The organism is Streptomyces sp. JLBT605 (assembly GCF_058215555.1).
On the sequence record NZ_CM177087.1, the window covers coordinates 7,002,437 to 7,117,779 of the forward strand.

General features: G+C 71.9%; 77 protein-coding genes, 1 tRNA gene and 6 pseudogenes (1 of these 84 cut by a window edge). 49 read left to right on the forward strand and 35 right to left on the reverse strand.

All coding sequences use genetic code 11. The features are described 5' to 3' along the window. The 6 genes from AC4BDD_RS30420 to fabD form a co-directional block, all read left to right on the forward strand. Positions 1-9,337, forward strand: partial view of an SDR family NAD(P)-dependent oxidoreductase gene (locus AC4BDD_RS30420; protein WP_490688699.1) — the 3' portion only. 5,879 nt of this gene lie to the left of the window's left edge; the window shows 9,337 of its 15,216 coding nt (coding positions 5,880-15,216); its start codon lies off the left edge, out of view; its stop codon occupies positions 9,335-9,337. Continuing rightward, a complete protein-coding gene (locus tag AC4BDD_RS30425; protein ID WP_490688700.1) occupies positions 9,334-12,921 on the forward strand; it encodes an amino acid adenylation domain-containing protein in 3,588 nt (1,195 codons plus the stop codon). Before AC4BDD_RS30420 ends, AC4BDD_RS30425 begins: the two co-directional genes overlap by 4 nt. Then, positions 12,918-14,135 carry an adenine nucleotide alpha hydrolase family protein gene (locus AC4BDD_RS30430; protein WP_490688701.1) on the forward strand — a complete coding sequence of 406 codons (1,218 nt, stop codon included), beginning with the start codon at positions 12,918-12,920 and terminating at the stop codon, positions 14,133-14,135. The genes AC4BDD_RS30425 and AC4BDD_RS30430 overlap by 4 nt, the downstream gene beginning before the upstream one ends. 102 nt (positions 14,136-14,237) lie before the next feature. Next, positions 14,238-16,844, forward strand: coding sequence for a type I polyketide synthase (locus AC4BDD_RS30435; RefSeq protein ID WP_490688702.1), 2,607 nt, complete (start codon positions 14,238-14,240; stop codon positions 16,842-16,844). A 71-nt stretch (positions 16,845-16,915) separates the two neighbouring features. Next, positions 16,916-35,278 carry an amino acid adenylation domain-containing protein gene (locus AC4BDD_RS30440; protein ID WP_490688703.1) on the forward strand — a complete coding sequence of 6,121 codons (18,363 nt, stop codon included), beginning with the start codon at positions 16,916-16,918 and terminating at the stop codon, positions 35,276-35,278. Next, on the forward strand, positions 35,275-38,637 hold the full coding sequence (gene fabD, locus AC4BDD_RS30445) for an ACP S-malonyltransferase (protein ID WP_490688704.1): 3,363 nt from the start codon (positions 35,275-35,277) through the stop codon (positions 38,635-38,637). The genes AC4BDD_RS30440 and fabD overlap by 4 nt, the downstream gene beginning before the upstream one ends. A gap of 105 nt (positions 38,638-38,742) precedes the next feature. Here the strand turns inward: fabD and AC4BDD_RS30450 are convergent, their stop codons facing one another. Further along, complete coding sequence (locus tag AC4BDD_RS30450) at positions 38,743-40,107, reverse strand: cytochrome P450 (RefSeq protein WP_490688705.1); 1,365 nt, start codon at positions 40,105-40,107, stop codon at positions 38,743-38,745. 517 nt (positions 40,108-40,624) lie between these two features. On the opposite strand from AC4BDD_RS30450, the gene AC4BDD_RS30455 reads away from it, so the two are divergent. After that, positions 40,625-41,872, forward strand: coding sequence for a neprosin family prolyl endopeptidase (locus AC4BDD_RS30455; protein WP_490688706.1), 1,248 nt, complete (start codon positions 40,625-40,627; stop codon positions 41,870-41,872). Between the two features lie 71 nt (positions 41,873-41,943). Here the strand turns inward: AC4BDD_RS30455 and AC4BDD_RS30460 are convergent, their stop codons facing one another. Then, positions 41,944-42,906, reverse strand: a complete 963-nt coding sequence (locus AC4BDD_RS30460) for a pirin family protein (RefSeq protein ID WP_490691982.1) — start codon at positions 42,904-42,906, stop codon at positions 41,944-41,946. A gap of 209 nt (positions 42,907-43,115) precedes the next feature. Between AC4BDD_RS30460 and AC4BDD_RS30465 the strand changes: the two genes are divergently transcribed. The 3 genes and pseudogenes from AC4BDD_RS30465 to AC4BDD_RS30475 form a co-directional block, all read left to right on the forward strand. Next, positions 43,116-45,539, forward strand: coding sequence for a protein kinase domain-containing protein (locus tag AC4BDD_RS30465; RefSeq protein ID WP_490688707.1), 2,424 nt, complete (start codon positions 43,116-43,118; stop codon positions 45,537-45,539). An 87-nt stretch (positions 45,540-45,626) separates the two neighbouring features. After that, entirely contained in the window at positions 45,627-46,349 is a 723-nt protein-coding gene (locus AC4BDD_RS30470) for a DUF6461 domain-containing protein (protein ID WP_490688708.1), read from the forward strand. A 322-nt stretch (positions 46,350-46,671) separates the two neighbouring features. Further along, positions 46,672-46,893, forward strand: a pseudogene (locus tag AC4BDD_RS30475) (hypothetical protein); the annotation flags it as partial. Between the two features lie 639 nt (positions 46,894-47,532). Here AC4BDD_RS30475 and AC4BDD_RS30480 read toward each other — a convergent pair. Both AC4BDD_RS30480 and AC4BDD_RS30485 read right to left on the reverse strand, forming a co-directional pair. Beyond that, a complete protein-coding gene (locus tag AC4BDD_RS30480; protein ID WP_490688709.1) occupies positions 47,533-48,093 on the reverse strand; it encodes a nitroreductase family protein in 561 nt (186 codons plus the stop codon). Between the two features lie 245 nt (positions 48,094-48,338). Continuing rightward, positions 48,339-49,469: a methyltransferase gene (locus AC4BDD_RS30485; RefSeq protein WP_490688710.1), complete on the reverse strand. Its 1,131-nt coding sequence runs from the start codon at positions 49,467-49,469 to the stop codon at positions 48,339-48,341. 1,379 nt (positions 49,470-50,848) lie between these two features. On the opposite strand from AC4BDD_RS30485, the gene AC4BDD_RS30490 reads away from it, so the two are divergent. Continuing rightward, positions 50,849-51,790, forward strand: coding sequence for a sigma factor-like helix-turn-helix DNA-binding protein (locus tag AC4BDD_RS30490; RefSeq protein ID WP_490688711.1), 942 nt, complete (start codon positions 50,849-50,851; stop codon positions 51,788-51,790). A 155-nt stretch (positions 51,791-51,945) separates the two neighbouring features. On the opposite strand, the gene AC4BDD_RS30495 is transcribed toward AC4BDD_RS30490, so the two are convergent. Together AC4BDD_RS30495 and AC4BDD_RS30500 are read right to left on the reverse strand one after the other, a co-directional pair. Continuing rightward, a complete protein-coding gene (locus AC4BDD_RS30495; protein WP_490688712.1) occupies positions 51,946-52,470 on the reverse strand; it encodes a hypothetical protein in 525 nt (174 codons plus the stop codon). A gap of 106 nt (positions 52,471-52,576) precedes the next feature. Continuing rightward, complete coding sequence (locus AC4BDD_RS30500) at positions 52,577-53,200, reverse strand: TetR/AcrR family transcriptional regulator (protein WP_490688713.1); 624 nt, start codon at positions 53,198-53,200, stop codon at positions 52,577-52,579. A gap of 119 nt (positions 53,201-53,319) precedes the next feature. On the opposite strand from AC4BDD_RS30500, the gene AC4BDD_RS30505 reads away from it, so the two are divergent. The 3 genes from AC4BDD_RS30505 to AC4BDD_RS30515 all read left to right on the forward strand — a co-directional run bounded on the left by AC4BDD_RS30505 (position 53,320) and on the right by AC4BDD_RS30515 (position 55,207). After that, complete coding sequence (locus AC4BDD_RS30505) at positions 53,320-53,991, forward strand: DUF998 domain-containing protein (RefSeq protein WP_490688714.1); 672 nt, start codon at positions 53,320-53,322, stop codon at positions 53,989-53,991. Between the two features lie 70 nt (positions 53,992-54,061). Continuing rightward, positions 54,062-54,274 (forward strand): DUF4287 domain-containing protein, encoded by a 213-nt coding sequence (locus AC4BDD_RS30510; RefSeq protein ID WP_490688715.1) that lies wholly within the window; start codon positions 54,062-54,064, stop codon positions 54,272-54,274. 792 nt (positions 54,275-55,066) lie between these two features. Continuing rightward, positions 55,067-55,207, forward strand: a complete 141-nt coding sequence (locus AC4BDD_RS30515; RefSeq protein ID WP_490688716.1) for a hypothetical protein — start codon at positions 55,067-55,069, stop codon at positions 55,205-55,207. A gap of 107 nt (positions 55,208-55,314) precedes the next feature. Here the strand turns inward: AC4BDD_RS30515 and AC4BDD_RS30520 are convergent, their stop codons facing one another. Continuing rightward, a complete protein-coding gene (locus AC4BDD_RS30520) occupies positions 55,315-56,346 on the reverse strand; it encodes a hypothetical protein (RefSeq protein WP_490688717.1) in 1,032 nt (343 codons plus the stop codon). A 69-nt stretch (positions 56,347-56,415) separates the two neighbouring features. Further along, positions 56,416-56,931 (reverse strand): DinB family protein, encoded by a 516-nt coding sequence (locus AC4BDD_RS30525; RefSeq protein ID WP_490688718.1) that lies wholly within the window; start codon positions 56,929-56,931, stop codon positions 56,416-56,418. 128 nt (positions 56,932-57,059) lie between these two features. Here AC4BDD_RS30525 and AC4BDD_RS30530 point away from each other — a divergent pair, with 128 nt between their 5' ends. Both AC4BDD_RS30530 and AC4BDD_RS30535 read left to right on the forward strand, forming a co-directional pair. Further along, entirely contained in the window at positions 57,060-58,268 is a 1,209-nt protein-coding gene (locus AC4BDD_RS30530; RefSeq protein WP_490688719.1) for an IS701 family transposase, read from the forward strand. A gap of 250 nt (positions 58,269-58,518) precedes the next feature. Next, positions 58,519-58,618: pseudogene (locus AC4BDD_RS30535) on the forward strand (transposase); the annotation flags it as partial. Between the two features lie 270 nt (positions 58,619-58,888). Here the strand turns inward: AC4BDD_RS30535 and AC4BDD_RS30540 are convergent. From AC4BDD_RS30540 to AC4BDD_RS30555, 4 genes are all read right to left on the reverse strand, one after another. Further along, positions 58,889-60,058, reverse strand: a complete 1,170-nt coding sequence (locus tag AC4BDD_RS30540; RefSeq protein WP_490688720.1) for a GTP-binding protein — start codon at positions 60,056-60,058, stop codon at positions 58,889-58,891. Between the two features lie 9 nt (positions 60,059-60,067). After that, entirely contained in the window at positions 60,068-60,238 is a 171-nt protein-coding gene (gene rpmF / locus AC4BDD_RS30545; RefSeq protein ID WP_490688721.1) for a 50S ribosomal protein L32, read from the reverse strand. 157 nt (positions 60,239-60,395) lie between these two features. Then, positions 60,396-61,439: a D-alanine--D-alanine ligase family protein gene (locus AC4BDD_RS30550; protein ID WP_490688722.1), complete on the reverse strand. Its 1,044-nt coding sequence runs from the start codon at positions 61,437-61,439 to the stop codon at positions 60,396-60,398. A gap of 466 nt (positions 61,440-61,905) precedes the next feature. Next, on the reverse strand, positions 61,906-62,298 hold the full coding sequence (locus tag AC4BDD_RS30555; RefSeq protein ID WP_490688723.1) for an ArsR/SmtB family transcription factor: 393 nt from the start codon (positions 62,296-62,298) through the stop codon (positions 61,906-61,908). Between the two features lie 149 nt (positions 62,299-62,447). On the opposite strand from AC4BDD_RS30555, the gene AC4BDD_RS30560 reads away from it, so the two are divergent. Next, positions 62,448-63,539 (forward strand): NADH:flavin oxidoreductase/NADH oxidase, encoded by a 1,092-nt coding sequence (locus AC4BDD_RS30560; RefSeq protein WP_490688724.1) that lies wholly within the window; start codon positions 62,448-62,450, stop codon positions 63,537-63,539. A 927-nt stretch (positions 63,540-64,466) separates the two neighbouring features. Here the strand turns inward: AC4BDD_RS30560 and AC4BDD_RS30565 are convergent. Beyond that, a complete protein-coding gene (locus AC4BDD_RS30565) occupies positions 64,467-65,723 on the reverse strand; it encodes an MFS transporter (protein WP_490688725.1) in 1,257 nt (418 codons plus the stop codon). A 129-nt stretch (positions 65,724-65,852) separates the two neighbouring features. Here AC4BDD_RS30565 and AC4BDD_RS30570 point away from each other — a divergent pair, with 129 nt between their 5' ends. Then, entirely contained in the window at positions 65,853-66,737 is an 885-nt protein-coding gene (locus AC4BDD_RS30570; RefSeq protein ID WP_490688726.1) for a winged helix-turn-helix transcriptional regulator, read from the forward strand. Between the two features lie 2 nt (positions 66,738-66,739). Here the strand turns inward: AC4BDD_RS30570 and AC4BDD_RS30575 are convergent, their stop codons facing one another. Next, a complete protein-coding gene (locus AC4BDD_RS30575) occupies positions 66,740-67,516 on the reverse strand; it encodes an AfsR/SARP family transcriptional regulator (protein WP_490688727.1) in 777 nt (258 codons plus the stop codon). 101 nt (positions 67,517-67,617) lie between these two features. Between AC4BDD_RS30575 and AC4BDD_RS30580 the strand changes: the two genes are divergently transcribed. Then, the gene (locus AC4BDD_RS30580; RefSeq protein WP_490688728.1) at positions 67,618-69,873 is read left to right on the forward strand and encodes an MMPL family transporter; all 2,256 of its coding nucleotides are present in this window, start codon (positions 67,618-67,620) and stop codon (positions 69,871-69,873) included. Positions 69,874-69,947: 74 nt separating this feature from the next. Continuing rightward, complete coding sequence (locus AC4BDD_RS30585) at positions 69,948-71,069, forward strand: IS630 family transposase (RefSeq protein ID WP_490688729.1); 1,122 nt, start codon at positions 69,948-69,950, stop codon at positions 71,067-71,069. A 4-nt stretch (positions 71,070-71,073) separates the two neighbouring features. Here AC4BDD_RS30585 and AC4BDD_RS30590 read toward each other — a convergent pair whose 3' ends face one another. Continuing rightward, positions 71,074-71,541: a hypothetical protein gene (locus tag AC4BDD_RS30590; RefSeq protein ID WP_490688730.1), complete on the reverse strand. Its 468-nt coding sequence runs from the start codon at positions 71,539-71,541 to the stop codon at positions 71,074-71,076. Between the two features lie 201 nt (positions 71,542-71,742). On the opposite strand from AC4BDD_RS30590, the gene pspAA reads away from it, so the two are divergent. Next, the gene (gene pspAA, locus AC4BDD_RS30595) at positions 71,743-72,021 is read left to right on the forward strand and encodes a PspA-associated protein PspAA (protein WP_490688731.1); all 279 of its coding nucleotides are present in this window, start codon (positions 71,743-71,745) and stop codon (positions 72,019-72,021) included. Positions 72,022-72,143: 122 nt separating this feature from the next. Continuing rightward, positions 72,144-72,296, forward strand: coding sequence for a hypothetical protein (locus tag AC4BDD_RS30600; protein ID WP_490692007.1), 153 nt, complete (start codon positions 72,144-72,146; stop codon positions 72,294-72,296). A 36-nt stretch (positions 72,297-72,332) separates the two neighbouring features. Here AC4BDD_RS30600 and AC4BDD_RS30605 read toward each other — a convergent pair whose 3' ends face one another. Then, a complete protein-coding gene (locus AC4BDD_RS30605; RefSeq protein WP_490688732.1) occupies positions 72,333-72,998 on the reverse strand; it encodes a TetR/AcrR family transcriptional regulator in 666 nt (221 codons plus the stop codon). 54 nt (positions 72,999-73,052) lie between these two features. On the opposite strand from AC4BDD_RS30605, the gene AC4BDD_RS30610 reads away from it, so the two are divergent. The 4 genes and pseudogenes from AC4BDD_RS30610 (at position 73,053) to AC4BDD_RS30625 (ending at position 76,036) form a co-directional block, all read left to right on the forward strand. Then, on the forward strand, positions 73,053-73,730 hold the full coding sequence (locus tag AC4BDD_RS30610; RefSeq protein ID WP_490688733.1) for an SGNH/GDSL hydrolase family protein: 678 nt from the start codon (positions 73,053-73,055) through the stop codon (positions 73,728-73,730). Between the two features lie 46 nt (positions 73,731-73,776). Beyond that, complete coding sequence (locus tag AC4BDD_RS30615; protein ID WP_490688734.1) at positions 73,777-75,237, forward strand: MFS transporter; 1,461 nt, start codon at positions 73,777-73,779, stop codon at positions 75,235-75,237. A 40-nt stretch (positions 75,238-75,277) separates the two neighbouring features. Continuing rightward, positions 75,278-75,493 (forward strand): annotated as a pseudogene (locus tag AC4BDD_RS30620) (hypothetical protein); the annotation flags it as partial. 192 nt (positions 75,494-75,685) lie between these two features. After that, on the forward strand, positions 75,686-76,036 hold the full coding sequence (locus AC4BDD_RS30625; RefSeq protein WP_490688735.1) for a hypothetical protein: 351 nt from the start codon (positions 75,686-75,688) through the stop codon (positions 76,034-76,036). A 460-nt stretch (positions 76,037-76,496) separates the two neighbouring features. On the opposite strand, the gene AC4BDD_RS30630 is transcribed toward AC4BDD_RS30625, so the two are convergent. The 3 genes from AC4BDD_RS30630 to AC4BDD_RS30640 all read right to left on the reverse strand — a co-directional run bounded on the left by AC4BDD_RS30630 (position 76,497) and on the right by AC4BDD_RS30640 (position 78,526). Then, positions 76,497-76,994, reverse strand: coding sequence for a GNAT family N-acetyltransferase (locus AC4BDD_RS30630; RefSeq protein ID WP_490688736.1), 498 nt, complete (start codon positions 76,992-76,994; stop codon positions 76,497-76,499). A 57-nt stretch (positions 76,995-77,051) separates the two neighbouring features. After that, complete coding sequence (locus tag AC4BDD_RS30635; RefSeq protein WP_490688737.1) at positions 77,052-77,408, reverse strand: hypothetical protein; 357 nt, start codon at positions 77,406-77,408, stop codon at positions 77,052-77,054. A 209-nt stretch (positions 77,409-77,617) separates the two neighbouring features. Next, positions 77,618-78,526, reverse strand: a complete 909-nt coding sequence (locus tag AC4BDD_RS30640) for a LysR family transcriptional regulator (RefSeq protein ID WP_490688738.1) — start codon at positions 78,524-78,526, stop codon at positions 77,618-77,620. Between the two features lie 72 nt (positions 78,527-78,598). On the opposite strand from AC4BDD_RS30640, the gene AC4BDD_RS30645 reads away from it, so the two are divergent. Further along, complete coding sequence (locus tag AC4BDD_RS30645; RefSeq protein ID WP_490688739.1) at positions 78,599-79,003, forward strand: RidA family protein; 405 nt, start codon at positions 78,599-78,601, stop codon at positions 79,001-79,003. Positions 79,004-79,329: 326 nt separating this feature from the next. Here the strand turns inward: AC4BDD_RS30645 and AC4BDD_RS30650 are convergent, their stop codons facing one another. After that, on the reverse strand, positions 79,330-80,064 hold the full coding sequence (locus tag AC4BDD_RS30650; RefSeq protein WP_490688740.1) for a dienelactone hydrolase family protein: 735 nt from the start codon (positions 80,062-80,064) through the stop codon (positions 79,330-79,332). Positions 80,065-80,486: 422 nt separating this feature from the next. Between AC4BDD_RS30650 and AC4BDD_RS30655 the strand changes: the two genes are divergently transcribed. Further along, on the forward strand, positions 80,487-81,071 hold the full coding sequence (locus tag AC4BDD_RS30655; RefSeq protein ID WP_490688741.1) for a DinB family protein: 585 nt from the start codon (positions 80,487-80,489) through the stop codon (positions 81,069-81,071). An 8-nt stretch (positions 81,072-81,079) separates the two neighbouring features. On the opposite strand, the gene AC4BDD_RS30660 is transcribed toward AC4BDD_RS30655, so the two are convergent. After that, entirely contained in the window at positions 81,080-82,594 is a 1,515-nt protein-coding gene (locus AC4BDD_RS30660; protein ID WP_490688742.1) for an erythromycin esterase family protein, read from the reverse strand. Between the two features lie 288 nt (positions 82,595-82,882). Further along, positions 82,883-83,497: a CGNR zinc finger domain-containing protein gene (locus AC4BDD_RS30665; RefSeq protein ID WP_490688743.1), complete on the reverse strand. Its 615-nt coding sequence runs from the start codon at positions 83,495-83,497 to the stop codon at positions 82,883-82,885. 103 nt (positions 83,498-83,600) lie between these two features. Here AC4BDD_RS30665 and AC4BDD_RS30670 point away from each other — a divergent pair, with 103 nt between their 5' ends. Then, complete coding sequence (locus tag AC4BDD_RS30670; RefSeq protein WP_490688744.1) at positions 83,601-84,449, forward strand: SDR family NAD(P)-dependent oxidoreductase; 849 nt, start codon at positions 83,601-83,603, stop codon at positions 84,447-84,449. A gap of 246 nt (positions 84,450-84,695) precedes the next feature. Here the strand turns inward: AC4BDD_RS30670 and AC4BDD_RS30675 are convergent, their stop codons facing one another. Next, on the reverse strand, positions 84,696-85,595 hold the full coding sequence (locus tag AC4BDD_RS30675; protein ID WP_490688745.1) for a LysR substrate-binding domain-containing protein: 900 nt from the start codon (positions 85,593-85,595) through the stop codon (positions 84,696-84,698). Positions 85,596-85,705: 110 nt separating this feature from the next. On the opposite strand from AC4BDD_RS30675, the gene AC4BDD_RS30680 reads away from it, so the two are divergent. From AC4BDD_RS30680 to AC4BDD_RS30690, 3 genes and pseudogenes are all read left to right on the forward strand, one after another. Then, on the forward strand, positions 85,706-86,254 hold the full coding sequence (locus tag AC4BDD_RS30680; RefSeq protein WP_490688746.1) for an allene oxide cyclase barrel-like domain-containing protein: 549 nt from the start codon (positions 85,706-85,708) through the stop codon (positions 86,252-86,254). 544 nt (positions 86,255-86,798) lie between these two features. Continuing rightward, positions 86,799-87,220, forward strand: a pseudogene (locus tag AC4BDD_RS30685) (transposase); the annotation flags it as partial. Between the two features lie 39 nt (positions 87,221-87,259). Next, positions 87,260-87,598 (forward strand): annotated as a pseudogene (locus tag AC4BDD_RS30690) (transposase); the annotation flags it as partial. Positions 87,599-87,665: 67 nt separating this feature from the next. Here AC4BDD_RS30690 and AC4BDD_RS30695 read toward each other — a convergent pair. After that, entirely contained in the window at positions 87,666-89,942 is a 2,277-nt protein-coding gene (locus AC4BDD_RS30695; protein ID WP_490688747.1) for an MMPL family transporter, read from the reverse strand. A gap of 174 nt (positions 89,943-90,116) precedes the next feature. Here AC4BDD_RS30695 and AC4BDD_RS30700 point away from each other — a divergent pair, with 174 nt between their 5' ends. Together AC4BDD_RS30700 and AC4BDD_RS30705 are read left to right on the forward strand one after the other, a co-directional pair. Next, entirely contained in the window at positions 90,117-91,289 is a 1,173-nt protein-coding gene (locus AC4BDD_RS30700; protein ID WP_490688748.1) for a sensor histidine kinase, read from the forward strand. After that, positions 91,264-91,926, forward strand: a complete 663-nt coding sequence (locus AC4BDD_RS30705) for a response regulator (protein WP_490688749.1) — start codon at positions 91,264-91,266, stop codon at positions 91,924-91,926. The genes AC4BDD_RS30700 and AC4BDD_RS30705 overlap by 26 nt, the downstream gene beginning before the upstream one ends. Before the next feature lie 659 nt (positions 91,927-92,585). Here AC4BDD_RS30705 and AC4BDD_RS30710 read toward each other — a convergent pair. Next, complete coding sequence (locus tag AC4BDD_RS30710; RefSeq protein ID WP_490688750.1) at positions 92,586-93,116, reverse strand: GNAT family N-acetyltransferase; 531 nt, start codon at positions 93,114-93,116, stop codon at positions 92,586-92,588. Between the two features lie 336 nt (positions 93,117-93,452). Continuing rightward, on the reverse strand, positions 93,453-94,085 hold the full coding sequence (locus AC4BDD_RS30715) for a type III effector protein (protein WP_490688751.1): 633 nt from the start codon (positions 94,083-94,085) through the stop codon (positions 93,453-93,455). 128 nt (positions 94,086-94,213) lie between these two features. Between AC4BDD_RS30715 and AC4BDD_RS30720 the strand changes: the two genes are divergently transcribed. The 5 genes from AC4BDD_RS30720 to AC4BDD_RS30740 all read left to right on the forward strand — a co-directional run bounded on the left by AC4BDD_RS30720 (position 94,214) and on the right by AC4BDD_RS30740 (position 97,496). Then, entirely contained in the window at positions 94,214-94,645 is a 432-nt protein-coding gene (locus AC4BDD_RS30720; protein ID WP_490688752.1) for an Hsp20/alpha crystallin family protein, read from the forward strand. Positions 94,646-94,747: 102 nt separating this feature from the next. Then, positions 94,748-95,143, forward strand: a complete 396-nt coding sequence (locus tag AC4BDD_RS30725) for a DUF2267 domain-containing protein (protein WP_490688753.1) — start codon at positions 94,748-94,750, stop codon at positions 95,141-95,143. Between the two features lie 64 nt (positions 95,144-95,207). Beyond that, positions 95,208-95,645 carry a DUF2267 domain-containing protein gene (locus AC4BDD_RS30730; RefSeq protein ID WP_490688754.1) on the forward strand — a complete coding sequence of 146 codons (438 nt, stop codon included), beginning with the start codon at positions 95,208-95,210 and terminating at the stop codon, positions 95,643-95,645. 181 nt (positions 95,646-95,826) lie between these two features. Continuing rightward, entirely contained in the window at positions 95,827-96,378 is a 552-nt protein-coding gene (locus AC4BDD_RS30735; RefSeq protein ID WP_490691983.1) for a YciI family protein, read from the forward strand. 566 nt (positions 96,379-96,944) lie between these two features. Beyond that, positions 96,945-97,496 (forward strand): GNAT family N-acetyltransferase, encoded by a 552-nt coding sequence (locus AC4BDD_RS30740; protein ID WP_490688755.1) that lies wholly within the window; start codon positions 96,945-96,947, stop codon positions 97,494-97,496. 261 nt (positions 97,497-97,757) lie between these two features. Here the strand turns inward: AC4BDD_RS30740 and AC4BDD_RS30745 are convergent, their stop codons facing one another. Beyond that, the gene (locus tag AC4BDD_RS30745; protein WP_490688756.1) at positions 97,758-98,003 is read right to left on the reverse strand and encodes a hypothetical protein; all 246 of its coding nucleotides are present in this window, start codon (positions 98,001-98,003) and stop codon (positions 97,758-97,760) included. Between the two features lie 377 nt (positions 98,004-98,380). Here AC4BDD_RS30745 and AC4BDD_RS30750 point away from each other — a divergent pair, with 377 nt between their 5' ends. After that, positions 98,381-98,647 carry a hypothetical protein gene (locus AC4BDD_RS30750; protein WP_490688757.1) on the forward strand — a complete coding sequence of 89 codons (267 nt, stop codon included), beginning with the start codon at positions 98,381-98,383 and terminating at the stop codon, positions 98,645-98,647. A gap of 468 nt (positions 98,648-99,115) precedes the next feature. Here AC4BDD_RS30750 and AC4BDD_RS30755 read toward each other — a convergent pair whose 3' ends face one another. Both AC4BDD_RS30755 and AC4BDD_RS30760 read right to left on the reverse strand, forming a co-directional pair. Beyond that, positions 99,116-99,781, reverse strand: coding sequence for a response regulator (locus AC4BDD_RS30755; protein ID WP_490688758.1), 666 nt, complete (start codon positions 99,779-99,781; stop codon positions 99,116-99,118). Beyond that, a complete protein-coding gene (locus AC4BDD_RS30760) occupies positions 99,748-101,034 on the reverse strand; it encodes a sensor histidine kinase (protein WP_490688759.1) in 1,287 nt (428 codons plus the stop codon). Before AC4BDD_RS30760 ends, AC4BDD_RS30755 begins: the two co-directional genes overlap by 34 nt. 133 nt (positions 101,035-101,167) lie before the next feature. Here AC4BDD_RS30760 and AC4BDD_RS30765 point away from each other — a divergent pair, with 133 nt between their 5' ends. The 3 genes from AC4BDD_RS30765 to AC4BDD_RS30775 all read left to right on the forward strand — a co-directional run bounded on the left by AC4BDD_RS30765 (position 101,168) and on the right by AC4BDD_RS30775 (position 106,089). Continuing rightward, positions 101,168-103,054 carry an ABC transporter permease gene (locus AC4BDD_RS30765; protein WP_490688760.1) on the forward strand — a complete coding sequence of 629 codons (1,887 nt, stop codon included), beginning with the start codon at positions 101,168-101,170 and terminating at the stop codon, positions 103,052-103,054. 124 nt (positions 103,055-103,178) lie between these two features. Then, entirely contained in the window at positions 103,179-103,496 is a 318-nt protein-coding gene (locus AC4BDD_RS30770; RefSeq protein ID WP_490691984.1) for a transposase, read from the forward strand. Positions 103,497-103,740: 244 nt separating this feature from the next. Continuing rightward, complete coding sequence (locus AC4BDD_RS30775) at positions 103,741-106,089, forward strand: collagenase (protein ID WP_490688761.1); 2,349 nt, start codon at positions 103,741-103,743, stop codon at positions 106,087-106,089. 264 nt (positions 106,090-106,353) lie between these two features. Here AC4BDD_RS30775 and AC4BDD_RS30780 read toward each other — a convergent pair whose 3' ends face one another. The 4 genes from AC4BDD_RS30780 to AC4BDD_RS30795 all read right to left on the reverse strand — a co-directional run bounded on the left by AC4BDD_RS30780 (position 106,354) and on the right by AC4BDD_RS30795 (position 109,918). After that, on the reverse strand, positions 106,354-106,812 hold the full coding sequence (locus AC4BDD_RS30780) for a DUF3592 domain-containing protein (RefSeq protein WP_490688762.1): 459 nt from the start codon (positions 106,810-106,812) through the stop codon (positions 106,354-106,356). A gap of 1,644 nt (positions 106,813-108,456) precedes the next feature. Beyond that, complete coding sequence (locus AC4BDD_RS30785; protein WP_490688763.1) at positions 108,457-108,912, reverse strand: group II truncated hemoglobin; 456 nt, start codon at positions 108,910-108,912, stop codon at positions 108,457-108,459. After that, positions 108,909-109,229: an antibiotic biosynthesis monooxygenase family protein gene (locus tag AC4BDD_RS30790; RefSeq protein ID WP_490688764.1), complete on the reverse strand. Its 321-nt coding sequence runs from the start codon at positions 109,227-109,229 to the stop codon at positions 108,909-108,911. Before AC4BDD_RS30790 ends, AC4BDD_RS30785 begins: the two co-directional genes overlap by 4 nt. Positions 109,230-109,477: 248 nt before the next feature. Continuing rightward, a complete protein-coding gene (locus tag AC4BDD_RS30795; protein WP_490688765.1) occupies positions 109,478-109,918 on the reverse strand; it encodes a VOC family protein in 441 nt (146 codons plus the stop codon). 465 nt (positions 109,919-110,383) lie between these two features. Between AC4BDD_RS30795 and kilB the strand changes: the two genes are divergently transcribed. The 3 genes from kilB to AC4BDD_RS30810 all read left to right on the forward strand — a co-directional run bounded on the left by kilB (position 110,384) and on the right by AC4BDD_RS30810 (position 111,592). Then, positions 110,384-110,635, forward strand: coding sequence for a plasmid transfer protein KilB (gene kilB / locus AC4BDD_RS30800; protein WP_490691985.1), 252 nt, complete (start codon positions 110,384-110,386; stop codon positions 110,633-110,635). Then, a complete protein-coding gene (locus AC4BDD_RS30805) occupies positions 110,578-110,808 on the forward strand; it encodes a hypothetical protein (protein ID WP_490688766.1) in 231 nt (76 codons plus the stop codon). Before kilB ends, AC4BDD_RS30805 begins: the two co-directional genes overlap by 58 nt. 163 nt (positions 110,809-110,971) lie before the next feature. Next, positions 110,972-111,592, forward strand: coding sequence for a histidine phosphatase family protein (locus tag AC4BDD_RS30810; RefSeq protein ID WP_490688767.1), 621 nt, complete (start codon positions 110,972-110,974; stop codon positions 111,590-111,592). 577 nt (positions 111,593-112,169) lie between these two features. Here the strand turns inward: AC4BDD_RS30810 and AC4BDD_RS30815 are convergent. Then, a pseudogene (locus AC4BDD_RS30815) lies at positions 112,170-112,302 on the reverse strand (transposase); the annotation flags it as partial. A 274-nt stretch (positions 112,303-112,576) separates the two neighbouring features. Between AC4BDD_RS30815 and AC4BDD_RS30820 the strand changes: the two are divergent. The 3 genes from AC4BDD_RS30820 to AC4BDD_RS30830 all read left to right on the forward strand — a co-directional run bounded on the left by AC4BDD_RS30820 (position 112,577) and on the right by AC4BDD_RS30830 (position 114,533). Further along, positions 112,577-112,897, forward strand: a complete 321-nt coding sequence (locus AC4BDD_RS30820) for a hypothetical protein (RefSeq protein WP_490688768.1) — start codon at positions 112,577-112,579, stop codon at positions 112,895-112,897. A 715-nt stretch (positions 112,898-113,612) separates the two neighbouring features. Beyond that, a tRNA-Trp gene (locus AC4BDD_RS30825) sits at positions 113,613-113,688 on the forward strand. Positions 113,689-114,086: 398 nt separating this feature from the next. Next, positions 114,087-114,533 (forward strand): hypothetical protein, encoded by a 447-nt coding sequence (locus tag AC4BDD_RS30830; protein ID WP_490688769.1) that lies wholly within the window; start codon positions 114,087-114,089, stop codon positions 114,531-114,533. A gap of 189 nt (positions 114,534-114,722) precedes the next feature. Here the strand turns inward: AC4BDD_RS30830 and AC4BDD_RS30835 are convergent, their stop codons facing one another. Then, a complete protein-coding gene (locus tag AC4BDD_RS30835; RefSeq protein ID WP_490688770.1) occupies positions 114,723-115,040 on the reverse strand; it encodes a hypothetical protein in 318 nt (105 codons plus the stop codon). Between the last annotated feature and the right edge of the window lie 303 nt (positions 115,041-115,343).

The following is a 115,343-nucleotide window of genomic DNA, read 5'->3' on the forward strand; positions in this document are numbered from 1 at the left end:
CCAGTTCAACCACGGCACCCTGGCGCCCTCGCTGCACGCCGAGGAACCCAACCCCAACATCGACTTCGAGCGCTCGCCGTTCCGGGTGCAGCGCACCGCCGAGCCCTGGCCGGCCGGCGACAACCCACGGCTGGCCGGCCTCAGTTCCTTCGGCGCCGGCGGCACCAACGCGCACCTGGTGCTGCGCGAGGCGCCCGAGCCGGCCCCGGCCGCCGAGGTGCCCGCCGCCGCGCAGCGCACCGGGGAGCCGGTGCTGTTCCTGCTCTCCGCCCGCGACGAGGAGCGGCTGCGCGCCTACGCCGGCCGTGCCGCCCGCTTCCTGGAGACCGAGCGGGTCCCGCTCGCCGACCTCTGCTACACCACCCGCACCGGCCGGGAAGCCATGGAGGTGCGGCTCGCCGTCCTCACCACCGAGGGCGCGGAGATCGCCACCGCGCTGCGCCGGTACGCCGAGGGCGGCCCACTGCCCGAACTGCCCGCGCAGGGCGGCGAGCTCGCCGACACCGCCCGCCGCTGGACGGCCGGCGCCGAGGTGGACTGGGCCGCCGAGCAGGCCGCCCGGCCCGGGCCCGCCCCGCGCCGGGTCCGCGCCCCGCTCTACCCGTTCGCCGCCGAGCGGTACTGGATCCCGCTGCACGCCGACACCCGGCCCGACCTGTCCGCCGGCACGGTCGCCGCCCCCCTGCACCCGCTGGTCGACGCCAACGAGTCCACCGTCGCCGAGACCCGCTTCCGTCGCACCCTGCGCGCGGACGACACCCTCCTCCGCGACCACGTGATCGAGGGCCGGCCGCTGCTCGCGGGCACCGCCGTGCTGGAGTTCGTCCGGGCCGCCGCCGCGCTCGCCGAACCGGGCGTCCGGCACGCGCTGCGCGAGGTGGTCTGGGGCCGCGCCGTGGAACTCCCCGACGGCGCCGCGGAACTGGCGCTGTACGTGTCCTTCCGGGCCGATGGCGGCCGGCTGGCCTTCGAGGTCTTCAGCGGCACCGGCGAGGCCGGCCGCACCACCCATGCCCGCGGCGTCGCCGCCCCGGCGCGCGCGGACGGGCCGCCCGCCGCCGACCTCGCCGCTCTGCGCGCCCGGCTCGCCCCGGTCCGCGACCGGGCAGCGGTCTACGCCGACTACACCGCCGCCGGCTTCGCCTACGGCCCCTCCTTCCAGGTCGTCGACGAGGTCCGCACCGGCCCCGGCGAGGCCCTGCTGCGGCTGACCGCCCCGGCCGGGACCCCGGCGACCGAGCTGCCCCCGTCGCTGCTCGACGGCGCCCTGCGGGCCTGCCACTGGGCGGGCCGCACCGAGCCACCGCGCCCGGGCGGCCTCGACGTTCCCTTCAGCCTGGGATCCCTGGAGGCGTACGCCCCGCTGCCCGCCACCTGCTGGGCGCACGCCCGGCTGACCGCCGAGGCCGCCGGCGTCCGCCGCTTCGAGGTCACCGTCCACGACGAGCGGGGCCAGGTCCTGGCCCGCGTCGAGGACTTCGCGGGCCGCGCCCCCGGGGCCCCCGCCCCGCAGGCTGGGCCAGCCACCGCCACCCCGGCTGTCGGCACCCCGGAGGCTCCTGCCAACGGTGCCACCGATGAGGCCGGGGACGGCTCGGCGCGCTTCTACGCGCCGTACTGGCGCCCCGCCGCCGCGCCCGCCGCCGCGGACCCCACCGGACGGCCCGGCACCCTCGTCCTGCTCGGCGGAGCCGACCCCGAGCTGGAGGCCGCCCTGGCCGCCACCGGCGCCTGGCAGCGCGTGCTGTCCCTGCCCGCCGGGGCGGAGACCGCGACTCCGACCGGCCTGGCCGACGGACACGGCCTGGACATCGCCCTGGTGCACGGCCTCGCCCGGCCCGCCGCGGTCCGCCCCGACGGCTCCGGCACCGCACCCGACCAGCTCGCCGCCCTCTGCTCCGAGGTGCTCGACCTGCTCGACGCCACCGCCGCCTCCACCCTGACCGGCCGGATCCGCGTCCTCCTCGCCCACCCGCAGGACGGCGCCTCCGACCGGCCCGAACTCGCCGCCCTGGCCGGCTTCGGCCTGTCCACCGGCCCGCTCACCGCTCGCTTCGAACTCCTCACCCTCGGCCTGCCCGAGGCCCTCGCCCCGGCCGAGCGGGCCGCCGCCATCGCCGCCGAGCTGACCGCCGCCCCGCGCGCCGCCGGGCTGGAGGTACGCCGTACCGCCGACGGCGGCCGCGAGGTGCGCGCCCTGCGCCCCGCCGACCCGGCCGCCGCCGGTCCGGTCACCAGCGCCACCGCGGCGGGCGCCCCGTTGCGCGAACAGGGCGTCTACCTCCTCACCGGCGGCAACGGGGCGATCGGCCGGCTGCTCGCCGAGCACCTCGCCCGCACCTGCCGGGCCCGGCTCGTCCTGCTCGGCCGCTCGGCGCCCGACGCCGGGACCGCCGCCTGGCACCGGTCGCTGACCGGCCTCGGCGCCGAGGTCCTCGCGCTGCGCGCCGACGTGACGGACCCGGAGGCCCTCGGCACCGCCGTGGCCGCCGCCCGGGAGCGGTTCGGCGCCCTGCACGGGGTGTTCCACCTGGCCGGCACCGCCGACGACGGCCGCGCCACCGATGGCGACCGCGACCGGTTCGCCCGGGTGCTCGCGGCCAAGACCCGCGGCCTGGTCCACCTCGACGAGCTGACCCGGGACGACGCCCTCGACCTGTTCGTGGTGTTCTCCTCCGTCTCCTCGCTGCTCGGCGACTTCGGCGCGGCCGGCTACGCCACGGCGAACCGCTTCGCCGACCTGTACACCGTGCTCCGCGACTCCTGGGCCGCCCAGGGGCACCGGCACGGCCGCAGCCTCTCGCTGGCCTGGCCGCTGTGGGCGGCCGGGGGAGTGGACGGCCTGGTGCGCGAGGGCGAACTCGCCGCGTACACCCGGCGCAGCGGGATGGCACCGCTCGACGGCGAGCAGGGCCTGGCGGCGTTCGCCGGCTCCTTCGCGGTCCCGGCGCCCTGGCTGGTCCCCGCCTGGGGCGAGGCCGCGGCCCTGGACGCGGCCCTGGCCCCCGCGGCCCCCGCAGCCGCGGACACCGTGACCGGCACCCCGGCGCACAGCCCGGCGCTTGCGGCGAACACCCCCGCCGTCCCGGTGCAGGGGCCGGCCGCGCCCGCGGTGCGGCCGCGACTGGTGGCCCATCTGTCCGAGGTGCTCTCCGGGGTCCTGAAACTGCCCGCGGACCGGCTCGACAGCCGGGTCGCGCTGGACGACTACGGCCTGGACTCGGTCCTGGTGATGGAGTCCAACACCCTGCTCGGCAAGGACTTCCCCGGCCTGCGCGGCACCGTGTTCTTCGAATACCGCACGGTCGAGGAGCTCGCCGACCACATCCTGGCCGAGCACCCGCAGGCCGTCGCCGAGAAGTTCCCCGCCCCGGCCACCGCCCCGGTTTCTACCGCCCCAGCCGCCGGTGTCCCGGCACCCGCACCGGCCACCGCCGCCCCCGACCGGGCGACCGCCGCGCCCGCGGCGCCCGCCGCCGTACCCGCCCCGGCCGGCCCCGACGCCGACGAGCCCATCGCCGTCATCGGCATCAGCGGCCGCTACCCCAAGGCCCCGGACCTGGAAGCCTTCTGGCGCAACCTCAGCGACGGCCGGGACTGCGTCACCGAGGTCCCCGCCGACCGCTGGGACGCCGACGCCCTGTTCGACCCGGACCCGTCCGCGCCCGGCCGCAGCTACAGCCGGTGGGGCGGCTTCCTGGACGACGTGGCCGGCTTCGACTCGCTGTTCTTCCAGATCTCCCCGGCGCAGGCCCGCACCATGGACCCGCAGGAGCGGCTGTTCCTGGAGACCGCCTGGTCGGCGCTGGAGAACGCCGGCTACCCGCCGTCCCGGATCCCCGCGCCCCGGTTCGGCGGCCAGGGCCATGACGTCGGCGTGTTCGTCGGCGTGATGTGGGACGACTACGCCGTCCTCGCGGCCACCGAGTCAGCCCGCGGCAACCACCAGACGGTGCTCGCCAACCGCTCCTCCATCGCCAACCAGGTCTCCTACTTCGGGGACTTCCGCGGCCCCAGCGTCGTCATCGACACCGCCTGCTCGGCCTCCCTGGTCGCCGTGCACCAGGCCGTCGAGTCCATCCGCCGCGGCGAGTGCGGCTACGCGCTCGCCGGCGGCGTGAACGTCGCCGTCCACCCGGACAAGTACGTCCACCTCAGCGCTAAGACCATGCTCTCCACCGACGGCCGCTGCCGGGCCTTCGGCGCCGACGGCAGCGGCTACGTGCCCGGCGAGGGCGTCGGCGCGGTGCTGCTCAAGCGGATCTCCGAAGCGGTCCGCGACGGCGACACCGTGCACGCCGTGATCCGCTCCACCGCCGTCAACCACGGCGGCCGCACCAGCGGCTACACCGTGCCCAACCCGCACGCCCAGCAGGCCCTGGTCGAGCAGGCACTGGCCGCCGCCGGCATCAGCGCCCGCAGCATCGGCGTCCTGGAGGCGCACGGCACCGGCACCACCCTCGGCGACCCCATCGAACACACCGCGCTGGCCCAGGCCTACCGCGCGCACACCGCCGACACCGGCTTCTGCGCGCTGGGTTCGGTGAAGTCCGCGATCGGCCACCTGGAAGGCGCGGCGGGCATCGCCGGGCTCACCAAGGCCGTGCTCCAGCTGCGCCACGGCACCCTGCTGCCCACCCTGCACACCGAACGGCTCAACCCGGTCATCGACTTCGAAAGCTCGCCGTTCACCGTGCAGCGGGAGACCGCGCCCTGGCCGAGGCCGGTGGCCGCCGACGGCAGCCCGCTGCCACGCCGTGCCGCCGTCAGCTCCTTCGGCGCGGGCGGCACCAACGCCCATGTGATCCTGGAGGAGTACCTGGAGCCCGAGCCCGCCGGTCAGGACGCCCCGGCCGGGGCCGCCCCGTCGCCCGAGCTGATCGTGGTCTCCGCCCGCGACGAGCGCCGCCTGACCGCGTACGCCGCCGAACTCGGCCGGTACCTGACCGGCCTCGCCGAGCAGGCCGGAAGGACCGGGCGGGAAGCCGGCGGTACCGCCCCGGTCCGGCTCGCCGACATCGCCCACACCCTGCGCGTCGGCCGCGAACCGATGGCCGAGCGGCTGGCGTTCGTCGCCGCCGACCTCGCCGAGGCGGCGGCCCGGCTGACCGCCGCCGGCCGCGGCGAGCAGGGCCAGTGGCTGCACCGCGGCCAGGTCCGGCAGCACCCGATGCTGGCCGGCCTGCTCGACGGCCAGGCCGGCGGCTCGGAGTTCCTGGCCGCCCAGGTCCTGGCCGGCCAGGACGACATGCTGGGCCGGCTCTGGGTCTCCGGCATCACCGTGGACTGGGACCTGGTGCACCGGCTGCGGCCCGCCGCCCGGCGCCGGGTGCCGCTGCCCACCTACCCCTTCGAGCGGGTACCGCACTGGATCGCCCTCGGCACTCCCGCCGCCGGCACCACCGCCGGCACCCCGGCCGCCGCGCCCGCCGAGGCGGAGCACGGCCGGGTGTGGCGCCGCACCCTCACGGCCGCCGCGCCGGTGCTCCGCGACCACACCGTGGACGGCCGCCCGGTGCTGCCCGGCGTCGGCCACCTCGACCTGGTCGCCGAGGCCGCCGGCGGCACTCCGGCCGGCCGGGCCTTCGCCGACGTCCGCTGGGTCGCACCGCTCGCCGTGACCGGCGCCGAGGAGCCGGCCGCCGTCCGCTTCGGCGCCACCGGGGCCGACGGGTACGAGGTGCTCGGCGGCGACGACACCCTCCGCTCCGCCGGCCGGATCACCGAGGCCGCGCCCGCCCCCGCCCCGCTCGACCCCGCCGCCCTGCGCGCCCGGCTGACCGCCGGCCCCGACCGGGATGCCTTCTACGCCCTGCTCCAGGGCCAGGGCCTGCCGTACGGGCCGTTCTACCGCCGCGTCGAGCAGGTCTGGACGGGCGAGGACGAGGTACTCGGCCGACTCGGCGCAAGCCCCGAGAGCCCCGAGACCGCCGGCATCGCGGGCCCTGGGGCGGACCCCGGCCACCCGCTGCACCCCGGCGTCCTGGACGCCGCCCTGCACACCTACGCCGCCCTGCTGGCCCGCCGCCGCGGCGACCGGGCCCGGCCGGTGCTGCCCTTCGCCGCCGACCGCGTCGACGTCTTCGGCCCGGTGCCGGAGACCGGCTGGTCCTACGTCCGGGAGACCGGCACCGACCTCTGCGAGGTGCTGCTGCTCGACGACACCGGCGAGGTCCGGGTCCGGTTCACCGGGCTGGCCTACCGCGAGGCCAAGGCCCCGTCGATGACCGCCTTCCGGCCGGCCTGGACGCCCCGGGCCGCCGAGGACGCCGCCGGCCCGGCCCGCCGGGTCCTGATCGTGGGCGCCGGCCCGGACAGCGAGCCGGCCGCGGGCCTGGCCCGGATCCACCGGGACGCCCGCCCGGCCTTCCTGGAGAGCGGCCCCGGCGGCCTCGCCGACGCCGACCTCGACCGGGTCCTGACCGGCCCGGACGCCCCCGACCTGGTCTACTTCCTCGGCACCGGTACCGGCGCGGCCATGGAGGACCCGGCCGAAGCCCTGAGCGCCGCCACCGACCGGGGGCCGGTCTCCCTCTACCGGCTGGTCCGCGCCCTGGACCGGAACGGCCTGCTGGAGCGGGAGCTGCGGCTGAAGGTGGTCACCGCCGGCGTCCACCCGCTGGAGCCCGGCGACCACTCCGACCCCTGGTCCGCGGGGATCGCCGGCCTGGCCACCGTGGTCGCCAAGGAGTACCCGACGCTGAAGGTCGCCCTGGTCGACGTGCGCGCCGACGAGGCCGCCGCCGCGGTACCGCAGATCGCCGCCGAGCCGTTCCCGGCCCGCACCACCGCCGTCTCCCTGCGGGGCGGCGTACGCCGGGTCCGCGTCCTGGAACGCGTCGAACTGCCCGGCACCGCCACCCGGTTCCGGCCCGGCGGGGTCTACCTCGTCATCGGCGGGCTCGGCGCGGTCGGCCGGGACACCTGCCGCCACCTGGCCACCGCCTACGGCGCCAAGCTGGTCATCGTCGGCCGGTCTCCGCTGGACGCGGCCCGCCGCGCGGTCGTCGACGGGCTGGAGGCCGACGGCGCCCAGGTGCGCTACCTGGCCCTGGACGCCACCGACCCGGCCGCCCTGGCCGAGGCGGTGGCCGTCGCCAAGCGCGAGTTCGGCGCCCTGCACGGCGTGATCAACGCCGCGATGGTGCTGGTCAACCAGGTCGTCCGGGAGCTTGACGAGACCGAGCTGCGGGCCGCCCTGAGCTCCAAGACCGCCACCACCGCGGGCCTGCTGCACGCCGTCGCCCAAGAACCCCTGGACTTCGTGCTGTTCTACTCCTCCGGGGTGGCCTTCGAGGGCAACCACGGGCAGGCCGGGTACGCGGCCGGATGCACCTTCGCCGACGCCTACGCCCTGCACGCCGCTCGTACCCTGCCCTTCCCGGTCCGGGTGCTCAACCTGGGCTACTGGCACGCCGGCGGCGACGCGGAGCGCGAGCGGGTGCTGGCCCGCTTCGAGGCGGCCGGGATCCGGCCGTTCACCGCGGAGCGGGGCATGGCCCTCGTCGAACGGGCCCTCGGCTCCCCGCTGCCCCAGCTGCTCGCCGTGGACGCCGACCGGCACATCCTCGACAACCTGGGCGTCGTCCCGGACCGCACCCTCGCCCTGGCCCCCGGCGACCCGGCCGGACCCGCCGCCCTGCCCGAGCTCCGCTTCGCCGCCGGGCCGGACGGGGACGCCGAACTCCTCGCCCATCAGCAGGCGGTGGCCGAGGCGGAGGAGCTGGCACACCGCCTGCTCGCCGCCGCTCTGGACCGGGCCGGACTGTTCAAGCTCCTCGACACCGGCGCCGGCCGGCCCGGGCAGCCCTACCGGTCCGGCGAACTCGCCGACCTGCTCGGGGTGGTACCCGAGCACGGCGACCTGTTCCGGGTCCAGCTCGGCATCCTCGCCGACGCCGGCTACCTGGACCGCGCCCCGGCCCCGGACGGCGGCGGGGAGGCCGGACTGCGGCCCGGCGGCCGCCGCCCGGAGCAGGAGGCGGTACCCGCCCGCGAACTGGACGAGTTGATCGCCCGCCGGCCCGGCATCGCCCCGGTCGCCTCGCTGCTGCGGGACTGCCTGGCCGCCCTGCCCGAGGTGCTCACCGGCCGGCTCGGCGCCATGGAGGTGCTCTTCCCCGACGGCTCCGCCGAGCGCGTCGCCGCCGTCTACCGCGGCGACCCGGTCACCGACCGCTGCAACGCCGAGGTGGCCCGCCTCGTCACCGATCAGGTCGAGGCCCGGCTGGCCGCCGCCCCCGGCACCCCGGTCCGCGTCCTGGAGGTCGGCTCCGGCACCGGCGGTACCAGCGCCGGCGTGCTCGCCGCCCTCGCCCCCTACGGGGACCGGGTGGAGTACGTGTTCACCGACGTCTCCCCGACCTTCGTCCGCAAGGGCCGCGGCCGGTTCGGCGCCGCGTACCCCTTCGCCCGGTTCGAGGCCCTGGACATCGAGGCGGTCGACACGGCCGGCCCCGGCATCGTGCCCGGCGGCTACGACGTGGTGTTCGGCACCAACGTCTTCCACGCCACCCGCGACCTGGCCCACACCCTGGGCGAGACCAAGCGGCTGCTGCGCACCGGAGGCGTCCTGCTGCTGACCGAGGGCACCCGCCCGCAACACCAGCTGGCGCTCATCTTCGGCCTGACCGCGGGCTGGTGGCTGTTCACCGACCCGGCGCAGCGCATGCCCGGCTCCCCGCTGGCCGCCGAGTCGCAGTGGCGGGACGTCCTCGGCGCGTGCGGGTTCCACGCCATCACCACCGGATCGCCCGCGACCGCCGCCGGACCGGCCTTCCAGAGCGTGATCGCCGCCGTCAGCGACGGCCTGGTGCCGACCCGCCGCCCGGCGACCCCGGCCGGCACCCCGGCCCAGGTCCAGGCCCCGACCGGCACCCCGGCCCGGTCCCAGGCCGCCCAGACCCCGGCCCCGGCCGCGGCGGACGACCTGGAGCAGGTGACGGCCGTGTTCGCCCGGGTGCTGGAGATGACCCCCGAACAACTGGACCCCGACCTCACCTTCGAGAACTACGGAGTGGACTCCCTCGTGGTGCTGGACCTGACCCGCAAACTCGAGGCCGTGTACGGGCCGCAGCCGGCGACTCTGCTCTTCGAGCGGATCACCATCCGGCAGCTCGCCGAGCACTTCACCCGCACCGCGTCTCCGGCCGCCGCCCCCGCGGCCGCGGCCCCGGAGCCGCCCGCACCCGCGGCACCGGCACCGGTGACACCGGCCCCCGCCGGGCCCGCGGGCGCCGCGGAGGAGCTGGTGGCCGGCCTGTCCGACGCGGCCGTCGAGGAGCTCCTCGGCGAACTCCTCGGCCGCACCGGTGAGTCCGAGGGAGGCACCCGATGAACGACCGGCACACCTTCAGCTGCGTGGTGATCGGCGAGGAGGCCCTCCTCGCCGAGTGCACCAAGGTGCTGCTCGCCCGCGGGCACACCGTGGCGGCCCTGGTCTCCCCGGACGCCGGGCTGCGCGCCTGGGCCGAGGGCGAGGGGATGACCGTCCTGCCCTTCGGGCCGGACCTCGCCGAGCACCTCGCCCGGCTGCGGTTCGACTACCTGTTCAGCATCGCCAACCTGCGGATGCTGCCGGAGGAGATCCTCGCCCTGCCCGCCCGGCTCCCGGTGAACTTCCACGACGGCCCGCTGCCCCGGCACGCCGGCCTCTTCGCGACCAGCTGGGCCGTCCTGGAGGGCGACACCGAGCACGGCGTCACCTGGCACGTGATGAACCGCGAAGCCGACACCGGCGACCTGCTCAAGCAGCGGCCGGTCCCGGTCGGCCCGGCGGAGACCGCGCACAGCCTGGACCTCGCCTGCTTCGACGCCGGGATCGAATCCTTCACCGAACTCGTCGACGAACTCGCCGCGGGCACCGAGGTCCGCACCCCGCAGGACCTGGCCCTGCGCACCTACCACGGCAAGTACGACGGTCCACCGCGAGCCGGCGTGCTCGACTGGCGGCGCCCCGCCGCCGAGCTCGACGCGCTGGTCCGGGCCACCGACTTCGGCCGCCGCCGCAACGACTTCGGCACCGCCCTGCTGGCCCTGGACGGCGGGGAGTTCGCGGCCGTCCGAGGCCTGGCACGCACCGGTCGCCCCTCCCAGGCCGCCCCCGGCACGGTGGTCGCAGCCGGCCCCGACGGCCTCACCGTGGCCACCGCCGACGAGGACGTCACCCTCACCGCGCTCACCGCGCTGACCGGCGAGCCCCTCGTCCCGGCCGCTGTCACCACCGCCCCTGCCGCGGACGGTGAAGGGCGGGACCGGCTGCCGCTGCTGACCGAGGAGGAGACCGAAGCCCTGGCGGCCGCCTCCCGCGCCGCGCACCGCCAGGAAGGCCGCTGGCTGCGCTCGCTCACCGCGCTGGAACCGCTGCTGCCGCCGCGGTTCGGCGACCTGAGCCACCCACCCCATCCCACCGGGCCGGTCGCCCTGCCCGAGGCCCTGCGCGCCGCCGCCACCGGCACGGCCCCGGAGCGGCTCGCCCTCGCCGGAGTGCTGGGCTTCCTCGCCCGCCTGGCCCGCGACGGCGAACGGGACGTGGCCCTGCCCGTCCCCGCACCGGCCGCCGCGGCCCGCGGACTGCTCGCCGCGGAGGTCCCGCTGCGCGCGCCCGAGGGATTCCTCGACCGCACCCCGGCCGAACTCGCCGATCTGCTCGGTGACGCCACGGCCACCCTCACCTCCCGCGTTCCCTACCGGCGGGACCTGACGCTGCGCCACCCGGCCCTGGCCGGTGCCGTGCCCGCCGCCCTGCCGATCGCCGTCCTGCTGCCCGGCACCGACGGGCCCGCGCCCGGCGAAGCCCCCGAGGGCCGGGCGCTGACGGTGACCGTCGACGCCGGTGGCGCGGTCTCCTTCCACGCCTCCGGCCCCGGGCTCACCGGCCGGCACGAGGCCTGGCTCGCGGAGCACTACGCCCGGCTGCTGGACTCCGCGGCCGACCGGCCGGACCTCCCGTTCGCCGCCCTGGACCTGCTCACCCCCCAGGAGCGGGAGCTGCTGGACGCCCGCTGGAACGACACCGCCGAGGACTACCCGTACGAGCGGACCGTCACCCAGCTGATCTCCGACCTGGCCTGTGCCGCCCCCGACGCACCCGCCGTCCGCGACCGCGGCCGCGAGATCGGCTACGGCGAACTGGACCAGGCCGTCGACCTGCTGGCCCGCCGGCTGACCCGGCTCGGCGCCGGACCCGGCTCCCTGGTCGGCGTCTATCTGGAACGCGGCGCCGACCTGGTCACCGGCCTGCTCGCGGTGCTGCGCACCGGGGCCGCGTACGTGCCGATCGACCCGGTCTACCCGCCGGCCCGGATCGCCCACATGCTCACCGACTCCGGCGCCGCCCTGGTCCTGACCGACGAGACGCTCGCCGCCACGCTGCCCGAGGTCCCGGCGACCCCCGTCCTGATCGGCGGCCCGGACCCCGGCGACGGGCCCGACCCCGGTGCGGAGCCGGCGGAGCTCCCCGGCACCGTGCCCGGCGCCCCGCTGGACCGCTCCGACCCCGACGCCCCCGCCTACGTCATCTACACCTCCGGCTCCACCGGCCTGCCCAAGGGCGTCCAGGTCGGCCACCGGGCCCTGGTCAACTTCCTGTGGACGATGGCCCGCCGCCCCGGCTTCGGCTCCCGCGACTCGCTGCTGGCGCTGACCACCGTCTGCTTCGACATCGCCGGACTGGAGCTGTACCTGCCGCTGGTGCGCGGCGGCACGGTCGAGGTGCTGCCCGCCGAGACCGCCGCCGACGGCTTCGCGCTGCGCGAGCGGATCGAGGCGGCCGGCCCCACCGTCCTCCAGGCCACCCCCACCACCTGGCAGATGCTGCTGGCCGCCGGCTGGCCCGGCGACCCGGCCCTGCGCGCCCTGTGCGGCGGCGAACCGCTGCCCGGCGAACTGGCCGCCGCGCTGTCCGGGCGGGTGGGCGCCCTCTACAACATGTACGGCCCGACCGAGACCACCATCTGGTCCACCGTCGACCGGGTGCTGCCCGGCGAGCCCGTCACCATCGGCCGCCCCATCGGCAACACCTACTGCCACGTGCTGGACGAGCGCGGCCGCCCGGTCCCGCCCGGCGTCCCCGGCGAGCTCTACCTGTCCGGGGACGGCGTCGCCGACGGCTACCTCGGCCGCCCCGAACTGACCGCCGAACGGTTCGTGCCGGCCCCCGCCGGGCACGGCCGCGCCTACCGCACCGGCGACCTGGTCCGCCACCTGCCCGACGGGCGGCTGGAATACCTCGAACGCATCGACGGCCAGATCAAGCTCAACGGCTACCGGATCGAGCTGGGCGAGGTCGAGTCCGCGCTGCGCGCGGTCGCCGGGGTCACCGCCGCGGTCGCCGTCGTCCGCGAGGACCGGCCCGGCGAGCGGAGGCTGACCGGGTACGTCACCGGCACCGGCCTGCCCGGCCAGGAGGAGATCCGCGCCGCGCTGCGCGCCCACGGCCTGCCCGGCTACATGGTGCCCGCCACCGTCGCGCACCTGGACCGGCTGCCGCTCACTCCGAACGGGAAGATCGACCGCAAGGCGCTGCCGGCGCCCGGTGGGCCCGCCCGGATCGCGGGCGGCGGCGCCGCCCGCACCGACACCGAACGCTCCGTCGCCGGGATCTGGTGCGAGGTGCTGGGCCTGGACCGGGTCGGCGCCGAGGACAACTTCTTCGATCTCGGCGGGGACTCACTGGGGCTCACCACCGTGACCGCCCTGCTCCGCGAGCGCCTCGGCCGGCCGGTCAGCCGTCTCGACATGTTCGGGCACCCCACCGTCCGGGCCATGGCCGCACACCTGGCCGCCACGCAGGACCCGCCCGTGGGCCCCGGCCGGCCGGCCGCCGGGACACCCGCGGACGCCGCGGCCCCGCCGCGGCGGCGCGGCCGCGACACCACCGCCCTCGCCCAGCGCCGCGGCCGCCGCCGGGGCCGCTCATGACCGCCCGCCCCGGCCACCGCACCGCCGACACCGTCTCCGTACCACCCGCCACCGCCAAGTCAGACACCCCAGGGGGAACCATGTCCATGTGCACGGTCTGCTCGCTCAAGGCCGACCATCCGGGGGTCGTCCTCGACGACCAGGGGGTGTGCAACCTGTGCACCATGGACTTCGCCGAGGACCTGCTGGCGAACTACCGCTACACCAGTGAGGTGTTCGCCGAGTTCCAGCAGGCACCGTCGGCGTCCGGCGAGTACGACTGCCTGTTCATGTACAGCGGCGGCAAGGACAGCACCTACATGCTGGACAAGTTCGTCAACGAGTACGGCAAGCGGGTCCTGGCCTTCACCTTCGACGTGCCCTTCGAGAGCGTGCACGCCGCGCAGAACATCGCGCTGGCCAAGGAGAAGATCCCGGCCACCTTCGTGCTGGACGCCGACGACGACAACATCAAGCTGATGATGCGTGAGGTGTTCACCCGCAAGGCCCCCAAGAAGCCCGGCAAGTACCTCGACGAGAAGCTGCCCTGCGTCTCCTGCCGCACCTTCTTCGTGCTCCGCGCCATCCTCATGGCCTACCGCCGGAAGATCCCGTACATCGCGCTCTGCGCCGACCCGCAGCAGATCCTCACCATGGAGTCCAACGTCCGCGAGGTCGTCCGCGGCTTCTACAAGACCTTCGGCGAACGGCTCGCCGACACCCTGTTCGGCGGGGAACTCGAGGCCCTCCTCTTCGACGAGGACGAGAACCTCCCGAAGATCGTGTTCCCGTTCATCGCCACCCGCCACGAGTACGACCCGGACCGCATCGTCGAGGAGCTGCGCGCCAAGGGCCTCTACCAGTCCTCGCCGCTGGAGACGCACTGCACGCTCTTCCCGCTGCTGAACTACTACTCCTTCAAGAACTACGACTGCATGTTCTACAAGCTGAACGCGGCCAGTCACGTGCGCTCGGTCAAGCGCAACGCCGACTACGACCGCAACACCTTCAGCATCAAGTTCCCCCGCTCCCTCGACCTGCCCGCGGTGGAGGAGCGGCTGGGCAAGGTGGTCCTCGCGATCGCCGCGGGCGAGGGCAGCCGGCAGGACCACGAGGCGGAGCTGGTCGAGCTGTTCCAGCGGATGGACGCGACCGAGGACGCCGCCCGGTTCGTCGCGGCCAGCTTCCTCGAGATGCGCGAGGTCGCCGCCGACCTCGGCATCCCACTGAACTGACGTCCGCCGTCCCCCGTCCGTCCCGGCCCGCCCCGACCCCGTCACCAGGCGTCCCGTAAGGGCCCCGGGATCACGAGCGCACCCCATCAGGGAGAACCAACCATGACCGCTTCCGACTCCGACATCGCGATCATCGGCATGGCCTGCCGCTTCCCCGGCGCGGACTCGGCCGACAAGTTCTGGGAAGTGCTCCGCGAAGGCCGCGAGACCCTCACCCGTTACACCGACGAGGAGTTGCTGGCCGCGGGCGTGCCCGCCGACCGCCTCGCCGACCCCCGCTACGTCAAGGCCGGCCAGACGATACCCGGCACCGACCTGTTCGACTCCGAGCTGTTCCAGTTCACCCACGACGAGGCCGAGATCCTCGATCCGCAGCACCGGATCTTCCTGGAGTGCGCCCACGAGGCCCTGGAACGCGCCGGCTACGACCCGCAGCGCACCGACGGACGGATCGGCGTGTATGCCGGCGCCGGCATGAACACCTACCTGCTGCACAACCTCGGCGAGCGCTACCGGGCGGCCGGCTCCGTCGACCACTACCGGCTGATGCTCGCCAACGACAAGGACTTCCTGGCCACCCGTGCCGCCTACAAGCTCGACCTGCGCGGCCCGGCCGTCAGCATCAACACCGCCTGCTCCACCTCCCTGGTGGCCATCCACACCGCCTGCCTGTCGCTGCTCGGCGGCGAGTGCGACATCGCCCTGGTGGGCGCCGTCCACCTGGCTCCCAAGGACCAGGGCTACCAGTACCAGGAAGGCATGATCTTCTCCCCGGACGGGCACTGCCGCGCCTTCGACGCCCGCGCCCAGGGCACCGTCATCGGCAGCGGCGCCGGCGTGGTCGTCCTCAAGCGGCTCTCCGAGGCGATCGCCGACGGCGACTGGATCCACGCCGTGGTCAAGGGCTCCGCCGTCAACAACGACGGCTCCCTCAAGACCGGCTACACCGCCCCGAGCATCGCCGGGCAGGCCGAGGTCATCGCCGACGCCCAGGAGGTCGCCGACGTCGACCCCGACACCATCGGCTACGTCGAGGCGCACGGCACCGGCACCCCGCTCGGCGACCCCATCGAGGTCGCCGCCCTCACCCAGGCCTTCCGGCAGGGCACCGAGCGGACCGGGTTCTGCGCCCTCGGCTCGGTGAAGACCAACATCGGCCACCTCGACACCGCCGCCGGCATGGCAGGCCTGATCAAGACCGCGCTGATGCTGGAGCACGCCACCTTGGTGCCCAGCCTCCACTACGAACGGCCCAACCCGGAGATCGACTTCGACAAGGGCCCGTTCTACGTCAACACCGAGACCATCAAGTGGCCCGTCGGCGACGGCCCCCGCCGGGCCGGCGTCAGCTCCTTCGGCATCGGCGGCACCAACGCCCACGTCGTCCTGGAGGAGCCGCCCGCCCGCACCGCCGCGCCCCGCGGCCACGACCGCGAGCTGCTCGTGCTCTCAGCCCGCTCCGAGGAGGGCCTGAAGCAGGCCGGCGCCGCCCTCGCCCGGCACCTGAAGACCCACTCCGACCTCGACCTCGGGGCGGTCGCCCACACCCTCGCACTGGGCCGCCGCAGCCACGCCCACCGCCTCGCCCTCGTCGCCAAGAGCACCCGGGACGCCGCGATGGCTCTCGCCCTCGGCGACGAGGACCGCCTGCACCGGGGCACCGCCGCCGGCACCCCCGCCGCGCCCGTCCTTCTCATCGACGGCTCCGGCGCCGACGAGGCCGACCGCACCGACCTGTACGAGGCGGTGCCCGCCTACCGGGAGGCCACCGACGCCTGCACCGAGGCCGGAGCAGGCCCGGACCAGCAGGATTTCGTCCACGGCTACGCCCTCGCCTCCGCACTGCTGGCCTGGGGCACCGAACCGGCCGGCCTGGCCCCCGACGGCACCACCGCCGCGGCCGCCGTCGCCGCCGCCCTCACCGGAGCCCTGCCCCTCGCGGACGCGCTCGCCCTCGCCGCGGGCCGCAGCACCGGCCGCCGGCAGACCCCGCGCATCCCCGTGGTCTCCCCGCGCACCGGCCGCTGGATGACCGAGGACGAGAGCACCACCGCCGATGCCTGGACCGGCACTCCCGGCACCCCCGCGGACCTGGACCGGCTGCTCGACGACGCGGGGCAGTACGCCTTCTCGCTGACCCCCGACGACGGCGCGGAAGCCGGCCCCGCCCACCTGCTGGCGTTGGCCGGACAGCTGTGGACGCGGGGCGCCGCCATCGACTTCGAGGCCCTGCACGCCGACGGCGCCGTCCGCCGGGTCCCGCTGCCCACCCACCGCTTCGAACGCCGCCGCCACTGGGTCGAGCCCGGCACCCACACCTCCGCCCCCGAGGCCGCGTCCACCGACCGGCTCGCCGACCGCTTCGACCCCCAGGACCCGTCCCACAACCGGCGCCTGATCACCGAGCACCTCGCCGAGGAGATCGGCAAGTTCCTCGGCGGCCGCGACCTGGTCGCCCTGGACACCAGCCTGTTCGACCTCGGCCTGGACTCCCTGGTGCTCATCGAGGTGGTCGCCAAGCTCAGCGAGGAACTCGACTTCGCGGTCCCCGCCACCTCCTTCGTGGAGTTCCCGACCATCCGTGCCTTCGTGGACAACGTGGCCGAGCTGATGGGCTTCGCCGCCACCGACAGCGGCGCCCCGAAGCAGAGCGAAGGCCGGGTCTCCCGGCGCGCCCAGCGCGCCGCGGCCCAGGGCCCCGCCGCCTGACCCCTGCCCGCCCGCGGCCCACCCCCCGGCCCCGCCGCCGGAGTACCGAGATCTGTGAGAAGAGAGCGACTGTGGACGACAAGCGCAAGCTGCTGCTGAGCCTGCTGAAGCAGGCGTCCGCCCCGGCGGCGACCGAGGGCGTGGCGATCATCGGCGTCGCCGGCCGGTATCCGCTTGCCGAGACCGTCGGCGAGCTGTGGGAGAACCTGGCCGCGGGCCGGCACTGCATCCGCGAGGTCCCCGCCGACCGCTGGGACGCCGACGCGCACTACGACCCCTCCGGCGTCCGCGCCGGATACAGCAAGTGGGGCGGATTCATCGACGACGTCGACAAGTTCGACCCGCTCTACTTCCAGATCTCCCCGGCCGACGCGGAGGCCATGGACCCGCAGGAGCGGCTGTTCCTGCAGACCGCCGCCGCCGTCCTGGACGACGCCGGCTACCCGGCGGCCCGGCTCGCCGCCCAGGGCCGGGTCGGCGTGTTCGCCGGCGTCATGAACAACAACTACGAGTGGATGGGTGGCGAGGCCAGCGCCCTGGGCGTGCAGACCGACGCCCACTCCAACCACTGGTCCATCGCCAACCGGGTCTCCTACACCTTCGACTTCACCGGCCCCAGCCTCGCCGTCGACACCGCCTGCTCGGCCTCCCTCACCGCCGTCCACCTGGCCTGCGAGAGCCTGCGCAGCGGCGCGTGCGCCTCCGCCATCGCCGGCGGCGTCAACCTCGTCCTGCACCCCATGCACCTGCGCACCCTGGCCCAGCGCGGCATGATCTCCCACGGCGACCGGCTCAAGAGCTTCGGCGCGGACGCCGACGGGTTCGTGGACGGCGAGGGCGTCGGCGCGGTCCTCCTCAAGCCGCTGTCCGCGGCCGTCGCCGACGGCGACCGCATCCTCGGCGTGATCACCGGCTCCAGCATCAACGCGGGCGGCAAGACCGGCGGGTACACCGTGCCCAGCGCCGCCGCCCAGACCGAGGTCATCCGCGGCGCCCTGGGCAGCGCCGGCGCCGATCCGGCCACCATCGGCTACGTCGAGGCACACGGCACCGGCACCCCGCTCGGCGACCCCATCGAGATCACCGGCCTCACCGACGCCTTCGGCGGCCGCCTCGACCCGGCCGCCCGCGAGGCCCGCGCCGCCGTCCCCGTCGGCTCGGTCAAGTCCAACATCGGCCACCTGGAGTCCGCGGCCGGCATCGCCGGGCTGACCAAGGTGCTGCTCCAGATCCGCCACCGCACCCTGGCGCCCTCGCTCAACGCCGAACGCCTCAACCCGGGCATCGACTTCACCACCACCCCCTTCGAGGTGCAGCGCACCCTGCGCCCGTGGACCAGCCCCGCTCCCGGGCAGCCGCTGCGGGCCCTGGTCAGCTCCTTCGGCGGCGGCGGCGCCAACGCCTGCCTGATCGTCGAGGAGTACCTGCCTGCCGCCCCGGCCGCCCCGCTCGCCCCGCACGAGGCGGACGCCGAGCAGCTGCTGGTGCTCTCCGCCAAGACCGAGGAGCGGCTCCGCGCGGCCGCCGCGGACCTGTCCGCCTTCCTCCTCCGCCACACCGACCCCGCCGCCGACCCCGCCGCCGATCCCGCCGCCCCGGCGACGGCCGGCCCGGACCCCGAGGCACTGGCCGAGGCGCAGGAACTCGCGCTGCGGCTGGCCGCCGGCACCCTCGGCGTGGACGTCGGCTACCTGGACCTCGCCGCCGAACTCGCCGAATGCGGCTTCGGCGTCGCCGAACGCGCCCGCTACCAGGCGCTGCTGGCCGACGCCTGCCCCGTGCCGCTGCCCGCCGACACCACCGCCGCCGACACCCTCGGGGGCGTCGCCCTCACCATCGCGGCCGCGCTCACCGCCGCCCGGCCCCGCCCGCGCGAGGACGCCGCCGCGCCGGGCCCGCTCCTCGCCGACGTCGCCCACACCCTCCAGTCCGGCCGCACCGCCCACGAGTTCCGTCTCGCGCTGACCGCCGGCTCCCTCGCCGAGGCCGCCCGCCTGCTGGCCGCCCACGCCGCCGGCGAGCAGCCCGCCGGGATGGTCACCGGCCGCTCCACCCGTACCCGGGTCGAGCTCACCGGTGATCGTGCCGCCGCCCTGGAGCAGGCCCTGGCCCGCCGCGACCTGGCCGGCGTCGCCGACGCCTGGGTGACCGGTGCCGCCGTCGACTGGACCCGGATCACCCCGGCCGCCGCCCGGCGCATCGAGCTGCCCGCGTACCCGTTCGCCCGCCGCCGCTACTGGATCCCGCAGCCTCCGGCCCCGGCCGTCGCGCCACCAGCCCCCGCACTCCCGGCCGGCGACGCCGCACCGGCCGGCGCCGAGCCGGCGGGCTCCGGCACCGCACCGGAGTTCTTCCGCCCCCTGTGGGTCCGCACTCCGGCCCCGGCCGCCGGCCCGGCGACCCGCCCGCAGCGGATCACCGCGCTGGTCACCGCCGCCTCCCGGTGGCTCGGTGAGGCCATCGCCGAACGCCACACCGGCACCGTGGACCTGGTACGCATCGATGAGCAGCCCGCGGACGTGTGGCTGCCGCGCACCGCCGACGCCGACCTGGTGATCCACCTCGGCGGCACCGGCACCCGCGTCAGCGAGGGCACCGGCGACCCCGCCACCGCCGCCGAGCACCTCCGGCACGGCTCCCTCGCCCTGTTCCGCCTGCTCGCCGCCCGGACCGCCGACCGGATCCTGGTCGTCACCAGCGACGTCCACCCGGTGGCCGGCTCCACCGCCGACAACCCCTTCGCCGCCGGCCTGCACGGCCTGCTCCAGGTCGCCCCCAAGGAACAGCCCCAGCTCCGCGCCGTCGCCCTCGACTTCGCCTCGGCCGACGTCATCGGCGAAGCCGGCGACCTCAGCGAGACCGGCGTCCGCGCTCTGGCCGACACCGTCCTCGCCGAGCCCGTCGACGCCACCGGCCGCACCACCGCGCTGCGCGCCGGCATCCGCTACGAGCGCCGCCTCGGCCGCGTCGCCCTGCCGGCCGCCCACCCCGCCGACCGCCCCGTCTACCGCGACGGCGGCGTCTACCTGCTGATCGGCGGCACCGGCGGCATCGCCCGCGAGCTCAGCGTCGACCTGGCCCGCCGGCACCGCGCCCGGCTCGTCTGGTTCAGCCGCGGCGAGCTCGGCGCCGAACACCTCGCCGCCATCGAGGAGATCCGCACCCACGGCGGCGACGTCGCCCACGTCCGCGGCGACGCCTGCTCCGCCGCCGACCTGGCCGCCGCCGTCACCGAGGCCCACCAGCGGTTCGGCGCCCTGCACGGCGTCGTGCACGCCGCCATGGTCTTCGACAACCACCTCCTCGCCGACCTCGACGAGGCCGCGTTCACCGCCGCCACCCGCGTCAAGACCGAGGGCGCCGCCGCCCTGGCCGCCGCGGTCGCCGGCGAACGCCTCGACTTCCTCGTCTACTTCTCCTCCGCCGGCTCCTTCGGCCGGTTCGCCGGCAACGGCGCCTACATCTGCGCCTCCGCCACCGAGGACGCGTACGCCCTCTTCCTGCGCGACCGCCTCGACCACCCGGTCACCGTCGTCAACCAGGGCTACTGGCACCAGGTCGGCTCCGGCGCCCAGCCCGGCCTCGCCGAGATCTTCCAGGGACTGGGCATCAGCGGGTTCACCGCCGCCGAGGGCATCAGCGCCGTCGAGCGGATCCTCGCCGCCGGCCTGCCCCAGGCCATGCCCATCCGCGCCAACCGGCGCGCCCTGGAAGCCATGGGCCACGACCTCGCCCTCGACGGCGAGGCGCTGCCCGGCGGCTACCCCGCCGCCCTCGCCGGCCGCGCCGCCCGCCTCGCCGACGCCGTCACCACCGACCCCGCCGCCAACCGGGTGCTCGACGGCTACCAGGAACTGGAGGCGGTCTCAGCCCCCGTGCTGCTCGGCGTCTACCAGCGGATGGGCGTCTTCCGCCGCTCCGGCGAACGCCACAGCGCCACCGCGCTGCGCACCTCCCTGCGCATCCAGGACCGCTTCCAGCGCCTCCACGAGGCGCTGCTCAACATCCTCACCGGCGCCGGACTGCTCGCCCGGGACGGCGACCGGATCACCACCACCGCGGCCGCCGGCGCCGTGGACCACACCACCCAGACCGAGGGCTGGGAGGCCGAGTTCGACCGGATCGCCGCCGCCTACCCGGACATCGAGCCCACCGTCACCCTCAACCGGCTCTTCCTCCAGTCCTACCCGCAGATCCTGCGCGGCGAGGTCGGCGCCACCGAGATCATGTTCCCCGGCTCCTCGATGAAGCTGGTGCAGAACTTCTACAAGGGCAACCCGCTCACCGACCACTTCAACCTGCTGGTCCGCGAGACCGTCCGGCACGCCCTGGAACTCCGCCTGGACCGGCTCCCCGCCGGCACCTCCTTCGAGGTGGTCGAGCTCGGCGCCGGCACCGGCGCCACCACCGAGCGGGTGCTGCCCGCCCTCACCGACCTGCCCGGCCGGGTCGGCTACACCTTCACCGACATCTCCCCGCGCTTCCTGGAGTACGGCCGCGACCGGTTCGGCGACCGCTACCCCTTCACCCGCTACCAGATCCTCAACCTGGAGCGCGGCCTCGCCGAGCAGGGCTTCACCCCGGCCGGTACCGATCTGGTCCTCGCCACCAACGTGGTGCACGCCACCAGCGACCTGCGCGCCACCCTGCGCAAGGCCAAGGCGCTGCTGCGGCCCGGCGGCTGGCTGGTCCTCAACGAGCTGACCTCGGTCCGCCCGCTGCTCACCATCGGCGGCGGCGTCCTGGAGGGCTGGTGGGCCTTCGACGACGGCGAGCTGCGCATGCCCGACTCGCCGCTGGCCTCCCCGGAGGGCTGGACGCGGATCCTCCACGAGGAGGGCTACACCCAGGTACGGGCGCTGGGCGCGGACGGCGCCGAGCTCGGCCAGACCGTCCTCGTCGCCGAGAGCGACGGCGTCGTCCTCAGCGCACACCCCGCCGCCGCGGCGAAGACGCCCGCGGCCGAGACGTCCGAGGCCGGGACGTCCGCCGCGGACGGGGTCGCCGACCGGCTGAGCGAGCTGGTCGAGCGGGTGCTGAAGCTGGAGGAGCGGATCGACCCCGACCGCCCGCTGGCCGACTACGGCTTCGACTCCCTCAGCGGCATGAAGATCGTCTCCGAGGTGGACGACACGTTCGGCGTCACCGTCCCCCTCGGCGACTTCTTCGAGCACCCCACCCTGCGCGGACTCGCCGCCCACCTCGCCGCGAACTGGCTCGCGGAAGCCGCCCCGGCACCCGCCGAAGCCCAGGTCGCCGCCTCCCCGGCACCCACCGCCCCGGCTCCCGCCGCGGCCCCGGCCAACGGTTCGGCGTCCGCCGGTTCCGTGCCCACCGAATCCCACGCACCGGCCACCCCGGCCACCCCGGCCGCAGCCCGGGCCGCCGAGCTCATCCTCCGCCCACGGCACGCTGCCGCCGCCGACGACCCGGCCGCCGGCCACCCGCTCTCCGAGGGCCAGCGCGCCCTGTGGGTCATCGAGCGGATCGCCCCCGGCACCTACGCCTACAACCTGCCGCTGGCCCTCTGGCTCGAGCCCGGCCTCGACCTGCTCGCCCTGCGCACCGTCCTCCAGGACCTCCTCGACCGACACGAGGAACTCCGCGCCACCGTCCGCGACGGTGCCGACGGCCCCGCCGTGCACATCGCCGCCGAGCCCGAGCTCCCCTTCCAGCAGACCTTCCTCACCACCACCGACGAGGCCGCGCTGCGCGCCCGGATGACCGAGGACCTGCGCCGCCCCTTCGACCTCGCCACCGGCCCCCTGCTGCGGGCCTCCCTCTACACCCTCGGCGACGGGCGCCAGGCTCTCCTGCTCACCTTCCACCACCTGGTCTTCGACGGCGTCTCGATCGCTCTGCTCCTCGCCGAGCTCGAACGCGGCTACCGGGCCGTGGCCGACGGCGGCCTGCCGCCCGCCGACCGCCCCGCCCGCACCTACGCCGAGTTCACCACCTGGCAGCGCGAACTCCTCGCCGGCCCCGAGGGCGACCGGCTCCGCGCCTACTGGACCGACCGCCTGCACGGCCGGCAGACCACCGTCCCGCTGCCCCTGGACCGCCCCCGCCCGGCCGTCCCCGGCTACCGCGGCGCCAGCGTCGACGGCCACCTGCCCGCCGACGTCACGACACGCGCCCGCACCCTGGCCGCCGCCGAGGGCACCTCCCTCTTCGGGGTCCTGCTCACCGGCTGGTTCGCCCTGCTCCACCGGTACGCCGACCAGCAGGACATCGCCGTCGGCACGCCGACCGCCGGCCGCCCCGCCACCGGCTACGACGACGTGTTCGGCTACTTCATGAACATGATCGTGCTCGCCGAGCGCGTCGACGGGGACGAGGCGTTCCGCACCCTGCTCCGCCGCGCCCACTCGACCGTCCTGGGCGCGCTGGAGCACGGCGCCTACCCGCTGATCACCCTCGCCGAGGAGCTCCGCCGGCTCGACCCGGCCGCCCCCGCCGCCCCGTTCAACACCGCCTTCTACTTCCAGAACTGGGCCCGCGGCGCCCGGCCCGGTGGCCTGGTCCTCGGCCCCGTCGAAGGCGTCCACCAGGAGGGCGAGTTCGACCTCACGCTGGAGGTCGTGGAACAGGCCGAGGGGTGCCGCTGGACCCTGAAGTACGACCCCGACCTCTTCGACGCCTCCACCGTGGAACGCCTCGGCGCCCACTTCGCCACCCTGCTCACCGCGGCCGTCACCGCCCCCGACACCACCGTCGGCGACCTCGACCTGCTCACCGCGGACGAGCGGACCGCCCTCGCCGCCGGCCCGGCCGCCGACTACCCGGCCGACAGCACCGTGTGGGACCTGGTACGCCGTCAGGCCGAGGCCCGCCCGGAGAGCATCGCCGTCCGCCACCGGGACACCGCCCTCACCTACCGCGAACTCGCCGCCCGCACCGAGGCGCTCGCCGCCCGGCTGCGCACCGCCGGCGTCGGCCGCGGGCGCACCGTCGGCGTCCTCCTGCCGCGCGACGAGAGCCTGCCGGTGGCCCTGCTCGCCGTCCAGGCCGCCGGCGGCACCTACGTGCCCCTGGACCCCGGCTACCCGCAGCGGCGCCTCGCCTACATGGCCGAGGACGCCGGGCTGTTCCTGATGCTCACCCACTCCGCACACCAGCACCTGTACGAGGGCGTGCCGAGGCTGCTCACCGACGGCGGCCAGGAGCCCCCCGCGGCCCCCTCGCCCGGCCCGGCCGGACCCGAGGACACCGCCTACGTCCTCTACACCTCCGGCTCCACCGGCCGCCCCAAGGGGGTCGAGGTCCCGCACCGGGCCCTGACCAACTTCCTGTGGTCCATGGCCCGCGAACCCGGATTCGGGCCTGCCGACACCCTGCTCGCCCTCACCACCGTCTGCTTCGACATCTCCGGTCTGGAGCTGTACCTGCCGCTGATCACCGGCGGCACCGTGGACGTACTGCCCGCCGAGGACGCCCGCGACGGCGTCCGGCTGCGCCGCGCCGTCGAGGCGAGCGACGCCACCGTCATCCAGGCCACCCCGGCCACCTGGAGCATGCTGCTCGCCGCCGGCTGGCAGGGGGACCCCGGCCTCACCGTGCTCTGCGGCGGCGAGGCGCTGCCCGCCGACACCGCCCGCGCCCTGCTGGCCGGCAACCGCGCGGTGTGGAACCTGTACGGGCCCACCGAGACCACCATCTGGTCCGCGGCCGTCCGCCTCGCCCCCGGCGAGAAGGTCACCATCGGCAGGCCCATCGCCAACACCACCCTGTACGTGCTCGACAGCGCCCGCCGGCCCCTGCCGGCCGGCGTCCCCGGCGAGCTGTACATCGGCGGCCACGGCGTCGCCCGCGGCTACCTCGGCAGGCCCGGCCTGACCGCCGAACGGTTCCTCGACGACCCGTTCGCCGGCACCCCCGGCGCCCGGATGTACCGCACCGGCGACCTGGTCCGCCGGCTGCCCGACGGCCGCATCGACTACCTCGGCCGCATGGACTCCCAGGTCAAGGTGCGCGGCTTCCGCGTGGAACTGGAGGAGATCGAGGCTGTCCTGCGCGGCCTGGACGGCATACGCGAGGCCGTGGTCGTCGCCCGCGGACAGGACGGCACCCACCACTCCCTGCTCGCCTGCTACGTGCTCGCCGACGGCGCCGCCGAACCCACCCGTGAACAGCTCTCCGGCTGGCTGCCGGAGCACATGGTCCCGGACACCCTGCTGAGGGTCAGCGGCTTCCCCCGCACCCTCAACGAGAAGATCGACCGCACCACCCTGGCCGGCCTCCCGGTCGCCGAACTCCGTACCCGCTTCGGCACCGGCCCCGACGGCGGCGCCCCCGCCGCGCCCGCCCCCGCCCCCGCCAGGGGAGCCGGCGGCCGCACCGGGGCACTGGTCGCCGAACTCGCCGCCATGGTCGCCTCCCTCGCCCAGGTGCCCGCCGAAGACGTCCGAGCCCACACCCCGCTCGGCGAGCTCGGCATGAACTCGGTGTCCTTCACCGCGCTCAGCACCGAGCTGCGCAAGGCCTACGGCATCGAGGTCTACCCGACGCTGTTCTACCGGCGCGGCACCCTGCACGCCCTCGCCGAGCACCTGTGGGAGCACCACCGAACCGAACTCACCGCCCACTTCGGCACCGCCGGCGTATCCACTGACGCATCCGCCGACGCCGCCGAGCCTGCTGCCGCGTCCGCGACCGCCAACGCCCCTGCCACCGCCGCTGCCGAGGCGTCGAGCGGGCACCCGGCCGGCCGCGACATCGCGGTCATCGGCATGGCGGGCCGGCTGCCCGGCTCCGCCGACCTCAAGGAGTTCTGGCAGCACCTGGCCGCCGGCGACGACCTGGTCACCGAGATCCCCGCGGACCGCTGGGACTGGCGCGACCAGCCTCGCTCCCGCTCCCGCTGGGGCGGCTTCGCCCCCGGCGTGGACCGCTTCGACGCCGCCTTCTTCGGGATCTCCCCGCGCGAGGCGGAACTGATGGACCCGCAGCAGCGGCTGATGCTCGAAGTGGCCTGGTCGGCCATCGAGGACGCCGGCTACCGCCCCTCCGACCTCGCCGGCAAGCGGGTCGGCGTCTTCGTCGCCGTCACCAACTCCGACTACCTGGACGTCCAGCGCGCCGCCGGCCGCGGCACCGAGGGCCACACCCTCACCGGCGCCGCCCTGTCCGTCATCCCCAACCGGGTCTCCTACCTGCTGGACCTGCGCGGCCCCAGCATCGCCGTGGACACCGCCTGCTCCGGCTCCCTGACCGCCGTCCACCAGGCCACCGCCGCCCTCCGCGACGGCACCTGCGACCTGGCCCTCGCCGGCGGCGTCAGCCTGATCCTGTCCCCGTCGGTGTACGAGGCGCTCAGCCAGGGCGAGATGCTCAGTCCCGACGGCCGCTGCAAGGCCTTCGACAGCCGCGCCGACGGCTACGTCCGCGGTGAGGGCGCCGGCCTGGTCCTGCTCAAGCCCCACGACCGGGCCGAGACGGACGGCGACGCCGTCCACGCGGTCATCAAGGCGGTCGCCGTCAACCACGGCGGCCGGACCACCTCGCTGACCGCCCCCAGCCCCGAGGCCCAGGCCGACCTCCTGGTCGACGCGTACACCGCCGCCGGGATCCCGCTGGACAGCGTCGGCTACGTCGAGGCCCACGGCACCGGCACCGCCCTCGGCGACCCCATCGAGACCACCGGCCTGTCCACCGCCTTCCGCCGCCTGCGCGCCGCCGGCGACACCGCCGCGCCGGGCACCGCGAGCCCGGTCGCCCTCGGCTCGGTCAAGACCAACATCGGCCACCTGGAGGCCGCCGCCGGCATCGCCGGCCTGTTCAAGGTCGCGCTCGGCCTGCGCCACGGCACCATCCCGGCCAGCCTGCACTTCCGCGAGCAGAACCCCTACCTCGAACTCGACGGCGGCCCCTTCGAGATCGCCGCCACCGCCCGACCCTGGCCGCGCACCCACGACACCGACGGCACCCCGCGGCCCCGCCGCGGCGGCGTCAGCTCCTTCGGTTTCGGCGGAGCGGGCGCGCACCTCGTGCTGGAGGAACCGACCATGCCCGACACCCGCGACGACCAGGCGGGCGCCCAGCTGTACGTGCTCTCCGCCCGCGACGAGGAGGCCCTGCGGCGCACCGCACAGCGGCTCGTGGACCACCTCGACGCCGAGGACGTCCCGCCCGGCGACCTCGCGTTCACCCTCCAGACCGGCCGCGAGCCGATGGCCCACCGCCTCGCCGTGGTCGCCGGCTCCACCGGCGCGCTGCGCGACGAGCTCGCCGCGCACCTGGCCGGCCGGCCGTCCGCGGTCCGCACCGCCCGGGTCGCCGACGACGCGGCCGCCGCCGCCCCCGCCGCGACCGCCGACCTCGACGCCGTGGCCGCCGCCTGGCTGGCCGGCGCCGAGCCGGACTGGCGCACCCTGCACCGCGGCCCGCGCCGCCGCGTCCACCTGCCCAGCTACCCGTTCACCCCCACCCGCCACTGGGTCACCGCACCGGCGGCACCGGCCAGCCCGGCCCCCGCCGCGCCCGAAACCCCCCTGCACCCGGCCCTGCTCGACTCCGAGCTGCCCGCCGAGCCCGGCACCGGCAGCGGGGGCGCCACCCGGGTCTTCGCCAAGGAGCTCACCGGCACCGAGTTCTTCCTCCGCGACCACATCGTCGGCGGTGAGCCCGTGCTGCCGGGCGTGGTCCACCTGGAGATGGCCCGGCTCGCCGGCGAACTCGCCGCCCCCGGCACCCCGGTGACCGGTGTCGACGGACTGGTCTGGGCCGCCCCGGTCCGGCTCCCCGCCGGCACCGCCGGCCTGCGGGTCCGCCTCACCGGCGACCCGGCCCGCCCCGCGTCCTTCGAGATCCGCGGCGCCGCCCAGGACGCCCCGCCGCACTCCGCCGGCACACTCCGGTTCGGCGACCCGGGCCCCCGCCCGGCCCCCGTCGACCTGGCGGCCGTCCGCGCCCGCTGCCCCCGCGTCCACCCCGCCGCCGACGCCTACGAGGGCTTCGCCCGGCTCGGCTTCGCCTACGGACCGGCCTTCCGGGTGATCGAGGAGATCGCCGAGGGCGACGGCGAGGCCATCGCCCGGCTGCGCCTCCCCGCGGACCACCGCGCCGACGCCGCCGCGTACGCCTTCCACCCCTCGCTGCTCGACGCCGCCCTGCAGACCGCCGGCCGGCTCGCCCCCCAAGCCGCCGACCCCGCGCACCCGGTCCCGTACCTGCCGTTCTCGCTCGGCTCGGTGCGCCGCTACGCCGACCTGCCCCAGCAGGTCCACGCCCACGCCACCCCCTCCACCCGCCCGGCCCGCCCCGGCACCCTCTGCTTCGACGTCTCCCTCCTGGACGACGCCGGCCAGGTGGTCTGCGTCATCGAGGCGTTCACCCTGCGCGCCGTACCCGCCGCCGCGGCCACCCACCGGGCCCCCGCACCCGCCCCGGCCGCCGAACGGGTGCACGCCTTCCGCGCCGACTGGGAGCCGCTGCCCGCCGCCGCGGGCACCCTCCCGGCCGGCACGCCCGTGCTGGTCCTCGACGCCGGCGGGGCCGCCACCGACAGCCGGACGGAGGAGATCACCGCCGCCCTCGCCGCCGCCGGCGCCATACCCGCCGTGCACCGCCCGGCCCTCGGCCCGGCCTCCGCCGCCGCGGCCGAGGCCGCGCTGGCCGCCCTGCCCGCCACCACCGCCGGCACCCCGGTCGTGGTGCACCTGGCAGGCCCCGACACCGCCCCGGCCGACGCCGTCGAGCACGGCTTCCACACCGCCGCCGCCCTGCTCCAGGCCTGGCAGCGGTCCCGCCGGGGCGCCCTGCGCTACCTCTACGTCCACGCCGACCCGGCCGGCTCCCCGGCCCACCCGGCCATGGCCGCCCTGGCCCGGTCGGTCCGCCTGGAGCACCCGGCCGTCGAGTTCGGCGTCCTCGCCGTCGCCGTCGGCACCTCCCCGGCGGCCGCGGTCACCGCCGAACTCGCCGCCCCCGGCGGTCCCGAGGTCCGCGCCGACGCCACCGGCCGCGCCCGCCGCACCTGGCACCGCACCGATCTGCCCGCCGCCGGCCCCACTCCGTACAGCGGTCCCGGCGCGCACCTGATCACCGGCGGCACCGGCGCCCTCGGCCTGCTGCTCGCCGAGCACCTCGCGGCCGTCCGCACCGCCGCCGGAGCGCCCGCCGGGGGGATCGTGCTGGCCTCCCGCACCACCCCCGGCCCCGAGGCACTCGCCCGGATCGCCGCCATCGGCGCCCGCGTGATCCTCGCCGACGTCTGTGACCCGGCGGACGTGCGCCGCCTGGTCGAGCAGGCCCGCGCCGCCCACGGCAGGGTCGCCGGCGTGCTGCACGCCGCCGGCGTGCTCCGCGACGGTCTGCTGGCCCGCAAGGACCGCGCCGACGCCGAAGCCGTGCTCGCCGCCAAGGTGCACGGCACCGTCCTGCTCGACGAGGCCACCCGCGAGGACCGCCCGGACTACTTCGTCGCCTTCTCCTCCGCCGCCGCGGCCTTCGGCAACACCGGCCAGACGGACTACGCCTTCGCCAACGCCTTCCTCGACCACTTCGCCGAGGAGCGGGAACGGCAGCGCCAGGCCGGCACCCGGCACGGCCGCACCCTGGCCGCGGCCTGGCCGGTCTGGGCCGACGGCGGCATGCGGATCGACGCCGCCGCCGAGGAGTTCATGGACCGGGTCCTCGGCATGCGCCCGCTGGCCACCGCCGCCGCCCTGGACGCCCTGGACCGCGCCCTGGCCGGCACCGCCTCCCGGCTGCTGCTCGCCCCCGGCGACCCGGACCGCATCCTCTCCGCGCTGACCGGCACCCCCGCCCCCGCCTCCGTCCCGGCGACGGCTCCGGCCGCGGGGGCGGGCGGGGCCACCGGGCAGGTGCCGGCGGCCGACGCCCAGGAGCGCGCCGAAGCCCTGGTCCTCGGCCTGCTGGCGGAGGAACTCAAGCTGCCCGAGAGCGAGATCGCCCTCACCGAGTCCTTCGACCACTACGGTCTGGACTCCCTCATCACCATGAGCGTGGTCCGCCGCCTGGAGGACCGCTTCGGCCCGCTGCCGAAGACCCTCCTCTTCGAGTACGTGACCGTCCGCGAGCTCGCCGGCTACCTCACCGCCGAACACCCGACCGCGTTCGCCGACCCCGCACACCCGGCAGGCGAACCCGCGGCCCCCGCACCGGCAACCGCGACACCGGCGCCCGACCCCGTGGCCGCTCGGACCGCCGCCGCCGAGCCCGTCCAAGCCGCCGTGCCCGAGGCCCCCGCACCCGCCCTCCCGGAGCCCACCGCCATGACCCCCGCCCCCGTTCCGGCCTCCGCCCCCTCCACCTCCTCCGCCCCCTCCGCCTCCACCTCCGGAGCCGACGCCGACATCGCGATCATCGGCGTCGCCGGCCGCTACCCGCAGGCCGACGACGTGGACGAGTTCTGGAGCAACCTCCGCGCCGGCCGCGACAGCGTCGAGGAGATCCCCGCCGACCGCTGGGACCACGGCACCTTCTACGACCCCGACAAGTCGGTCTTCGGCAAGACCTACGGCAAGTGGGGCGGGTTCGTCCGCGGCGCCGACCGCTTCGACCCGCTGTTCTTCCGCATGTCGCAGATCGAGGCCGAGCACACCGACCCCCAGGAGCGCGTCTTCCTGGAGACCGTCTGGCATCTCCTGGAGGACGCCGGCTACACCCGCGCACAGCTCCGTGGCGCCCGCACCGGCGTGTTCGTCGGCATGATGTACGGCCACTACCAGCTCTACGGCGTCCAGGAGGCCCTGCGCGGCAACGGCTTCGCCACCTCCTCCTCGTACGCCTCGGTCGCCAACCGGGTCTCCTACTTCTTCGACTTCACCGGGCCCAGTGTCGCCCTGGACACCATGTGCTCCTCCTCGCTGGTCACCATCCACCAGGCCTGCCTGGCCATCCGCAACGGCGACTGCGACGTCGCCGTCGCCGGCGGTGTCAACATCTCCAGCCACCCGGTGAAGTTCCTCCAGCTCGCCCAGCGCGGCTTCCTCGCCGAGGACGGCCGTTGCCGCAGCTTCGGCGACGGAGGCACCGGCTACGTGCCCGCCGAGGGTTCCGGCGCCGTCCTCCTCAAGCGCCTCGACGCCGCCCTCGCCGACGGCGACCGCATCCTCGCCGTCGTCAAGGCATCCGCCGTCAACCACGGCGGCGCCGGCTCCGGTTACAGCGTCCCCAACCCCAAGGCCCAGGGCGACCTGGTCCGGTCCGCCCTCGACCGTGCCGGCCTGCGCCCCGCCGACCTCGACTACCTGGAGGCGCACGGCACCGGCACCGCCCTCGGCGACCCGGTCGAGGTCACCGGCATGCTCCGCGCCTTCAAGGGCGACACCCCCGACCGGCTGCCGATCGGCTCGGTGAAGTCCAACATCGGGCACGCCGAATCCGCCGCCGGTGTCGCCGCCATCACCAAGGTGCTGCTCCAGATGCGGCACGGCGAACTCGCCGCCTCCCTGCACGCCGACCGCCTCAACCCGAACATCGACTTCGGGACCACCCCGTTCGAGGTCCAGCGGGAGACCGCGCCCTGGCCGCGCCGGGTCCTCGCGGACGGCACCGCCAAGCCGCGCACCGCCGGCGTCAGCTCCTTCGGCGCGGGCGGCACCAACGCCCACATCATCCTCCAGGAGTACCTCGCCGACCCGGCCGCCGCCGAGGCCGCCGGTACGCCCGCGGGAGGCCCGCACCTGGCCGTGCTCTCCGCCCGCGACGCCGGCCGGCTGACCACCCAGGCCCGTCGGCTCGCCGCGCACCTGCGCGCCGAGTCCGCCGGAACCACCCCCGCGCAGGTCGCCTGGACCCTGCAGACCGGCCGCGAGGCCATGGAGCACCGGATCGCCGTCCTCTTCCACGACCTGCCCGAACTCGCCGGCAAGCTGGAGGAGCTGGCCGCCGGCGGTGCCCCGGCCGGCAGCCACCGCGGCGTGGTCAACCTGCGCAAGCCCGTCAAGGGCGAGCCGCCGGCCGCCGACCCGGCAGCCGTCGCCGAGGCATGGACGCAAGGCCGCCCGGTCGACTTCACCGTGCTGCACCCGGCCGTCCGGCCCACCCGCGCCGCCCTGCCCGGCTACCCCTTCGACGGGGAGCGGGTCTGGCTGGCCGCCGCGGACGCCGAACTCGCCGCCCTCGACCCGGGCACCGGACCGGCCACCGCCGCCTCGGCCGCCGGCTCCGCGCCGGCCGCCCCGGTGACGGACGCGACCGCGTCCGCCGGGCAGCTCCTCGTCCGCCACTGGGTCCCCGCCGCCCCGGCCGCCCGGACCGCCCTGCCCGCCCGCACCGCCGTCCTCGCCGCCCCCGGCACCGAGGCCCTCGCCGCCCGGCTGGCCGCCCTGCTGCCCGCCGCCGAGATCCTCACCCCCGACCGGATCGCCGCCGACCTCGCCGCGCCCGGCACCCGCTGGGACCGCTTCGACGCGGTCGTCGACCTGGCCGGCTGCACCGCCCCGGCGCTGCCCTCCGCCCACCACCTGCTGCCCGACTGGCTGCGCTGGATCCAGAGGCTCGTCGACAGCCGCCACGAGCTGACCGCCCTCCTGGTCACCCGCCAGACCCCCGCCGGCCCCGGTACCGGCGGCGCCGCCCGCACCGGCCTGTACCGGATGCTCCAGAGCGAGTACCGCCACCTGCGCTCCCGCCACCTGGACGCCGGGACCGCCGGCGACGAGGAGCTCTGCCGGCAGATCACCGGCGAACTCGCCGCCGGCGACGATCCGCACGAGGTCGCCCACCGCGACGGTGTACGCCACACCGCACGGCTGACCGCCCTGCCGGACACCGCGGCCCCGGCGCCCGCCTTCCCCGACGGCCACGTCCTGTGGGTCACCGGCGGCACCCGCGGCCTGGGCCTGCTCACCGCCCGCCACTTCGTCGAGAGGTACGGCGTCCGCAAGCTGGTGCTGACCGGCCGCGAGCAACTCCCGCCGCGCGCCGAGTGGCCCGCCCACATCACCGCCGGCACCCCGCTGGGCGCCAAGCTGCGCCCGCTGGCCGAGCTGGCCGAGCGAGGCGTGGAGCTGGAGGTCCTCGCCGTGCCGCTGGAGGAGAAGGAGGCCCTGGCCAAGAGTCTGGCCGAGGTCAAGCTCCGGATGGGCCCGGTCGGCGGCGTGGTGCACAGCGCCGGCTTCACCGACTTCGAGACCCCCGCCTTCGTCCGCAAGACGCAGGCCGACATCGACCGGGTCGTCGGCCCGAAGGTCTTCGGCCTGGACTCCCTGGTGGAGTGCTTCCGCGACGAGCCGCTGAGCTTCTTCGTGCTCTACTCCTCGGTCGCCGCCACCGTTCCCGCGCTCGCCGTCGGCCAGAGCGACTACGCCCTCGCCAACGCCTACCTGGACGCGGTCGCCGAAGCCCGCCCCTACGGGCTGCCGCTGCTCAGCATCGAGTGGCCGAGCTGGAAGGAGACCGGCATGGGGGAGGCGCGCAGCGCCGCGTACCAGGCATCCGGCCTGGACACCCTGACGGACGCCCAGGGCCTGGCCCTGCTCGACCGCGCCCTGGCGAGCGGCGCCCGGGTGGTCCTGCCGGCCCTGCCGCGCCCGGAGGCCGCCTTCGACCCGTCCCTGCTGACCGCCCGTCGCCTCGTCCCGGCCCAGGCCGCCGGCGCTCCGGCCCAGGCCACCGCCGTGCCGGCGGCGCCGGCCGCCGCGGCCGTCCGGACGGGGGAGGAGGCCGGGGTGCGGGCAGCCGTGGACGCGGCCTCCGCATGGCTGCTGGACCTGCTCGCCACCGAACTCCGCTTCGACCGGGCCAAGCTGAACGGCGACACGCCCATCCAGGACTACGGCACCGACTCGATCATGGTGTCGCAGCTGGTGCAGACGGCCGCCAAGCGGCTCGACGTCTCCATCGACCCCTCCGCGCTGCTGGAGCACCCGACCGCGGACGGTTTCGCCGCCCACCTGGCCGAGGATCACCGCGAGGCGCTCCTCGCGGCCTTCGCCCCGTCCCAGGCGGCCCCGGCCGGCACGGCCACTCCGGCCCCGACTCCGGCCCCCGAACCGGCCGCCGCCCCCGCCCCTGTTCCTGCCGCCGTAGCCCCGTCCGCATCGCCCGCCCCCGCCGGCGGTCCCGCCGCCGCGATCCCGGCCGCCGCCCCGGCCGGCGCCGACATCGCCGTCGTCGGCCTCGCCTGCCGGTTCCCCGACGCGCCGTCCGCCGGCGCGTACTGGGAACTGCTGCGACAGGGCCGCTCGGCCCTGCGGCCCATCCCCGACACCCGGTTCGGCCACCCCGTCGGCTACCACGCCGGCCTCCTCCGAGAGGAGCTCCGTTTCGACCCGGAGGCATTCCTCCTCGCCGAGGCCGACGTCGCGGCCATGGATCCGCAGGCCCTGCTCCTCCTCGAAGAGGTGGACAACGCCCTGCACCACGCCGGGTACCGGCCCGCCGAGCTCAAGGGCCACCGGGTCGGCGTCTACGTCGGCGGCCGGGCCACCCACACCCCCGAGACCGACCGCCTCGCAGGCGCCAAGAACCCGGTCGTCGTCACCGGACAGAACTACCTGTCCGCCAACGTCTCCCAGTTCTTCGACTTCCGCGGCCCCAGCGTGGTCGTGGACACCGCCTGCTCCTCCGCCCTGGTGGCGATGGACATGGCCGCCCAGGCGCTGCGCGCGGGCGACATCGAGGCGGCCGTGGTCGCGGGCGTCAGCCTGCTCGCCGACGACCGGGCCCACCAGGTCTTCGGCCAGCGCGGCCTGCTCAACCCCGGCCCCGCCTTCCACGTCTTCGACCGCCGGGCGGCCGGCCTGATCCTCGGCGAGGGTGTCGGCGTCGTCGTCCTCAAGCCGCTCGCCGCCGCCCTGGCCGCCGGGGACCGCGTCCTCACCGTCCTCAAGGGCATCGCGATCAACAACGACGGCCGTACCGCCGGGCCCGCCACCCCGAACCTGGCCGCCCAGAAGGAGGTGATGGTCGAGGCCCTCGCCCGCAGCGGCCGGCTCCCGAAGGACATCGGCTGGGTGGAGGCCAACGGGTCCGGCTCCGCCGTCACCGACCTGCTCGAACTCAAGGCGGTGGAAGCGGTCTACCGGGCCGGCTCGGCGCAGCCGGTGGCCCTGGGCTCGGTCAAGCCGAACATCGGCCACCCCCTCGCCGCGGAGGGTATCGCCGCGTTCATCAAGGTGGCGCTGATGCTGCACCACGGGGAGCAGGTGCCGTTCGGCTCCGGCCAGGAGCCCCTCGCCCACTACGACCTGGACGCCTCCCCGCTGTACTTCCCGCGGGAGGCCCGGCCCTGGCCGGCCGAGGCCGCACTCGCCGCCCTCAACTGCTTCGCCGACGGCGGCACCAACGCCCACCTCCTCCTCGCCCCGCCCCCGAACACGGCGGTCGCTGCGGCCCGCACCGAACTGCCCCGGCCGGCCCGCACCCCGCGTGTGGTGATCCGCCCCGCGGCCGCTCCGGCCGCCGCCGCGCCCGCCGAGCCCGCCGCCCCCTCCGGGGGCCTGTTCTGGGACACCTTCCGGTGACCGCCGCCGCTGCCGCGAGCGCGGCCCCGGCCGGAGACCTGCCCGTGGTCTTCATGTTCTCCGGCCAGGGCTCCCAGTACTACGGCATGGGCAAGGAGCTGTTCGACCAGGACGAGGTGTTCCGCGCCGCCCTGCTCCGCCACGACTCCGTGGTCGCCGCGGAGCTCGGCGAGTCCGTCATCGCCCGGATGTTCGACCCGGCCCGGCGCAAGAACGAGCCGTTCACCGACACCCGGCTCACCCACCCCGCCATCGTCATGACCGAACTGGCCCTGGCGGAGACCCTGCGCTCCTCCGGCCTGGAACCCGACTTCCTGCTGGGCTCCAGCCTCGGCGAGTACGCGGCGGCCGTGCTCTCCGGCAGCCTGGACGAGGCCGACTGCCTGCGGGTGCTGGTGCGGCAGGCCAACGCCATGCGCGTCGGCCCGCGCGGCGGCATGCTCGCCGTCCTCGCCCCCACCGACGTCCTCGCCCGCATCCCCGCACTGGCCGACTGCGATGTCGCCGCCCGCAACTACCCCGGCCACTTCGTGGTCGCCGGCACCGAAGACGCCCTCGCTCGCGCCGAGCGGGAGCTGCGCGCCGCCGATGTGCTGCACCAGCGGGTGCCCGTCGAGTACGCCTACCACTCCCGGCACATGGAAGACGTCCTCGACCAGTGCCGCCACGCCTTCGACGGCGTGGCTCTGGCCCGCCCCGCCGTACCGTGGATCTCCTGCGTGGACGGCCGGCCCGTCGAGCGGCCCACCGTCCAGCACTTCTGGCAGGTGGCCCGCCGCCCCATCGAGTTCGAGCGGGCCATGGCCGCGATGGGGGAGCGGGGCGACTTCCTCTACCTCGACCTCGGCCCGTCGGGCACCCTGCACAACTTCGCCCGCAACAACCTCCCGGCGGGGAGCCGTTCGCGCTCCCTGCCCCTGCTCAGCCCCTTCGGGTACGACCCGGAGCAGATCCCCCGGGCCCGGAGGCTGGCCGCCCCGCGGCCGGCCCCGGCCGTCCGGCCCGTTGCGGCCCCGCGGGGAACCGGCGCACCCCACACACCCAGGAAGGCACACGGCATGAAGGTCTACGGTTTCCCCGGACAGGGGTCCCAGCAGCGGGGCATGGGCAAGGAACTGTTCGCGAAGTTCCCCGACCTCACCGCCGCGGCCGACCGGATCCTCGGCTACTCCATCGAGGAACTGTGCGTGACGGACCCCGAGCGCCGCCTCGCGAGCACCGAATACACCCAGCCCGCGCTCTACACGGTCAGCGCCCTCAGCCACCTCGACCACCTCACCCGCGACCCGGAGCCCGCCGACTACCTCATCGGCCACAGCCTCGGTGAGTACGTCGCCCTCTTCGCCGCCGGCGTCTTCGACTTCGAGACCGGCCTGCGCCTGGTACAGCGGCGCGGCGCCCTGATGGCCGCGGCCGCGGGCGGCGGCGCGATGGCCGCGGTCGTCGGCACCGACGAGGACACCCTCAACCGGGTGCTCGCCGAGTCCGGCCTGGACAGCCTGGACCTGGCCAACCACAACGCCCACGACCAGTTCGTGCTCGCCGGCCCGGCCGAGGCGATCGACGCCGCCCGCACTGCCTTCGAGGCGGCCGGCGCCCGCGCGGTCCGGCTGAACGTGAGCGCCCCCTTCCACTCCCGCTACATGCGGGGCGCCGCCGAGGAGTTCGCGGCCTTCCTGGACGGGTTCACCTTCGCCCCGCCGACCGTCCCGGTGCTCGCCAACACCGACGCCCGGCCCTACCGGGCGGACGCCGTCAAGGAGACCCTGGCCGCCCAGATCGCCTCCCCGGTCCGCTGGACCGAGACCGTCCGGCGGCTGATGGGGCACGGCGAGTTCACCTTCACCGAGCTCGGCCCCGGCCAGGTCCTCACCCGCCTGGTCGCCCGCATCCGCTCCGCCGCCACCCCGCTCCCGGCCCCCGAACCGGCCCCCGCCCCGGCGGCCACGTCCCGGGTACAGGCCACGGCCGCCACCGTCGAGCCGCCGGCCACCCCCGCCCCGCTCCCGGCCGCCACCAGCGTGGACCGCACCCTCACGACGGCCTCCGCCGCCCCCGAGCCCGCTGCCACCCCGGCGGCCGTCTCCGCCACCCCCGGAGCCTCCCTCCACGCGGACACGCTCGGCTCCGCGAGCTTCCGGGCCCGCTACGGCCTGCGCCGCGCATACCTCCTCGGCTCCCTCCACGGCGGCATCTCGGGCCCCGAGATGCTGCGCGCCGCCGCCAAGGCCGGACTCCTGGGCTTCCTGGGCACCTCCGGACTCACCGCCACCGAGACCGAGGACCACCTGCGCTCCCTCGCCACCGACCTCGGCCTCGGCGGCGCCTTCGGCGTCAACCTGCTCTACCGGCATGGCGCCCCCGAGCAGGAAGCCGCCCTCGTCGACCTGCTGCTGCGGCACGGCGTCGACCTGGTGGAGGCCTCCGGCTTCCCGCTGATCACCCCGGCACTGGTCCGGTTCCGTCTCAAGGGCGGCCGGATCATCGCCAAGGTCAACCGCACCGACGTGGCCGCCGAGTTCCTCGCCCCGCCGCCGCGGGCGCTGGTCGACCGGCTCCTCGCGGCAGGCGAGGTCACCGACGAGGAAGCCCGCCGGGCCGCCGCCCGCCCGATGGCCGACGACCTGTGTGTGGAGGCCGACGGCGGCTGGCTCAGCAGCACCGCTGACCTGCTCACCCTGCTCCCCGCCGTCCTGCGGCTCCGCGACGCGGCCGCCCTGCCCGGCCACCGCGTGCACATCGGCTGCGCCGGCGGCATCGGCACCCCGGAGGCGGCCGCCGCGGCCTTCCTCCTCGGCGCCGAGTTCCTGCTGACCGGATCCGTCAACCAGTGCTCGGTCGAGGCCGCCACCAGCCCCGAGGTCAAGGACATCCTCCAGGAGGCCCGCGAGTTCGACGTGGACACCGCCCCCTGGGGCGAGATGTTCGAGCTCGGCGTACAGGCCCGCTACCTCAAGCGCGGCCTGTTCTTCCCCGCCCGGGCGGCCCGCCTGTACGAGGTCTGGCGGCACCACGGCTCCTTCGCCGAACTCGACGCCGACACCCGCGCCCAGGTCGTCGACCGCTTCCTGGACGGGGCCCAGCCGCCGGCCGCCGTGCCCGGTCAGGACCCCAAGGCCGAGCTGGCGGCCCTCTTCCGGGGCTACTTCGACCGAGGGTTCCGGCTCGCGGTCACCGGTGACCAGCGGTCCCGGGTCGACTACCTCGTCCACTGCGGGCCGGCGATGGGCGCGTTCAACCAGGTGGTTGCCGGCACCCCGCTGCAGCCGTGGCGCTCCCGCACCGTGGAGGCCATCGCCGACACCCTCCTGGAGGGCGCCGCGGCGCATATCGCGGGCCGCCTGAACACCTTCCGCTGACCGGCGCGCCGGCGCGCCGCCGGCACCCGCGGCTGCCCCGCCCTCACCAGGGGGCGGGGCAGCCGCCCCGCGTGCGCGAAGAACCCGCCGGTCAGCCGCGCGGGGTCAGCGCGGGGTCAGCCTCACCCGCACCGGGCCCTCGGCTCGCAGGGTCACCCCCGTCGACATCGGGATGTCGGTGTCCACCGGCGCGACCGAGTACCGCTGGAGCAGCGAACCCAGCGTCAGCACCGCGTTCAGCATCGCCAGGTGCTGGCCCACGCAGGCCCGCGGGCCGCCACCGAACGGGAACCAGGTGTACCGCGGCCGCTCCGCCTCCTTCTCCGGCAGGAACCGGTCCGGGTCGAAGCGGTCAGGGTCCTCCCAGATGTCCGGTCGCCGCTGGATCACACCGGGGCTGACCAGCACGTCGGAGCCCTTCGGGATCAGGTACTCGCCGATCCGCACGTCCCGGTCGGGGGACCGGCCGAAGGACGGCGCCGCCGGGTACAGCCGCATCGTCTCCTTGATGACCCGGCCGAGGTACCCCAGCCGGCCCAGGTCACCGGAGCCCGGCGGCGTACCGCCCAGCACCGAGTCGACCTCCTCCAGCGCCCGCTCCTGGACTCGCGGATTCATCGCCAGCATGTGCAGCGCGAACGCCAGCGAGGTGGCGGTGGACTCGTGGCCGGTCACCAGGAACACCAGCACCTGGTCCCGGATCTCCTGCGCCGAGATCGGGTCCCCGTTCTCGTCCTTGGCCCGCGCCAGCACACTGAGCATGTCGTGCCGCTCCGACGCGCCGGCCGCCTCCGCGTCCCGGCGGGCCGCGATGATCTGGTCGCACACCTCGTAGAGTTCCTGGTGCGCCTTGAGCGCCTTCTTGTTCGTCGGGGTCGGCACCTTCCGCGGAAGGTTGACCGGCGCGAAGGCCCGCTTCACGGCGTACGCGTTGATGATGGGGAAGTTCCGCTGCACACTGCCGAGCGCGGTCTCCAGATCACTGCCCGTTCCGAACAGCAACCGGCCGATCACACGCAGGGTGTAATGGGCCATTTCGGAAGCCGCATCGACGGTGGCGTCCTCCGCGCTTTCCCAGCGCTGCGCCAATTCCTTCGCCTCGGCGGCGATATCGGTGCCGTAATTGTCCACCTGGCGCTGGCTGAACAGCGGATTGAGCAGCCGCCGCTGCCGCAGGTGCTCCTCGTCCTGGCTGGTCAGCAGGCCGTTGCCGAAGGAGTCCCGCAACTCGTCGTAGAACCGGCTGTCCTTGCGGAACGTGGACGCCGAGGAGGCGAGCACCTGCTGGGCGCCCTCCGGCGAGAACACCCCGTAGAACTGCGCCCGCATTCCCGGCGGACCCGCGACGAATCGCACCACGTCACCGTGCTCCTGCTGGGCCTTGAGATAGGTGCCCAGTGTGTCGCGCTGCAGGTCCGTCATCGAACCGAACAGCGGATGCCCGGTCGCGGTTGGTGGCTGGATGGCCATGTGGAAACTCCCCGTTGCGGCAGTCAATGAAGCATCAACTATGAACGGTGCAAGCCTATTTGATCTAGCGGCTCAGGGGGAGTGGTTGTCGGTACGCGAAATGGCGGTTCGAGTACCTGGATGTCGCGGGCCGTCTGGGGAATGTTCGTTATTCCTGGCAAATCAGCTACTGCCGGTAATGCGTGGAAAGCTGCTGTCCGTCCAGGTGAACCGGCCAGAAAGGCGACTGCCGCAGCGCGGAGAGCGACGACGACACTACCCCCGGTCGCCCCTGCCGCCGCTGATCGGCTCGGTCAGGTGGCCAGGTGGTCAGGCGGTCAGCGCCGCAAGCTCCGCGTTGGCGCCCCGAGTGCCGCGCCGGTCACACGAACGGACGGCGTGCGCGGAGTGAAGTGGCATATTACCCTTGAGGGCAAGTGAGTCGTCACCGACGTGTCGCCGGTACGCACTCCCGACGATCCGGGATCCGGCCACCGATAAGGCGGCCACCGATTCCAGACCCGGGAGCGTCACCCTCATGACCACTACCCTTTCCCCGCAGCCCTTCGATGCATTCCTCAAATCCGTGGCGTCGGCGAGGTACGAAGAAGTCCGCCAACTGCCTGGCGCGGCAGTCGAAAGCGCATCCGCCTTCGAGGAAATGCAGGCGTATGTCATGGATCTGTACAAGGGCGTGAGCGCCGTCGAAAGCTTCGTCGAAACTGACGGTCAGGTCATCGACTGCGTCCGTGAGGAACTGCATCCCGCCGCGCAGCGCTGGGGCGGTCTCGCCGTCGCCCCCGCCGAGGGCCCACCTCAGGTGGCCGAAGGTGACGAGTCGACCCCGCCTGACCCGAGGTCGCGGGAGACCACGCATCCACGACCGCAGGGTCCATGGACTGCTCGGACCCTGCCCGCCGGCACCACGCCGCTGTACCGCACCACCCTGTCGAGGCTGTGCCGATTCCCGAACCTGGCGGACTTCTCGGCGAAGGACAACCACATCGCCTTTGCGGCACCTGCCGCCGCCGAGGCACCGGCATTCGCGCTCCAGCAGCGATACGCGACCGGCGAGCAGAATATCAATTGCCTGGGCGGATCAAGCAAGCTCAATGTGTGGAACCCGCTCGCCGGGGCGAGTCAGGTGACTTTCAGTCAGCAGTGGTACTCCGCGGGACACGAAGCCACCGTCCTGCAGACCGTGGAATGCGGTTGGCATGTCGAGGTCGAGCGGTACGGAAACGCAGCACCCCATCTTTTCGTCTACGCGACCCGGGAGACCTACCACGTCGGCCACTCCTTCTACAATCTGGAAGGTGGTGTGTTCCGCCTTGTCGCCAACCCTTATGTGACTCCGGGAGTCCCGCTGCAGTTTTCTCAGACCGGCGGATCCCAGGTCGAGTACAAGATGGGCTTCTATCTCACCAACAACGCGTGGTGGTTCTACTTCGACGACCATCCGATCGGCTGCGTCCCGGCATCATGGTTCGGCAACGGTCCGCTGAGCACCGGAGCCACTCGGGCCAAATTCGGCGGCGAGGTCGCAACCAAGCTCGCGATGTGGCCCTCGATGGGTTCCGGGCAGCACGCCGCGAAGGGCTTCGGCCAAGCCGCGTACCAACGGGCGGCAGCGGTAAACCCCGTAAGCGGCGGCGCGGTGTACGCGACCTTGTCGGACGCGGGATCGGTCAGCGGCCCCTGCTACTCCGTTCAGATCACCAACAACACGACGTCCGACTGGGGCACCTACCTGTTCTTCGGTGGCCCCGGCGGGAACGGCTGCTGAGCCGTCCGATCAACGGTTTTCCGGACCGCGCCCCGGTGTGGGTGCCCGCTCATGGCCCCTTTCGGAGGGGGTCAGCGACGTGGAGGGTTCCTCCGCGGCCGCATGGTGGCGTTCGGCAGGGCGGGGGCCGGAAGGCGGTCTCCCGGGTATCCCTCCACGGTGCCGAAGCGGTCGGAGGAAGCTTCCCACTCTTCCCGGGCCCGGACGATGTCCTCGTGGGTGCGGCCGACGAAGTTCCACCACATGACGATCTCCTCCTCGAAGGGGGCGCCGCCGAGCAGGATCGTCCGCGCCGGGCCATCCGACTCGTTGACCAGCGTCAGGGTGTCGGCACCGCACGGGAGGTAGCCCAGCTCCGCCGGGCGCAGCGGGGTGCCCGCCATGCGGATCTCGCCGCTGTCCACGAGGAGGCCGTGTTCGAATGCGGTGTCCACGGCGAGGGTGGTCGCCGCTCGCGGTTCGAGGGTGATCTCGGCACCGAGCAGCGGTGTGAAGGTCCGTACCGGAGAGGCGTCCGCGGCGAGCGAGCCGAGGAAGACCTTGATCTCGGCCCCGTCGATCCGCACCGGCACGGGTACGTGGTGCTGGAAGTCGCGTGCGGTGTTGCGGTGCTCCTGGGGCAGTGCCACCCACAGCTGGACGCCGTGGAGGACGGTCGTGCGGGGGGTGGAGACCTCCGAGTGGGCGATGCCGTACCCGCCCGTCATGAGGTTCAGCTCACCGGGCCGGACGAGGGCATGGGTGCCCAGGCTGTCCCGGTGCTCGACCTCGCCGCTGAACAGCCAGCTCACCGTCTGCAGGCCGGTGTGCGGGTGCGGGGCGACGTCCATGCCGCCGGTCCGGGTGACCTCGTCGGGGCCGTAGTGATCGGCGAAGCACCAGGCCCCGATCAGCGTCCGGCCCCGCTGCGGCAGCGTCCGCCGCACCCTCATCGCACGTGGGCCGCCCAGTGGCACGTCCCGCGCGGAGAGTACCTCGCCCCGCGGTGTCGCCTCGGCCGGACGCCTGTCGTCGACCAGCGCCCCACACGTCATCTCTGCGGGCCGGACTTCCAGGTTGGTCACCGAGACCACCTCCCGGTTGGTTGGCAATCACGAGGTAGTTGAACACTATGCCAACCTGGGGGCCGGTGGTAGCGCAGCGGAGCCGTGGCGCATGCCGGCGCGGCAACGACCACGGCCGGCTCACTTCCCGCCCCTCGTGGGGTTCACTCGATGATCTTCGTGGAGGTTCACCCGAACGTGTGGCGGGCACCAGGCGTGCCCGGTTGCGGATCAACGAGCTGTGTACGTTGCCGCAGGTGCGGCGGATCGGGGAGTTCACCCTGGAACGGCGGCTGGGGGCCGGCGGCATGGGGGTCGTTTACCTGGCGCGCAGTGCCGCGGGGCGGCAGGTGGCGCTGAAAGTGATTCGCCCCGAGTACGCCGACGACCCGCGCTTCCGAGCCCGGTTCCGGCGCGAGGTGGCCGCGGCCCGCAAGGTGAGCGGTGCCTTCACGGCGTCCGTGGTGGATGCCGATCCGAACGGCGACCCACCCTGGCTGGCCACCCAGTACGTCATCGGCGAGTCCCTGGCCGCGCGCGTGCGGACCGGCGGCCCCCTGCCGACCGCGGACATCGCTCGACTGGCCGGCCAACTGGCGGAGGCGCTGCGCGACATCCACCGGCAGGGCATCGTGCACCGGGACCTGAAGCCGGCCAACGTCCTGCTGGCGGACGACGGCGTCCGGGTGATCGACTTCGGCATCGCCAGATCCGTGACGCAGAGCCGGGCATTGACCCGCAGCGGCAGCATGGTCGGCACCCCGGCATTCATGGCACCCGAACAGTTGAACGGGCCGCAAGGGATCTCCCCAGCGACGGACGTGTTCGCGCTGGGCAGCGTGCTGGCCTTCGCCGCCCTCGGCCGCAGCCCTTTCGAGGATCCCGACGCGGCCGGCGTGGAGCCGATCGCGGTCGCCTTCGCCATCGTGCACAAGGATCCCGACCTGGCGGGGGTACCCGGCCCGTTGCGTGCCCTGGTCTCCCGCTGTCTGGCCAAGGAGCCCGGTCGGCGGCCCGGCACGGACGAGGTGCTGCGCCTGGCCGCCCGGATCGGCGAGTCCATGAGCGACGCCGGCCCGGCCTGCCCCGCGCGGAGTCGCCGCCGGGGCGGCCGGGGCAGGGTGTCGGCCGTCGCCCTGGCCGTCCTCGCCGCCCTGCTGGTCGAGGGCGACGCCCAACGGCCCGGACTCCCAGCGGGTATCGGCTGCGCCGAGGGCCTGCGGAGCATCGGGGACGACAGGACACGCAGCTGCGTCGGTCTGCTGGCCCACGGCTCGTCGTCGCCCCCTGGCCTCGGGTCCTCCGACACCCTGGCGCCGGTGCTGACACGGATCGTCGCGGAGAACCGGCGGGTGGTCGACGCGTCCGCCGGGCCCGGCGCACGGCCGTTCGTGTCCGTCGTCTACATGACGCCGATCACCGCGGAGTACGACGGCACCAGCCTGATGGAATCCGTCCGCCACGACCTGGAGGGCGCCTACCTGGCGCAGCGCCAGGCCAACGCCACGTCGGACGGGGCACGGATCAGGCTGCTGTTCGCCCAGACCGGCGGCACCGCCGAGCAACGGGAGTACACCGTCGGGCAGGTCCTCGGCCGCCGACGTGCCGACCGGATCGTGGCCGCGGTCGGCCTGGGCGGCAGCACCGCCTCCAGCCAGGACATGGTCGGCAAGCTGACAGCCGGCGGGCTGCCCGCGTTCGGCTCGGTTCTCACCGCGGACTCCTGGTCGGGAACCCCCGGCCTGGTGCGCGTAGGGCCCGTCAACGCCGACCAGGCGGCCGCCGCCGTACGGTTCCTGTCGGCGAGCGAACGCGCCGACGACAGGATCCTGTTCGTCCAGGACGTCGCCACCGGGGACCAGTACACCAGCACCCTGGCCACACAGTTCCGCGCCCGCATCCCGGCCGACCGGCTGGTCGGCGAGGTACCGACGTTGTTCGACTCGTCGCAGCCCGGGCTGACCGACACCTTCCGCACCCAGCTGGCCGATCTGTGCGCGTCGCGGCCCGACGTCGTCTACTTCGCGGGCCGCGGCACCTCGCTGCCCGCCTTCCTCACCGCGCTCGCCGACCGCCCGTGCCGGAATCACCGTATGACCGTGCTCTCGGGGGACGACACCGTCATGGTCACCCGCACCGACGGCTTCGGCTCCGACGAACTGGCCGCGACCTTGCGCACGGGCCGGATCGACCTCGTCCACACCGGCCTTGCCCACCCCGGAGCCTGGGACGCCGCCCCGCAGGCGTTCGATCCGGAGACCGTCGCCCCCTTCCGGGACGGCACTTTCGCCGCGGCGTTTCCGGACAGCGGCCTGGAGGACGGGCGGGCGATCATGATGTACGACGCCCTGCTGACGGCCGCCCGGACCATTTGGATCACCCGCGCCGTCTCCGACCCCACCGCCGCCGACGTCTACCGGACCCTGTCCGCGCTGCGCGAGAAGCGGGCGCTGCCGGGCGCGAGCGGCTGGATCGCCATCGCCGGCGACGGCGGACCGCAGGACAAGGCCATCCCCATCATCCGCATCGAGCCCAGCGGCCGCACGACCACGCTGGCGGTCGCCTCGGCCGACGGCACCCCGTACGTCCCCGCCGAGGCGTCCGGCCCTCGGCATCGCCCGTGAACGGCCCGCTGGGCCTCACGGTTCCTGAGCAGTGCGGGCAGCGCACCCCGGCCCCCGGTGTCAGTGGGCGCTGGCACGATGCGCGGCATGACTTCCGCCACCGCGGCCGATTACGGCTGGATACGTTCCTCGTCCTCGCTTTTCGCCTACGGACTGGAGGTCGGGTACACCCTGACGCTGGTACGGGGAGTCTCGCCTTCGGAGTTGTTCCGGATCGTGGGCACCGAGCCGCGAGGTGTGTGTGCGGGGATCAACGAACTCATCGAGGAGCAGCAGGAGTTCCTGGGCCGGTACGAGGAGTGGCCCGAGGCTTTCCTCGCAGGAGTGTTCACCGCGCGGGGCGAGGGAGGGGAGTGGACTCTCGCTCTGGAGTTCGGAGGCGATCTGGGCACCCGCCCACGCCTCATGGAGGCACTCTCCGCCGGCACGCGTGCTGTCTCGCATTCGAGCAACGGGGGCAAGCCCATGGACTTCTTCCACTGGTACGAAGAGGGCGAATTGCGAACCGCCTTCGAGCGGCCCGCGGAGAGAACCGGCAGCACCCCCGATGAGCTGAACGCCGTGATGATGGAGGTCGGCCTCAACCCATCGGGGGACGAAGATCCCGACGTCGACACCAAGGCAGCGGTCCTCGCGCTGACAGAGCGCCTCACCGGCGTGCGGGTAACCGAGAAGCTCCTGGCGGAGGCCGAGTACCAGGTGGGGGAAGTCCCGGAGGAACCCGCCGAAGAGTGGGAGAGCGTCACCATCGACATCACGGACGCGCACGGCGAGCGGACATACGTACAGCTGCGGCGAGATCAGCTCTGACACAAGAGGTGCCGTCAGCCACCGACACTTCCGTCTCGCCCGACAAGCCACCAGGATGGCCGACCGCTCCGAGGACGCGGCACCGGACGAGCTGTGGGAGGAGCTGCGCGCGCACTTCATTCTCGAACCGCCGTTCAGCCGCACGCTACCTGGCCCGGACCCACCTCAAGCTCGCTCGCCGGTACGGGAACAACGGGACGTTCTGTCTCTTGCTCAGAGTCGATGACTCGGACGCGTACGGGCCGGACATGGTGCGACAGGCGATCGAGCACCGCCGACGCAATGACAGAAGTTTCTCGGTGACCGAATTGTGTGCGCCTGAATCACGCAGTCGTACTGGAACGGCGGCAGCTTGCGCAGGAGCCCGGTAGTGCGCGCCGTCCAGGAATGCCCGCAGGCCGTGCTGCGGAACGGCACGGTCGGCCTGGCCCCGCTCGGGCACGACCTGGTCGTCCCTAGGCTCCCTGGTCTGTCCTCTCGCGCATGTTCGCCTGGATGTGTGCCAGGGCTTCCACGGCCGGCAGATGCGTCAGGCCCTCCGTGAGGGGTAGGTGCGAGGGGCAGAACCACTCGCAGTGCTCCGGGTGACCAGCCCGGTCATCCGGACACGTCGTTGTGTGCCGAAAGCTCACGAGGGTGAAGTCCTCGTATTCGAAGCCTGAATGCTGGTACGGAACACGGCATATAGCGCAAAAGGGCGGCATCATCGGGCGCTCTCACTCTCTGGCGGGTCGACACCTGATTGCCGATCACAGTAACCAACCGCAAAGGCTGAGCCAGAGTTCCTGCTCGCGTACAGAGTCAACGAGACGATCCCGCGCGAGGAACGACCGTAACGACCGTCTCATGGCTGCACGCGGCCACCTCGGTGCTCAAGCGGCGAAGGCAATCCGTTCAGCCGAGGATTGCGATGGCTTCGAGCATCTTGCCGGGAGTCCAGTCGACGACGTAGACGGTCAGTTTCGCCACATCGTCGGGCCGCCCACAGGTGCGTGGTCAGGCCCCCGGGCTCGGCCATGTCCCCGGGCAGGTCGAGCGGCTTGCGGGTGACGTGCACCTGGAGCACATCCTGGTCGCCGGCGCCGACCGCGTGGGTGTCCACCCTCGCCGGACTCTACCTCCGTGCCTCGATGATCTGGATCGAGGACCTGGCCCGGCCCGCTCAAGGATCACGACTCGGTTGTTACTCCGCCGGTGACCAGGGACCGGAGCGCAAGTCCGCGACGCTGCGCCGGTCACGACCCTCCGGAGGTCCGCCAGCCGCCTTGCCCACCGCGACCATGGAGACGATCACCCAGCCCGGGTTCGGGTCCAATTCCTTGGTGAGCCCCTCCAGGTCGAAGGCCCGGAATTGGTGCGTAGCCAGTCCCATTGCCTGGGCCTGAACAGTCATGTGTGCGATGGCTTGGCCGAGGTCGTAGTCCGCAAACTCGGAGTAGAGCAGCTGCGTGTCATCGACGTGCCGACGCGTCAGTGTGACGACGAGCAGGCCCGCATCCGTCGCCCAGCGGGCCGAGCTCGGCGCAAGGTGAGGGAGTACCCGGTCGTGCTCCGGCTCGCCGGGCCTGCCGGTGAAGAAGCCCCACGGCTGGGAGTTCCCCGCCGACGGTGCCCACCGCGCGGCCTCCAGCAGCAGCCTGAGGGTGTGGTCGTCGACAACCGTCGACGGATCGAACCGGTAGGGGCTGAAGCGCCCGGCAAGCAGTGGGTGTATGCCGCTGGGCGACTCCTGTGGATGGTGCATGTTCCGCTGCAACCGGCGACCGCGAGGGCTTATTCCGGCCGGTGCGAGCGCAGGCACCGCACGTCAGTTGATCTCCTCCGGCACGCCAAGTCCGCGCGGGCAGGAGGCGGCCTCCCCGTCCTTCCAGCTGATCCTCGAGCCTGGCGAGGGATCGAGTCATCCCGTGGGCGTGGCGAGGTCGCCCACGGGATGTGCTCACCTGGTGAACGCGGAGGCGAGATGCCGTCGCGTGATCGGGGTGCCGGTCAGGTTGTCAGACGCCAGAGGGACGTGGTCTCGGCGCCTCGTGCTGTGTGGAGTGGGTCGGTGGCGTCCTGGGAGCGTGGGTGCCGGGGCTTGGTGTCGATCTTGTCCACGATGCGGAGGTGTGCTGCCCGGATGGCGTCGAGCAGTTGCTGACGTGTCCGCAGACCGAGGTGCTCTGCCAGGTCGGACAGGATGAGCCAGCCCTCGCCACCTGGCCGGAGGCGGGCGGACAGTCCCGTGAGGAAGCCGTGGAGCATGGTGCTGTCCGGGTCGTAGACGCCTTGCTCGATGGGGCTGGTCGGACGGGCGGGGAGCCAAGGCGGGTTACACACGATGAGGTCGGCGCGGCCTTCGGGGAACAGGCCGGGACCCGACACCTCGATACGGTCGGTCAGTGCGAGCCGGTGGGCGTTCTCCCTGGCGCAGGCCAGGGCGCGTGGGCTGATGTCGGTGGCCACGACGCGGTTGATGCCGCGGCGGGCCAGGACCGCGGCGAGGACGCCGGTTCCCGTGCCGAGATCGAACGCCGTACTGGTGTCGGGACTGTGCAGGGCCGCCGGTGGCAGAGGCGTATGGGCGACCAGGTCGACGTACTCGCCTCTGACCGGCGCGAACACGCCGTAGTGGGGATGGATGCGAGTGCCGAGCGCCGGCACGTCGACCCCGTTCGAGCGCCATTGGTGAGCGCCGAGCACTCCCAGCAGTTCCCGGAGAGAGACCGCCGTGGGTCCCTTTGGGGGGCCGTAGGCTTCCAGACACGCCTGGCGGACGTCAGGAGCTCGGCGCAACGCCAGGGTGTAGTCGTCGTCCAGCAGCACCAGGAGCTTTCCGAGGACACGGGCGCGGTGACTGCTGTTGCGTCGGTGCAGGCGGAAGGACTCGCTCAGGGAAGTGCTGGAACTGGGCGTTTTGCGGTCGATGCGGCGGCCCATCGCCTGCAGCAGTTGCCGGGCGTTGTGGAAGTCGCCTTGCCAGAGCAGGGCCGTTCCCTCACACGCCTGGCGGTAGGCGTCGTTGGCCTTCATCCGGTCGTCGGCGACGACGGTCCGCCGTGGAAGGGGGGCGGCGTTCTCGGAATGCCAGCGGGCGGACTGTTGGGTGTTGCCTGTGGTCCAGTGGATCGTGGACACCACGTACTCCTCGTGGTCGAACGTGCAGGGGCACGAAGAGCACTTCGACGGGGAGCAGGCCGAACGCACGCCTGGCCATCGGACAGGCGTGTGCGTTGAGGCAGGTGGCCGTTACCGCTCTCGCGTCGAAGCGCGAGAGCGGACGTCCCAGACAACCATGCCGAGCATCAGGGTCAGCCCTTTCGGAGGAGTGGCAGCAGGCTCGCACAGGTGCTGCTCGGCTTCCAAACACACCAGCCCGGCCAGGTCAGCGGGTGGGCTTCTTCGTCCGCTGAAACGGTCGGTGGCGGTGCCATGGTGGCAGTGGACCGGCTGGGGGCGGCTTGGGAGAGGAATCGGCACCCCGTCCCGGTGCGGGTTCGCGTGGAGTTGCCGCTGCCCGGGCCTGCCGGAGGGGCGTGCTCGGCGAGCGAGAGCGGCGGGCAGGCGGGCTGGCTGCGCAGGAACCGCCCGGTCCAGTCCCCGCGCCATCACCGTGCCGGTCGTCCGCGTCGGCGGCCGGCGAAGCCGCTCCAGCTCCGAGATCCGCGAACCCTGCAGCACCTGCACCAGCTCGCCGGCAGCGCCGCATCGGCCCGGAACGACCGCCCGACCCCGGGAAGGCCGGCCCCGCTATGGCGGCCGCCGTTCCAGACCCGCGGCCGACCGCACCCGCCGCTCCGGTGCAGCGACGGACCTTGCCGGAAACCGTCGCGCGTTTCCCCAGCCCGACGTCGTCCTGGACGGATGAGCCGGCCCCGTTCGAGGCGGTCCGTGCAGATCGGCGGCCGGGAGCCCGCCGGTCGGCCCCTATGGCGGCGGCCGCCGCCCTCAGCCGGGCTGGGACGAGTGTGCCGCTCACCGGATCGGGGCAGCGGCCGTCGTCGCACCTTCCGTGTGGGCGACGAATGGCAGCTAGCAGGGCACGGGGCCGGAAGAGGCGGCTCTGCTGTAGGTGACTCGGAAGTGGATACGACCGATGGCCGATCGCCTTCACCCGGGTGTCAGGGGCGATGGGCATACTGACGGGGAGTGGACGGAACCGTGGGGGTGTGAGTGCAGGAGCAAGTACCCGCATCCAGACGCGGCCGCGCGTGGAGTGACGCGGAGGATGCTCGGCTTGTTGACGGTGTGCGGGAGGGGCTGGCTCTTCAGGAGCTCGCTGAGCGGCATGGCCGTTCGGCGCGGTCCGCGCCCGCCTGGCTCGGTTCGTTGCGCAGCCCGACCCGGCTGGTGATGAGGCTCTGGGCTGGCTTAGGGCGCGGTTCGACCTGGATCCCGCCTATTCGTGGCGGAGCGTGCGGGACGAACAGCGCCGCCGAGAGCGGCGCGGGCGCCTGGTACGTGACCAGCGCATCTCTACCGCAGGTGGATCGGCGGAGGCTGCTGGAGCTGCCGAGGTGCTGACCGAATGGGAGCAGGTGACGGGTCATGCACTACGACCGGAACGCCGCAAGGTCTTTCTCGCCCGGGAGGCAGTACAAGACCTGACGGTCCTGGCTCCGACCGTGCGGCAGGCAGCGGCCCGCCGACTGTGGCAGGACGGCGAACGGCTGTTGCTGGACGACTGGCTGCTGGAGTGCATGTGCCCCGGAGCTGTGAGCATGACGGCTGACTGGGACCTGATCGCCGAGCGGGACGCCGACACGGTACTGGTGCTGCGGGAACTCGTTGCTGCGGCCGTGGAAGAGATTCCCAGAGACCGGGATCGAGAGGTCCTGTCGAGGCGTCTCGGCCTGCACGACGAGCCGGCGCAGACGCTGGAGAAGGTGGCCGATGCCCTGGGGATCTCGCGGGAACGGGTCCGCCAGCTGCAGACGAGGGCGATCCGCGGCATGGCCAATACGGCCGCCCCGGCCACCACGAAGGCCCGTGCGGTGCTGGCTGCGCTGAGCTGCGTGGATCGCCTACCAGCGGATGAAGAACCTTCTGCACCCGAACGCCTGCTCGACTTGGCCGACGTTCTGATTCCCTCTGTAGCGCCGAGGCAAGCGGTGCCTCTTCTGGCCCGGCTGGCTGGCACCGATAAGGTGCGCGCCGACAACCTTGCGGCCGAGGCAGCGACGATACGCATGCTGCGCCACGAGGCCGCCCGTCGCGAAGCAACGCGGCAGGGACGCGTCGATCGCGCTTCGCGACGCTGGGCCACTCTGGCGGCCGATGTGAAGTGGTTCGGGACGCCCGAACCGGCCCCGCCACGCGCGGAGCTGGAGGCGCTCAGGGAGGAGAACAGCGCGGGCAGAGAATTCGGGATGTGGCGCTGTCCGAAGTTGGGCCGGGATGTGGCGTATGAGTCAGAGACGGAGTTGCAGATGCTCAGCTTCGCGCCGCAGATCGCGTAGTCGATGAACGCCTGCTTGCCGTCAGCGACTTCCGGATTGTGCTGGACGTAGGTGTCGCCGGCGTACTGCTCGATGGCCTCGGCTGGGCGGCACTGATTGAACATCTGTTCGTAGAACGCGGCCGCCGGACACGTCCGCGATTCTGACCCCACTCGTCAGAAGCGCGGCCCGACAGTGGGATGCGAGACCAAGGCACAGGCCGCGATCTGCAGTTGCGCTTCCCATGCCGCCTTGTCGACCCCCAGCGTGTACTCGATGCAGCACGCGCATGGCGGGAGCAGTGCCACGAATGCTTGCTCCTCAGGGGTCTCGACTTGCATCTCCGACCACTCGTCCGATACCAACTCGGCAAGGTCCACCTCCCCGGCGGAGAATCGCGTGGCCAGCCTGCGCAGCGCGTATCGTCGGGCCAGGTGGTGATCGGGCAGATTGATCCCCAACTCTTCGAGAGCCTGCTCGAATGCGTCACGGATGTCCCGGGGGTCCGCATGACGCGGCAGGCCAGCGAGCTCGCGCAGGGTCGGCGTGTCCATTCCCATTGCGAGTGCCTGGGCAGCGGTCATCGGCAGGTCTTCCAGACACACCTGATCCGCCTGATACAGCCACGCTGTCTCCACCACGGGCGGATAGGCGCTGCGGACAGGGCTGTCAGGTTCGGATGTGTCGTCTGTCGCGGCCATGGTTCATACGATGCCAGCACGGCTCGCGAGAGAGCCCGGAAGTTAGTCTTCGTGCGGTGCCCGGTAGACGTGCGTGTCACCGGTGGCGGCCGGTCAGGCGGCCGTGTTAGCGGTATGCGGCAATGAAGGCCCGGACGCCCGCGTCGGCGTAGCGGTCGAGTTCGGATTGGGTGTGTTGTGGGCTGCCGTGGAACATGGCTTTGTTCACGGGGATCCACAGGAGCAGGCCGGAGAAGTGGTTGGCGGCCAGGAGTGCGTCGTCGATTCGCAGCAGACCCTGGTCGGCCAGGCGGCGGAACGTGTCGGCCAGGGTGGCCAGGACCCGTTCGAATCCTTGCTCGTACCAGGTGGCGCCCAGTTCAGGGAAGGTGTCGGCGTTGGCGATGATGAGGCGCCGCAGCTGGAGCACCTGGGGCTGGGTGAGGGCGGTCAGGAACTGGCGGGCCAGCCGGAGCAGGTCCTCCTCCAGCGAGTCCGCGTCGGCGGGGATGTCGGCCACCAAGTCGATCATGGCATCGATCCGGTCGGTGGTGGCCAGGACGATCTCGGCGAACAGCTTCTCCTTGTCGGCAAAGTGCTTGTACACCGTCTGCTTGGACACAGCGGCCAGCTTGGCGATGTCGTCCATGCTCGTGCCGGCGTAACCCTTCGCCATGAATGCCGCTGTCGCGGCGTCCATGATCGCCTGGTGCTTGCGGGCAGAGCGTCCGCCGGGTCCGTTCGTTTCCATGTCTTCTTCCTCCGAGCGGACGGTACTGGACAGTCCAGTTCCGTAATGGCTACTGTACCGTCCTGGCCGGCAGTACTGGACAGTCCAGTTCTTGCCTTGTCGGCTTAGGGGGATTTCACATGACTCAGACGATCCGCGTAGCGGTCACCGGCCGCGCTGCCCCGGCTCCGTTCGCCACGCGTGTGCTACTCGCCTGCGGGGCGGTGGCAGGACCGCTGTTCCTCGGGCTGGGGGTGATCGAGGGGCTGACCCGCACCGGCTTCGACTTCACCCGAAACGCCATCAGCCAGCTCAGCCTCGGCTCGCTGGGCTGGATCCAAGTCGCCAGCTTCCTGATCACCGGCACGCTGGTCACCGCTGGTGCGGCGGGACTGCGGCGGGCGATCGGCCACACCAGCGGCGGCACCTGGGCGCCACGCCTGCTCGGCGTCTTCGGCGCATCCTTCCTGCTCGCCGGAGTGTTCACGGCGGATCCTGGTGCAGGATTCCCGGCCGGTACGCCGGACGGCCCGGCCGCACTGAGTGGACACGGGACGGTCCACATGCTCAGCGGCACGGTGGGTTATCTCGCGCTGTGCGCCGTGTTCTTCGTGCTGGCCCGGCACTTCACCGCCCAGGGCCAGCGCGGCTGGGCCCTGGCCTACCGCCTCCTGCCGGTGGGAATCATCGCAGGGTTCGCCGGATCCGCCACCACGGTCGCGGCTTTCACCGCCGCAGCGTCCCTCGGCCTGCTCGCACTCACCGCAGCCATCGTCCGGCTGGCCAGCTCCGCTCCGACCGCCCAGCGTTAGCGGCTCCACCTCCCGCAGACGAAGCAACAAGCTGAGAACCAAAGCGCCCAGACAGACAGGATGCCTCGTCATGACCGCACCGGTGAAAGGCCCCGCCAGCTACTTCCCGTCGATCGAGAAGAAGTACGGCCGCCCGATCGAGGAGTGGAAGGAGTTGATCCGCACCTCGCCCCTGACCAAGCACATGGAACTCGTCGCGTGGCTCAAGTCCGAGCACTCCCTCGGCCACGGGCACGCCAACGCCCTTGTCGCCCACACCCTCGCCGAGCGCGCCAGCAACTAAACCGGGACCGGGTGTGGGACCTGCAGGCTGCGGAACCCACGCCCGGTCCCGGGTGCTGTCCGTTCTCGTGAACAGAACCAGCCCTGCATCATCACCGGCATCGGCGTCGGACTGGTCATCGCCCCGATCGTCGCCGCCGCAACCACCAGCGTCGCCCCCAATCCACTTCCCTCAACCGCGCGACACCCGAACGGATCGCCGAGCAAGCCCTGTTGATTGACCCTCGGCAGCGCGAGTTTCGTCGACCACCGCGACCCCAAGGCCGCGCAGGCCACAACCCGCCAGGCCCTGGCCGCTCTCGACCCGGACGAGTTCCCCGTACTGGCCGGCCACCTGGCCCAGATCCTGCCCGCCGTCATCGACCACGGCGGCCGGACAGGCGGGCCTCAGCCGCCCACGCGAGCCGCGCCGGCGACCAGGACGTGCTCCAGGTGGCGTCACCCGCTACCCACTCGACCTACCCGGCGACATGGCCGAGCCCGAGGGCCTGACCACACACCTGTGGGCCGCCGTTCCTCTGCGTGGCAGGAGATCGAGGCCAGCGTCCCAGCCGACCAGGCCGACCGGATCCGGACCGACCACGCCATGCAGGCGCATCTGGTCCGATCACCGTCGCCGCGCTCGACGAGACCATGGCGGCCTTCCTGTCCGCCGACGAGCCGACCAGGCGGGCGCATGTCGAGTGGTTTGTCGAGCGCGGTTGTGTGTGGGGGCGGGCGACGGCAGTGCGACGCTGACTGAGGAGGGACGACGCGCCTACGAGCGGGTCTCCGAGAGGTCCGGAGCCCTGAGATGCGGATGATGGAGTGCCTCTCGGCCGACGAGCACGAGGTGCTGATGGATCTGCTCCAGCGGATCGCCACCCACCTCGACGCCCTGGCGGCCGAAGCACCCCGACAGCAGCTGTCAACCACTTCTCCCTGCGAGTCGTGAGTGCCTCGTCGGTGTCGTCGCGGCGTCGGAGCATCCTCCAGGAATGGGTCCAGGGACCGAGTCCGTCAGGTCGCCACGGCCAACGGCCGGGTGGTCAGCCGCTCGGATCAGGCCGATTCCGCGGCCCCGGCCGGCTCGTCGCCCTGTTCGGTCTCGAACGACCTCAGACCGTCTTCCAGCGCGTCGAGTGTCTCCTCAGCCAAGTCGCGCAGGAAGCCGGGGCACACCCACGCGTCCAGGTGCTCCTCTTCGCCGCCCTCTTCGTCTTCCTCGTCCCATCCGTCGTACTCCGCGAGCTCGGCCCGGCCGCCCGGGCTGCGCAGCAGGTAGCCGACCTGGTTCACAAAGTCCGGATCGCCGGTGTCGGGGTGTTCACCGGGACCGTGGGTGCACGGGGCGTCGCCCAGCAGCGGAACGGCGGCCCTGACCCCCTTGATCATCGCGTCCAGGACCGAGCGGTCGGTGATCCTCTCCGACGCCGCGTACCAGCAGGTCGCGTTCATGGTCACGAGGTAGCCGGCCAACACTCCGCGGGTCGGCCGGGCAGGAAGACCGGCCGCCTCATCGGCCAGCACCTCATGCGGATCGCAGTAGGGGTAGTCGTTCACGATCCCCGAGAGGGTGCTGATGCGACTGTGGTGGTACTTCGGTGCTCCCGCCGGGATCCGGCGGACGGTGAGCGGGGCGATCACCTCCGCGGCAAGGCGGGCCCAACCCACGACGTTGCCGGGGCACAGCACCGGGTCGGCATCGGCGTTGGGGTGGGCGTCCCGCGCCGCGAGTCCACCGGCCAGCAGCCCGTGGTCACCGCTCCAGATCTCGTCCTCCAACCGGTCCATCTCGGCCTCGTACGGGTGGCCGTCGTGCGGGCACGGCCGACCGCCCAGCGCCTCGGCCGCGGCGCGCAGGGCTTCGAGGGCGGCACGCTCGGCCGCCTGTCCCGGACGCCAGGCGAGGTAGCCCGACAACGCCACCAGCCCGGACACCCACACATGTGCCCGCTCCCCGCCCGGGTCGGCGGCCAGTCTGCGGGCGCAGGCCAGGACGAGGGCGTCCGCCTCGTCGGCCGGGGAGGTGTCGCGGATGCGCTGCCAGGCGTCGGCGAGCTGGTCAACGGTGAGGTCGGTCGTATCGATCATGGTCGAGACGACGGTGCACACGTCCGTTGCGGTTCCCAACGTCCCCCAGAGCCACCCATCGGACACCCGCTAGTAGTACCCCTTCGCCCCGTCGAGCAGCTCTCTCACGATGTCCGCGTGCCCCGCGTGCCGTCCGGTCTCTTCCACGAGATGGATGAGCATCCAGCGGAGGTTGGCGTTGCCGGCCCGGTAGTCGGGGTGGCGGCCGACGTCGTCCAGGGATGCCTCGGCCACGATCTCGTTGCTTCGGACGCACTGGGCCTCGTACTCCGCGAGCAGCTGCCGCAGCGAGATGCCGTCGGTGCGCCAGTCCGCGTCCTCGCCCGTCGAGTCGAAGGACGGGTTCTGCGTCTTGTCGCCACCCAGGAACAGCACCTCCAGCCAGGTGTGCTCGACCCACCGCATATGGCTGATGAGCCCGGCCATCGTCATCGCCGGCGAGGTCGGGATGACGGAGCGGTGCGCGTCAGCCTCGCTCAGGCCCTCGCATTTCCATCTCAAGATCTGCCGTTGCAGATCCAGCCAGCCGATGAGCGCGGTGCGTTCGTCGGCCTGCAAAGGGGGACGCTCGAGTGAAGGTGACATGCCTGCACGTTAGGGCGCTCGGTCTCCGGATGCCGCCTGATTTTCGATTCAAGATCCGCCGGACAGGCCCTAGTAGTGCTTTGTTAGCTGGCCTTGTCGCGGTGGGTGTTCGGTAGTTCTCTGTGTGTATGAGGGCGGGTGAGCTTGCTGCGTGTCGGGGCCGGTTGGAGGAGTTCGCCGGGGAGGTGTTCGCGCCGCTTGCGCGGCGGGACCAGCGGGCGAAAGGTTCCTTGTATCTGCGAGGGCTGCTGCTGGACGGTCGGCGGAAGTCGATGCAGCCGATGGCCGAACGGCTCGGTGTCGACCATCAGCAGTTGCAGCAGTTCATGACGTCCTCGACCTGGCCGGTCGAGCAGGTGCGGGCCCGGCTGGCATGGCGGGCGGTGGCCGCTGTGCGGCCGCAGGTGTGGGTGGTGGACGACACCGGCTTCCCCAAGGACGGCCGTTCCTCGCCCGGGGTGGCCCGGCAGTACTCCGGCACGCTGGGCAAGGTCGGCAACTGCCAGATCGGCGTCAGCATCCACGCCGCCTCCGACACCGCCTCGTGCCCGCTGTCCTGGCGCCTGTTCCTGCCCGCCACCTGGGACGGGCCCGATGCCGAAGCCCGCAGGCGGGCCTGCCGGATCCCCGACACCGAGCACCACCGGCCCAAGTGGCAGCTCGCTTTGGACATGCTCGACGACCTTGCCGCCGCCGGTCTGCGGCCCGCCGTCCTGGTCGCGGACACCGGCTACGGCGCGAACGCCGACTTCCGGCGTGGTCTGGACGAACGCGGCCTGGCCTGGATGCTCCAGGTCAAGGGCGAGATGACCGCCCACGGCGAAGAGGCGGTGCCGTACCAGCCCGACTACGGCGGGCTCGGCCCCCGGCCGCTGCCCCGCTACCGCACCCGCCCTGCCTCCTTGCGCGAGCACGTGCTGGCCGCGGGCCGCACCAGCGGCAGGACCCTGACCTGGCGCAAGGGCTCGAAAGCGGCGATGAGCTCGCACTTCGTACTCTTACGCGTGCGCCTGGCGGGCCGACGGCCCAAGCCGGCCGCCGACGGCACGATCGGTCTGGTCTGGCTGATCGCCCAGTGGCCCGAGGGCGAGGCGGAGCCGGTGAAGTACTGGATCTCGAACCTGCCCGCCGACCTTCCCGCCAAGGATCTGGTCCGTCTCGCGAAAGCCCGCTGGCGCATCGAGCACGACTACCGCGAACTGAAGACTGCCCTGGGCCTGGACCACTTCGAGGGCCGTTCATTCGCCGGCTGGCACCGCCACGTCACCCTCGTCACCGCCGCCCACCTGTTCCTCACCGAACAGCGGAGCAGCCCAAAAGCCCCTGCCAGGGCCTGACCCTCTACCAGGCCCTGGACCTCCTCCAACACCTCATCGCCACCTGGACCGGCACCTGCCCCACCTGCCAGCAGACCGTCCCATGGCAGCCCTACGACACCACCTAACAAAGCACTACTAGGGCCTGTCGTCAAAGTGATCTTGGAATGTGGATCACGGTGGTGTGATACGCCGCCATGAACTGTCCGATGCCGAGTGGGAACTTGTGCAGCTGTCGCTGCCCAGGCCTGTGCTGGGGCGGTGGGGTATGGATGACCGGATGGTGCTCAACGGGATCCGTGTGGAAGTTCCGCACCGGGGTCGCCTGGCGGGATGTGCCCGGGCGATACGGGTCGTGGGCCGGTCTCCACACCGTCGTCCTCACGGCAGGCGTCGGTGGTCCGCAGGCCGGCAGGGGCGGCGGTGAACTGGGCCAGTGCCTCTTTGCGGCGGTCGAGGTTGAGTGAGCATGGGCCGGCGAGCATGTGGAGCCCGCCGAGGGTTGACCCAGTACACGCAGTCGGGGTCCTCTACCGGGGAGCGGCCACCGGCGTCGTCGTAGTCGTGCAAGGCGGCGTTCCGGGACCGGGCGGATTTTTTGGCAGTGCCGTGGCTGCGACCACTGCCCAACCCGGAGTTCGTCAGGTCTGCGGGGCCAGATCCGGGTGCTCGTGTTCACAGGTGTCGGCGAGGCCGTATGTTTCCCATTCGGGGAACGGGTCCTCGGTGAGCCGGTCGCCGTCGGCCAGGAGGCAGTCGGCCAGGGCGGCTTGCAGTGCCTCGGCCCGCAACCCGGTGCCGATGAAGACCAGTTCCTGCCCTTGGCTGTCGTCACTGCCGCGGGCGCCGGAAGGCTCGAAGCGTGCGACGGTCCCGGCCTGCGACCACAAGCCGGTGACGTTCGGGCGGCTGGCCAGCCAGAAGAAGCCCTTGGAACGGAGGACCTGGCCGTAGGCGCCGCTGTCGAGGCCCTCGGTGACGAACGTCCACAGTCGGCCGGGATGGAACGGCTCATCGGCGCGGAAGACCGTGCTGGAGATAGCGAATTCCTCGGTTTCCGGAATATGGTCGCCGTTGAGTTCCTGTACCCAACCGGGCGCCTGCTGGGCACGTTCCAGGTCGAACAGCCCGGTGCCGAGGATGTCGCCGGGGTTCACCCGGCCGTGCCGGACGGGCACGACGCGGGCGGCCGGGTTGAGGCGGGTCAGCGCGGCCTGAAGGCGCTCGGCGGTGTGTGTATCGACGAGATCGGTCTTGTTGAGGACGATGACGTCGGCGAACTCGATCTGTTCCATCAGTAGGTCGCTGACGGTGCGTTCGTCGTCCTCGTACTGGTCCAGCCCCCGCTCGGCCAGTCCGTCGCCGCCCGCCAGCTCGGGGAGGAAGTTGGCGGCGTCAACGACGGTGACCATGGTGTCGAGCCTGGCGAGGTCGCCCAGGGTCGCTCCGTCGTTGCGGGGGAAGGCGAAGGTGGCGGCGACGGGCATCGGTTCCGAGATGCCGCTGGATTCGATGAGGAGATAGTCGAAGCGGCCCTCGCGGGCCAGCCGGTCGACCTCTTCGAGGAGATCGTCGCGCAGGGTGCAGCAGATGCAGCCGTTGGTCATCTCGACCAGACGTTCCTCGGTGCGCGAGAGAGCGGCGTCGCCGCCGCGCACCAGGGCCGCGTCAATGTTGATCTCACTCATGTCATTGACGATGACGGCGACGCGCAGGCCTTCCCGGTTGCCCAGGACGTGATTCAGCAGGGTCGTCTTGCCCGCCCCGAGGAAGCCGGACAGGACCGTGACCGGCAGTCGGTTGTCTGTCATTACGGTGGCTCAGTTCTCCGGGCGCAGCAGCCCGCGTTCGTACGCCTTGGCCAGTCGCTGCGGGACGAGGTAGGGGGTGCCGTCGACAGTGACGGGTACGAGCTGCGGCGTGGTCGCCTTCCACTGGGCGCGGCGGTGGCGGGTGTTGCTGCGGGACATCTTCCGCTTGGGTACGGCCATGAGGACCTCCTGGGCGCTTAGGGGAACACCCAGAAGCTACATGAAAATGGATTCCATTACCAATGAGAGGGTCCGGCGTGCGGCTTCGTCGTGGTGCCGTCCATCGGTCGGTGCTGCGCCCGCAACGCTCTTCAAGATCCCTGATAGCGGTATGCACTTACCGTCTGCGGTTGTGCCCCAGCGCAACGATCTGGCTGATCAGGGCCGTGTAGGAGTGGCCCGCGCCTGCTGCCGCCACGCCGAGGCCGCTTAGGGGGCGAAGCCCAGGGCAGGCGTTGACCTCCAGGCAGTGCGGTTCGCCTCGACTGTCGCAGCGGAAATCGATACGCGAGTGGTCCTCGGCGCCCAGGCCGACTGCCTGATGGGCCCGAAGCGCGTATTCGCGCAGCCGGGACGCGAGCGTGTCCGGGATGTCGGCCGGGCAGCGGCAGCGTGCGGCGCCCGGATCGGACTTGGTGCGGAAGTCGAAAAGGCGGCCGGCGTACTCGATCTCGACCACCGGCAGTGCATGGCCTCCCACCACACCGATGGTGTACTCCTGCCCGGCCAGGAACGGTGTGGCGATCAGGGCCTCGCCAGCGGAGGCGGAGAGACAGGCGCGGGTCAGGCCGTCGGCGTCATCGGCCAGGCTCAGCTCATGGTGGGAGGTGCCCTTGTTCGCCTTGACGACCACCGGCCCCTGGTCCAGCAGTTCGAGTGCGGCCCGAGGAACCGGCTCGGTCCCCGCTTGGAAGAGCGCGCAGTCGGTGGCGGGTACCCCGGCGTCCCGCAAGAGAGCCAAGGCTCGGTACTTGTCCCACGCCAGACTGCATGCCGCACTGGCCGCGCCGGTGAAGGCGACTCCGGCCACCTCCAGCAGCGCCTGGAGGCGCCCGTCGCCGCCCCACCCCCCGTGGAGGGCGAGAAACACGAGGTCGGCGCGGCGGAGTAGTGAGAGTGCCAGGCCGCTGGAGAGGGCGTCGGACATGACCTTCCGTCTCCCGTCTTCATCGAGCCCGGCGCAGCGTAGGTCCGCTCCCGTACGGGATAGGCGGCTTGCGTCGCGGGTCGGGCCGGCCAGCACGGGTTCCGGCATGGCCAGGTCGATCACCTGTACCTCGTGCTCCAGTTCGGCAAGTGTCTTGGCTACTGCGAACCCGGAGTCGAGCGAGACGTCCCGCTCCTGGCTCTCGCCACCGCACAGCACAACGATTCTCACCATCCGACTGTGCCCAGTTCGCCCTCTCGGGCCGCTCTCACCTGCGGCAGGTCCCCCTTCAGTGGCCGCCCGACAGTACGCCGAACGGGCCAGTGTGCCCTTCACCGGCTCACGGCCATGAGACGCCAGGGACTCGGGACCGCGAAACACCCAGGGGAGCCGCAGGCGGGCAGCGCGGGCATGGGCGAGGGAAGGATCCCCGAACGCCGGCGCCCAGGCCACAAGAGGCGCGAAAGCTGGGGGGTGGCCAGTCATCAGGGTCCGACCGAACGCCGAACCGGGCTTGGTGACGGCGTCAGGCGGCGGCCGAGTCGTCGTGGGGAGCCGGGCGGCCAACCCTCCAGGCCGCGAATGCCACGGGCATAAAAGCCACACCCAGCGCGGGGCTGTTCACCGGTACGGACTGGACTGGGCCCAGGGCGACCGGCCACCGGTGGTCGAGCGTCCGTGCTCTGACCGCCTACGACCGTCAGTCGCCGAGCTGGTCGGCCTGGCGGGCGGCGGCCAGCAGGACGGTGTCGAGCAGTCCGGGGAAGAGCTCGTCCAGGTCGTCCCGGCGCAGGGCGTTCATCTTGGCGGTGCCCCGGTAGGCCTGGCTGACCACGCCGGACTCGCGCAGGACCCGGAAGTGATGCGTGCACGTCGACTTGCTGATGGGCAGGTCGATGTCCGAACAGGCGAGCTCGCCTGCCGCGTCGAGCGACTGGACCACCCGCAGGCGCATGGGGTCGGACAGGGCGTGCAACACGCCCTCCAGGCGGATGGCGTCGCGCTCGGGATGGTCCAGTGCGCGAGCCGCCGGAGCCTCCGGTGCGGTGCTGGGTGTCTGCGTCGGCACGGCGGGCTCCTCGCTGGCTCTCATCGCTGCTCTTGCTTCGCGTCGCGTTCCCGCCGCGATCCCCGGCGGAGCCTTCATTGTACGAGAATTATCGTAGTTTGACATTCCCCGTACTACGATGTTTATCGTATGAGCGGCAACCCATCCTGTGCACCGAAGAGTTGGAGGCAGCCGTGAGCGCCCTGTTCGAGCCCTACACCCTGCGGTCCCTGACGTTCCCCAACCGGATCTGGATGGCTCCCATGTGCCAGTACTCGGCGGAGGTCTGGGGCCCGAACGCGGGCGTCGCGAACGACTGGCACTTCTCGCACTACACCTCGCGCGCCACCGGCGGCACGGGCCTGGTCCTCGTCGAGGCCACCGCCGTCAGCCCCGAGGGCCGTATCAGCCCGGCCGACCTCGGGATATGGAACGACACCCAGGTCGAGGCGTTCCGGCGGATCACCGCCTTCCTCAAGGAGCGCGGCACGGTGCCCGGGATCCAGATCGCCCACGCCGGACGGAAGGCCTCGACCGACCGGCCCTGGAAGGGCGGGGCTCCGGTGGGAGCGGACCAGCACGGCTGGCAGCCGCTGGGGCCGAGCCCGGTGCCGTTCGACGAGCGCCACCCGGTGCCGGAGGAGCTGTCGACCGCACAGATCGCCGAGGTCATCGGCCACTTCGCCGACGCCGCGCGGCGGGCGCTCGCGGCCGGTTTCGAAGTCCTGGAGATCCACGGTGCGCACGGCTACCTGATCAGCGAGTTCCTCTCCCCGCACAGCAACCACCGCACCGACGAGTACGGCGGGTCCTTCGAGAACCGCACGCGCTTCGCGCTGGAGGTGGTCGACGCGGTGCGGGAGGTATGGCCCGAGGAACTGCCGCTCTTCTTCCGGATCTCCGCCACCGACTGGCTGGCGGAGAACGGCGCGGGCGAGGGCTGGACGGCGGACGACACCGTACGGCTGGCCCGGCTGCTCAAGGAGCACGGCGTGGATCTGCTGGACGTCTCCAGCGGCGGCAACGCGGCGGGCGTGCGCGTCCCGACCGGCCCCGGCTACCAGGTGCCGTTCGCGGCGCGGGTGAAGGCCGAGACGGAGCTTCCGGTCGCCGCGGTCGGAATGATCACCGAGCCGGAGCAGGCCGAGAAGATCCTGGCCAACGGCGAGTCGGACGCGGTCCTGCTGGGCCGGGAGCTGCTGCGCGACCCGTACTGGGCGAGGCGCGCCGCCCGCGAGCTCGGCGCCGAGGCCGCCAAGCCGCCGCAGTACGGCTGGGCGATCTGACCGGCCCGGCGCGGCGGCGGGGCCGCGCCGCATCCCGGTCGTCCCCGCTCTGGCCTGGTCCGGGGCGAGGACGACCGGCAACGGAGCGCTCCGCACGTCCTCCGCAGCCGCTCGCGCTCCTCCGGGTGCGCGGTCGCCGGCTCGGTGTGCGGAGCCCCCGCTGTCTCGTGAGGCGTTCGACCTGGGGCGGGTCGTCCGGGGCCCGGATCCATCAGCAGCCCGGCGCGTCTCGCGGCGGGCCGGAAGGGGGTGTAGGGCAGGGGGGAGGATCGATTCGCTTCGCCAAGAGGTGTCACCGTGGTGCGGCCCGCACCGGACGGTGCAGCGCCGAGGGCATGGCCATGCGGCGGATCCTGTATGATCTTCGATGTAACTCCGGTGCACGGCGCTGGGGTCACGCGTCTGTGGTCCAAGGAAAGACGCCCACCATCCGGTGGGAAATGTAGGTGCAAGGCCTGCCGGGCGCTCCATCAGCTGGGGCCCTGGACTCACCACGAGTCCAGGGCCCCAGCTTTTTTCACACCTTGGTCCGGCTCCCGCATCGCCCGGCGACGACGAAGTACCTCAAGCCCGTCTTCGTACGCGAGATCATCCCGTCACAGGCCCTCGCCCCGGGCTGACCCCCTCCACCCCGGCCGGCGGTACGTGACCACGCGACGAGAAACCCGGTGAGATCGCCCCCGCCCCCCACTCCGCCACCAGCACCACTGCCGAGTAACCAGAGGGGAGGAGGGACTGCGTCAGCAACGGACAGCGATCGCCGCGCTCGGCCACGAGTCGCGCGCTCGCATCGACGCGACCGGCTGAGCCTCGTCCCCGTCCCCGTCCGCGTCCGGGTCCAGACTCGTCCCTGCGAGGTCGTGGCCGTTCGCGTGGCGGGGCAGCGATGAGAGGAGGCGGGCTCACACCCAGTCCGGGGTGCCTGCGTCAGGCGAAGTCCCGGCGGCGGCCCACCGGGACCGCGAGCAGGTACAGCGGCGGCAGGAGCGCGGCCGCGCACACTGTCCAAAGGGCCGCGTGCGTCCCCGCGTACGTGGCGAGCAGGCCGGCGGTGAGGGCGCCGAGTGGCTGGGCGCCCCAGGAGACGAAGCGGACGGTGGCCATGACGCGGGAGAGCAGCTCAGGCGGGGACTCGGTCTGGCGGTGAGTGCGGGTGGTGATCGACCCGATGACGACGCCGAAGGCGAAGCCGGCGTTGCCCAGGGCGAACCAGTACGCGTCGGCCGCGGACGTGGTCAGCGGGGCCAGCAGGGCGGCGGCGCCGCCGGCCAGCGCTGCCCCGACGAGCACCCGGGCGGTGCCGAACCGCCGGGTCAGCCGGACCGTCACGGCGGATCCGGCGAGCGCGCCGATTCCGTCCACCGCGAGCACCAGGCCGAGTTGTACCGGCGTCAGGCCGGCCTCACGGACCAGGTAGAGGGGGGTGAGGGCGACCAGGGCGGCGCAGACGAAGTTGGTGGCGGTGGCCCAGAGCATGCAGGGCATCATCACCGGGTGCCGCGTCACGTACGTCCAGCCCTCGCGGATCAGCCGGAGGGCGCCGTCGCCGGTGCGGGCGGCGGGACGGCGCTCGGGGAGCGTACGCAGCAGCGCGGCGGAGAGCAGGTAGCTGACCGCGTCCACGAGGAGCGCGCCGACCGGGCCGGCGGCGTGCACGAGGAGGCCGCCCCCGGAGGGCCCTGCGGTCTCGGTGACGGCGTGCGTGCCGGACATCAGGCTGTTGCGGGCGGCGAGCTGCCGGGCCGGGACGACGGCGGGCAGAAAGGTCGAGTTGCCGATGTCGAAGAGCACGGTCGCGGCGCCGGTGACCAGCGCGGCGAGCAACAGGTGCGGGTAGCTGAGCCGGTCGAGCCACCAGGCGAGCGGGAGGGACCCGACGGCGACGAACCGCACGAGATCGAGGGTGACCTGGAGGCGGCGGAGCGGGACGCGCTGGGCGATCACTCCGGCCGGGAGGCTGAGCAGCAGCCAGGAGATCTGCCCGGCGGCGGCGAGCAGCGTGGCCTGGAGCGCGGTGGCGTCGAGGACCGTGAGGGCGACCAGGGGGAGTGCGAGGGCGGTGACGGCGGTGCCCGCGTCGCTGACGGTGGCAGCGGTCCAGTAGCGCCAGAAGACGGCCGGGGATGAGGTCGCGTGGTGGATGCTGCGGCGCTCGTGCTTCGGGACCGTCGGTGTCTCGCTCATGCGGCGCCAACCTCCAGTGAGTCTCTTATGGGAACTTACTCTTCCGCGCTTGAGTTCCTATCGGGAACTGACCACATGGCGCAAGATGGTTTCGAAGACTGGACGCTGCATACCAAGGACAGGAGACCCATGGTCAGGTCGGTGCCCGAGCGGGACGCCGCCTGTGCGATCGCGCAGGCCGCGGCGGTGGTCGGCGACTGGTGGAGCCTGCTCCTGGTGCGGGAGACCGCGCGCGGGCACCACCGGTTCGACGCGCTCCAGGAGGAGCTGGGGATCTCCCGCAAGGTGCTGGCCGAGCGCCTTGCGCAGCTGGTGGAGGCGGAGGTCCTGGAGAAGGTTCCGTATCAGAGCGGCCCGGTGCGGTACGAGTACCGGCTGACGGAGAGCGGGCGGGGGCTGCTGCCCGTACTGCTCTCGATGCAGGACTGGGCGGACCGCTGGCTGCTCGGCGACGGCTCGCTGAGCGGCACGGCCGACGAGGAGAGTGCCGAGGCGCGGCGGGTGGCGGGCCTGGTGGGCGAGCGGCTGCCGCGCCTCGAACTGCCGGGGCACCGGGACGGTGAGCCGCTGGACCCGGTGGCCGAGGCTACGGCCACCGTCCTGTTCTGCTACCCGGCGACCGGTCGCCCCAGCCCGTTGCCGGACGGCTGGGCCGACATCCCCGGTGCCATCGGCTGCACGCTGGAAAACCGGCTGTTCCGGGACGCGTACGACGACTTCCGCGCGGCCGGCGCCGAGGTGCGCGGTGTCAGCACTCAACGCCCGGACGAGCAGCGGGTGTTCGCCGTCGAGGAGGGCATCCCCTTCACTCTGCTCTCAGACGTCGACCTGCGCCTCGCCGCCGCTCTGCGGCTACCGGTTTTCCGCGCCGGGCAGCCACTGCGGCTGAAGCGGGCGGTGCTGGTGGTCGACCGCGACCGCGTGGTGCGCCAGGCGCGCTTCCCGGTGACGGACATCCCGGGGGCAGTACGCGAGGCACTGGCGGTGGTACGGCGGGTGGTGGCGGGGGTCTGAAGTCACGACGCCAGTGCCGGACCGGGCAGCAGCTCCGGGTCCTGACGCAGTATCCGCAGGTGCAGCGCACGCAGCGCCGGGCCCGGGTCGCAGCCGATTTCCTCCGCGATCCGGCGCCTGGCCTCCTCGTAGGCCAGCAGCGCGTCCGATCCCCGTCCGCTGTGGTACAGCGCCAGCATCAGCAGCTCCACCAGCCGCTCGCGCAGCGGATACGCGGCCACCTGCCGGATCAGCTCGTGCAGACACTCGTGGTAGCGGCCGAGCCGCAATTCCGCTTCGAGCCGGGCCTCCATCACCATCAGCCGCTTCTCCGCCCAGCGCCGCCGCTCGGCGGCCAGATACGGCCCGGCCAGCCCTTCGGCGAACTCCCCGCGCCACATCCCCTCCGCCTCGGCGGCCAGCTCCCCTGAGCGCCGGAGGTCCCCGGCGTCCCGTGCGGTGAGTGCGGCGCGCATCAGCGCCCGGCGCTCTGTCAGATCGTCGACGACGGCGCCGTCCAGCCGGTAGCCGCTGCCGGTCCACACCAGCTCCGGGCCGGCCTCTCCGGACAGTGCCCGGCGGATCCCGGACGCGTACTTCTGCACCAGATTGCGGATGTGTGCCGGCGGCGCGGCGCCCCAGACCGCCTCCACCAGCGCCTGGTACGACATCGGCCGCCCCTCCTGGAGCAGCAGCACCGCCAGCACGGCCCGCTGCCGGGGCGGGCCGAGCGCCACCTCGGCACCGGCACGCAGGGCCCGCAGCGGACCGAGCACTTCGAACCGCAGGCCTTCTCCCATCCGGGAAGCGTAACCCACCACGAACGTCCAGTGGATCTTCCAGTGGACGTTCCAGTGGACGTTCCAGCGGCTGGTCAGCGGGGTGCGGGAGCGTGCCCGTCATGCACAGCTACAGCGAAGTGAACAAGCCCGGCGGCGGCCTGATGCCACGACTTGGGCGGCTCGCCGTCCGGCGCAGTGGGGCGGTGCTGCTGGCCGCTCTCGCCCTGCTGCTCGGTCTCGGCGTGTACGGGGCGGGCGCACAGTCCGATCTCCAGCTTTCCCGCTGGGAGTCGCCGGGCACCGAGTCGGTGCGGGTCGGCGAGATCCTGCGGGACACCTACGGCACCGGCAACCCCAACCTCGCGCTGCTGGTCACCGCGCGCCGGGGCACCGTGGACACCCCGCGGGTGGCCGCGGCGGGCCGGGCGCTGGCCCGGGAACTCGCCCGGCACCCGCTGGTCGCCGACGTGGATACGTACTGGAGCGGCCGCAGCGCCGCGCTGCGCGGCACCGACGGCCGCCATGCGCTGATCCTGGCCCGTCTGGAAGGCAGCGCCGGCGAGACCCGGGCCGAACTCGCCACGCTCTCCCCGAAGCTGGCCCGTACGACGCCGGACATCACCGTCCGGGTGGGCGGCCAGGAGGAGATCTCCCGTGAGGTCAGCGAGCAGGCGCGGCGCGACTTCCTCACCGCCGAGGTGCTGGCGCTGCCCGCCGTGGTGCTGCTGCTGATCCTGGTCTACCGGCGGACCGTCGCCGCCCTGCTCACCGTCGGTGTCGGCCTGTTGTCGGTGCTCGGCACGCTCGCCGGGCTGCGGGCGCTGGCCCACTTCACCGATGTGTCGACCTTCGCCGCGAACATCGCGCTGGTCCTCGGCTTGGGGCTGGGCATCGACTACAGCCTGTTCCTGATCAACCGCTACCGGGAGGAGCGGGCCGCGGGCCGCCCGAGCCACGAGGCGGTGGTGCGCGCGGTGGCCACGGCCGGGCGGACCGTCGCGTTCAGCGGGCTCACCGTGGCGGTGTCGCTGTCGGCGTTGCTGGTCTTCCCGTTCTTCTTCCTCAGCTCCTTCGCGTATGCCGGAGTGCTGGTCGTTCTCACCGCCGTCAGCGGCGCGGTGCTCGTCCTGCCCGCCGCCCTCACCCGCTGGGGCCACCGGGTGGAACGCGCCCGTCCGCCCCGGTCCGGCGCGGGCTTCTGGCACCGGACGGCGCTGGCCGCGATGCGCCGGCCGGTGCTCAGCGGCGCGGCCGTCCTGGGGGTGCTGCTGCTGGCCGGGGCGCCCCTGCTGGGGCTGCGCTTCGGGCTCCCGGACGAACGCACCCTCCCCGAAGGCACCGCGTCCAGGACCACCTCCGAGATCATCCACCGAGAGTTCCCGGCCGAACCGACCGACACCCTCCATGTCGTGGCGCGGGGGCCGGGCGCGGGCGAGGCCCACCGCGTCGCGGCGTATGCGGCCCGCCTCTCCCGTATCCCCGGCGTGTTCCAGGTCGACTCCCTCGCCGGGACCCACCGCGGCGGCCGGCTGGTCACCGGCCCGGACGCGGGTAGCGCGCGAGAACTGGCACGGGCCGGCGGCAGCAGGCTGGCCGTCGTCCCCACCCAGCGGGCCATGTACGGGGACGTGCCCGCCCTGGTCGCCGAGGTGCGCTCGGTCGGGGCGCCCTTCGGCACGCTCGTGGGCGGCTACCCGGCGGAGACCACCGACTTCCGCGCCACACTCCTGGACCGGCTGCCGCTGGTGATCGCAGGGATCCTCACCGCCACCTTCGTCATCCTGTTCCTGATGACCGGCAGCCTGCTGCTGCCCGCCAAGGCCACCGTGCTCAATCTGCTGAGTCTGTCGGTGATGTTCGGGTGCCTGGTGTGGGTCTTCCAGGACGGCCATCTGTCGGGGCTGCTCGGCTTCACCCCGACAGGGGCGATCGAGCCGAGCATCCCGGTGCTGATGTTCTGCGTCGCCTACGGCCTGTCCATGGACTACGAGGTCTTCCTGCTCGCGCGGATCAAGGAGGAGTACGAGCGCACCGGCCACACCGAGCGGGCCGTCGCCGCCGGGATCCGCAGCAGCGCCCCGCTGATCACCGCGGCGGCCGGGATCCTGGCACTGACCTTCGCGGCGTACGCCACCGGCGGCGTGGTCTTCCTCAAGGAGCTCGGTGTCGGCACGGCGCTGGCGATCCTGGTCGACGCCACCCTGATCCGGGTCGTCCTGCTGCCCGTCGCGATGAGGCTTGCCGGGCGGGCCAACTGGTGGGCCCCGGCGCCCCTGCGCCGGCTGCACGCCCGCATCGGAGTGCGCGAACACCCCGCCGTGTCCGAGCCCTCGGCCCCGCCCCGCGCCGCGGAACGCCCGAAACTCCTCCGCTAGTGCTGTGACCGGGAACTTTCGCCGGGTTGGTCGTTGTGTTGGGTGTCAATGACGGCATTCAGCAGGGGGCGGGTATGGCATCACCGGTGAGGGTTCGCCGGCTGACCGAGCAGGAGGGGCAGAAGCTGCAGCGGATCGTTCGGCGGGGAAGCACCAGTTCGGTGCGGTTCCGGCGGGCGATGATGCTGCTGGCCTCGTCGGGCGGTAGCCCGGTCCCGACGATCGCACAACTGGTCCAGGCTGACGAGGACACCGTCCGGGACGTGATCCACCGGTTCAACGAGATCGGGCTGGCCTGTCTGGACCCTCGGTGGGCGGGAGGCCGTCCCCGCCTGCTGAGCATTGAGGACGAGAACTTCGTCGTCGAGACGGCCACCACCCGGCCCACGGCGCTGGGCAAGCCCTTCACCCGCTGGTCGGTCCGCAAGCTCGCCGAGTATCTGCGGCGCAACATCGCCCGGCCCGTGAAGATCGGGCGGGAGGCCCTGCGCTGCCTCCTGATCCGCCGCGGGATTTCCTTCCAGCGCACGAAGACATGGAAGGAGTCCCCGGATCCGGAATTCGACACCAAGCTCGACCGGATCGAGTTCGCGCTCACCGACCGTCCGGACCGGACGTTCGCCCTGGACGAGTTCGGCCCGCTCGGTATCCGCCCGACCGCAGGATCATGCTGGGCTCCCCGATCGAATCCGGACCGGCTGCCGGCGACCTACCGACGCACCCACGGCATCACCTACTTCCACGGCTGCTACTCGGTCGGCGACGACCAGCTCTGGGGCGTCGTCCGCCGGCGCAAGGGCATCGACCACACCTGGGCGGCACTGCGGTCCATCCGCGCGGCCCGCCCGGACGGCGCCCCGATCTACGTGATCCTCGACAACCTGTCCGCGCACCTGAACCGGCGGATCCGCCGCTGGGCCGAACACAACAAGGTCGAGCTCTGCTTCACCCCGACCTACGCGTCCTGGGCCAACCCGATCGAGGCCCACTTCGGGCCCCTGCGGCAGTTCACCCTCGCCAACTCGAACCACCCCAACCACACCGTCCAGACCCGCTCCCTGCACGCCTACCTGCGCTGGCGCAACAAGAACGCCTGCCACCCCGACGTCCTCGCCGCCCAACGACGCGAACGCGCCCGCATCCGCAGCGAGAAACATATTCGCTGGGGCGGTCGGTCTCTTTCAACGGCTGCCTGAGCAGCTACACGCGCTCCTGGAACACCCTGATCCCAGTTGGTGCATGGGCTCTGACCGTGGCCCAGGCTGACTGCTCGGCCACTTCTCGGGTCCACTCCTCGAGATCAGCTCCAGCGCCGTGGAAGAACCACGAGTCGAAGCTTCCCAAGGCTTCCAGGGCGGGCTCGGGGCCGAAGCGGATTTCGCAGTGCAGCTGCACGTAATGATCGTGATCACCATCGATATCGGAGACCTCGAACTGACGTGCAAGGTCCACCATGAACGTCGGAGGGCCGTCGAACGAGTAGGTCCCGTACTGAAAAAGGAGCCCATCGCCGTCAGGGACATCGGAGACGTCGAACAGCTGTCGACCGAAACGCAGGAAGGCTTCCCAGGCGTCCTCCACGCCGAGGCATGCAGTCGTCTGCTGTCCCGCTCGGAGTTCTGCCTCAAGTAGGCCCACGGCCTCGTCGATCGACGGCCTCAGCGCCATTCCCACCCTCCCTGACCACAGGCGACTCAGCCTACTCAACCCGGCAAAGGTTCCCGGTCACAGCACTAGCAGCGTCCGGACGTGGAAGCCGTTCCTCTCGCTGCGTACTGTACGTATCTGTTTGGGTACTAAACGGCGGCATGCTGAATAGGAGAGGCCGCTTCTGGCGGGATGTCAGGAGCGGTCCTGACAGGAGGTCACGTGATCGTACGCATCATGGGTGAGGGCCAGGTCAAGGTGGCCGACTCCCACTTCATCGAGCTCAACAAACTGGACGACGAGCTGCTCGACGAGATGGAGGGCGGAGATCAGGAGGGCTTCAGGCGTGCTCTGGGAGCCCTGCTCGACGCGGTGCGCCGTCTGGGTGAACCCTTGCCGGACGATGCCTTGGAGCCGTCTGAGCTGATCCTTCCCAACGAGGGGGCCAGCCTTGAGGAAGTTCGCCAGATGCTCGGCGACGATGGCCTGATCCCAGGCTGACTCCGGCGGACTCACGGCCGTCGGCCGCAAGAACCCGAACGCCGGCTGGTCGGAGCCGCGGCCGCTGCCTGATCAAGAAGGGCTCGGAACCCCCGGCCGCGGGGAAATCCGAGCCCTTTCTCGTGCTGTACACACACGCGGGCGATTCCTGCGCGCCCCACCGTCCGCGTCACGGCAAGACGGAGGAACTGGACGAGGCAGTGGCCGCCCTCGCGGTGACGTACGCCGACCGGACCGAAGCTCTCGGTTCCTGGGCGTCGTACGGCACCCGGTGAGGCGAGTGCCGGCCGGACGCGGGGGAGCCCGGCTGGTCAGCAGCGGGGGGTGAGGAAGCCGTCGACCACCCGGCGGACCTTGTCCGGGGCGTCATGGTCGCCGAGGCGCAGCGCGGTGTTCGCGGCGTTGAGCACCGCGTCGAGCTGGAAGGCCGCCAGCGCGGCGTCCGGTTCGGCGGCCTCGCCCGAGTCGGCGGCCCGGCGCAGCTCGCCGGTGAGGAGCTCCAGCCAGTCCCGGTGGTGGCCGAAGAGCGCGTCCCGGACCGGTCCGGGACGGCTGTCGAAGTCGGCGAGGTTCGCCGCCCAGAAGCAGCCGCCGGGGAACAGCGGTGTCGCGGCGTAGGAGATCCAGCCCTCAACGAGGGCCCGCAGCCGGGCCGCACCGTGTGGCGCGGTCGAGGCGGGCTCCACGACCGCGTCCAAGAACGCCTCCCGGGCGGAGGCGATGGCGGCGAGCTGGAGCCGTTCCTTCGTCTTGAAGAGGGTCGAAACGCCGCTCTTGCTGAGTCCGAGGTCGGTGGCCAGCCGGCCGATGCTGAGCCCGTTGAGCCCTTCCAGTGACGCGACGTCGACGGCGTGGCGGGCGATCGTCCGCCGGGTCCGTGCGCCGCGCAGCAGGCGTTGGTCGGTCGTCTCCGGCCCGGTCGTCTCCGACGGGCGCGGTTCTGCGCCGGCCCGCGACAGCTCATCCAGCTTGCTCATGCCCCCATCCTGTCATGGTTGCCAAGAAGTACGAACGATCGTACGTTTAGTTTTGTGATCGCCGAAGAGAACGCCCTCACCGAAGAGTCCGACCCCTTCTGCCTGCCACCGGCCGACGCCGTCCGACTGCTCGCGGAAGCGCCCTGGCGCCGCTTCGCCGTGATCGGCGACAGCCTCGCGGCGGGCACCACGAGCCCGAGCCCGGGCTATGCCACTCTGGGCTGGGCCGATCGCGTCGCGGACATCCTGCGCCGCGTCCACCCCGGCCTGGCCCATCTGAACACCGCGGAGCGCGGGGCGACGGCCGCCCGGACGCTGGCGGAACAGGCGGACCGCATGGCCGCGTTCGGCCCCGACCTGCTCCACATCTCCTGCGGCGCCAATGACCTGTGGCGTCCGCAGCCCGACTTCCCCCCCCTGGAGCGGACGCTGCGCCGCGTGTTCGAGCTCGCCGCCGGCACCGGCGCGCAGCTGACGACCTTCGCCCTCGGCAGGGCCTTCGTGGTCCCGGGCTTCCCCGACGGGCAGGACCGGGTGCGCGCCCTGAACGCCCTCACCCGCGACCTCGCCCGCGATTACGGCGCCCTGCTCGTCGACATGTGGGATCACCCGGTCAACTCCCGCCCGGACCTGCTGGGTCCGGACCGCATCCACTTCGCGGCCGCCGGCCAGGCGGTGGTGGCCTGCGAGGTCACCAGGGGACTGGCGGGAGTGCTGGACGCCCGGACCTGAACGGGAACCGTGCCCACCTCAACCAACCCAGTGAAGGGATCATCTCGTGTCCACCGTCGACGAGTCCGCCCCCCGGCGGACCGCCAGGCCGCATGCCCCGGCCGCCCTGCCCTGGGGCCCCATCGCGATCGTGCTGATCGGGGCGTTCATGGCGATCCTCGACTCCTTCATCGTCATCGTCGCCGGTCCGGCGATCCAGGCCGACCTCGGCACCTCCGACGGGGAGTTGCAGTGGATCCTCGCCGGCTACCAGCTCACCTACGCGGTGTTCCTCATCACCGGAGGCCGCCTCGGTGATCTCCACGGCCGCAGACGGGTCTTCATCGGCGGCATGGCGGTCTTCACGCTGGCCTCGGTCGCCTGCGCCGTCGCCCGGACCGCTGCCGGCCTCATCGTTGCGCGTCTCGTCGAGGGGCTGGGCGCCGCCTTGATGCTGCCCCAGGTCTACGCCGTCATCACCGTGCTGGTCCCCGAGCGGGCGCGGCATCGTGCCTTCGGGGTCCTGGGAGTCGTCATGGGACTCGCCGCCAGCGGCGGACAGCTCGTCGGCGGCCTGCTCCTCGGCGCCGATCTGCTCGGCTCCGGCTGGCGGCCAGTGTTCTGGATCAACATTCCGGTCGGGATCGCCGCCGTCCTGCTCGCGGCCCGGTACCTGCCGGAGTCCCGGGCGGCACGCGGTCGCCGGCTAGACACCCCGGGAGTCGCCGTCCTCAGCGTGGCGCTGTTCCTGCTGGCCTTCCCGCTCATCCAGGGGCAGCACGCGGGATGGCCCTGGTGGACCTGGGCCGGGCTGGCCGCGAGCTTGCTCGGATTCGCCCTCTTCATCGCCCTCGAACGCAGAACCGCGAGCCGCGGCGGGGACCCCCTGGTGCGGATGTCGCTCTTCCGCACGCGCTCCTTCTCGGTGGGCATCCTCCTGGTCCTCGCCACCTATACCGTCATCAGCTCCTACTACCTCGTCCTGTCGATCGCCCTCCAGGACGGACTGGGGATGTCGGCTCTCGGCGCCGGTCTCGTCTACACCCCGGCGGCGGTGACCTTCTTCGTCTTCAGCCTGATCGCCGGACGGCTGCTGCCCCGGTACGGCCGCCGTGTCCTTCAGGTCGGGGCGATCGTCCTCGCCATCGGCTACGCGTCCACCACGGCTGTCCTGACCTGCGGTCTTCCCTTCCGCCCGGCAGTCATCATCCCGACCCTGATGGTGCAGAGCGCCGGGGGAGGGCTGCTGATCACGCCTTCGCTGGGCGCCGTGCTCGCCCGGATCGGACCCGGCGACGCGGGCATCGCCTCGGGAGTGCTCTCCACCGCCCAGCAAGTCGGCTCGGCGCTCGGCGTCGCGGTCATCGGGGTGGTGTTCTTCCACTCCTTCGATCCCGCGGGCGGCCGGAGCGCGGCAGCACACGCCTTGGCGATGTCCTCGGTCTTCACCCTCGTCACCGCGCTCGTGGCGGCGGGCCTGGTCCGGCTGCTGCCCGACGACCGCCGCCCCGCCGCCGACCGGACATGACGCGGCCAGGTCGACGCTCCCGGGGCCGACGCCTGGGGAACTGGCTGCAGCACCGCAGAGACGCACGGCATCGGGACCGTCCTGGATAGCCCCATTCATCAGGCTGCGCCCCCACGACTTCCGCATGTCGACCACAATGCTGCGACGGGAAGGAGCCGACCGAACCCGTCCAGGGCGCCGCCCCTGGCGGCTGCCGTTGGAGGATCGAGTGCTCCTGGTCGCGGTGTACCGGCGAACCAACCTGATACTGCGGCAAAGCCCGTTCCGGGGGTGCAGGCCCCGTGGCGACGTTCAGAGAGGGCCATGGACGGTGACCGAAGATCATGCAGATACCGTCGGCTTCCAGGTGGCGACTGGAGCGACCTCAGCTCCGGACACCGGACCGGCTGAGCACCGGGCAGCACAGGTCCGTGACGCCTTCGCCGGCCTGCTGCAGATCCGACGAGTGATGAACCCATCCGTATCCGACCCGCTCACGGTGCCCGCGGAATGGGAGCGGGCCCAGATGGTCCGGGCCATCAGCCTGACGCTGGAATCCGCCGACCTGCCGCCGGCGATACAGGACCCACAGGGGCACCCGACCCGGACCGGCTACTGCGTCACGCCGACGGACCATCCGCAGGTCGTCCGCGTGGAGTGGCTCGGCCCACGCGGCAGTGGTGCGGTCTACGAAGAACAGCGGGAGCTGCAGCGCTGCGCGAAGGCGCTGCGGGGGCTCGGCTGGGTGGTGCTGGAATACCGCGGGCCGCGCGGCCGCCGACACCTCGAGGTTGAAGCGCCCTCGCTCATCCGACGCTGAGGTGGACGCACCAGCCAGAGGAAGCGGTGTGTTTGTCCATGTCTGGCCGAGACAGCCTGGTGGGGGTCGCCCCACGCTCAGGCGACCCAGGACCGGTCGACTTTCGGCCGACCATCCCGGACGGGCGAACCGCCGCTGCGCTGGTCTGCCAGGCGGCGACAGCGAGTACGACGAGTCGAAGTGGGTGAAACACAAGACGTGAGCCGGCCCGCCCCCGCGTGACTCCGTGCCCGATCACGCAGCGCCGGCAGCCACCGCGGGACGGACCCGACACAGGGCTGACGTCCTTCACGGCAGGCACGAGCTTGCCGGGCCCCGTTGGCCCCTGAGGCAGGGCGGCGCCACAAGCAAGACGTGCTGCCGCCCCAGCACGCAGACGGCGGAGGTGAGCACGCCACTCCGACTCGTCCTGGGACCCGGAGATCACTTCCCAGTGGCCCGCGCAGCCCTTACTCGGACGTCACGCGGTATGCAGAGCCTTTGCCAGGACCACTTCTCTGCCCAGGCCGTCAGGCAGCAATTCGCCAAGCTCTCCAGCGGCCTTGAAGCCCCAGCGCTCATACAGCGCGGCAGCAGCGCCGTTGTCCCGCATCACCGACAGCCGCAAAACCCTGGCCCGGCCCCGCCCAGCCCACCGCTCAACCTCTGCGATCAAGGCGTCTCCCACCCCCTGACCTCGAGCTTCAGGCCTGACCCACAACGAGATCAACTCCACTGCATCCGGTGTCTCAGACGGGACACCACTGGCCATCCCGGCCAGTCCACCATCGAGAAGTGCCACGACATTGTGCGAGCCGGGAATGGCCAGGCGGTCTCGCCAGCGTTCTTCTCGGTCGCCTTCGCCCTGCCATTCGGCCAACGTCGAGCCGAAGGCATACGGCGCCTCAGCGAGCGCAGTCAGTCGCAGTTCCCGCCACACTCGCCAGTCATCCAAACCCAGAACACGCAGTTCGATCATGTGCAGACAGTGGCTTGGCGGTGGGGGCATCGGCAACCGAGATCTCCACTGCCGCGCTCAGCCCTCGGCGACGGCCGCGGTCGCGGGCTCCTGGTCGAAGTCCCAGGAGTCACGCTTGAACTCGGGGCGGTAGTCGGGGTGGTCCTCCCAGTGCCGGGCGATGCGGACCAGCAGGTCCCAGTTGTGCGCCAGCGCCTGGTCGGCGATGCGCCGGGTCTGGGGGCCCGCGGTCTCCCGCTGCTCGAGGGTCCCCTTCACGGCCGCCGCGCTGAGCGTGGCGTCCCGCAGCGCGCGCAGGGCGCGGGAGGTGTCGTCCATACCCCAGCCGTGTTCGCTGCCGGTGTCGGCGTCGAAGAGCGGGCGGAGCCGGTCCTCGATGAAGGCGTTGATCCGCTGGAAGTGCTGGAGGTCCATCCCGGCTCCGTCCTCTGGCCGCGCCACTCCCGGGCTCGGCGTGTCGGGTGATTCACCTGTTCCGGGGCAAGCTGATCGCAGGTCAGCCCAGGCGCAGGTTGACTCTCATTATCCTGCACGTTCACGGGACTCGGCAGCCGCGGCCGATCATGGCAGCCGCCTCCCGCGCGTCCGAGGCCCCCCGACCGGCCGAACACCGATGGTGGCCGCTAGGGCCTGTCCGGCGGATCTTGGCTGATGGTCGCCAGCAGGCGTGTGACCAGGGGATTATGGTCGTTCTCGCGCCAGGCGACGGCCACTCGTGTACGGGCGGTGCCGGGTTCGATCCTGCGGAAGGCGACGCCTTTGAGGCGGATGCGTCGGATGCTCGCCGGGGCCAGGGAGACGCCCAGACCGGTTTCCACGAGGGCGCACACGGTTTGCCACTCCACCGCGTGCTGGACAACCTGTGGTGTGAACCCTGCTGCGGTGCACAGACCGATGATCTGGTCGTGCAGTGGCGGGCCGACCGTGCGGGGCAGCAGCACGAAGGGGGAGTCCGCCAACTGCGCGAGACGCACGGTCGGTCGCGAGGCCAGCGGATGGGTGGACGGCAGCACGGCCACGAAAGGCTCGCTGAGTACCGTTCTGAAGCCGAGCTCTGTCTCGTCGGTGGGGGGTTCGCGGAGGAGACCGATGTCGATGGTCTTGTCATGCAGAGCGGCGATCTGCGGAGCGGTGGTCATCTCCTGGATGTCCAGGTGCACGCCAGGAAACTGGTGACGGAAGGTGCGCAGCAGGCCGGGCAGGACCGTCAGGGCGAGGGAGGCGGCGAAACCGATCCGTAGGCGGCCGGCCCGGCCACTGCCGACGGCCCGGGCTGCGGCCAGGCCGTCCGCGAGGTCGGTGAGTGCCCGCCGGGCGGCGGGCAGCAGTTCTTGGCCGGCTGGGGTGAGGGTGACACGCCCTGGGGTACGGGTGAACAGCGCGTGGCCGACCTTGTCCTCCAGGCGGCGGATCTGCTGGCTCAGCGGCGGCTGGGCGATGCCCAGGCGGGCGGCCGCGTGGCCGAAGTGGAGTTCCTCTGCGAGCACGACGAAGGCGTGCAGCTGCGGTAGGGGGAGTTCGGGGCGCTCCATACGCCTAGAGATATCAGGTCATGCATGCGGCCGTATTAGACGTATCAGTGCTGGTCATTTAGCGTTCCGCGCATGACAGAGCGACACGCGATCCTCAGCGGCTCGACCTTTGAGGAGCAGATCGGCTATGCCCGTGCTGTGGTCGACGGCGACTGGGTGCACGTGTCCGGGACGACCGGGTTCGACTACGCCACCATGACGATCTCCGACGACGTGGTGGAGCAGGCCGAGCAGTGCCTGCGCAACATCGAGGCCGCACTGGTCGAGGCGGAGTGCACCTTCGCCGACGTGGTGCGCGTGCGCTACCTGCTGCCCGACCGCGAGGACTTCGAACCCTGCTGGCCGGTCCTGCGCCGCTACTTCGGCGACGTTCGACCGGCCGCCACGATGCTCATGTGCGGTCTCGCCGACCCGCGCATGAAGATCGAGATAGAGGTGTACGCGCGGCGGCGCTCCCGCTTCACGGTGGCGCCATGAGCAATCACTCCGCCGAGCACCGTCGCCGAGGAGGGTCCTGCCGCTGCTGCGCGGGGATCGGGCGTCGGATCCGCTTGCCGGTGGTGACGTAGCCGGTGAGCCGGCTGGGCCTGCCGAGGCCGGCACCGGTGTTGTCGGTGTCACCGCCCACTCCGCACCCGCGCCCATGGCCCCCGCTCCGGCTGGCGCCGGCCCGGCCACCGGGGCGGGTCGGCGACGCTGGTTCGGTCGCTCCCGCGCTGTTCCCGTGGCCGGGCGAGCCGGGGCCGGCCTGCTGAGTGCCACCGTGCCCGCCCGGCAGTCGTCCGTCACACTCCGCCGGAGCCTCAGCTGTGGAGCAGGGTGCGGTCCAGGAGGGGGAGCAGGCGGTCCCAATGGCGCTTCAGTCCGGAGGCGCTGAAAGCGTCGGTGTCGGACATGGTGAAGCCGTGGATGGTGCCGGGGTAGATCTCGGAGGTGTAGCCGACACCTGCGGCATCCAGGGCCTGGTTGAGCTCGCCAAGGGCCTCGGGAGTCATGTCGCTTTCGGCATGGCCGAGGTAGACCTGGGCGGTGAGCTTGGAGAAGAGGCCAGGCCCGTCGGCGCCCACGGGGCCGTGGAATCCGGCGACGGCGGCCACCTGGCCGGGGTGGGCCGCGGCGGTGCGCATCGCCAGGAGGCCGCCTATGCAGTAGCCGGTCACCGCGACCGGACCGGCGACGACCTCGGGTTGGGCGGTAAGGAACCTGAGGTAGGCGTCGGCGTCGCTCAGAACACGTTCGGCGGTGTGCGCCTCGATCAAGGGCATCAGCTGAGCCATGACCTGGGGCCGGACGTCTTCTCCGATGTGCTCGGGAAGTGCGATCACCGGTGCCGGGCCGTGCCGGTAGAAGAGGTTGGGGACGAGCACGTAGTACCCGTGCCCGGCCAGATCGCGGGCCATCTCCCGCAGCACGGGCCGGATGCCGAAGCCGTCCGCGTACATCAGCACCCCCGGGTGCCGCCCGCCACCGTCGGGGAAGACGGCGAAGGCGTCGGCCTGGCCGTCCGCGGTGGGAATCTGCAGCGTCTTGGTGGGCATGAATTCTCCTGTCGTGATTGACGTGTCGAGCCTGTGATCAACACGACGGAGGCGGAGCCCGCGCAGCAGCGCAAGGTCCTCGATCGAGCAGCGGGCCCGCACCGGCCCATACGGCACTCAGAAGAGCACCGGGTCACCAATCCGTGTGTGGCGCAATGCCGTCCCGGTAGTCATCCCCACACCATAGTCCACACTCCTGATCTTCCGGTGCGACAACGTGACTACATGTAGGGGCAGAGCGCAACGGCCGTCACGCTCCACGCTCGCGGAAATGGGTAAGAGGGTGTCTCACATGGCAAGTTTCGCAAGCTCCTTGTAGCAGGCCAGGGCGGCGGCCATGGCCAGGCATCAGCTCTGCCAGTCGTTGCGGACCACGTACGGGATCTTGAGACCACCAGCAGCCCATGGCAGGCTCATGCCGCATGATCGATGAATTCGCGAAGGACAACCTGCACGGGAGGCTGCGGCGGGACCGCGAGGCGCTGCTCTGGAAACTCGACGGCTTGTCCGAATACGACGCCCGCCGACCTTTGACAGCGACCGGGACCAACCTCCTCGGCCTGGTCAAACACGTGGCCACCGTCGAGGCCAGGTACTTCGGCGAGGTCTTCGACCGCCCTTCCCCGGAACCGCTGCCCCGGTGGCAGGACTCCGACGGCAGCGATCTGTGGGCGGCCGAGGACGAGACCCGCGATCAGATCATCGGGTTCTACCGGCGCACGTGGGAACACTCGGACGCGACGATCAACGAGCTGCCCCTCGACGCCCCCGGCCACGTGCCGTGGTGGCCGGACCCTTATGCCGACACGAACCTGTTCGCCGTCATGGTCCATGTCCTCGGCGAGTCCATCCGGCATACCGGGCACGCCGATATCCTGCGCGAGGGCCTCGACGGCCGGACCGGGTTGCGCGCCGAACACGAGAAGCAGATCGACGAGGAGGCCCGTGCCGCCTACCGCGCGAAGATCGAGCAGGCCGCCAGGTCGGCCGCACCCATCAAGGCTTAGAGGTTGTCTCACGTGAGGCGATGTTCGGGCGGCACGATGCCGGTCGTCGGTGCTGATCTACCGAAGCGTCTGGTTCCGGATGAACTCTGGGAGCCGGCCGCCCGCAGCCGGAACCAGCCGGCCCCCCCCACACGCTGTCCACCATGGAGTTCTTCACCTCGTAGGGTGGTCCGGTCCGCGGCCCGGATGTCGTGCAGGTGGATGAGCAGGTCGAACGACCGCGACAGCGCGACCGGGGCGTCCGGCCAGGGGTAGGCGGTGCCGATCTCGCGGGTCGGGCGAGGCACGCGCAGCCAGTCGCGTGCCGGGGCAGGGGCGGTCCGCATGTCCAGTAGGTAGTCGTCGTACCGCACCTGGTCCAGGGTGTGCTCGTTGTTGCCGGACGGGGCGGGCCGCAGGGTGACCTTCCGGACCTCCTTGTCGAGCAGCTTGTCGTCCGGTTCGGTGGCGTTGAACGAGCCGTGGTCGAAGGACAGCCCGACGTTCACATAGCCGGCCCCGAGCCGGTCGCGCAGGAAGGCGCCCTGCGGTTTGGGGTAGTGCTCCGGGTCGTCGGAGACATAGGCGACGTGGCCGTTGTGCGCGGACAACAGGACTTTGTCCCCCGTTCGTTGCTGCCACCACAGCGTGTTCTCGGCCATGGTCCGGTCACGGTAGAGCATGGCCTCCGCGACCTGGCTCTGGTCGCCGAAGTCGAAGGCGTACAGCCGGGCGGTCTGGTCCAGGACGGTCGCGTTCCGCAGAGCCCAGGCGTACGCCTCCGGTGCCGCTTCGCCCGGCGCCGGGTGCTCGCGCCGCAGCAGTTCCAGGGCCTGCCCGGTCCGGGACGCCATCGCGCGCCGCTCGGCCAGTGGCTTGGCCAGATAGGTCGTCATGTACGTGTAGGTGTCCGTGGTTGGGCGCAGACCGCGGTAGAGCCTGGTGATCTCGGGGAGCAGCCCGGGGTGGGTGTCGCGGACGTACGCGGTCACCGTGTCATAGAGGTCCGGCCCGGCGTACCCGGCGTCGTTCCCCATGAACCGGACCGGATCATGCGGATGGGCCTGGTTGTAGGCGCGCATCCACTGGACCAGTGAGAGGTACTCGCGGGTGTTCCAGAAGAGGTACGACTCCTGGAAGTCCTCTCTCATGATCTGCCGTGGATCGCCTTTTCCGTGCAGTACGTAGGTGTTCAGCCGCAGACCGGTGCTCCAGGGAGCCTCGAGGGAGAAGGTGCGGAATCCCTTCTCCTCGACCAGATACCGGAAGACGCGGTGCTTCAGGGTGAAGAACTCGTGGGAACTGTGGGTGGCTTCGCCCATCGCCACGACCTTCGCGTTTCCGACCATGCGCCCGAGCGGGCGGAGATCGCGTGCCGCACCCGCGGGATCGGTTGAGCGCAGAGGGTGGGCCGCGTGCTCGATGGCGGTCACGACGGCGTCGCGCTGCCCGGGTGGGGCGGCCGCCGCCGGCCCAGAGGCGCCCAGGAGCGCACCCAGGCAGAGCGTGAAAGCCAGTAGGGGGGTTGGCTGATGTCGCTTCATGCGCCCCAGGGTCGCGGCCGAGCGGGATGGAAACCATCCGACTGGTACCCGTCTCGGGGTGGGGGCAGCCCTACCCGGTGCCGGGCTTGTCCCGCCACTTTCGGCGGCCAAACGGGACCGTGCACTCTGCGAACCCGACCCGGGCGCGACCACCCCGCCGAGGCCCTCACATGACCGAGCAACACCCTGACGAGCGCACGCGCACCCGGGAGGCGGTGGACCGGCTCCTGGCCGTGGCCCTTGCCCTTGCCGGCGACGATGATCACCCTCCTCGCTGGAAGGGCGGTCTCACGCCTCGTCGGACGGCGCACCGCTGCCATGGCGCTGCCGCTGGCGGTGTTTGCGCATGGAGACCTGAGAGCCGCAGCCAGTACTGCAGTACAGCCCTCTCCCATTGCGGGTGCGGTCGAAGAAACCGAAATGGCATGGGGGATTCCGGCACGCCTTGATGCGCCCCCAGTCGCTGCTCTGGGCGAACGTCGTCACCGCGGCCAGTACGGTTCCGAACACGCGGGGCGCCCCCGCCTGCGGCGAGGTCAGCTCTACACCGCCGGCCGTGACCACCGTCGCGAGCGGGTAGAGCGAACCCACACGTCGCAGGTGCCGCTCGGCACGCAGTAGCGGCTCACCCAGACTTTCCTCGTCGCCGGAGTGCGCGAGCAGCACGGTCACCAGGGCATCGCGCAGCTCGCGCGCGACCGCGGCGTCAGCGTCGGTCACCACGGTTTCGCCACCGAACTCGTCGCGCTCCGCAAGCCACGCCGCGAACGAGTCCCCGTCCCCGAACAATTCTCGGCGACCCGATCCGTCCGCGCGCGTGTTCACGAACGCGAGAACGGTCTCCACCGTCGGTGTGACGGTGCGCGGGCTGGGTTTGGGGGATCCGGCTGCCGCATCGATCATCCTCCCACTGTACATCAGTATGAGCGGTGCTAATCCAGCTAGTGAGCAACCTACAGTCGATCTGGCGTTGACTCGTTGCGAGCTAACAGCTTACGGTCGCAACATGAACGGAACATTCAACCCCCAGACCCACCTCCGCGCATGGCTGATCACCGGCGCGACGTCCGGCATCGGCCGCGAACTGACGCTCCAGGCACTGGAGAACGGCGACACCGTCTCGGCCCTCGCCCGCGACACCTCCTCCCTGGAAGAACTGACTGAAGTGCACGGTGAGCGCCTGCTTCTCATCCAGGCGGACGTACGTGACGAGCGAGCCGTCCGAAACGCGGTGGAAAGCACGCTCGCACGGTTCGGCCGTATCGACGTGGTGGCCAACAACGCCGGCTACGGACTGTTCGGAGCCGTCGAGGAGGCCTCCGACACACAGGTCCGCGCCGTGTTCGACACCAATGTCTTCGGAGTGCTCAACGTGCTCCGCGCGACGCTGCCGGTGCTCCGCGCCCAGCGATCCGGGCACATCCTCCAGGGCTCGTCCGTCTACGGGCAGTCCGCCCACCCCGGCGTGGGTCTGCTGGCCGCCACCAAGTACGCGGTCGAGGGGCTGTCGGACGCGCTCGCGGCCGAGGTCGCACCGCTCGGCATCAAGGTCACGATCATCCAGCCCGGGATGACCGCGACCCCCTTCCTGGCCAACCTCGATGTCGCAGCCGGCCTGGCCGACTACGACCAGACCGTCCGCGAGGTTCAGAAAGGCATCGGAGAGCTGCCGGCATCCGCGTTCTCCACCGCGGCGCGGATCGCCACAGGCATCCGGACCGCGGTCGACAGCCCCAACCCTCCGCTGCGCCTGGCCCTCGGCACGTCCAGCGCGACGGGCATGCGCCCCGCATTGGAGGCACGCATCGCGGACCTGGACGGCTGGAAGCGCGTGACCGACGCCGTCGACAGGTAGTAGGCCACGAATCGCACCGGGAACATGGCCATGGCGGAGACGGCCCGGCCCGCTCACCACCCGGCCATGACCAGTGGGCCCGGGTCGAAGCCACGGCAGACGGCTTCGACCCAGACCCCTGTACCACCACTGCTCCGCACTCTCCCCGGCGGGCGTCGGCCGCGCACCACACCGCATCGCACCCCTGCCGACAGGCTGTCGCGTGCGGAGCCGGAACCGCCGTGCCGCTGACGCCGGGTCAGATCGTCATGGCTTCTCCTCGGGTTCGTCGGTGGTCCACTTCCAGCTGGTGATCGTGGTGCGCAGCAACTGGGCGGCGGTCGGCAGGTGGCTGCCGGCGCCCCAGTACAGGGTTACCGTGCGACGGCAGTCGGGGCTGTCGACGGGGATCCAGGCGACGGGGGTATCCGTGGCCGTGCGGCGGGCGAAGGAGGGGACGAGGCCGATGCCGAGTCCGGCGCCGATCAAGCCCGCGATGGTGCTGTGCTCGTCGCTTTCGCAGACGATCTTCGGGGTGAGGCCTCGGGCGGCGAAGAGCCGATCGAGCAGTCGGCGCAGCCAGTGTCCCTCGCGTGCGGTGACGAAGGGCTGGTCGGCGAGTTCGTGGATGCTCACAGACGTACGGTCCGCGAGCGGATGATCGAGTGGCGTGACAACTCCCACCGGCTCATCGAACAGCCGTACCGCCTCCAGGCCCTCGCCATGGATCGGCTGCGAAGCGACACACAGATCGACATCCTGGGCCCGCAGGCGCCGGGCCATGTCCTCGGCGGACGACCAGTGGAGCTCGAGCTCCACGGAGGGGTGGGCGCGCTTGTAGGCCGCCAGTGGGCCGGTGAGGGTGAGGAAGGTTTCCGACGCCAGCCTCACGGTGCCCAGGCCCTTGCTGGTGGCCTCGGCGACGGCGCGTCGTCCGGCCTGGAGCTCGCCGAGGGCACGTTCGACGTGGTCGCGGAAGAGCTTGCCCGCATCGTTCAGCCTGAGCCGACCGCTCCGGTCGAACAGCGGTGTACCCAGTTCGCTCTCCAACCGGGCGATGGTGCGGCTCAGCGACGGCTGCGCGATGTGCAGCTCGTCGGCTGCCCGGCTGAGGTGCTCCAGTCGTGCCACCACCAGGAACTGCCTGAGCGAGTTCAGCTCCATCATGCCTCCGAGATCATGACGCCATAGTCATATTGATCTTAGACAAGATGACTCATCGGACATAGCGTCGAGGGTGTTCGCATGTGGGAGATCGCAATAGAGGAGGAGTCGCGATGGTCACCAGCAGCCTGGGATCCACTGCCGTACATCGGAGAGAGCGGGGGAATCCGCGTGGAAACAGCAACACACGAGCGAGGCTTGTGAGGCTCGTTGCCGTATCGATGGTCGCCGCTGCGATCGGCGTCTGTGCCGTGGACAGCGCCGACGCCGACACGCCGGACAAGGGGCGAGTCGAGGTCCTCGAACTCAAGATTCAGAACGATCAGTACGCGGCTACTGATCTCGGCCCGGCAGGGCCCAGCTTGGGTGATATGGACGTCTACTCCGGCGCCGCCATAAGGGACGGCCGCAAAGTCGGACGTGGGGGTGGTTCGTGCCAGGTCGTCCACCTCGAGGGCGAAGAACGCACCACGCAGTGCCTGATCACGATTGAACTCGAGCGTGGCTCTCTGACGATGCAGTCGCTCTGGGAGAGCGGAAAGAGCTCGCTCGACATGGCCATCACCGGCGGCACAGGCGTCTACAGCAATGCCCGGGGCACTGCCCGCTACACGGACATCGCAACCCCGAACGAGAGGTTGCGGGCAGAAATACTGCACTGAGGCGCCGCGGGCGGAGCCTGGGCGCGGGCTTGTCCGACAAGTCGACGGTCCCCGTCAACGGAGCCGGGGATCGCAGAATTCTGCCTCGATGGCCGCCTGCTCGAGTGCCTGGTCGCATGGTTCGGCTGCGTTGAGTGCGCCCCATGCCGGGCCTTCGGTCCCGTACACCGTGGTGCCGGTGAGTCCGACTGTGGTCCTTTCCTCGGCGAGCGACGGCCCGTCACTGCTGGGAAGGCGCCCGCGGGGCGTCCGCCGCCGACAGAAACCTAGCGAGCAGTAGTGCTCAGTGGCCCAGCCGGTGCCGAGCGTAGTCCGGCTGGGCCACACCGACCTCGAAGCGGTTCTCGTCGAGGCCGTTGACGACCCGCAGACAGCCCCCGGCGAAGACGAACTCCACCGCCACCGTTCCAGCCGCCAGGTCATGGTCTGCCGGCCGCCACTCAAGCAGCGCGACCTCGCACAGCTCCTAGGGCGCGTATCGAGTCGTGATCAATTTGCGGGATGTGCCTTCGTGGCACGGTCGCGGTCCGATAGACGGTCTTACGTGACGCGAGTGCAACTGACCTGTCCAGGTTGGGAGTTCATCAAGCCGTACCTGCCGATCGGCGAGTACGGCCCGTACCCCGAGCGACTGCGGCAGCAGTTCGAGGGCGTGATCTGGCGGTTCAAGGCGGGCGGGCAGTGGCGGGAGATGCCGACGGAATTCGGCGCCTGGTCGACCGTCCACAACCGCTTCCGGCAGTGGCGTGACGCCGGCGTCTTCGAGGCCCTGCTGGAGGGCCTGATCACGGAAGCCGCGAAGCGGGGTGAGGTGGACCTGTCCCTGGTCAGCATCGACTCCACCACCGCCCGAGCCCACCACGACGCGGCCGGGATGCACCTCGATGAGGACGTCGTCGCCGCCCTGGAGAAAGCCGCGGCCGAGGAGGAGAAGGCCAGGTCGAAGGGGGCGGCCTCGAAGAGCAAAACGAGCAAGAGACCGAAAGTGATCCCGCGCTGGAAGAACGATGACGCATCCGGCCGGACGCGGTCGCCGGGGACAAGGCGTACTCGTCCTGCGGAAACCGCGCCCACCTGCGCAAACGCCGTATCAAGGCGGTCATCCCGGAGAAGAGGGACCAGGCCGCCAACCGGAAGAAGAAGGGCTCCAGAGGTGGCCGACCCGTCAGCCACGACGCCGATCTCTGCAAAGAGCGGAACACCGTCGAACGCCTGATCAACAAGCTCAAAGCATGGCGAGGCATCGCCACCCGATACGACAAGACTCCCGACAGCTACCTCGCCGGTCTCCACCTGCGCGCCTCGATGATCTGGATCAAGGACCTCACCAGGACCACCCGGTGATCACGACTCGCTATACCCCCAGGTGACGCGCTGAGGTGCCGGACGCCAAGGGCGGGCAGGAGTCGAGTCAACGGTCAACCAGCCGTGGACGCGGGGCCTCACCCGCGGATTCCGCGTCCGCGTCGGTGCCGTCGGTGCCGATCGGGCCGCGGGGAAGCATCCGGTCCAGCCACCTCGGCAGCCACCAGTTGGTCCGGCCGAGGAGTGTCATGGTCGCCGGCACCAGCACCATGCGCACGACCGTGGCGTCGATGAAGATCGCGGTGGCCAGGCCGAGCCCGAACATCTTGGTGGAGGGGTCCTCGGCGACGGCGAAGGACAGGAAGACCGCCACCATGATGAGGGCGGCCGAGGTGATGATCCGGGCGGTGCGCGAGACGCCCTCAACGATCGCCGTGCCGTTGTCGCCGGTGCGCAGGTACTCCTCGCGTACGCGGGAGAGGAGGAACACCTCGTAGTCCATCGACAGGCCGAACAGGATGGCGAAGAGGAACATCGGGATGAACGACACGATCGGAACCGTCGCTTCCAGCCCGATGAGTGCGCCTCCCCAGCCCCATTGGAAGACCGCGACCATGATGCCGTAGGCCGCGCCGATGCTCAGCAGATTCAGCAGTACCGCCTTGAGCGGTACGAGTATCGAGCGGAAGACCAGCATCAGCAGCAGGAACGACATCGCCAGCACGGCGGCGACGAACACCGGCAGGCGCTGGCTGGTGCGTTGGCCCACATCGGACAGGCTCGCGGCGGCGCCGCCGACGTGGGCCCTGGCCGGGCCGGGCCCGATCGCCGTGGGCAGCACGTCGGTCCGCAGCCGGGCGATGGTGTCGGCCGTGGCCTTGTCCTGAGGGCTGGTGGTCGGGAACACCACGAGGGTCGCGATGCCGGTGGCCCGATCGATGTGCGTCGGCGCGACGGATGCGATGCCCGGATCCGCCGCGACCGCCCCGACGAGTCGGTCCAGCACTCCCGGATCACCGGTGGGATCCGCGGCGATGACGAGGGGACCGTTGGTGCCCGGGCCGAACCCCTCGGCGACGAGGTCGTAGGCGCGGCGCTCGGTACGGCTGTGGGGCAGTGAGCCGTCGTCGGGCAGGCCGACGCGCAGGCCGAGCACGGGCAGCGTCGCGGTCAGCAGCAGCCCCGCCGCGCCGATCGCGTACGGCACCGGGTGCCGGCTGACGTGCCCGATCCAGCGACGCCACCCGGCGGCGTGGGCGGCGCCTGCCGCCGGGTCCCGCCGCCGTGCGAGTCGGCCCAGCTTCCTGGTCTGCAGAGCCCGGCCGATCCGGCCGGCCCGGGCCAGGCGCGGGCCCGCCGCGCCGAGGAAGGCCGGCAGCAGCGTCACCGACGCGACCACCATGGTCAGGACGACGATCGAGACGGCAACCCCGCCCACCGTCATGAACGGCACGTTCGCGACCGCCAGGCCGAGGATCGATACGACGACGGTGCCGCCGGCGAAGACCACGGGCCTCCCCGCCGTGGCCACCGCTCGTCCGGCCGCCGCCTGCGGATCGAGCCCGCACGCGAGGTACTCCCGGTGCCTGGCGAGCACGAACAGCGCGTAGTCGATGCCCACTCCGAGCCCGACCATGCTGCCCAGGACCGGTGCGAAGGTGGGTACGTCCATCACCCCCGCCAGTACCGTCATCGTGGCAACTCCGATGGTCAGTCCGAAGACCGCCATGCCGATCGGCAGCGCGGCGGCGACGAGCGAACCGAACGCCAGGAACAGGATCGCGGCCGCGGCGAGGATGCCGATCAACTCGCTCGCGCCGCCGTCGGGGTCGGAGAAGGCGTAGAAAAGGTTCCCGCCCATCTCGATGCGCAGGGGCAGCTCGGCGCGCAGCCGGTCGCCGAGATCGACGAGGGCGTCGAGGTCTTCGGCCGACAGCCGGCTCTGGTCGGGATACTGCACCCGGACGACCGCGATCCGCCCGTCGGCCGAGACGAGGCCGCCGCGCACGGCGGTGTCCCCGCCTGCGTCGAGTGCCCCCGCCGGGTCGCTCGTGCCGAGCACGTGCGGCAGCCGCTTCACCTCGGCCCGCAGCCGCGTGAGAGCGGTGCGCGCGCTGCCGTGGTCGAAGAACGTCGCACCGTCGTCGAGGGGGGTGACGACCACTTGGGCGGTCATCCCCTCCTGGCCGGTGCCGGCCCGCTCGATCAGTTCCGCGGCCCGTTGGGAGTCCAGTCCCGGAGCGGTCATCGAGTCCGCGGTCCGCCCACCGAAGGCGACGGCGGCGAGGACCGCGAGCGTGGCGGCGATCAGCCATGCCGCGATCACCCGCCAGGGATGGCGGGCGGCGCTTGCGCCCAGGCGCAACAGGGCTTTCGAGAGCATCGGTTCCTCCAACCACCTCGTCGGCCGTCCTTGTACGGCCGACGAAGCGAGGGTCCTCGCCGCGGCGCTCCGCGGCATCGGCCCGCGGGCCGCGGATCCGTCGGCCCCGGGGCGGAGTGACGACCCGTACTTTCGGCCGATGCGCGGCACGCCGCGGCCCCTACGCTGAGAACCGTGCTCCGAGACGACCTGCGAACCCTGTGGACCGAACCCCGGCCGCCCGACGCGCCCGTCCGGGTGTGGCGGGACTGGGCGCTGCTCGCCGCGGGCCTTGCCGGTGTGGTGCTGGAGGCCACCCTGCGCGAGAACGTCGTGTGGCGGCCGGTGGCCGTGGTGATCGCCGTATGGCTGTGCCTGCTGCCCCTGTGGCGCCGGACCCGCCCGCTGGCGATGGTGACGCTGGCGTTCGGCTCGGTGATCCTGCTTCCGGTGGCCTCGCTCGTCGCCACACCGCGCGAGCCCGTCGGCCTGTACACCGGCACGGTCGTGCTCGTGCTGGTGTACGCGCTGCCCCGGTGGGGATCGGGACGCGAGATCGTGCTGGGCGGCGCGGTGATCATCGCGGCCGGCGCGCTGTGTGTCGCCACGGACGAGACCCCGGTCGTCGAAAAGGCCGTGGGCTTCGTCTTCCTGCTGCTGCCCGGCGTGGTCGGGGCTGCCGTGCGGTTCCGGGTGACCGCTCGCGAGCGGCAGTTGGAGCAGGTGCGCTCCCGCGAACGCGAGCAGCTCGCCCGGGAACTGCACGACACGGTGGCCCACCACGTGTCGGCCATGGTGATCATCGCCCAGGCGGGCCGGGTGCTCGCGGGCATCGACCCGTCCGCCGCCGTCGAGGCGCTGGAGGGGGTCGAGGAGGAAGGGGCGCGCACGCTGGAGGAAATGCGCGCCATGGTCGCCGCGCTGCGCGACCGCGGGGTCGGCGCCGAGCTGGCGCCCCCTGCCGGAGTCGCGGATCTGGAGCGCCTGGTGCGCACCCCGGGTGGTCGCCTCAGGGTCGACCTGGGGCTCGACGGCGAACTGGACGCGCTGCCCCCGGCCGTGGACGCGGCCGTCTACCGGATCGTGCAGGAGTCGGTGACCAACGCGCTGCGCCATGCGGTCGACGCGACCGAGCTCGTCGTTCGGGTCGCCGCGGAACGGCACATGGTACGGGTGAGCGTGCGCGACAACGGCAGGCGCACCGGCCGGGGTCGCGAGGGATACGGACTTACCGGACTGCGCGAGCGCGCGACCCTGCTCGGCGGCACGCTACGAGCCGGCCCGGGTGCCGACCGGGGCTGGCTTGTCGAAGCCGAACTGCCGAGAGCGAGGAGCGAGAGCGGTGTCCATTCGCGTCCTCGTCGCTGACGACCAGACGATCATCCGCACCGGGTTGCGGATCATGCTGAACGCCCAGCCCGGCATCGAGGTGGTCGGCGAGGCCGCCGACGGGCGGGAAGCGGTGCGTCTGGCCTGCGAACTGCGCCCCGACGTCTGCCTGTTCGATATCCGCATGCCTGTATTCGACGGGCTCGAGGCCACCCGGCTGGTCGCCGGCCCGGGCGTCGCCGACCCGCTGGCCGTGGTCGTCATCACCACGTTCGACCTCGACGAGTACGTCTACGGCTCACTGCGTGCCGGCGCCCGCGGATTCCTCCTCAAGGACACGGGACCGGACCTTCTGGCGCAGGCCGTACGGTCGGCGTCCGACGGTGAGGCGCTCATCGCGCCCAGCGTCACCGTCCGTCTGCTCCAGGCCTTCGCGGACCTGCCCGCCGGCCGGCCCGTGGCCCAGCCGGTCTCCCCCGTCACCGCCCGCGAGGAGCAGGTGCTCCTCGCAGTCGCTCGCGGGCTGACCAACACCGAGATCGCCGATGCACTGCACATCAGCCTCAGCACGGTGAAGACGCATCTGGCCAGCCTGATGGCCAAACTCGGCGCCCGCAACCGGGTCGAGATCGCCATGTGGGCCTACGAAACGCGCCGTATCCTCCCCGGAACCTGAGCCGGGTGCCGGGCCATGTCCCATGAGTCCCCCCGCCCGGACATCAGTGCACCGGTCGGCTCACGTCGGCTCCACGTGCCCCACCAGCCCCAGCGCGTGACGTACCAGGAGGCCGGAACTGGGACGGTGAGACACCCGATACGACAAGACTCCCGACAGCTACCTCGCCAGTCTCCACCTGCACGCCTCGATGACTCCGTCATCCGCCGACCAGTGAGCCTCGCCAGACGTGATCCGTGCGCCTGCCGAACCGCCTCGATCCCGATCAGGAAGGACGGCTTGAAACCAGAGATCACCATGTACACAGCACCTGAGTCTCCCGGCTTCAGCCCGACCGGCCAGCGCATATTCAAAGCAGCAGGTCCGGTTCCGCGGTGTGTGCCGGCCGGCGACGGCTGGGCGCTTACCTGCTGGACCACATGGTCGAGGCTTTCGACGACAGCCCGGGACCCCGGGGGTTGGTGCTGGAAGCCGAAGCCAGGATGGGGCAAGGCCGCACGGGCCCGCTTCCTGGTCACACTCGAAGAGCCGGTGCGGTCACTGCCACGTCACGGCTGCCCGTCGATGATCAATGGGTGTAGGTCTTCTGTGGGAACCTCCGAGCCGGGAACTTCCCCGCGGAAGGGCAAACGCAGCCGCGAAGCGCCGGCCCGAGCAGATCAGGGCCTCAGCAGTCCGCCCACCCACCAGTCGTGCGGTTTGCCGTCGTTGGCGATGCCGCGATTGCGCAGCGTCCCTTCGACGGTGAAGCCGAGCTTCTCGGCGACGGCACGCGAACCGGTGTTCCCGGCCATGGCCCACCACTCGATGCGGTGGACGTCGAGGATGGCCCAGCCCCAGTCGCACAGGGCCCTAGCGGCCTCCACCGAGTACCCGCGTCCGCGCTGCTCCTTGACCGCCCAGTAGCCGAGCTCCCAGACGCCGCGGCTGATGAGGGTCAGGCAGTACGAGCCGACCAGGGCGCCGGTGTCCTTGCGGAACGCGCCGAGCGTGTAGTCCTTGTCCTCGGCCCACTGAGCGGGCAGCTTCTCGCCGACGAGCCTCTCCGCGTCCGCACGCCGGTACGGCACCGGCACCGGGGTGTAGAACTGGATGTCCTCGTCCTGGCAGGCTTCGTACACCGCATCCACGTCGGCAGGTGTGAAGGCCCGAAGCACCAGACGGTCGGTCTCGAGAGTCACTGGATCCACCGCGGCAGTATGACCACCACCAGCAAGCGACGACCAGCGAATATCCCGACCGAGCACCGCACATCACAACACCCCGGGCTGGTCAACGGTCGTTGCCGTCCATCAGCACCGCAGGAGAGGGGCCTTGTGGAAGGTATCTTCGGCGTCGGTCGGGTCGCCGCCCTCGCCCGGCTGTGCCCGGCGACGACGACACCCCTTGCCACGCGATGGCCGAGGGAAGACGTCGACGGACTGGCTGGCCAGGGTGCCGCGCGCCTCATCATGCGGCGCTGGGCGCCCCATCGAAGAACAGCCCCGCTCGCCGACTCCTCGTGTCAAACGCTGGGGTGAGCGGGTTCAGGGGGGTGTGAGGCTGTCGAGCTGTGCGGCGAGTCCGGGGTGATTGGTGGTGAGGTGGGGGCGGGTGGCGTGGAGGGGGTTGATCAGGTCGGCGGGGTTGTCGTGGGCGAGGGCTGCGTGGAGTTGGCTGAGGGGGAGGCGGGCCGCGTCGGGGAGGTCGGTGAGGGCGGCGATCTGGCCGGCGATGCGGCGCAGGTCGGCTGCGTTGCGGCGGGCCCAGGTGGCGGTGGTGCGCTCGGCGGCGCGGCGTTCGCGGGTGGCCTGGACGCGTTGTTCGCCGGTGGTTCCGGCGGGGCCGGGCCGGTTGCGCAGGTAGCGGCGTTCGGCGGCCTGGCGGCTGGCGACGCCGAGGGGGTGGGCGAGGTCGGCCCAGCTGGCTCCGGCGTGGCGGGCCGTTTCGATCAGCCCGGTTTCCCATCCGGCGAGCTGCTCGCGTACCTGCCGCAGCAGGAGGAGGGAGGCCAGGGCCTGATCCGTGCCGACCTCGCGGACCTCGGGGGTGTCGGGGATCTCGTGCCGGGCGGCGCGCAGGGCTTCATCTATGGCCTGAAGGGCTGCGGCGGCGGCGAGGAACGACGCCGGGCTGTTCGCGTCGGCGCTGGGTGAGGCCGGTTGGTCGGCCGGGGTCATGGGCACCTCCCTCAGATAGTCATCCATTGGATGACGCCAACGTTTGTCATCCAATGGATGACATGTTACAACGGTTTCAGTGAGCGCATTGGCAGCAACTGCCCGAACCGTCTGGAGGTGCTTTTCCCATGTTGATGCGCACTGATCCTTTCCGTGAGCTCGACCGGCTGGCGCAGCAGATGATGGGCCCGGGCACCTGGTCGCGGCCGTCCCTGATGCCCATGGACGCCTACCGCGAGGGTGACGAGTACGTGGTGGCCTTCGACGTCCCCGGCGTCAGCGCGGACGCGATCGACATCGACGTCGAACGGAACATGCTGACGGTCAAGGCCGAGCGCCGACCCGTGGCGAAGGCCGACGACGTGCAGATGGAACTGTCGGAGCGGCCACTGGGTGTCTTCTCCCGCCAGATCGTGCTGGCCGACACGCTGGACACTGAGCGCATCCAGGCCGACTACGACGCAGGCGTGCTCACCCTGCGCATCCCGATCGCCGAGCGCGCCAAGCCCCGCAAGATCGCCATCGGCGTCGGAACCGGCCGCAAGGAGATCTCCGGCTGAGCCGGACAGTGAAGGGCTGAACAGCGGCGGAGGACGGGTATCTGATCTCCCCCCTCGCCCGTCCTCCGCGTCCCACGGACAGAGGGAAGGGAGGCGGCCGACGTGGCTGTGCGATGGGAAGCGTTCCTCGACCTTGTGAAGGAACGCGGCGAATACGACACCTTGCAGGAGGCCGAGCGCGCGGCTCGTGTGGTGCTCGCCCTGCTGGGCGCGCACCTGGTCGGCGAAGTGCGCGCCCAGCTCGCGGCGCGTCTGCCGGAGGACTTCGCCCTGATCCTCCTCAACCCGCTGCAGAGCGCCGAGCCGCTGCCACCGGAGCGGTTCGTGCGGGCAACCGCAGCCTGGATCGAGGGCGCCACCGAACAGACCGCGGCCTGGGACGTCAGCGCCGTCCTCAGCACGGTCGCCGACGCCGCCGGCGACCACCTGCTGGGTCAGATCCTGCTCCAGCTCCCCGCGGGCTACGACCTCCTCTTCGGCCACCCCGAGCCCACCTGACCACCCACCCCCGGTGCCCGTATACCGGCACCACGACCCTGGTGACAGAAAGGCAACCACCGCAGTGATGTCCGACCGACACGCACCGCTCCAGCACCCCCACGGGAGGGCGTACGAGCAGATGCTGGAGAGGGTCCGCTACGACGGCGCCTACCCCACCCGCGAGAAGGCCGAGGAAGCCGTCCACCTCGTCCTCGCAGGACTGGGACGCCAGCTGACCGGCGACGAACGTGTCGAACTGGCCGCCTGCCTCCCCCTCGAAGCCGCCCGCATCCTCACCGCCCAGATCCCCGACACCCGGCCGCTGACCGGCTGGGCCTTCGTCAAAGACCTCGCCGCCCGCGCCGGCGCCTCCCTGGCCACCACCCGCTGGGACACCGGATCCGTCTTCTCCGCCGTCGCGGCCTACGCCGGCCCCGATCTGATCACCCGCATCCTTCAACAACTCCCCTCCGGCTACGCGCTGCTGTTCGGCCGCGCCGAACTCACCCCCGCCGCATAAGCCGGCGACGAGCGGCCCGGGGCGGGCACGACCGCCGCGTCACTGTCCGCCCTTCGCCCTCGGCTGCCACCCAGGTGACCGCCGTCGCCGTGACGTGCGGCGTCGCGCTTGGCGAAGAAGCACGTCAGTCTCGCAGTGAAACTCGCTCGACCTGGTTACCTCCTTGAAGAGATCCTTGAGCATGGAGTTCCTCTGCTACCACCGCGACCGGCCAGGCTCCCTGCCGCTGCGCGACGAGTTGCTGGAAGAGCATTGGTCCTACATGGACCAGTACGCGAAGGAGATGATCGCCCGGGGCCCGACTCTCGCCGACGACGGCGACAGGCCCACCGGCAGCGTGCACATCGTCGACCTGCCTGATCCCGCCGCTGCCCGCTCGTTCGCCTTCGACGAGCCGAACTACCAGGCCGGCGTCTACCGGGACGTGCTGCTGCGACGGTGGCGCAACACGCTGGGGCGCACCATGTGGGACTTCCCCGGCGGGCGGACTGGGGGCAACCGGTATCTGGTGCTCGGCCTCGGCACGGGACCGGCCGCCGACCTCGCCGGGCGGCCCGACCGGAACGAGCTGATCGCCTACGGGCCGCTGCTGTCCGACGACGGCACCACCTGGCTGGGCACAGCGGCGTTGGTCCGAGCGCCGGACACGGACACGGCACGCGCCATCCTGACCCCGGACCGGTACGCCGACATCGAGGTGCACAACTGGCAGTTCGGCGGGCGCCCGTCATAGCCGAGGATGTCCGCCGACATCACCGTCGAAGCCCTTCGGATCGCCCAGCATCCTCGTGTTCCGCCCGAACCCACGTTCTCGGCCTTCTTGTGTCGGGACTTGGCCATCAGCATCACCTCGCAGGTGCCGTGCTCGCCGAGGTGGGTCAGGTCGGGCGGCGGTGGGTGACAAAAACGCGGTCCGGTCTCCACCGAGGCTCCTCTCATCACCGCACTCTGCTGCCCCACGCCATCCCGGGCGGGGCCTGGGGGCGTGGGGCAGCAGGTCCAGGTCCCGGGAGGGGGGTCTGGGCGTCGCGTTCCGCAGGTGGGCGAGGTCGCGCAGTTGCCCATCCGGCGCTGTATCTGAAGGAGAGGGGCGAGGGCGGTGTCACGACGCCGTCTTCTTCCGTTGCGTTGTCTTCGCGGGCGACTTCTTGGCCGTGGCCTTCTTTGCGCATGCTCTGACCTGCTTCCTTGTGGTCATCGACGTCCGGTCCGCGGGCGGCCATCGTGGGGCCGGCGGCCACCGGACGGGCGGGCGTGCGAAGATCTCATGATCGGATAGGCGTACTTTGAAGGATGGCTATGTTCGCGATTTCCTTGGGGGATGGGGCCGAGCTGCGGCCTTTGGAGCCGTGGCAGGCTGAGGAGTTCCTCGCGCACATGGACCGGGGCCGTGACTTCATCGGTGCCCACATGGAACTGCCCGACCTCGTCGCGAACTTGGACTCCGCTCGCAGCTATCTCCAGCTTTACGCCGATAAGGCAGCCTCCGACACCGGCCGACTGTATGGCATCTGGCTCGACGGCACCCTCGTGGGTGGCGTCTCTTTCCCGAAATTCGACGCCGCCGCCGGTATCTGCGAGGCCGGCTGCTGGCTTGAGCCTGCTGCCACAGGCCGGGGCCTGGTCGGACGTGCAGCACGGCTGATCATCGACTGGGCATTCAACGAACGTGGCATCCACCGCGTGCAGTGGTTTGTGTCGCCGGACAACACGCCCAGCATCAACGTGGCCAAGCGACTCGGCATGACCTGTGAGGGCGTGCTGCGCGAGACCTACCTCTACCGCGGCGTTCGCCACGACGCCGAGGTCTGGTCGGTGCTGGCGCCGGAGTGGCAAGCCTTGGGCAGCTGAGCGGTCCTTTGGTTCGCCGTTTCTCCACGATCACAGCATCCGGCGTCCGGTCAGCCTCCCTACCGGTCGCACACCCACTGAGCGTTGTTCAACCTGAATTCGCTGGTCATGGGGCTGGCGTGAGTGCCGCCTGCCGCTGTCGAGCGCAACCCTGGACGTGGTCTCCGGCCTGGTCTGCGGTTACCTGAGGAAGATCCCCGCCCGGGGAGGTCGCGCAGTTGCCCATCTGGTGTGTCTGAAGGAGAGCGGGCGAGGGCGGTGTCAGGACGCTGTCTTCTTCCGCATCGTCTTTTTGCGGGCCGGCTTCTTGGCCGTGGCCTTCTTTGCGCCTGCGCTGGCCTGCTTCGATGCGGTCTTTCTCGCCGCGGTCTTCTTCTTCAGGGGCTCCCGCGCCCGGTGCCGGCGTCCGCGACGGCCGTCGTCTCGTACGGTCGGGCTGCGTTCAGCACCACTGCGGCTTTCGAGGCGCTGCTCGGCCTGGCGTTCGTCGCCGAGGGCCGCGTGCACTCGTCCGGTCTGGGAGACGCCAGCTTCCTGGTCGCGGCCAGGTTCGCCTTTGCCGCGGCCGCGCTGGGCAGACCGAGGGCAACTGCCGGGTGCCCGAGGTAGATCCTTCTCGACCGCGCGCAGCTGCTTCCAGCCGACTTGGTTCTCGTAGTGGCCAGGTTGTCGACGTCGGCGGCGTGAGTCCGAGCCGGGCCGCGGCCCGCGGCCTGTTCAGCGGGATGCCGAGGCGAGTCTGTGATCCTGCTCGATCAGCCCGCGGTCGCGCGCCAGGACGCCGTGGGCCTGCTCCAGCCGTACGAGTGCGAAGCCGCACTTGAGGCGGGGTGCCCGCCAAGCGCCACATCAGACGTCGTGCGCCCCGCCTGTACGGTCAGGGTATGGATGCCAGTGGCCGGCCAACCCTTGATGAGATCGAAGATCGCTTCGTTGAGCTTGCCGCGGGTCGGCTGTCCCGCGACGAGGCCGACCGCTGGGCGGCGAGGTGGGTGGGGGAGGACGGGATCGTCTGGGACGACCTCTCCTGGTGGGCGCTGAACCGCCTGCACGGAATCGATCTGCCCGTGGGCGAGAGCGGCGGCTACCTGCACGACGACGGACAGCTACGGGCATGGCTCGCTGAGCTGAGGAAACGCCGAGCGATGTGAAGGGGCCGCAGCCGGGCCAAGCTCCCGGTCATTGACCAGGATGTCCGCGTGGTCGCCCGGGTGCCGTGCGGGAGATCGTCGACGCCGCGGGCCGAAGACTGCCCTCCTGGGCGGCGGCCGCCCCGGCACCATTGCGCGCGTACGCCGACGGCTGGGCTCGAGGCGAGATCACGGGCCCGGCGACGAGGGGCCCGCGTCCCCAGAACCGGCTCGGGAAGGCCACGAGTGAGGCCGTACAGCATCGCGGCCGACAAGGCGTAGAGCAACGGCCCCGTCCGCGAGTACCTGCGGCGGCCCTGTCCGCCACACGACCCCGGAGAAGAGCGACAGCCAGACCGCGTGCCTGCGTGAAGGCTCACGCGGCGGACGGCCACCCGGTTTCGACGAGGACCACTACAGAGAGCGCGACACCGTCGAGAGGGCGATCAACCGCCTGAAGTTGGGCCGGGGGCGTGGCCCTGGGGCGGCTCAGGCGCGCAGGAACTCCAGCACCGCCAGCACCCGGCGGTGGGTCTCCTCGGCCGGGGGCAGGTCCAGCTTCATCAGGATGTTGCCGATGTGCTTGCTCACCGCCGCGTCCGACACCACCAGCTCGCGGCAGATCGCCGCATTGGACCGGCCCTCGGCCATGAGCGCCAGCACCTCGCGTTCGCGGCGTGTCAGGCGCTCCAGGGGGTCCCGGCGGCGGCGCAGCAACTGGCGCACCACCTCAGGGTCGACCACCGTGCCGCCGGCCGCCACCGTGTGGACCGCCGCCAGGAACTCCTCGATCTGGCCGATCCGGTCCTTCAGCAGATAGCCGACGCCCGAGCCGTCCCCGGAGTCCAGCAGGTCGGCCGCGTAGGAGCGCTGGACGTACTGGCTGAGGACGAGCACCGGCAGCCCCGGCCGCTGCTCGCGCAGGGCGACGGCCGCGCGCAGCCCCTCGTCGGTCTGGCCCGGCGGCATCCGCACGTCAGTGATGACGATGTCCGGCTCCTGCTCGGCGGTGGCGGCGTGCAGGGCGTCGGCATCACCCACCGCGGCCACCACCCGGTGGCCGAAGCGGGCGAGCAGGCCGATCAGCCCTTCGCGCAGCAGCACGCCGTCCTCGGCCAGGACTATCCGGAGCGGGTCGGGCTCAGTGGGGTGCAAGGGATCTCCACGCGCAGCAGGGTCGGGCCGCCGGGCGGGCTGCTCACCGTCAGTGTGCCGTCCACCACCGAGACCCGGTCGGCCAGCCCGGTGAGGCCGGTACCGCCCGCCGGGTCGGCGCCGCCGCCCCCGTCGTCCGACACGTCGATCGTCAACAGCCCGTCAGCGTAGTGCCCCTCGATCCGGGCGGCTCCGGCGCCGCTGTGCTTGGCGATGTTGGCCAGCGCCTCGGAAACCGCGAAGTAACCGGCCGACTCGACCGCCGGCGGTAGCCGGCCGGGCAGGTCGAGGCGGACCTCGACGGGGACGGGCGAGCGGTCGGCGGCATCCACGCAGGCGTCCGGCAGACCGCGGTCGGTGAGCACCTGGGGGTGGATGCCGTTGATCAGCTCTCGCAGCTCCGAGAGGGCCTCACCCGCCTCCCGGTGCGCGACGGCCAGTTGGGCGGCGAGCGCACTGCCCGGCGGGGCGTCCAGGCGCGCCAGCCCCAGCGTCATGGAAAGGGCCACCAGCCGCTGTTGGGCGCCGTCGTGCAGATCGCGCTCGATCCGGCGCCGCTCCGCCTCGAAGGCGTCCACCAGCCTCGCGCGGGAGCTGACCAGTTCACCGATCCGCAGCTCCTGCCCACCCGGCGACAGCACCAGCCGGGCCAGGGCCGCCCGGCCCGCCGCCGCGGCCGTCAGGGCATACGCGCCCAAGGCCAGCGCCACCAGCCCCGCGATCCCCAACGCGCCGGCCACGACCGGTGAATGGACCTCCCACAGCTTCAGGACGTTCACCTGCTCGCCGTCGGCCAGCAGCAGGGGCAGCGCCCCCAGCAGGTACCCCGGCACCGCCAGCGCGCAGCCCACCACGACCAGGTCCACCGGCCACAGCACGAACGCCGCCAGCAGCGTGAAGCCCAGTTCCTTCCAGGTCGCCCTCTCCCGGTACCGCAGCCTCAGCCAGGCCGACAGCCCCGGGCGGGGTGGCACCCGATGCGGATTTGCCACCGGCCTGCCGCCGAGCAGCCGCAGCAGCCTCCGCTCCCACGCCGCGAACGGCACCCCCACCAGGGCCAGGCCCGCCAGGAGCGGCAGCCCCACCAGCACCACCGCCAGCACCCCGGAGGCAACCGCCGCCACCAGCAGCCCCGCGCAGAACAGCATCCCGGCTGTCCCGCTCGCCAGCAGGTACCCGGCTGCCCGCCACGGAAGCGCCGACCGCAGGAACCGCGGGCGCATCACCTCCCGCCAGACGCCGTTCTCGCCCATCCGCCCTCCTTCGAGCCGCCTCCCACCCTAGGCACCGGCACGCCCCTCGCGCGGTAGAGCAGGCTCTACCTTTCACCCGGGACCCTGCACCACTGATCCGCCCGCCCCGGGCCGGTTGGCTTGCGGCATGAGGATGTTGCCGATTGCACTGAAGTCCCTCCGGGCCCGCTGGGTGTCGCTCGTCGGAGCGTTCACGGCCCTCGCGCTCGGAGTCGCGATGATGACGGTCATGCTGCTCGGGCTGGCCACCGCGATGGCGCTGCCCGGCGGCGAGGAGGTGGTGTCGCTGGTTGCGGCACTCGGCACGGCGGGCGGGGTGAGCGCGTTCGTGTCGGCGTTCGTCGTCGCCTCCACCTTCTCGTACGTGGTGGCACAGCGCCGGCGCGAACTCGGCCTGCTGCGCCTGGCCGGCGCCACCCGCGCCCAGGTACGCCGCACCGTCCTCGCCGAGGCCCTTGTCCTCGGCATCGCGGCCTCGGCGACCGGCTGCGTCCTCGGCCGGCTCGCGGCCCCCCGGATGGTGCGCTGGCTCGCGGATGTCGGCATGGCGCCGCCCGACCTGACGCTACGGTCTCCGGACTGGCCCCTGCACGCCGCCTTCTGGACGGGCCTGCTGGTGGCCCTGGCCGGGGTGGCGGTGGCCGCCCGCCGCGCTGGTCGGCTCGGGCCGCTGGACGCGCTGCACGCCGCGGACGTCGACGCCGGAGTGATGACCGTGGGCCGGTGGTTCTGGGGCCTGGGGCTGCTCCTCACCTCTGCCGTCCTGATCGTCACCGCCCTGGTCACCGATCCCGCGGATCTCCTGCACCGCAAGACGTACACCGTGCAGCCGATGGTGCTGATCTCCGCCTGCGGCCTGCTCGCGCCCGTCCTGGCGCGCCCACTGCTGCGCGCGTTCACCTGGCTGCCGGTCCGCTGGACCTCGTACGCGGGGCGGCTCGTGCGCGAGAACGCCTCGGCCGCGCTGCGTCGAACGGGCGCCGTCGCCGCGCCCGTTCTGGTGTCGGTGGCGCTGACCGGCTCGCTGGCCGGGGCCCTGGAGACGGTGAGCGCCGCCCGCACGGCCGAGGCCCGTGCGCGGACCGCCGCCGACTTCGTCGCCGTACCGCGCGACGCGTCTCCCGATGCCCTCGCGGACGCTCTGCGCGCCGTTCCGGGCGTGATCGTCTCCCCGACCGCTCCCACGGCGCTCTCGGTGGCCGACCAGGACGGCACGGTGGTCGGCTCCGAGGCCAGGACCGCGGATCCGGCCGCCCTGGCGGCCACCGCCCGCCTGCCGGTCCTCAAGGGATCGGTGTCCGCACTGGACGACGACGGCATCGTGCTGCCCGAGGAGTGGGGCCGGACCACCGTCGGTGCCCCGGTGCGGGTGGTGCGCGCGGACGGCAGCCGGGCCACCCTGCGGGTGGCCGCCGTCCTGCGCGACGGCCTGGCCGACAACGGGCTGTACGTCACCGCCCGCAACGGCCCGGGCGCCCGCGTCGACCGCATCGAGATCAGACTCACCGCCACGGCCGACGCCACCACCCCCGACCGGCTGCGCGCCGCGGCCCGCCCGTTCGGTACCACCGTCGCCACCCGGGAGGAGTGGCTGGCCGCCACCGCCCCGGCCGCGAGCCGGGTCGCCTGGCTGCGTACGGTACTGGTCCTGGGCCTCGCCCTGACCTACACCGGCATCGCGCTCGCCAACACCCTCGTGATGGCGACCGCCGACCGGTGCCGCGAACTGGCCTTGCTGCGCCTGGCCGGCGCCACCCGGGCGCAGGTGATACGGCTGGTCACCACCGAGTCGGTGCTGGTGGTGGCGGTCGGCGCGGCGCTGGGCTGCGCGGTGGCCGCCGTGCAACTGGGGACCATGCACGCCGGTTTGACGCTGCTCGGGGCAGAGGCGCCGCTGGTCCTCCCCTGGCGCCCCGCGGCCCTGGTGGCCGGGGGCTGCGTGCTGGTCGCGGCACCGTGCGCGGCACTGGCCGCCGCCTGGGCCCTGCGCCGCCGCCCGGTGACGGCGGCAGCCCGTTAGAGGGCGTGGGGCCCAGGGCTTGCCGTCAAAGTGATCTTGGATTGTGGATCACGGGGGTGTGATACGCCGCCATGAACTGTCCGATGCCGAGTGGGAACTTGTGCGGCCGCTGCCGCCCGGGCCTGTGCTGGGGCGGTGGGATATGGATGACCGGATGGTGCTCAACGGGAGCGTGTGGGAGTTCCGCACCGGGGTCGCCTGGCGGGATGTGCCCGGGCGATACGGGTCGTGGGCCGGTCTTCACACGCGTTTCCGCCGGTGGGCGGCGGACGGCATGTTCGAGCGGATGCTCCAGGCCGCGCAAGCGCAGGCCGACGCGGCCGGTGACATCGACTGGCTGGTGTCCGTCGACTCCAGCACCGTCCGTGCCCACCAGCACGCCGCCGGAGCCCGAGAAGGGGGGCCGGGAGTCCTGCCCTCGGACGGTCCCGAGCTGGACTGACCAGCAAATTCACGCGGCTTGGAGCGTCATCAGTGGGTAGGCGTCAGCGAGGCATCAACTCGCTCTCGACGTCGAGAAATTGAGCCGCGCACAGCTCTTGCGTAGTGCAATATCACATTATTATGTTGAGGGTCACATTGCATGTGCGGGCCCGTCTCGGCGCCCGGTGAGGCACGGCACTTCCCAGGTTCATCGGCCCAGTTACCGAGCCTTCTTCTCTCATCACCCCCCTCAGGAGGAACTGGTGTTCCAGCGCAGACCCGTGCGTTCTTCCCTTCTCGCCGCCGCGGCCGCGGCGACTCTCTTCACCGCCACGGCACCGGTCGTGCAGGCCGCCGACGCGAAGTCCACCGCTCCGGCCACCTTCCGCGCGGCACCGACCGCCTCCCCCGCGCCGGGAGCCCACCCGTACGACGAGGTGGAGCGCCTCGCGAAGGCCCCCCGTCCGACCGTGAAGCCCGCCCCCGCCCCGGGTGGCGCGCCGGAGGGACGCATACCGGGACGCCAGAAGCCGGCGAAGGCGACCGCGGGAGCGGCCGTCCCGGCGACCCGCACCGCCATGGGCGTGCCCTGCACCCTCGACGGCATCAGCGGACTCGGCCCGCAGGAGTTCGCCGACTTCCTCGCCGACCCGGCCGTCACCGCTGACGGATGCCTGCGGGGACTCATCTGGGCCTGGGACGCGCGCCTGGCACGTGTCATGTCCGACGCGCACGTCCAGGCCGTCAGCCGCCGTATCGCCTCGCTCGCCGCCGCCCACGACGGCCGCAACAGCACCCACCTGTTGGAGATGTTCACCTATCTCCACGCTGTGGCCTACCACGACTTCAGCCGCGACGAGATCGACATCACCGACCCGCCCACCACCGAGGCCGTCCGCCGGGCCATCTACTACTTCGGCACCGCGGCCCGCACCTTCGACGCCACCCGGACCAACGCCGAGACGCTCCGCGAGGCGCTCTACGCGGGCAGCGCTCCGGGCCTGCGGCACAGTCAGCTCGGCCTCATCAAGAAGGTGCTGGCCACCATGGACCGGTACCACACCACGACACACGCGGACCGCTCATGGGGCGGTGCCGCACTGGCCGCGCTGTCCGTGAACTACCTCGGCATCTATCCGGGCAACCGGGACACCGCGTTCCACACCCTCGTCGCCCGCGACGCCTCCTACCGCGCCGCCTTCAAGGCGTTCGCCGGCTACACCCACCTCAAGGGGACCCCGAACGAGTGGGTGGTGCGCGACGCCGTCTCGGAGTACGGCCGGTTCGGCCAGATCGACACGCTGCGCGACCCGATCGTCCACGACCTCGGCGAGCAGGTGCTGCCCACGACCCAGACCACTTTCGGCCGCGGCAGCGCTCCTTGGGCCAAGACCGTCTCCTGGCTCAACTTCTACCAGGCGTGCCGCCCGTACAGCGTCTGCAAGGAGGACATCGAGAAGATCCTCTTCCCCTCCACGTACACCTACGACAAGGGCGCCATCAAGGTACGCACCGCGCTCAGCCGGGACACGGTCGACCAGCTCTACTACGCCAGCAAGCAGGTCAAGGCCCAGTTCCAGCGGGTCCTGGGTACCGAGCAGCCGCTGGCGGGGGACACCAACACCACGCTGAACATCGTGCTGTACGCCTCCCGGGCGGACTACGAGAACTACCACCCGCTCCTCACGGGCATGGACACCAACAACGGCGGCATCTACATCGAGCGGGGCGCCACCTTCTACACCTACCAGCGCCGGGTGCCGCAGGACTCCTCGCTGACTCTGGAGGAGCTGTTCCGCCACGAGTACGTCCACTACCTCAACGGCCGGTTCGCCGTCCCCGGTTACTTCGGGGAGGGGCCGTGGTACCAGGGCGACCGCACCACCGCGATGGACGAGGGGACCGCGGAGTTCTTCGACGGCGCCACCCGCTCCGACGGCGTCGCGGTACGCCGCTCCCTGGTCAAGGGAATCGTCGGCGACACGGCCGACGGCAGCCCGCGTATGACGGTGGACCAGCTGCTGCACGCCACATACGAGGGCGACGGCTTCCGCTTCTACAACTACGCGGGCACCTTCTTCGAGTACCTGTGGACCCAGCGGCCCGGTGTGCTCCGCGAGATGTACCGGCACCTGCGCGCCGACGATCCGGCCGCCTTCGACGACTGGCGCCGTCGCCTGGGGGCCGACCCCGCCGTCCAGCGAGAGTACGACGCGTTCCTGGACACGCAGATCGCCAAGGTGAACGACCTGTTCGTGCCGAACACCACCTACACGCCCGACGCACAGCTTAAGGACTCCTCGGCGGATGCCGTCCGGGCCGCCTTCGCCTCGGCGACGTACATGGCCCCCAGCTGCGTGGAGAACGGCGATCCCGGTAAGCGGCGCTTCGTCTGCACCGGGCGCGTCACGGCGAACCTGTCGGCTGCCGACAACCCCGACCAGGTCTTCAAGGACATGTCGGAGACCGTGGACTACTTCATCCTGGATCGAGCCGGCGCGGCCTCCAACAACCTCGCGGACATGAACTGCAGCTTCGGCGAGGTCGACATCTGGAGCGACAAGCGGGCGGGCACCTCCGGCTACACCTGCGAAGGCCCGCTGCGCAGCTGAGCTGAGCGGCAGCACACGGCCCACCCGTAGGTCGGGTGACAGCCGGGTGACCTACGGCCCACGGCCTACGGGTGAGCGAGGGCGCCGGCGACGAAGCCGACCGGGACGGGTGCTTGTCGATCCGGTGCTCGCGCGCTCTGCCCGGATGGCGTCCGGGCCGTCGGTGACGGTCAGAGGTTTGGCTCAGGCGCCCGCACCAAGCACACGCGCCTGCCTCTCCGTGAGTGGGAGACCGACCCGGACCGGGGATCAGGCTGCTTACACCTACGAGAACAGCGCCCCGAAGAAGAACCCCAGTCCCATCACCGCGAAGAGGACCCCGACTCCGACGAAGAGCCACCACAAGCTGTCGCTCTCGGCCGGGAGTGTCCAGCGGGAGGGATCCGCTGGGTCGTAGCAGACCTCGACCCGGGCACCGATGGCCAAGGTCTCGTCCAGGGGGCGGGCTATGTCCCACCTGGTTTCCATGGGCCGGTCGTCGGCTGTGGTCCAGGCGATGACCGGGTGGTACACGGTGGTCCCGGAGCTCCGGATGGTGATCGTGGCATCCCCATGCCCCTCCAACCGAGTCGGTTCGTGACGGGTCACCACGCCCTGCGCCCTGATGCCCGTCACGACCAGTCGCCGAATCTGGCGGACTTTGAGGTACGCCGCCACGCCGGTGACGGCTCCCAGCACGGTGAAGGTCAGGGCAAAGACCCAAAGGACGGCGGACTGGGACATGGAATCTGCTCCGATCAGCAGCGATGGACAGTGGCAGGGCGCGACACGTTCCTATCCCACGACGCATCATCAGGGAGCCTTCGGAAGCGACCCGGCGCCATCCTGTCATCGGTTCGTCCGATCTCCCGGGAGGGCTGATCCGGCGACGGCGGCCATCGCGGCACCTCCGCTCTGATGCGGCACTGGCCACGGAAGAACCGGCCCTCACGCCGGAAAGGAAGCCCGCCGGAACAGGAAGCCGGCAACGCGATTCCTCCGCGACTGCCGCCCGGGCGGCGGCGGAGTCCACCAGGCCATGCTCGGTGTGGTCCGGCTGCACTGGGGCCGCTGACGGGACCGAACCCTGACCTAGCCCGAACACAGCGCGCACCCGCGCGGTGGGGGTACGACCCTCCTGGGCCTCCTGGGCACGTTCCGCCGCCATCCGCATCAGGGCCTCCAACGTGTCGACCTGGTAAAGGACGCGCGGGCCAGGCTCAGGACCCCTTCGCATGGTCCCACTGACCTGACGGACCGACGGACCGGCCGGGCTTTGTCGATCCCGGGCTGTCCCGGAGCCAGGCCGCGATGGACGAATCGACACCTCAGACCAGCGATTAGATGATCTGAACGAAGCGGAGCTCGGCCGCTGCCGCCCTTCGGAGTGGCGCCGTTGAGGGGGTGGGTCACTCCCGTCCGGAAGGAACGCGGGAATCGCGCGAGCTTCGTGCGGAGTGCGCGGTGGATCGCGCAGGGCTCCCTCGTGGCGGGTACGCTCGCGGTCGTGGGGCTCTTCTTCAGCGCGTAAGCCCGCTCTTCCGGAGGTTGCTCCCCGGCTACCGCCCAGGGAGCGCCGACTTGACCGACAAGAACCGAAAGAGAAGGCCTGGGACTGGTCACTCACGCTGTCACCGTCGGATGCCGGCTTCAACCGGTCGGCAGCGATCCCCAGTTCCAGCTGGTGATCGGACTGCCCGCAGTGGATCACCATGCAGTCGACCTCGAGGCACGCTCGGCCTGGTGTTCGGTGTCGGTGACGATGCCGAGCCGCCGCACGTGCGCGTACTCGTCTTCGTCCTGCCACTATCAGTCCGTCAGGTCGGGGTCGACGACCAGGTCCACGGTGCATCTCGGTGCCGCGGGCGGTGATCAGGTTGCCGAGGTCGATGATGTCCGAAGGGGGCGTCCCAGGCGTCCTGTCCCTTGACGCGTCGGGACGTGGAGGCCGCCCGCGGCCAGGCCCTCGCGATGCTCACCGAGCGCTCCGGCCCGTTCGCCGACGCCGCCGCGTGGACGGCCTGGCGGTGGGACCCGGCCTGGCCCACCCCCGCGGCTGCCGCGCCCGGCGAAGGGCAGGGAGGGGCTTGCACCGGCGGGTGTCTGAGCCGTTGCCTGGACAGGTTGCCTCCAGCGGGGGACCGAAGGTGTGATCGGAGGCGCGAGCCCGCCCAATCGGGCACCGCCCGTCTGCGCAGGTCGGCCCCTGTGGGCAAGCCGCCCGGCGGCGACGACACCTCTCTCCCAGGCCCTAGCGGCTCTCCCGGGCTTGTGGCCCCGCCGCCACGGCGGACCGGCCCGCAGAGGCGGTCCCCCGGAGCGATCGGCCGCCGTGGCCATGCGCTGAAGGCACGACGAGGAGATCACCACCACGTCCCCGGGGGTCGCTCACTCCAGTCCGTTCCAGCCCCAGCGCGGAGTCGGGCCGGGATCGCCGAGATCTTGGTCAACCGGCCCGGCCGAGACGTCACGGGCGATCCGGGTCCCCCAGTCGAAGTACTCCAGGACCCGGCGGCGCAGCGTTTCGTCGTCCGGGAATTCCTTCTCCACGGCGGTGGTCATCAGCTCCATCCAGCGAAGCCGCTGCTCCTCGGTGATCGACAGGCCCAGGTGCGCGCGGAGCAGGGCCTGATGGCCGCCGAGGTCGGTGGTGAACCGGTCCGGCCCATGGAAGACCTCGGCGAGCCAGACGGCGACATGCTCGATGTGTGTGGGGGTGAAGTCGGCGAAGACTGGGGCCAGCAGTGGGTCCGCCAGAACGCCTTCGTAGAAGGTGTTGCTCAGCCGGCGGAGGGCATCCATCCCGCCGATCGCCTCGTATAGGGTGCCGACGCGCTCGGTCATGCCGTCCCTCCGGTGGAGGACACCACGGCGGTCCTGGTGTAGTGCTTCATCTCCTCGATGTCGCCGATGTAGGGGCGGATCTCCGCGAGGAACGGAGGGAAGTGCGGGCCGCGGCGGAAACCCTGCTCGTGGTCCTCGACGGAACTCCACTCGATCCGCAGGATGTAACGCTCGGGCTCCTCGACACCGTGGGAGAGCTCGTATCCAAGGCACTGAGGTGCCAAGTCCAGCTGTACGGCGGCTGCGGCGTAGGCTTTCTCGAAGTCGGCTCGCCGTGCCTGCTCACCGATCCGGTAGCGGATGTACTCCACGATCACGCTTTCCTCCGTGGGTCGCTCGTGGGTCGTTGTCTCACTGGCCTCACAGGCTTCATGACAGTCCCCGCCGAGCCCAGCGGGTTCACGGACAGCACAAGAAGCGGAGACCGCTATTCCCCAGGGCGTCGCCGTACTGTTCCTGCCTTCGCGGCCAGTGCATTGTCGCCTTGGTCGGTGCCGCACCGGCCCTGTTCCCCGCGCGTGGGTGTCTGTGCTCGCAGGTCGGCCGTCACAGCCGCGAAGGGCCGTTAGCTGATCTGTTCGGCCAGGGCGAGGAGGATGCCTGAGGGGCCGCGGAGGTAGCAGAGGCGGCAGATGTCCTTGTACTGCGCTACCTCGCCGATTAGCTCGGCGCCATGAGGGCGCAGGCGGGCGATGGTGTCGTCGATGTCGTCGACGGCGAACATGACCCGGTGCAGGCCCAATGTGTTCGGCGGCGGGTTGTGCGATGCGTCGCCGATCGCCGCGGGGGTGTCGTACTGCGCGAGCTCCAGTTTGCCGTGGCCGTCCGGGGTCCGCATCATCGCGATTTCGCTGCGGACTCCGTCGAGTCCGACGGCTTGGTCTGCGAAGAGGCCCTCGATCTGTGCCTTGCCTTCGACCTCCATCCCCAGTTCGGTGAAGAAGGCGACGGCGGCGTCCAGGTTTTCGACAACAATGCCGACGTTGTCCATCCGCTGAAGCGTCATGGCGGTTCTCCCTCTGCGTTGCGCGGCCCTTTGAGGCCACCGGTATACCGAGGACGGAGCCAGCGGCCCATTCTCCGACAGCGCTGACACGCCGGATCTCACCGCGTGGCTGACATCCCAGTGGAGTCTTTCGCTCGGTGAGTCCCTCCCGAGCCGCAAACTGGCCGCCAGGGTAGGTCCGGAGCGCCGCGGGCGTAGCCCGGCCACCGAAGGCGCCGCCGCGTACGTCGCTGTCCGCCGACCTCAGCACCGAACCGACTACCCGAGAGGACTCAACCCCTGATGTCCATATGGCCTTCGATCATTGCCGTACTCGGTACCCTTGCCGGTGCCCTGGCCGCCGGGCTCCTCCAGCACCGTTCGGCACGGACCGCACGGGCCGAGGAGCGCGCCGACAGTCACCGCCAGGACCAGCTCGGCGCCGTCACCGACTTAGCGGCCGCGCTGGACGCGCACCGCTCGGCGATGTTCCATCGGGAGCGTCTGGCCTTGACCGAAGCAGGCACCGAGCACCAGCTGGAGGCCCAGACGAGGTCCCACGACACCCGGGCGGCAATCACCGCGCCCCACATCCGCCTTCAGGTCCTGGTCCCCGAGCTGACCGGCCCCGCCCAGCAGGCCGCAGATGCCCGGCCAACACGCCGGAGGAGATGGGGCCGGTGCTGCACTTCTCCGTTCCGAAGCTCTACAAGGCGATCCCGGGCGCCGACAAGCTGATGTTCCGTGTCGAGGGCTGGAACCACAACCCGTTCTGGGAACGCAAGCCCTCCCAGATCCTGCAGCACATGTCCTGGAAGTGGCTCAAAGACAAGAAGGTGTACGGCGTCGGGAGCGGAAGCTGGGTCATGGACACGGACGGCGTGCTGGCGGAAGTGGAACCTGCGCAGTGATGCGGCCAACGCGTCAAGACAAGGAGGCGGTCATCAGTCCCTTGATGCCGCCGTGTTCCTAGGGCCTGTCCGGGGTCGTGATCATGAGCGCCAGTGACGCCCGGGTCGACTGAGCGCCCTGGGCGAGGGAACCGTTGGACCCCGGGCGGGCGTCGACCTCGTCATGCAAGATCGATACCTTTACCTGGCCCGCCATGGTGAAGCCACACCCGACGAAGGCGGTCTCACCGCGGCCGGGCGCTGCCAGGCTGAACTGCTGGGCAAACGCCTGCGTGGCGTGTCGCTGACGGCTGTTCATCACGGTCCGTTGCCCCGCGCGGCACAGACGGCCCGGCTGGTCGCGGAGCGGCTGGGCGATGTACCACTGCGTGAGTGCGAGTCAGCCGGGGACTACGTCCCGTACGTGCCGGAGTGTGACGAGGTTCCCGCAGATGTTGCCGACGCTATGCTGCCTCGCTTCGCCGCGCTGCCGGCCGTGGAGCGTGCGCGTGGAGCGGAGCTGGCCCGCCAGGCGGCCGCGGAGTTCACCGGGCCGGTCGACCGCGGAGATGCCCCCCGCCACGACCTGGTCGTCACCCACGCGTTTCTCATCGCCTGGCTGGTCCGCGCCGCTCTCGACGCGCCGGAATGGCGCTGGATGGGACTCAACCACGCAAACGCGGCGCTCACGGTGATCCGCTACGCGCCTGCCCGGCCCGCAACCGTCCTCGTCTACAACGACATGAGCCACCTCCCGGACGACCTGCGCTGGACCGGCTTCCCGCCCCAGCTCCGCACGTCCTGACAGCTTCCTGCCCGGATGCCGGCTTGCCAGCAGGCCGACGCTCCCCACTCTCAAGGGTGAACCAACCACTCACCGGCCAGCCCAGAGGGCTCAGTCTTGTGTAACGGGGCGGAGGCTGCGGAGCCAGATGACCGTGCCCACCGGGCCGCGCACCTTGATGGCCCCCAGGACGGGAATCAACTGCGGGCTGTCGGCGGCCTGCCCGGGCGTGAGCACGAAGGACAGTGGACGGCAGCGCTGTTCGGCCGCCAGGTGCACCTTGCTGGTCAGCCCGCCCCGCGAACGCCCCAGGGCGGCGGCCTTCAGCCGCGCGCGCCGCCGTCGGCCCCGGCGCCGCTCAATACGGGCCGGGTCGGCCGCGGCGGCGTCCTGCGCACCATCTTGATCCTTTTGTCACTTCCTGTGGCCTCCTTTGACTGCTCGATGGCCTCCTCCATGACGGCCAGCACGTCCTCACTCATCCGTGCGCCCGCCGCGTCGTGATGCGCACGGGCAGTCGTAGAGTCCACGCTGACCAGCGTCAGGTCCACTTGCCCGCGCCGCGCGGCATCGGCGATCAAAGCCTCCATCAGGGCCTGGAACACGCCGGCGTCACGCCACTGACGAAACCGCTCGTAGACCGTCGACCAGGGCCCGAACTCCTCTGGCATCTCCCGCCTCTGACTGCCTGTAGGGAACCTCCAGACCACGCCATCGAACTGGTCCCGCAGCCGGTGCGGATACGGCCCGTAGCCGCCTATCGACAGCAACGCTCCACCAACTCCCGGTCAGCATCGCCCAGTTCGCGTCTCGCCACACGAGCGTTCTGCCGGCGCGCTGATCAGGACTCCGCACAGGCCCTAGTCCACCGGCCCGCCGCGCACTGACCAACGACCCCAAGGGGGCAGCCGAGCGGATACCCGCCCGGCTGCTCCCTTCCTCATCCCGGCGGGCCGCCGGGCCGATCAGCACCACAGTTCGGCGGCACTCTGGACAATTGGGCGTATGTGGAAGCCATCGTCGATAGTCGCAGGCGTCAACCTGCTGCTGGGGATTCCCGGCGTCGTTCCGGTGTGGCTGCTGTGGTATTTCGCCGTGAACTGGCCGCTCGCGGCGATCGGCTGGTCCCAGCCGGAGGCGACCGAAAACGACGGCATGCTGCCGTGGCTACTGGTCGGAGGGCCGGTGCTGGGCCTCTTCCTCCTAGTGTGGTGGGTTGTCAACCGCCCGGTGCGGCGCCACGTCGTGCTGGACCCCCGGCTGTACTGGCCGGTGAGTGTGCTGGCGACACTCATGCCCTCGTTCACGTTCATGGTCGTTCTATGAAGTGGCAGGCCCCGTCCGGGGCGGCGCGGCCAGGGCTGACAGTGTGGAAAGGGGGGCCTCGTTGTGCGAATCGGACGGGAGCGCGGGGGCCCCGATGACGTGGTCGATAGCAGCGTGGGTGCGAATTCGGCGTGCTCGTAGGGGCCACTGGGACGCCGACATCATCCGTGGCCTTGGGTTGCCCCTTCCGCGAAGAGTGCAGGACCGAGCCCGCAGCCTCGTCGAGCAGGGAAGATGGGGGAAGCGATCAGCGAAATCCGCGAGGCCACGGGATATGACCGCCGTGACGCGAGATGTGTTGTCTTGGCCCTGCTGTACGGCTGGAAGGTCCCAACCGGACTGTCGCGGAGGGCGAGTCGCCTCGACAAGACGTGATCCCCGATCGCCTGCGCTGGATGGCGCCGGCGGTTCCTGTCAGGAGAGGTGCGAGGTCCGGCGAGCGAGAGCGGTGGGGGGCGGGGCCAGGACGTGGTGCTGCGCCGGCCGCAGCGGCCCGCAGGGACCCAGGAGCAGGCAGCGGTGCCGGACATCGGGTACCGGTGCCGAAGGTAGCGAGACCAGTAGCCTGGTGCCCGGTTCGCGTGAAGACGGGTTGCGCGCGACGAAGTCCCCGTACAAACACCCAGGCGGGAGACCCCGCGGTAGCCAGGTCGCTGGCTCGGTGAAAACCAGTGGCGGCAAGGGACATGGTCGCGGCAGACTGACCGGCATCCAAAGGGGTGTAGCTCAGAGGCCAGAGCGCCGGTCTCCAAAACCGGATGTCGCAGGTTCGACTCCTGTCACCCCTGCCACGACCGCGTCCCCACGCGTCGAAGGCGTGGCCCATCGCGTCTCGGGGCCGTCGGCGTACGCCGCGAAGGTGGTCCGCCGGAGCTGTGCCTGGTGGAGGGCCAGGCTGCGCGTCAACCTTCGTCCGCGCCGGACAGAGCTTCGGTGATCAGGCGGTTGTGAAATCGGGGTGGTCGGTCGAGGAGCCGGCTGTCACCGGCCGGTGCACCATCACTCGAGGTACCCCCAGGTACTCCTTGCACCGCTATGCCGACCCGGCCCGGGGGGCCTGCTGGTGCGGCGGCAGTCGAGGAGGCGTTCGGGCGATGGTCCGGCGTGTGCGGCCGAAGCTGGGGGACTAGCCCGCCCACAGTGGGTCGGGGCTGGCCTTGGCCCGACCGCCCAAGGAATGGAGAAGCCGATGACGACAGCCAGCGACGGCATCACGGGCAGGGAGCTCGCCGACGGCCTGCTGCACGGCGTGGGCAACGAACGCATGAGGGCGGCGACCCGGCTGCTCGGCGCTCACCGGAACGGCTACTGGCTGCGGCGCCTGGCTGAGGATGAAGACCTTGCAGCTGTGATCAACCAGCCATTTGAGCCGTTCATCGACCGTTCTGGCACGCACCCCTCAGTCGCTTGGCGCTCGGTCGGGCTGCTCTTTGTCACACAGCCGTGGGCAATCAAGTGTTCCGGCAGCGAGCTGGCTGTGCTGGAGTTCGCCACATCGCTCGTGGGCTTCTTCGGCGTGAATCTGCACAAGGCTCTGGCCGCGGTGGACGAGGAAGAGGTTGGGCTCCTGGTGCGGGCGATGGGTGAGGCAGCGTACGGCGAAATGTTCTCCTGGCCGGTTGATGGTCCTGTGTGACGGATGGCTGGACGGTATCGAGCTCCAATGATCGGCGGCGCGGGGGAGGACTGCGCATGAGCGGTTTGGGTGGCCTTCCCGTCGGTGCTGATCTGCCCGCTCTACGACGGCGGAAGCGCAGCCCGAGGCTTTGTCTTCGATCGGCTCAGAAAGCCTGTGCCGCAAGCTTCACGGGCGGCTGGCCCTCGGTCAGTCCAGCTGGAGCATGGCGGCGGCGACGCACACCGCTGTGGTGAGTGCGCAAGCGATGCGCCACGGCGTCGTCCGGCCGCCGGGAGCCTTCCACACGCCGGCGAGCGCGGCCACGCCGCCGCCCACTTGCCAGTAAGTCGAGGTGTTAACGGCGGCGGTCACTCTCCTCCGGCACGCCAAGTCCGCGCAATCGTCGAACGCGGCCGTGAAGTGCGGCTGATACCACATGTACAGGGACACTTGCCCGAGGCACAGCGCGGACACGACCAGCAGCCACTTCCGGTCGACGCGTGATATGCCGCTATCGGATGCCATACGCCGCACCCTAACGCTCCCAAGATCGCACGCAAGCCCGCCGTGTTCGGCAGCGGGCCGCAAGCTCGCAACGAGCAAGACGGGCCCCTGGACCAGCCTGGCCCGCCTCTCGCCCGTGACCGATCCAATCCGCTGGAGGCGGCCACCTGAGGCACTCGGCATGCGCGGGGCGGTGCGCTGAGCCACGATGCCGAGCCACGATGTGGTGCGAACCGGTTCTGCTGGCCGTTACCGCCGGCTGCCCGACACCCAACGCCATCTCGCCGAGCCAGTAGCGATCTCCTCGTCGGCGGCCAGCTCAAC

Bases quoted from the DNA above. Each gene is read 5' to 3' on its own strand.
- AC4BDD_RS30425 (WP_490688700.1), top strand. From the start codon at position 9,334: ATGAACGACCGGCACACCTTCAGCTGCGTGGTGATCGGCGAGGAGGCC.
- AC4BDD_RS30430 (WP_490688701.1), top strand. From the start codon at position 12,918: ATGACCGCCCGCCCCGGCCACCGCACCGCCGACACCGTCTCCGTACCA.
- AC4BDD_RS30435 (WP_490688702.1), top strand. From the start codon at position 14,238: ATGACCGCTTCCGACTCCGACATCGCGATCATCGGCATGGCCTGCCGC.
- AC4BDD_RS30450 (WP_490688705.1), bottom strand. From the start codon at position 40,107: ATGGCCATCCAGCCACCAACCGCGACCGGGCATCCGCTGTTCGGTTCG.
- AC4BDD_RS30455 (WP_490688706.1), top strand. From the start codon at position 40,625: ATGACCACTACCCTTTCCCCGCAGCCCTTCGATGCATTCCTCAAATCC.
- AC4BDD_RS30460 (WP_490691982.1), bottom strand. From the start codon at position 42,906: ATGACGTGTGGGGCGCTGGTCGACGACAGGCGTCCGGCCGAGGCGACA.
- AC4BDD_RS30470 (WP_490688708.1), top strand. From the start codon at position 45,627: ATGACTTCCGCCACCGCGGCCGATTACGGCTGGATACGTTCCTCGTCC.
- AC4BDD_RS30480 (WP_490688709.1), bottom strand. From the start codon at position 48,093: ATGCACCATCCACAGGAGTCGCCCAGCGGCATACACCCACTGCTTGCC.
- AC4BDD_RS30495 (WP_490688712.1), bottom strand. From the start codon at position 52,470: ATGGCCGCGACAGACGACACATCCGAACCTGACAGCCCTGTCCGCAGC.
- AC4BDD_RS30500 (WP_490688713.1), bottom strand. From the start codon at position 53,200: ATGGAAACGAACGGACCCGGCGGACGCTCTGCCCGCAAGCACCAGGCG.
- AC4BDD_RS30505 (WP_490688714.1), top strand. From the start codon at position 53,320: ATGACTCAGACGATCCGCGTAGCGGTCACCGGCCGCGCTGCCCCGGCT.
- AC4BDD_RS30510 (WP_490688715.1), top strand. From the start codon at position 54,062: ATGACCGCACCGGTGAAAGGCCCCGCCAGCTACTTCCCGTCGATCGAG.
- AC4BDD_RS30515 (WP_490688716.1), top strand. From the start codon at position 55,067: ATGCGGATGATGGAGTGCCTCTCGGCCGACGAGCACGAGGTGCTGATG.
- AC4BDD_RS30520 (WP_490688717.1), bottom strand. From the start codon at position 56,346: ATGATCGATACGACCGACCTCACCGTTGACCAGCTCGCCGACGCCTGG.
- AC4BDD_RS30525 (WP_490688718.1), bottom strand. From the start codon at position 56,931: ATGTCACCTTCACTCGAGCGTCCCCCTTTGCAGGCCGACGAACGCACC.
- AC4BDD_RS30530 (WP_490688719.1), top strand. From the start codon at position 57,060: ATGAGGGCGGGTGAGCTTGCTGCGTGTCGGGGCCGGTTGGAGGAGTTC.
- AC4BDD_RS30540 (WP_490688720.1), bottom strand. From the start codon at position 60,058: ATGACAGACAACCGACTGCCGGTCACGGTCCTGTCCGGCTTCCTCGGG.
- rpmF (WP_490688721.1), bottom strand. From the start codon at position 60,238: ATGGCCGTACCCAAGCGGAAGATGTCCCGCAGCAACACCCGCCACCGC.
- AC4BDD_RS30550 (WP_490688722.1), bottom strand. From the start codon at position 61,439: ATGGTGAGAATCGTTGTGCTGTGCGGTGGCGAGAGCCAGGAGCGGGAC.
- AC4BDD_RS30555 (WP_490688723.1), bottom strand. From the start codon at position 62,298: ATGAGAGCCAGCGAGGAGCCCGCCGTGCCGACGCAGACACCCAGCACC.
- AC4BDD_RS30565 (WP_490688725.1), bottom strand. From the start codon at position 65,723: ATGAGCGAGACACCGACGGTCCCGAAGCACGAGCGCCGCAGCATCCAC.
- AC4BDD_RS30570 (WP_490688726.1), top strand. From the start codon at position 65,853: ATGGTCAGGTCGGTGCCCGAGCGGGACGCCGCCTGTGCGATCGCGCAG.
- AC4BDD_RS30575 (WP_490688727.1), bottom strand. From the start codon at position 67,516: ATGGGAGAAGGCCTGCGGTTCGAAGTGCTCGGTCCGCTGCGGGCCCTG.
- AC4BDD_RS30580 (WP_490688728.1), top strand. From the start codon at position 67,618: ATGCACAGCTACAGCGAAGTGAACAAGCCCGGCGGCGGCCTGATGCCA.
- AC4BDD_RS30585 (WP_490688729.1), top strand. From the start codon at position 69,948: ATGGCATCACCGGTGAGGGTTCGCCGGCTGACCGAGCAGGAGGGGCAG.
- AC4BDD_RS30590 (WP_490688730.1), bottom strand. From the start codon at position 71,541: ATGGCGCTGAGGCCGTCGATCGACGAGGCCGTGGGCCTACTTGAGGCA.
- AC4BDD_RS30605 (WP_490688732.1), bottom strand. From the start codon at position 72,998: ATGAGCAAGCTGGATGAGCTGTCGCGGGCCGGCGCAGAACCGCGCCCG.
- AC4BDD_RS30625 (WP_490688735.1), top strand. From the start codon at position 75,686: ATGAACCCATCCGTATCCGACCCGCTCACGGTGCCCGCGGAATGGGAG.
- AC4BDD_RS30630 (WP_490688736.1), bottom strand. From the start codon at position 76,994: ATGATCGAACTGCGTGTTCTGGGTTTGGATGACTGGCGAGTGTGGCGG.
- AC4BDD_RS30635 (WP_490688737.1), bottom strand. From the start codon at position 77,408: ATGGACCTCCAGCACTTCCAGCGGATCAACGCCTTCATCGAGGACCGG.
- AC4BDD_RS30640 (WP_490688738.1), bottom strand. From the start codon at position 78,526: ATGGAGCGCCCCGAACTCCCCCTACCGCAGCTGCACGCCTTCGTCGTG.
- AC4BDD_RS30645 (WP_490688739.1), top strand. From the start codon at position 78,599: ATGACAGAGCGACACGCGATCCTCAGCGGCTCGACCTTTGAGGAGCAG.
- AC4BDD_RS30650 (WP_490688740.1), bottom strand. From the start codon at position 80,064: ATGCCCACCAAGACGCTGCAGATTCCCACCGCGGACGGCCAGGCCGAC.
- AC4BDD_RS30655 (WP_490688741.1), top strand. From the start codon at position 80,487: ATGATCGATGAATTCGCGAAGGACAACCTGCACGGGAGGCTGCGGCGG.
- AC4BDD_RS30660 (WP_490688742.1), bottom strand. From the start codon at position 82,594: ATGAAGCGACATCAGCCAACCCCCCTACTGGCTTTCACGCTCTGCCTG.
- AC4BDD_RS30665 (WP_490688743.1), bottom strand. From the start codon at position 83,497: ATGATCGATGCGGCAGCCGGATCCCCCAAACCCAGCCCGCGCACCGTC.
- AC4BDD_RS30670 (WP_490688744.1), top strand. From the start codon at position 83,601: ATGAACGGAACATTCAACCCCCAGACCCACCTCCGCGCATGGCTGATC.
- AC4BDD_RS30675 (WP_490688745.1), bottom strand. From the start codon at position 85,595: ATGATGGAGCTGAACTCGCTCAGGCAGTTCCTGGTGGTGGCACGACTG.
- AC4BDD_RS30680 (WP_490688746.1), top strand. From the start codon at position 85,706: ATGGTCACCAGCAGCCTGGGATCCACTGCCGTACATCGGAGAGAGCGG.
- AC4BDD_RS30695 (WP_490688747.1), bottom strand. From the start codon at position 89,942: ATGCTCTCGAAAGCCCTGTTGCGCCTGGGCGCAAGCGCCGCCCGCCAT.
- AC4BDD_RS30715 (WP_490688751.1), bottom strand. From the start codon at position 94,085: ATGACCCCGGCCGACCAACCGGCCTCACCCAGCGCCGACGCGAACAGC.
- AC4BDD_RS30720 (WP_490688752.1), top strand. From the start codon at position 94,214: ATGTTGATGCGCACTGATCCTTTCCGTGAGCTCGACCGGCTGGCGCAG.
- AC4BDD_RS30735 (WP_490691983.1), top strand. From the start codon at position 95,827: ATGGAGTTCCTCTGCTACCACCGCGACCGGCCAGGCTCCCTGCCGCTG.
- AC4BDD_RS30740 (WP_490688755.1), top strand. From the start codon at position 96,945: ATGTTCGCGATTTCCTTGGGGGATGGGGCCGAGCTGCGGCCTTTGGAG.
- AC4BDD_RS30750 (WP_490688757.1), top strand. From the start codon at position 98,381: ATGGATGCCAGTGGCCGGCCAACCCTTGATGAGATCGAAGATCGCTTC.
- AC4BDD_RS30760 (WP_490688759.1), bottom strand. From the start codon at position 101,034: ATGGGCGAGAACGGCGTCTGGCGGGAGGTGATGCGCCCGCGGTTCCTG.
- AC4BDD_RS30765 (WP_490688760.1), top strand. From the start codon at position 101,168: ATGTTGCCGATTGCACTGAAGTCCCTCCGGGCCCGCTGGGTGTCGCTC.
- AC4BDD_RS30780 (WP_490688762.1), bottom strand. From the start codon at position 106,812: ATGTCCCAGTCCGCCGTCCTTTGGGTCTTTGCCCTGACCTTCACCGTG.
- AC4BDD_RS30785 (WP_490688763.1), bottom strand. From the start codon at position 108,912: ATGACCGAGCGCGTCGGCACCCTATACGAGGCGATCGGCGGGATGGAT.
- AC4BDD_RS30795 (WP_490688765.1), bottom strand. From the start codon at position 109,918: ATGACGCTTCAGCGGATGGACAACGTCGGCATTGTTGTCGAAAACCTG.
- kilB (WP_490691985.1), top strand. From the start codon at position 110,384: ATGTTCCATCGGGAGCGTCTGGCCTTGACCGAAGCAGGCACCGAGCAC.
- AC4BDD_RS30810 (WP_490688767.1), top strand. From the start codon at position 110,972: ATGCAAGATCGATACCTTTACCTGGCCCGCCATGGTGAAGCCACACCC.
- AC4BDD_RS30820 (WP_490688768.1), top strand. From the start codon at position 112,577: ATGTGGAAGCCATCGTCGATAGTCGCAGGCGTCAACCTGCTGCTGGGG.
- AC4BDD_RS30830 (WP_490688769.1), top strand. From the start codon at position 114,087: ATGACGACAGCCAGCGACGGCATCACGGGCAGGGAGCTCGCCGACGGC.
- AC4BDD_RS30835 (WP_490688770.1), bottom strand. From the start codon at position 115,040: ATGGCATCCGATAGCGGCATATCACGCGTCGACCGGAAGTGGCTGCTG.